General features: G+C 69.9%; 96 protein-coding genes, 3 tRNA genes, 3 pseudogenes and 1 riboswitch (2 of these 103 running past the window's edge). Of the genes and pseudogenes, 51 read left to right on the top strand and 51 right to left on the bottom strand.

What is annotated here, in order from left to right; genetic code table 11:
- Positions 1–517: the final stretch of an MFS transporter gene (locus H180DRAFT_RS05010; RefSeq protein ID WP_079099848.1), read on the top strand. Its footprint begins 938 nt before the window's first position; 517 of the gene's 1,455 nt are visible here — the last part of the coding sequence; its start codon lies beyond the left edge, outside the window; it ends in the stop codon at positions 515–517.
- A gap of 798 nt (positions 518–1,315) precedes the next feature.
- Entirely contained in the window at positions 1,316–1,762 is a 447-nt protein-coding gene (locus H180DRAFT_RS05005) for a hypothetical protein (RefSeq protein WP_055484736.1), read from the top strand.
- A 257-nt stretch (positions 1,763–2,019) separates the two neighbouring features.
- Here H180DRAFT_RS05005 and H180DRAFT_RS05000 read toward each other — a convergent pair whose 3' ends face one another.
- Positions 2,020–2,316, bottom strand: coding sequence for a helix-turn-helix domain-containing protein (locus H180DRAFT_RS05000; RefSeq protein WP_254665881.1), 297 nt, complete (start codon positions 2,314–2,316; stop codon positions 2,020–2,022).
- 111 nt (positions 2,317–2,427) lie between these two features.
- Here H180DRAFT_RS05000 and H180DRAFT_RS04995 point away from each other — a divergent pair, with 111 nt between their 5' ends.
- Both H180DRAFT_RS04995 and H180DRAFT_RS04990 read left to right on the top strand, forming a co-directional pair.
- Positions 2,428–3,345 (top strand): hypothetical protein, encoded by a 918-nt coding sequence (locus H180DRAFT_RS04995; RefSeq protein ID WP_055484921.1) that lies wholly within the window; start codon positions 2,428–2,430, stop codon positions 3,343–3,345.
- Entirely contained in the window at positions 3,345–5,153 is a 1,809-nt protein-coding gene (locus H180DRAFT_RS04990) for a hypothetical protein (protein ID WP_254665880.1), read from the top strand. Before H180DRAFT_RS04995 ends, H180DRAFT_RS04990 begins: the two co-directional genes overlap by 1 nt.
- 206 nt (positions 5,154–5,359) lie before the next feature.
- Here the strand turns inward: H180DRAFT_RS04990 and H180DRAFT_RS04985 are convergent.
- Positions 5,360–5,443 (bottom strand) — tRNA-Leu (locus H180DRAFT_RS04985).
- A 383-nt stretch (positions 5,444–5,826) separates the two neighbouring features.
- Between H180DRAFT_RS04985 and H180DRAFT_RS04980 the strand changes: the two genes are divergently transcribed.
- The 6 genes from H180DRAFT_RS04980 (at position 5,827) to pknB (ending at position 13,882) form a co-directional block, all read left to right on the top strand.
- A complete protein-coding gene (locus H180DRAFT_RS04980) occupies positions 5,827–6,645 on the top strand; it encodes an FhaA domain-containing protein (RefSeq protein ID WP_055484734.1) in 819 nt (272 codons plus the stop codon).
- A 9-nt stretch (positions 6,646–6,654) separates the two neighbouring features.
- Positions 6,655–7,161 (top strand): FHA domain-containing protein FhaB/FipA, encoded by a 507-nt coding sequence (locus H180DRAFT_RS04975; protein ID WP_055484733.1) that lies wholly within the window; start codon positions 6,655–6,657, stop codon positions 7,159–7,161.
- Positions 7,162–7,183: 22 nt separating this feature from the next.
- On the top strand, positions 7,184–8,749 hold the full coding sequence (locus tag H180DRAFT_RS04970; protein WP_055484732.1) for a Stp1/IreP family PP2C-type Ser/Thr phosphatase: 1,566 nt from the start codon (positions 7,184–7,186) through the stop codon (positions 8,747–8,749).
- A 16-nt stretch (positions 8,750–8,765) separates the two neighbouring features.
- Positions 8,766–10,160, top strand: a complete 1,395-nt coding sequence (locus tag H180DRAFT_RS04965) for an FtsW/RodA/SpoVE family cell cycle protein (protein ID WP_055484731.1) — start codon at positions 8,766–8,768, stop codon at positions 10,158–10,160.
- 46 nt (positions 10,161–10,206) lie between these two features.
- Positions 10,207–11,673, top strand: a complete 1,467-nt coding sequence (locus H180DRAFT_RS04960; protein WP_055484730.1) for a peptidoglycan D,D-transpeptidase FtsI family protein — start codon at positions 10,207–10,209, stop codon at positions 11,671–11,673.
- 220 nt (positions 11,674–11,893) lie between these two features.
- Complete coding sequence (pknB, locus tag H180DRAFT_RS04955) at positions 11,894–13,882, top strand: Stk1 family PASTA domain-containing Ser/Thr kinase (RefSeq protein ID WP_055484729.1); 1,989 nt, start codon at positions 11,894–11,896, stop codon at positions 13,880–13,882.
- A gap of 229 nt (positions 13,883–14,111) precedes the next feature.
- On the opposite strand, the gene H180DRAFT_RS04950 is transcribed toward pknB, so the two are convergent.
- The 5 genes and pseudogenes from H180DRAFT_RS04950 to H180DRAFT_RS04935 form a co-directional block, all read right to left on the bottom strand.
- Entirely contained in the window at positions 14,112–14,876 is a 765-nt protein-coding gene (locus tag H180DRAFT_RS04950; protein WP_074466634.1) for a class E sortase, read from the bottom strand.
- Positions 14,877–14,901: 25 nt separating this feature from the next.
- Positions 14,902–15,732: pseudogene (locus tag H180DRAFT_RS30270) on the bottom strand (class E sortase); the annotation flags it as partial.
- Between the two features lie 1,214 nt (positions 15,733–16,946).
- Positions 16,947–17,609, bottom strand: coding sequence for an aminodeoxychorismate/anthranilate synthase component II (locus tag H180DRAFT_RS04940; RefSeq protein WP_055484727.1), 663 nt, complete (start codon positions 17,607–17,609; stop codon positions 16,947–16,949).
- The gene (locus H180DRAFT_RS29705) at positions 17,609–17,776 is read right to left on the bottom strand and encodes a hypothetical protein (protein WP_165434771.1); all 168 of its coding nucleotides are present in this window, start codon (positions 17,774–17,776) and stop codon (positions 17,609–17,611) included. The genes H180DRAFT_RS04940 and H180DRAFT_RS29705 overlap by 1 nt, the downstream gene beginning before the upstream one ends.
- A gap of 119 nt (positions 17,777–17,895) precedes the next feature.
- Positions 17,896–18,633, bottom strand: a complete 738-nt coding sequence (locus H180DRAFT_RS04935) for a DUF881 domain-containing protein (RefSeq protein WP_055484726.1) — start codon at positions 18,631–18,633, stop codon at positions 17,896–17,898.
- A gap of 126 nt (positions 18,634–18,759) precedes the next feature.
- Here H180DRAFT_RS04935 and crgA point away from each other — a divergent pair, with 126 nt between their 5' ends.
- Positions 18,760–19,020, top strand: coding sequence for a cell division protein CrgA (gene crgA / locus H180DRAFT_RS04930; RefSeq protein ID WP_055484725.1), 261 nt, complete (start codon positions 18,760–18,762; stop codon positions 19,018–19,020).
- Between the two features lie 361 nt (positions 19,021–19,381).
- Here the strand turns inward: crgA and H180DRAFT_RS04925 are convergent, their stop codons facing one another.
- Both H180DRAFT_RS04925 and H180DRAFT_RS04920 read right to left on the bottom strand, forming a co-directional pair.
- Complete coding sequence (locus H180DRAFT_RS04925; RefSeq protein WP_055484724.1) at positions 19,382–20,263, bottom strand: rhomboid family intramembrane serine protease; 882 nt, start codon at positions 20,261–20,263, stop codon at positions 19,382–19,384.
- Positions 20,264–20,418: 155 nt separating this feature from the next.
- Positions 20,419–20,946 carry a peptidylprolyl isomerase gene (locus H180DRAFT_RS04920; protein WP_055484723.1) on the bottom strand — a complete coding sequence of 176 codons (528 nt, stop codon included), beginning with the start codon at positions 20,944–20,946 and terminating at the stop codon, positions 20,419–20,421.
- Positions 20,947–21,153: 207 nt separating this feature from the next.
- Here H180DRAFT_RS04920 and H180DRAFT_RS04915 point away from each other — a divergent pair, with 207 nt between their 5' ends.
- From H180DRAFT_RS04915 to H180DRAFT_RS04905, 3 genes are all read left to right on the top strand, one after another.
- Positions 21,154–21,903, top strand: coding sequence for a DUF5324 family protein (locus tag H180DRAFT_RS04915; protein WP_055484722.1), 750 nt, complete (start codon positions 21,154–21,156; stop codon positions 21,901–21,903).
- Between the two features lie 336 nt (positions 21,904–22,239).
- Positions 22,240–24,387, top strand: a complete 2,148-nt coding sequence (locus tag H180DRAFT_RS04910; protein WP_055484721.1) for an MMPL family transporter — start codon at positions 22,240–22,242, stop codon at positions 24,385–24,387.
- Between the two features lie 127 nt (positions 24,388–24,514).
- Positions 24,515–25,876, top strand: coding sequence for a cryptochrome/photolyase family protein (locus H180DRAFT_RS04905; RefSeq protein ID WP_055484720.1), 1,362 nt, complete (start codon positions 24,515–24,517; stop codon positions 25,874–25,876).
- A 717-nt stretch (positions 25,877–26,593) separates the two neighbouring features.
- On the opposite strand, the gene H180DRAFT_RS04900 is transcribed toward H180DRAFT_RS04905, so the two are convergent.
- Positions 26,594–26,666, bottom strand: a tRNA-Ala gene (locus H180DRAFT_RS04900).
- A 127-nt stretch (positions 26,667–26,793) separates the two neighbouring features.
- Here H180DRAFT_RS04900 and H180DRAFT_RS04895 point away from each other — a divergent pair.
- Both H180DRAFT_RS04895 and H180DRAFT_RS04890 read left to right on the top strand, forming a co-directional pair.
- Positions 26,794–27,348 carry a helix-turn-helix domain-containing protein gene (locus H180DRAFT_RS04895; RefSeq protein ID WP_055484719.1) on the top strand — a complete coding sequence of 185 codons (555 nt, stop codon included), beginning with the start codon at positions 26,794–26,796 and terminating at the stop codon, positions 27,346–27,348.
- Between the two features lie 62 nt (positions 27,349–27,410).
- A complete protein-coding gene (locus H180DRAFT_RS04890; RefSeq protein ID WP_055484718.1) occupies positions 27,411–28,742 on the top strand; it encodes a serine/threonine-protein kinase in 1,332 nt (443 codons plus the stop codon).
- Positions 28,743–28,873: 131 nt separating this feature from the next.
- Here H180DRAFT_RS04890 and H180DRAFT_RS04885 read toward each other — a convergent pair whose 3' ends face one another.
- From H180DRAFT_RS04885 to H180DRAFT_RS04870, 4 genes are all read right to left on the bottom strand, one after another.
- Entirely contained in the window at positions 28,874–30,289 is a 1,416-nt protein-coding gene (locus H180DRAFT_RS04885) for a hypothetical protein (protein WP_139151361.1), read from the bottom strand.
- Between the two features lie 65 nt (positions 30,290–30,354).
- Complete coding sequence (locus H180DRAFT_RS04880; protein ID WP_055484716.1) at positions 30,355–32,367, bottom strand: vWA domain-containing protein; 2,013 nt, start codon at positions 32,365–32,367, stop codon at positions 30,355–30,357.
- Positions 32,368–32,588: 221 nt separating this feature from the next.
- Positions 32,589–32,723, bottom strand: a complete 135-nt coding sequence (locus tag H180DRAFT_RS04875) for a DLW-39 family protein (RefSeq protein ID WP_217628745.1) — start codon at positions 32,721–32,723, stop codon at positions 32,589–32,591.
- A gap of 169 nt (positions 32,724–32,892) precedes the next feature.
- A complete protein-coding gene (locus H180DRAFT_RS04870) occupies positions 32,893–33,105 on the bottom strand; it encodes a hypothetical protein (protein ID WP_055484715.1) in 213 nt (70 codons plus the stop codon).
- A 143-nt stretch (positions 33,106–33,248) separates the two neighbouring features.
- Here H180DRAFT_RS04870 and hemC point away from each other — a divergent pair, with 143 nt between their 5' ends.
- On the top strand, positions 33,249–34,304 hold the full coding sequence (gene hemC, locus H180DRAFT_RS04865) for a hydroxymethylbilane synthase (RefSeq protein WP_074466632.1): 1,056 nt from the start codon (positions 33,249–33,251) through the stop codon (positions 34,302–34,304).
- A 29-nt stretch (positions 34,305–34,333) separates the two neighbouring features.
- Here hemC and H180DRAFT_RS04860 read toward each other — a convergent pair whose 3' ends face one another.
- Positions 34,334–35,026 carry a GAF and ANTAR domain-containing protein gene (locus H180DRAFT_RS04860; RefSeq protein WP_055484714.1) on the bottom strand — a complete coding sequence of 231 codons (693 nt, stop codon included), beginning with the start codon at positions 35,024–35,026 and terminating at the stop codon, positions 34,334–34,336.
- A 388-nt stretch (positions 35,027–35,414) separates the two neighbouring features.
- On the opposite strand from H180DRAFT_RS04860, the gene H180DRAFT_RS04855 reads away from it, so the two are divergent.
- A complete protein-coding gene (locus tag H180DRAFT_RS04855) occupies positions 35,415–36,416 on the top strand; it encodes a phosphotransferase family protein (protein ID WP_055484713.1) in 1,002 nt (333 codons plus the stop codon).
- A gap of 179 nt (positions 36,417–36,595) precedes the next feature.
- On the opposite strand, the gene H180DRAFT_RS04850 is transcribed toward H180DRAFT_RS04855, so the two are convergent.
- From H180DRAFT_RS04850 to dnaA, 9 genes are all read right to left on the bottom strand, one after another.
- A tRNA-Ile gene (locus tag H180DRAFT_RS04850) sits at positions 36,596–36,669 on the bottom strand.
- A gap of 70 nt (positions 36,670–36,739) precedes the next feature.
- Positions 36,740–37,393 carry a DUF3566 domain-containing protein gene (locus tag H180DRAFT_RS04845; RefSeq protein WP_055484712.1) on the bottom strand — a complete coding sequence of 218 codons (654 nt, stop codon included), beginning with the start codon at positions 37,391–37,393 and terminating at the stop codon, positions 36,740–36,742.
- Between the two features lie 3 nt (positions 37,394–37,396).
- A complete protein-coding gene (gyrA, locus tag H180DRAFT_RS04840; protein ID WP_055484711.1) occupies positions 37,397–40,036 on the bottom strand; it encodes a DNA gyrase subunit A in 2,640 nt (879 codons plus the stop codon).
- Positions 40,037–40,139: 103 nt separating this feature from the next.
- Complete coding sequence (gene gyrB / locus H180DRAFT_RS04835; protein WP_055484710.1) at positions 40,140–42,236, bottom strand: DNA topoisomerase (ATP-hydrolyzing) subunit B; 2,097 nt, start codon at positions 42,234–42,236, stop codon at positions 40,140–40,142.
- A gap of 244 nt (positions 42,237–42,480) precedes the next feature.
- The gene (locus H180DRAFT_RS04830; RefSeq protein ID WP_079099846.1) at positions 42,481–43,077 is read right to left on the bottom strand and encodes a DciA family protein; all 597 of its coding nucleotides are present in this window, start codon (positions 43,075–43,077) and stop codon (positions 42,481–42,483) included.
- A complete protein-coding gene (recF, locus tag H180DRAFT_RS04825; protein ID WP_055484709.1) occupies positions 43,074–44,261 on the bottom strand; it encodes a DNA replication/repair protein RecF in 1,188 nt (395 codons plus the stop codon). The genes H180DRAFT_RS04830 and recF overlap by 4 nt, the downstream gene beginning before the upstream one ends.
- A gap of 8 nt (positions 44,262–44,269) precedes the next feature.
- Entirely contained in the window at positions 44,270–45,202 is a 933-nt protein-coding gene (gene gnd / locus H180DRAFT_RS04820; protein WP_055484708.1) for a phosphogluconate dehydrogenase (NAD(+)-dependent, decarboxylating), read from the bottom strand.
- A gap of 129 nt (positions 45,203–45,331) precedes the next feature.
- On the bottom strand, positions 45,332–46,462 hold the full coding sequence (dnaN, locus tag H180DRAFT_RS04815) for a DNA polymerase III subunit beta (RefSeq protein ID WP_055484707.1): 1,131 nt from the start codon (positions 46,460–46,462) through the stop codon (positions 45,332–45,334).
- Between the two features lie 810 nt (positions 46,463–47,272).
- On the bottom strand, positions 47,273–49,276 hold the full coding sequence (gene dnaA / locus H180DRAFT_RS04810) for a chromosomal replication initiator protein DnaA (RefSeq protein WP_055484706.1): 2,004 nt from the start codon (positions 49,274–49,276) through the stop codon (positions 47,273–47,275).
- A gap of 432 nt (positions 49,277–49,708) precedes the next feature.
- Here dnaA and rpmH point away from each other — a divergent pair, with 432 nt between their 5' ends.
- The 9 genes from rpmH to H180DRAFT_RS04765 all read left to right on the top strand — a co-directional run bounded on the left by rpmH (position 49,709) and on the right by H180DRAFT_RS04765 (position 56,155).
- Positions 49,709–49,846, top strand: coding sequence for a 50S ribosomal protein L34 (gene rpmH, locus H180DRAFT_RS04805; RefSeq protein ID WP_028438354.1), 138 nt, complete (start codon positions 49,709–49,711; stop codon positions 49,844–49,846).
- Between the two features lie 23 nt (positions 49,847–49,869).
- On the top strand, positions 49,870–50,247 hold the full coding sequence (gene rnpA / locus H180DRAFT_RS04800; protein ID WP_074466631.1) for a ribonuclease P protein component: 378 nt from the start codon (positions 49,870–49,872) through the stop codon (positions 50,245–50,247).
- On the top strand, positions 50,244–50,534 hold the full coding sequence (gene yidD / locus H180DRAFT_RS04795; RefSeq protein ID WP_055484705.1) for a membrane protein insertion efficiency factor YidD: 291 nt from the start codon (positions 50,244–50,246) through the stop codon (positions 50,532–50,534). Before rnpA ends, yidD begins: the two co-directional genes overlap by 4 nt.
- Positions 50,535–50,542: 8 nt before the next feature.
- Positions 50,543–51,667, top strand: coding sequence for a membrane protein insertase YidC (gene yidC / locus H180DRAFT_RS04790; RefSeq protein WP_055484918.1), 1,125 nt, complete (start codon positions 50,543–50,545; stop codon positions 51,665–51,667).
- 18 nt (positions 51,668–51,685) lie between these two features.
- Positions 51,686–52,204 (top strand): Jag family protein, encoded by a 519-nt coding sequence (locus H180DRAFT_RS04785; RefSeq protein WP_055484704.1) that lies wholly within the window; start codon positions 51,686–51,688, stop codon positions 52,202–52,204.
- On the top strand, positions 52,201–52,986 hold the full coding sequence (gene rsmG / locus H180DRAFT_RS04780) for a 16S rRNA (guanine(527)-N(7))-methyltransferase RsmG (protein WP_254665879.1): 786 nt from the start codon (positions 52,201–52,203) through the stop codon (positions 52,984–52,986). The genes H180DRAFT_RS04785 and rsmG overlap by 4 nt, the downstream gene beginning before the upstream one ends.
- 253 nt (positions 52,987–53,239) lie before the next feature.
- A complete protein-coding gene (locus tag H180DRAFT_RS04775) occupies positions 53,240–54,313 on the top strand; it encodes a ParA family protein (RefSeq protein ID WP_074466630.1) in 1,074 nt (357 codons plus the stop codon).
- Positions 54,310–55,440 carry a ParB/RepB/Spo0J family partition protein gene (locus H180DRAFT_RS04770; RefSeq protein ID WP_074466629.1) on the top strand — a complete coding sequence of 377 codons (1,131 nt, stop codon included), beginning with the start codon at positions 54,310–54,312 and terminating at the stop codon, positions 55,438–55,440. The genes H180DRAFT_RS04775 and H180DRAFT_RS04770 overlap by 4 nt, the downstream gene beginning before the upstream one ends.
- A gap of 97 nt (positions 55,441–55,537) precedes the next feature.
- Positions 55,538–56,155, top strand: coding sequence for a GNAT family N-acetyltransferase (locus H180DRAFT_RS04765; RefSeq protein WP_055484701.1), 618 nt, complete (start codon positions 55,538–55,540; stop codon positions 56,153–56,155).
- Between the two features lie 182 nt (positions 56,156–56,337).
- On the opposite strand, the gene trxA is transcribed toward H180DRAFT_RS04765, so the two are convergent.
- The 7 genes from trxA to H180DRAFT_RS04730 all read right to left on the bottom strand — a co-directional run bounded on the left by trxA (position 56,338) and on the right by H180DRAFT_RS04730 (position 66,831).
- Positions 56,338–56,667: a thioredoxin gene (gene trxA / locus H180DRAFT_RS04760; RefSeq protein WP_055484700.1), complete on the bottom strand. Its 330-nt coding sequence runs from the start codon at positions 56,665–56,667 to the stop codon at positions 56,338–56,340.
- A 67-nt stretch (positions 56,668–56,734) separates the two neighbouring features.
- Positions 56,735–57,754 (bottom strand): thioredoxin-disulfide reductase, encoded by a 1,020-nt coding sequence (gene trxB / locus H180DRAFT_RS04755; protein WP_055484699.1) that lies wholly within the window; start codon positions 57,752–57,754, stop codon positions 56,735–56,737.
- A gap of 117 nt (positions 57,755–57,871) precedes the next feature.
- Complete coding sequence (locus H180DRAFT_RS30265) at positions 57,872–58,303, bottom strand: hypothetical protein (protein WP_254665878.1); 432 nt, start codon at positions 58,301–58,303, stop codon at positions 57,872–57,874.
- 569 nt (positions 58,304–58,872) lie between these two features.
- The gene (gene sigM, locus H180DRAFT_RS04745) at positions 58,873–59,670 is read right to left on the bottom strand and encodes an RNA polymerase sigma factor SigM (RefSeq protein WP_254665877.1); all 798 of its coding nucleotides are present in this window, start codon (positions 59,668–59,670) and stop codon (positions 58,873–58,875) included.
- A 59-nt stretch (positions 59,671–59,729) separates the two neighbouring features.
- Positions 59,730–61,616, bottom strand: a complete 1,887-nt coding sequence (locus H180DRAFT_RS04740; protein ID WP_055484697.1) for a protein kinase family protein — start codon at positions 61,614–61,616, stop codon at positions 59,730–59,732.
- A 111-nt stretch (positions 61,617–61,727) separates the two neighbouring features.
- Positions 61,728–64,199, bottom strand: a complete 2,472-nt coding sequence (murJ, locus tag H180DRAFT_RS04735) for a murein biosynthesis integral membrane protein MurJ (protein ID WP_055484696.1) — start codon at positions 64,197–64,199, stop codon at positions 61,728–61,730.
- A 34-nt stretch (positions 64,200–64,233) separates the two neighbouring features.
- On the bottom strand, positions 64,234–66,831 hold the full coding sequence (locus tag H180DRAFT_RS04730; RefSeq protein WP_254665876.1) for a DUF6049 family protein: 2,598 nt from the start codon (positions 66,829–66,831) through the stop codon (positions 64,234–64,236).
- A 158-nt stretch (positions 66,832–66,989) separates the two neighbouring features.
- Here H180DRAFT_RS04730 and H180DRAFT_RS04725 point away from each other — a divergent pair, with 158 nt between their 5' ends.
- On the top strand, positions 66,990–68,510 hold the full coding sequence (locus H180DRAFT_RS04725) for a CCA tRNA nucleotidyltransferase (protein WP_055484695.1): 1,521 nt from the start codon (positions 66,990–66,992) through the stop codon (positions 68,508–68,510).
- On the opposite strand, the gene H180DRAFT_RS04720 is transcribed toward H180DRAFT_RS04725, so the two are convergent.
- The 4 genes from H180DRAFT_RS04720 to H180DRAFT_RS29700 all read right to left on the bottom strand — a co-directional run bounded on the left by H180DRAFT_RS04720 (position 68,493) and on the right by H180DRAFT_RS29700 (position 74,599).
- The gene (locus tag H180DRAFT_RS04720; RefSeq protein ID WP_055484694.1) at positions 68,493–69,860 is read right to left on the bottom strand and encodes an MFS transporter; all 1,368 of its coding nucleotides are present in this window, start codon (positions 69,858–69,860) and stop codon (positions 68,493–68,495) included. The two genes, H180DRAFT_RS04725 and H180DRAFT_RS04720, sit on opposite strands and share 18 nt — an antisense overlap.
- Before the next feature lie 301 nt (positions 69,861–70,161).
- Entirely contained in the window at positions 70,162–71,673 is a 1,512-nt protein-coding gene (locus tag H180DRAFT_RS04715) for a glycosyltransferase family 87 protein (protein WP_055484693.1), read from the bottom strand.
- Positions 71,674–71,784: 111 nt separating this feature from the next.
- Complete coding sequence (locus tag H180DRAFT_RS04710; protein ID WP_055484692.1) at positions 71,785–74,442, bottom strand: transglycosylase domain-containing protein; 2,658 nt, start codon at positions 74,440–74,442, stop codon at positions 71,785–71,787.
- A gap of 7 nt (positions 74,443–74,449) precedes the next feature.
- Positions 74,450–74,599, bottom strand: a complete 150-nt coding sequence (locus H180DRAFT_RS29700; RefSeq protein ID WP_159033559.1) for a hypothetical protein — start codon at positions 74,597–74,599, stop codon at positions 74,450–74,452.
- Positions 74,600–74,812: 213 nt separating this feature from the next.
- On the opposite strand from H180DRAFT_RS29700, the gene H180DRAFT_RS04705 reads away from it, so the two are divergent.
- Complete coding sequence (locus H180DRAFT_RS04705; protein ID WP_055484691.1) at positions 74,813–75,514, top strand: PadR family transcriptional regulator; 702 nt, start codon at positions 74,813–74,815, stop codon at positions 75,512–75,514.
- 49 nt (positions 75,515–75,563) lie between these two features.
- The gene (locus H180DRAFT_RS04700; protein ID WP_055484915.1) at positions 75,564–76,646 is read left to right on the top strand and encodes an inositol-3-phosphate synthase; all 1,083 of its coding nucleotides are present in this window, start codon (positions 75,564–75,566) and stop codon (positions 76,644–76,646) included.
- A gap of 277 nt (positions 76,647–76,923) precedes the next feature.
- Here H180DRAFT_RS04700 and H180DRAFT_RS04695 read toward each other — a convergent pair whose 3' ends face one another.
- The 3 genes and pseudogenes from H180DRAFT_RS04695 to H180DRAFT_RS04685 all read right to left on the bottom strand — a co-directional run bounded on the left by H180DRAFT_RS04695 (position 76,924) and on the right by H180DRAFT_RS04685 (position 80,704).
- On the bottom strand, positions 76,924–77,955 hold the full coding sequence (locus H180DRAFT_RS04695; protein WP_055484690.1) for an alanine racemase: 1,032 nt from the start codon (positions 77,953–77,955) through the stop codon (positions 76,924–76,926).
- Positions 77,956–78,033: 78 nt separating this feature from the next.
- The gene (locus H180DRAFT_RS04690; protein WP_055484689.1) at positions 78,034–79,152 is read right to left on the bottom strand and encodes a lipid II:glycine glycyltransferase FemX; all 1,119 of its coding nucleotides are present in this window, start codon (positions 79,150–79,152) and stop codon (positions 78,034–78,036) included.
- 65 nt (positions 79,153–79,217) lie between these two features.
- Positions 79,218–80,704 (bottom strand): annotated as a pseudogene (locus tag H180DRAFT_RS04685) (MFS transporter).
- A gap of 231 nt (positions 80,705–80,935) precedes the next feature.
- Between H180DRAFT_RS04685 and H180DRAFT_RS04680 the strand changes: the two are divergent.
- Positions 80,936–81,880 (top strand): DUF5996 family protein, encoded by a 945-nt coding sequence (locus H180DRAFT_RS04680; protein WP_055484688.1) that lies wholly within the window; start codon positions 80,936–80,938, stop codon positions 81,878–81,880.
- Between the two features lie 189 nt (positions 81,881–82,069).
- Here the strand turns inward: H180DRAFT_RS04680 and H180DRAFT_RS04675 are convergent, their stop codons facing one another.
- On the bottom strand, positions 82,070–82,432 hold the full coding sequence (locus tag H180DRAFT_RS04675; RefSeq protein ID WP_055484687.1) for a UBP-type zinc finger domain-containing protein: 363 nt from the start codon (positions 82,430–82,432) through the stop codon (positions 82,070–82,072).
- A 283-nt stretch (positions 82,433–82,715) separates the two neighbouring features.
- Positions 82,716–83,018 carry a hypothetical protein gene (locus tag H180DRAFT_RS04670; protein WP_055484686.1) on the bottom strand — a complete coding sequence of 101 codons (303 nt, stop codon included), beginning with the start codon at positions 83,016–83,018 and terminating at the stop codon, positions 82,716–82,718.
- A gap of 235 nt (positions 83,019–83,253) precedes the next feature.
- Between H180DRAFT_RS04670 and rpsF the strand changes: the two genes are divergently transcribed.
- From rpsF to rplI, 4 genes are all read left to right on the top strand, one after another.
- On the top strand, positions 83,254–83,544 hold the full coding sequence (gene rpsF / locus H180DRAFT_RS04665) for a 30S ribosomal protein S6 (RefSeq protein ID WP_055484685.1): 291 nt from the start codon (positions 83,254–83,256) through the stop codon (positions 83,542–83,544).
- A gap of 122 nt (positions 83,545–83,666) precedes the next feature.
- Positions 83,667–84,233, top strand: coding sequence for a single-stranded DNA-binding protein (locus H180DRAFT_RS04660; protein ID WP_055484684.1), 567 nt, complete (start codon positions 83,667–83,669; stop codon positions 84,231–84,233).
- Between the two features lie 110 nt (positions 84,234–84,343).
- Positions 84,344–84,580 carry a 30S ribosomal protein S18 gene (rpsR, locus tag H180DRAFT_RS04655; protein WP_028438380.1) on the top strand — a complete coding sequence of 79 codons (237 nt, stop codon included), beginning with the start codon at positions 84,344–84,346 and terminating at the stop codon, positions 84,578–84,580.
- Positions 84,581–84,598: 18 nt separating this feature from the next.
- Positions 84,599–85,045, top strand: a complete 447-nt coding sequence (rplI, locus tag H180DRAFT_RS04650; RefSeq protein ID WP_055484683.1) for a 50S ribosomal protein L9 — start codon at positions 84,599–84,601, stop codon at positions 85,043–85,045.
- A 214-nt stretch (positions 85,046–85,259) separates the two neighbouring features.
- Here the strand turns inward: rplI and H180DRAFT_RS04645 are convergent, their stop codons facing one another.
- Entirely contained in the window at positions 85,260–86,600 is a 1,341-nt protein-coding gene (locus H180DRAFT_RS04645; RefSeq protein WP_055484682.1) for an MATE family efflux transporter, read from the bottom strand.
- Between the two features lie 479 nt (positions 86,601–87,079).
- Between H180DRAFT_RS04645 and dnaB the strand changes: the two genes are divergently transcribed.
- Positions 87,080–89,269 (top strand): replicative DNA helicase, encoded by a 2,190-nt coding sequence (gene dnaB, locus H180DRAFT_RS04640; protein WP_055484681.1) that lies wholly within the window; start codon positions 87,080–87,082, stop codon positions 89,267–89,269.
- Between the two features lie 325 nt (positions 89,270–89,594).
- Positions 89,595–90,428, top strand: coding sequence for a PIG-L family deacetylase (locus tag H180DRAFT_RS04635; RefSeq protein WP_055484680.1), 834 nt, complete (start codon positions 89,595–89,597; stop codon positions 90,426–90,428).
- Between the two features lie 39 nt (positions 90,429–90,467).
- Here H180DRAFT_RS04635 and H180DRAFT_RS04630 read toward each other — a convergent pair whose 3' ends face one another.
- Positions 90,468–91,079: a flavin reductase family protein gene (locus tag H180DRAFT_RS04630; RefSeq protein WP_055484679.1), complete on the bottom strand. Its 612-nt coding sequence runs from the start codon at positions 91,077–91,079 to the stop codon at positions 90,468–90,470.
- Between the two features lie 410 nt (positions 91,080–91,489).
- Between H180DRAFT_RS04630 and H180DRAFT_RS04625 the strand changes: the two genes are divergently transcribed.
- The 4 genes from H180DRAFT_RS04625 (at position 91,490) to H180DRAFT_RS04610 (ending at position 94,676) form a co-directional block, all read left to right on the top strand.
- Positions 91,490–92,305, top strand: coding sequence for a hypothetical protein (locus H180DRAFT_RS04625; RefSeq protein ID WP_254665874.1), 816 nt, complete (start codon positions 91,490–91,492; stop codon positions 92,303–92,305).
- Positions 92,306–92,508: 203 nt separating this feature from the next.
- The gene (locus H180DRAFT_RS04620; protein WP_107097574.1) at positions 92,509–93,168 is read left to right on the top strand and encodes a superoxide dismutase family protein; all 660 of its coding nucleotides are present in this window, start codon (positions 92,509–92,511) and stop codon (positions 93,166–93,168) included.
- Positions 93,147–93,716, top strand: a complete 570-nt coding sequence (locus H180DRAFT_RS04615; protein WP_055484678.1) for a copper resistance CopC family protein — start codon at positions 93,147–93,149, stop codon at positions 93,714–93,716. Before H180DRAFT_RS04620 ends, H180DRAFT_RS04615 begins: the two co-directional genes overlap by 22 nt.
- 450 nt (positions 93,717–94,166) lie before the next feature.
- A complete protein-coding gene (locus H180DRAFT_RS04610; RefSeq protein WP_139151360.1) occupies positions 94,167–94,676 on the top strand; it encodes a hypothetical protein in 510 nt (169 codons plus the stop codon).
- 223 nt (positions 94,677–94,899) lie between these two features.
- On the opposite strand, the gene H180DRAFT_RS04605 is transcribed toward H180DRAFT_RS04610, so the two are convergent.
- On the bottom strand, positions 94,900–95,259 hold the full coding sequence (locus H180DRAFT_RS04605) for a DUF1304 domain-containing protein (protein ID WP_055484676.1): 360 nt from the start codon (positions 95,257–95,259) through the stop codon (positions 94,900–94,902).
- 104 nt (positions 95,260–95,363) lie between these two features.
- On the opposite strand from H180DRAFT_RS04605, the gene H180DRAFT_RS04600 reads away from it, so the two are divergent.
- Positions 95,364–95,843, top strand: a complete 480-nt coding sequence (locus tag H180DRAFT_RS04600) for a winged helix-turn-helix transcriptional regulator (RefSeq protein WP_055484675.1) — start codon at positions 95,364–95,366, stop codon at positions 95,841–95,843.
- 174 nt (positions 95,844–96,017) lie between these two features.
- Here the strand turns inward: H180DRAFT_RS04600 and H180DRAFT_RS04595 are convergent, their stop codons facing one another.
- The gene (locus tag H180DRAFT_RS04595) at positions 96,018–96,455 is read right to left on the bottom strand and encodes a GNAT family N-acetyltransferase (protein ID WP_055484674.1); all 438 of its coding nucleotides are present in this window, start codon (positions 96,453–96,455) and stop codon (positions 96,018–96,020) included.
- A gap of 389 nt (positions 96,456–96,844) precedes the next feature.
- Here H180DRAFT_RS04595 and H180DRAFT_RS04590 point away from each other — a divergent pair, with 389 nt between their 5' ends.
- From H180DRAFT_RS04590 to H180DRAFT_RS30045, 3 genes and pseudogenes are all read left to right on the top strand, one after another.
- Complete coding sequence (locus H180DRAFT_RS04590) at positions 96,845–97,633, top strand: HAD family hydrolase (RefSeq protein WP_055484673.1); 789 nt, start codon at positions 96,845–96,847, stop codon at positions 97,631–97,633.
- A gap of 203 nt (positions 97,634–97,836) precedes the next feature.
- Positions 97,837–99,660, top strand: coding sequence for a globin domain-containing protein (locus H180DRAFT_RS04585; RefSeq protein ID WP_055484672.1), 1,824 nt, complete (start codon positions 97,837–97,839; stop codon positions 99,658–99,660).
- Positions 99,661–99,985: 325 nt separating this feature from the next.
- Positions 99,986–100,561 (top strand): annotated as a pseudogene (locus H180DRAFT_RS30045) (pyridoxamine 5'-phosphate oxidase family protein); the annotation flags it as partial.
- Between the two features lie 793 nt (positions 100,562–101,354).
- Here the strand turns inward: H180DRAFT_RS30045 and H180DRAFT_RS04575 are convergent.
- Together H180DRAFT_RS04575 and thiC are read right to left on the bottom strand one after the other, a co-directional pair.
- The gene (locus H180DRAFT_RS04575) at positions 101,355–101,855 is read right to left on the bottom strand and encodes an NUDIX domain-containing protein (protein WP_055484671.1); all 501 of its coding nucleotides are present in this window, start codon (positions 101,853–101,855) and stop codon (positions 101,355–101,357) included.
- 543 nt (positions 101,856–102,398) lie between these two features.
- Complete coding sequence (gene thiC / locus H180DRAFT_RS04570; protein WP_055484670.1) at positions 102,399–104,243, bottom strand: phosphomethylpyrimidine synthase ThiC; 1,845 nt, start codon at positions 104,241–104,243, stop codon at positions 102,399–102,401.
- Positions 104,236–104,378, bottom strand: a riboswitch (TPP riboswitch). Its footprint overlaps the gene before it by 8 nt.
- 75 nt (positions 104,379–104,453) lie before the next feature.
- Between thiC and H180DRAFT_RS04565 the strand changes: the two genes are divergently transcribed.
- On the top strand, positions 104,454–105,995 hold the full coding sequence (locus tag H180DRAFT_RS04565; RefSeq protein ID WP_079099841.1) for a YibE/F family protein: 1,542 nt from the start codon (positions 104,454–104,456) through the stop codon (positions 105,993–105,995).
- Here the strand turns inward: H180DRAFT_RS04565 and H180DRAFT_RS04560 are convergent.
- Positions 105,955–106,179, bottom strand: a complete 225-nt coding sequence (locus tag H180DRAFT_RS04560; protein ID WP_055484669.1) for a DUF5326 family protein — start codon at positions 106,177–106,179, stop codon at positions 105,955–105,957. The genes H180DRAFT_RS04565 and H180DRAFT_RS04560 overlap by 41 nt on opposite strands.
- Positions 106,180–106,426: 247 nt before the next feature.
- Positions 106,427–106,744 carry a cupin domain-containing protein gene (locus H180DRAFT_RS04555; RefSeq protein WP_055484911.1) on the bottom strand — a complete coding sequence of 106 codons (318 nt, stop codon included), beginning with the start codon at positions 106,742–106,744 and terminating at the stop codon, positions 106,427–106,429.
- A gap of 121 nt (positions 106,745–106,865) precedes the next feature.
- On the opposite strand from H180DRAFT_RS04555, the gene H180DRAFT_RS04550 reads away from it, so the two are divergent.
- From H180DRAFT_RS04550 to H180DRAFT_RS04535, 4 genes are all read left to right on the top strand, one after another.
- The gene (locus tag H180DRAFT_RS04550; RefSeq protein ID WP_055484668.1) at positions 106,866–107,246 is read left to right on the top strand and encodes a phage holin family protein; all 381 of its coding nucleotides are present in this window, start codon (positions 106,866–106,868) and stop codon (positions 107,244–107,246) included.
- A gap of 94 nt (positions 107,247–107,340) precedes the next feature.
- Positions 107,341–107,919, top strand: coding sequence for a low molecular weight protein-tyrosine-phosphatase (locus H180DRAFT_RS04545; RefSeq protein ID WP_055484667.1), 579 nt, complete (start codon positions 107,341–107,343; stop codon positions 107,917–107,919).
- Entirely contained in the window at positions 107,919–108,842 is a 924-nt protein-coding gene (locus H180DRAFT_RS04540; protein ID WP_055484666.1) for a fructosamine kinase family protein, read from the top strand. Before H180DRAFT_RS04545 ends, H180DRAFT_RS04540 begins: the two co-directional genes overlap by 1 nt.
- 111 nt (positions 108,843–108,953) lie before the next feature.
- A complete protein-coding gene (locus H180DRAFT_RS04535) occupies positions 108,954–110,117 on the top strand; it encodes a cystathionine gamma-lyase (RefSeq protein ID WP_055484665.1) in 1,164 nt (387 codons plus the stop codon).
- 74 nt (positions 110,118–110,191) lie between these two features.
- Here the strand turns inward: H180DRAFT_RS04535 and H180DRAFT_RS04530 are convergent, their stop codons facing one another.
- The 3 genes from H180DRAFT_RS04530 to H180DRAFT_RS04520 form a co-directional block, all read right to left on the bottom strand.
- Positions 110,192–111,202, bottom strand: coding sequence for a hypothetical protein (locus H180DRAFT_RS04530; RefSeq protein WP_055484664.1), 1,011 nt, complete (start codon positions 111,200–111,202; stop codon positions 110,192–110,194).
- 319 nt (positions 111,203–111,521) lie between these two features.
- Entirely contained in the window at positions 111,522–112,721 is a 1,200-nt protein-coding gene (locus H180DRAFT_RS04525; protein WP_055484663.1) for a metallophosphoesterase, read from the bottom strand.
- A gap of 262 nt (positions 112,722–112,983) precedes the next feature.
- A complete protein-coding gene (locus H180DRAFT_RS04520) occupies positions 112,984–114,135 on the bottom strand; it encodes a LacI family DNA-binding transcriptional regulator (protein WP_055484662.1) in 1,152 nt (383 codons plus the stop codon).
- A gap of 344 nt (positions 114,136–114,479) precedes the next feature.
- On the opposite strand from H180DRAFT_RS04520, the gene hisC reads away from it, so the two are divergent.
- Positions 114,480–114,974 carry the 5' portion of a histidinol-phosphate transaminase gene (gene hisC, locus H180DRAFT_RS04515; RefSeq protein ID WP_055484661.1) on the top strand. Its footprint extends 585 nt past the window's final position, so the window shows 495 of its 1,080 coding nt (coding positions 1–495); the start codon lies at positions 114,480–114,482; the stop codon falls past the right edge of the window.

Here is a 114,974-nt window from a genome sequence, read left to right as displayed (position 1 = left end):
CGTTCTCGGCTACGGGGCACTGCAGACCGGCCTCGCCTTCCTGCCGCACACGCTGATGGGCATCGCACTCGGGCTCTACGTCACACCCCGGCTCATGAAGCACTTCCAGCACCGCATCCTGATCGTCGCCGGTACCCTGCTCACCGCAGCCGGCTTCGTCTGGCAAAGCCGCATCACCCCCGACAGCGGCTATGTGCAAGGAGTGCTGGGACCGGCCGTCGTCTTCTGTGTCGGCAGCGCGTTCTTCATGACCCCGATCACCTCCGTCGTCACCTCCGGTGTCACGGAACGAGACGCGGGCGCCGCATCCGGACTGATGAACACGGCGAAACAGGTCGGCGGGGCGCTCGGTCTGGCCGTACTGATCGCACTTGCCGAGCCCAACGCTTCACGGCCCGGCATGGACTACGAGACCGGATTCTTGAGCATGGCCGCGATCCTCCTCGCCATCTCGGCGCTCGCCTTCGCCCTGCCACGGCAACGCGATTCGGACACCGCGTCCGTGCCGGACGCATAGCCGCAGCCAACTCCTCTGCCCCGGCGGCGAGACCGACGAACTGCCGGCCCGTGGTGCGCTCGGACTGCGCGCGAAAGCCGCGCTCGACGATGGGTACGCGGGCGCTCTTCCTCGCCCTCGGCGGAACCCCACCGGCACATTCGGCCAGGCAACCCTGCATGCAGTGACAGGAGCAGATGGCCACCTCGGTTTCTACCGGCTTGGGCTGTTGCCAGCTAATGCCTGCATGCAACGACGACTGCGATACACAGGCAGGCCTTTCGAGCTCAGTCAGCAGGGTTGCCCCAGACCGCTGTGCCGACCGCGCATCATGCACACCCTCGGTTCAGACGGACGGACATAAACCACCTGGTCACGCCCCTTGTTTTGGCACCTGCACCACGAACGCAAGGCCTATCGCCACCCGCCGGACTCTCGACTGGCCCCCTCGCTCTGCAGCGCCGGCCCGAGGTCACACCAAGTTGTTGCAGGGTTGTACAGCTACGGCTCTCGATGGCGTCCTCACCGCCGACCCGCGGGCCCATGAGTAGCAAGAGCAGAGACAACTGTCCCCGGTCTTCAATCGCTAATTGGTTGTCCCGAAGCCAGGCATCCCAGAGGGGTAATCGAGAGACAATTTTTCCTGCGCGCCGTGCGACATACTGCCCTTTCTTTGTTACCTCGACCCTTACCTCTGAATTTGCTCTGCCGCGCCCCTCCGCGCACCCACTGAAGAGCTAACTAATTAGGTCGCTGATTCGGGTGAAGCCACCCTTGCCAGCACAACGAGTCATGCACTCTCATAGGTAGGGTTCAGAGATGATCGAGAACATCTCCCGTGAGGAATTGGCCGGAGACCCTGACAAGTACCTCAGACTCCTGAAGGAGAAGCGGGAGGAGTTGAGGCGTGAGCTTGCCAAGATCGGAAAAGAAGTCACTGCCATGGAACAGGTGAAGAGGTGGGGGGACAAGATCGACCAATGGGCCGAGTCAGGTATTCCTGAACCGCGGCGGGCCGAGCCCGACCCCCGGGAAGAGCCCCGTGACAGTACCCACGCACAGGCACCGACCCGAAAGGCGCGCATCATGGCCCTCATGGGCCAAGACCCTCAACGCACGTGGAAGGTCTCGGACGTGGCCGGCGCTCTCAACGAAGAGTCCAAGGCCAAGTGCGTACGTGTGGCTATGGACGAGTTGGCCAGGGCGGGATCTCTCATGAAATTGCCGGGCGCCGTCTATCAGTTCGGACGGTTCCCGCAAGACTGACAACACAACGCAGGAAGGCCGCCACCAAGGACATCAGTCCAAGGTGACGGCCAACGGCGACGAACTCACCGAGAACCTCTCACAGTGCTGGATCAGTTCGTCATGTTGCATTTTACGAGCGGCGGAGCGCCGCCGGTAGCGCACGACGAAAATGGTCCCGCCCTTCATTCGAAGGGATGACCGTCTACATGTTCGGTCTCGAACATTCTCTCTTTTCTCATTCACGCGCTGCTGGCGGCTTCTCGATGCCGCATGCCTTACACGTCGCGCCCCGGCCAGAGATCCCGCTCCAGGGCCTTTTCCAGATTGGCAATGGTCAGCAGGTCGGGCCACGCCTCACCGGCGAGAGCCTTGGCGATCGTGTAGCGAGCGACTCCGCTGATCCGCGACAGATGCGCGACCGACCAACCGGTGTCCTCAAGAGCGGCCGCGAGCCTCACAGCCACAGCTTGAGCGACTCGGGCCCCGTGGTGCTTCTCCATGACGGCCTCAGGCCACACACCGCTGACGCAGTACGCGCGCGGTGGCAGTCGGCGGGCATTCCCTTGGGGCATGGGGTGAAGTCTTACTCATCTGGTCCTCCCAGGTCGCCCGCAGCCGCTGCCACCGATAGATGTTATTCGAATAGCACCCCCCCTGCTGGGGTGCTCGTGTGGCGGCATGTGATGAGTCAACGGATCGACGCGTACCGACCGGCCGGCTCCCCCGCGGGGTGGAGCCGCGTCGGCGATGAAGTGCGCCGTGCGGTCCGGCTCGCGGATCCGCTCGTCGCTTACAAGGCGACTGAACTCATGGGCGCGCTAACGAAGTTGGCACTGTTCTGCTTCGGCGAAGGGATGCCCGTATCCGCTGAGGTATGGCTGACGAGGGAGTCCATCGAGCGGTTCATCGCGGTGGGGTGCCCGCACGTCAGCGAATCAGCTCGCGGCAACTACCGGACCCGCCTCCTTCGGTTGCACGAGGTCGTCATCGGCGGGGTGTGCAGGACCGGCAAGCCAGCAAGCCTGTCCGGCTCCAGCCCCAACCAGCCCTACAGCCGCACAGAGCTGGCAGACCTCTGGGGCTGGGCGACCGGTCAGCCCACAGACGAACTGCGCTGGGGATGCCGCACCCTCCTCGCCCTCGGAGCAGGGTGCGGCCTCGATTCCCCCGAGGTGATTCCCCTGCGCGCACATGACGTCCGCCGCTCACCAACCGCGAGTTCCGTTGTCGTAGCCACTCGGGGCCCCCGAAAGAGAGAGATCCTCTGCCGGCGCCCCTGGGAAGGGGTACTGGCGGCAGCAGTAGAGCGGCTCGAAACGCCAGGGGCAGCCAGCTACCTGTTCCGTCCGAGCTCCCTGGCCAGGGGAGCCAATACCGTGACGAACTTTCTGGACCGGACGAAGCGCAGTCAGGACGTTCCCCGTCTGGTCATGGGCCGTCTCCGGTCCACCTGGCTGGCGACCCTGTTCAACGAACGGGTCCCGATCACCGTCATCGTGGCTGCCGCGGGCGTCGACACGCTGCACGGCCTCTCCCGCGTCCTGCCCTTCCTCTCGAGCCCGTCAGCTGAAGAAGCTGCTGCGCTGCTGCGAGGCAACTGATGGAAGAGGGCACAAACAGGGAGTCGCTCAAGGACCGGCACGAACGGTTGCTGGCCATGCGGTCGCAGCGCCGACTGCTGCCCGACACGGACGTCGCCGCCACCGAAGAGGACGTCGACAAGAGCGGCCTCGTACCTCTCTTCCAGGAGTTCGTTCACCTAGGCCGCGGGAGGCCGCGGAAACTCTCCCTGCGCTCACTCCTGATCGGCCTCCAGCTGTGCACCCAGCTCCATGGAGGCAGGGTCGTCCTGGAGAAGGTCACCGACATCCTGTTCTTCGGGACCTCCCCGGCGGTGCGACGCAGCCTCGGCGTCCCGGAGTACCCCGACAACGACAAGGGCTTCGAAGCCGGATACGCGGTTGTGCGCCGCCTCTTCCACGCGATGCGCGAAGCCATAAACCCCTCCCCTCTGCCGGCCAACAAGCGGCTGTCACGCGAGGAAGCGACACGCCTGCAAGCCGAAGCCGACCAGGAAGCGCTCTCTGAACGCGAACAACGGCTCGCACGGTTCACAGAGTTCGTACTCGACGCCTCCGTACGGTCGTTGAAGGACCTGCTCGACGAACTCTCAGATGCATCTTTGGCAGTTGACGCCACACCGATCCGCACCTTCGCTCGAGGACTCAAGACCGGTGGTCCAGAACTCGCTACCGATCCCGACGCCGGCTGGTATGTGCGCGAGGGCGACCACCGCGACCCGGACGCGCCTGGCGTGGCGGATGCCATGCGCCCTCCCCGGAAACCGCGCAAGAGCACAGCAGCGGGAGCAAAGAAGAAGTCCTCCCTCAAGAAGAAGGCCAAGTACAAGTTCGGCTACGACGCGGCCTTCGTCGTCACCCGCGACTCGCGCTACGACGAGGTCCTCCTGGACGACAACACGCCCAATCCGGAGGTCCTGCCTGCCCTCGTCCTGGGCGTGTCACTCGACAAGCCCGGCCACCGCCCCGCCTACAACGGACTGAAGATCCTCAGCCGCCTCCAGGCGCGCGGCTACAAGCCCGGTTACCTCGCCGGAGACCTCGCCTACAACAACTCCGACCCCGACGAATGGCAGCTGCCCGTAAGGGCGTTGGGCTACAAGCCGGTGTACGACTACCGCGTCGACCAACTCGGCAAGCAGGCAGAAACCCACGGCGCGAACATGGTCGAAGGCAGTTGGTACTGCCCCTCGATGCCTCAGCCCCTCGTCGACGCCACCAAAGACCTCTACGCGGGGCTGATCGACCGCGAGACGTGGATCCGCCGCATCGAAGCTCGCAGGCCCTACCGTCTGGTGCCCAAGGAGAACGAGGACGATCAAGGCCACCAACGAGTCATGTGCCCGGCAGTAGCAGGCAAGGCGCAGTGCCCCATCAAGCCGGAGACACTCAACCGCGGGATTCAGCTCCCGCTTGTCGACCCCGAACCCAGTCCCGTCGGACCGGTCAAGGTCTGTCGTCAGCGCAGCATCACGCTGGCACCCGCCGAGGGCGCCAAGCACTGGCAACCCCTGGAATACGGCACCCCTGAGTGGCAGAAGCGCTACTTCCGGCTCCGCAACAGCGTCGAAGGCTACAACGGCTACGCGAAGAACCCCCTCGCCGAAGCCATCGAAGCATCCGGCTCCCGCAGGATCCGGGGCATCGCCGCCCAGACCATCCTGCTGGTCTTCCAACTCGCCCACGCCAACCGCAGAAAGATCAAGAACTGGGTCGAGACCCTCGCCCTCAGCGGTCAGCGCCCACGCCGGCGCACGCACCACCGGCGCCGCACCAAACCACTCGGCAGCTGGACCCCCACCGGCTATCTGGCACCGACCCCCGCGTGATCAACTCCGATCACCGCAACTGAAGATCACCAATTAGGGCCCGTACCGGGGCAGAGTGCCCCGGTACGGGCCCTTATGCGTAGAAACGGTGCTTCTGTTCCCGATCACGCGCACCAACAGGACGCCTGATGCGCCCCGTCAACGAGAAAGGGCCCCCGCCGCGACTTCCGTCACCTGCGGAGACCCGTTTCGTCGGTGTCTCTCTGTGCGCGAGGGGGGAGTTGAACCCCCACGTCCTTTCGGACACTGGAACCTGAATCCAGCGCGTCTGCCTATTCCGCCACCCGCGCATCGGGTGCCCCTCGCCCTGAGCGAGGAGTCCGCCGGAGGGCTTCCTTCAGGGGCCTTCCGACGTCCAAAAGATTAGCACGCTGGCAGCGGTGGCTTCACATCCCGGTCCGCCCCGGCCGGTGCCCGTGCGACTACGGGACACTGGCTTCGAGGACGGTGCGATCCATGCGAGGGTGTGACGGCGAGGGTCAGGTAGCACGAGGGCGTGAGGTGTGAGAGGTGACACTCCTCCGTCGGGCACCCGAGGGGAACCACCCGTTCCCTTCGCGCGTGGATACGATCAGTAAGCAGTACCGGACCGACGTACGAACACAGCATGCGCGCCCCCGGATGAGACCGGAGGACGCACTAGAGCCGAGGGCATCTGGGAAGGAGGTGCAACGTGGGAGTTCTGAAGCGCTTCGAGCAGCGGCTTGAGGGCCTGGTCAACGGCACCTTCGCGAAGGTGTTCAAGTCCGAGGTACAGCCTGTGGAGATCGCGGGCGCCCTCCAGCGTGAATGCGACAACAACGCGACGATCTGGAACCGGGACCGGACGGTCGTGCCCAACGACTTCATCGTCGAACTGAGCGCACCCGACTACGAGCGCCTCAGCCCGTACTCGGGTCAGCTGGGTGACGAACTGGGCGGAATGGTACGAGACTACGCAAAACAGCAGCGGTACACCTTCATGGGGTCGGTCAAGGTCCACCTCGAGAAGGCCGACGAACTCGACACCGGTCTCTACCGCGTGCGCAGCCGTACCCTCGCCTCAAGCGCCTCGCAGCAGCCGCAGCGCACTTCGGGCGCACCGAACAACGCCTATGGCGGTCAAGGCGGTTACCCGCCCGCCGCCGCCCCGGCCGGTGCACCGCCCATGCCGGCGGGCCCGCCGCCCGGCTACGCGCCCGGCGGCGGCGGAGGTTCCATGCCGCGCGCCGAGACGAGGCGCTGGATCGAGATCAACGGCAACCGCCACCAGATCTCCCGCCCCACCCTCGTTCTGGGCCGCAGCACAGAGGCCGACGTGCGCATCGACGATCCCGGGGTCTCGCGGCGGCACTGCGAGATCCGCGCGGGAGACCCGGCTTCGGTCCAGGATCTCGGATCGACTAACGGCATCGTGGTGGACGGACAGCACACCACTCGCGCTACGCTCCGCGACGGTTCACGCATCGTCGTGGGCAGCACCACGATCATTTACCGGCAAGCCGAAGGGTGAAGCGGGGGCATGTCAGAGCTGACCCTCACGGTCATGCGGCTGGGTTTTCTCGCCGTACTGTGGCTGTTCGTCATCGTGGCCGTGCAGGTCATCCGCAGCGATCTGTTCGGCACGCGCGTGACGCAGCGCGCCGCTCGCCGTGCAGAGGGGCAACGGCCGCAGCAGCGCCAGCAGCCCCCGCGCCAGCAGAGCGGCCGCCGCGGCGGCGGTGGCCGGCGGAGCGCACCGAGCAAACTGGTGGTGACCGAAGGGTCGCTGACCGGTACGACGGTGGCACTGCAGGGTCAGACGATCACGCTCGGCCGCGCGCACGATTCCACGATTGTGCTGGATGACGACTACGCCTCCAGCAGGCATGCCAGGATCTACCCGGACCGTGACGGCCAGTGGATCGTCGAGGATCTCGGGTCCACCAACGGCACTTACCTCGACCGGACCCGACTCACCACTCCGACGCCGATCCAGCCCGGAGCGCCGATCCGCATCGGCAAGACGGTCATCGAGCTGCGGAAGTAGTACAGATCATGACGACCGGAGGGTGGGCACCGTGCGGATGTATCCGGAGCCGACGGGCGAGGTGCGCATGAGTCTGTCACTGCGCTTCGCCGCCGGATCTCACGACGGCATGATCCGGGACCACAACGAGGACTCCGGATACGCCGGCCCGCGGCTGCTCGCGGTCGCCGACGGCATGGGCGGCCAGGCTGCGGGCGAGGTCGCCAGTTCCGAGGTGATCTCCACGATCGTCCAGCTCGACGAGGACATCCCGGGTTCCGACCTCCTCACCTCCCTCGGCGTCGCCGTGCAGCGCGCCAACGACCAGTTGCGCGGCATGGTCGAGGAGGACCCGCAGCTGGAGGGCATGGGCACGACGCTCACCGCCCTGCTGTGGACGGGCCGTCGGCTCGGCCTCGTACACGTCGGCGACTCCCGTGCGTACCTGCTGCGTGACGGACAGCTCACACAGATCACCCAGGACCACACCTGGGTGCAGAAGCTGGTCGACGAGGGGCGCATCACCGAGGAGGAAGCCACCACCCACCCGCAGCGCTCCCTGCTGATGCGCGCGCTGGGCAGCAGCGACCACGTCGAACCCGACCTGTCCATCAGGGAAGTCCGCGCCGGCGACCGCTACCTCATCTGCTCCGACGGCCTTCCGACGGTCGTCAGCCCGCAGACCATCGAGGAAGCCCTCGCCAGCTATCAGGGCCCGCAGGAGACGGTGCACGAGCTGATCCAGCTCGCGCTGCGCGGCGGTGGGCCCGACAACATCACGTGCATCGTCGCCGACGTCGTCGACGTCGACGAGAACGACGCCCTCGGGCGGCAGTTGAACGACACCCCCGTCGTGGTCGGCGCCGTCGCGGAGTCGCAGACGCCGCTCGGCGGCGACCTCGGCGCCGCGCGGACCCCGGCGGCCCGTGCGGCCGAACTCGGCCGCACCGCGGGCCAGTCCGTGCCCTCGCAGAACCCGGGCGAGAGCTTCGGTCCCCCCGGGAGCGGCAACATGGGGGACGGTCCGGACGGCGGCTTCGGCAGATACACCGAGGAGGACTTCGTCAAGCGCCGGGGCGGCAGAAGGTGGCTGCGCCGGTCGCTGTGGCTCACGATGATCCTCATCATCGTCGGCGGCGGACTGTACGGCGGCTACCGCTGGACCCAGACCCAGTACTACGTCGGCGCCAACGACGACCACATCGCGCTCTACCGCGGCATCAGCCAGGAACTTGCGGGCCTCAGCCTCAACGAGGTCTATCAGGACCGCCCCGGCGTCGAACTCAAGTACCTGCCCGGCTACCAGCGCAACCAGGTCCGCGAGACCATCGCATCCAGCAGCATCGGCGAAGCCCGCGACAAGGCCGACGAGTTGGAGGAGCAGGCCAAGGTCTGCCGGATCATCGCCGAGCAGCCCGCCGAGCCCCCGGCCGACAAGAACAAGAAGAAGGACGAGCAGAGCAAGCAGGGGGACGCGGAGAAGAACTCCGCCGACGCGGACAAGAACTCCGCCGAGAACAAGGACCCCAGCGATTCTCCGTCGCCCTCGCAGAGCCCGAAGCTGTCGGAGAAGCAGCAGCAGCTCGCCAGGCAGTGCACCGCACCGTAAGGGGGCTCCGGCAGTTATGAGCAGCAACGTCATGACCAACACCGGCAGCAACACGACGGTCTCCCCGGGAGGCCTGCCGAGCCGCCGCAACACAGAGCTGTCGATGCTCGTGTTCGCCGTGCTCATCCCGGTCTTCGCCTACGCCAACGTCGGCCTCGCGAAGGACGGCGCGCTTCCCGCCGGCATGCTCGGCTACGGCCTCGGCCTGTGCCTGCTCGCCGGAGTGGCGCACATGGTCGTGCGGCGCTGGGCCCCGTACGCGGACCCGCTGATGCTGCCCATCGCCACGCTCCTCAACGGCATGGGCCTCGTGCTCATCTACCGGCTCGACCTCGAACCGCTGCCCGGCGGCGCCGCCGCCCCCACGCAGCTGATGTGGTCCACGCTCGGCGTCGGCCTCTTCGTCGCCGTCCTGGTCTTCCTCAAGGACCACCGGGTGCTCCAGCGCTACACCTACATCTCGATGGTCACGGCGCTGATCCTGCTGATCCTCCCGGTGTTCTTCCCGCCACGCTTCGGCGCCCGTATCTGGATCACGATCCCCGGCGTCGGTTCGCTCCAGCCCGGAGAGTTCGCGAAGATCATCATCGCGGTGTTCTTCGCCGGCTACCTGATGGTCAAGCGTGACGCGCTCGCCCTGGCCAGCCGCCGCTTCATGGGTCTCTACCTGCCCCGCGGCCGCGACCTGGGCCCCATCCTCGTCATCTGGGGGCTCTCGGTCCTCATCCTCGTCTTCGAGACGGACCTGGGCACCTCGCTGCTCTTCTTCGGGCTCTTCGTGGTCATGCTGTACGTCGCCACGGAGCGAACCAGCTGGATCGTCTTCGGGCTCGCGCTGACCGTCGTCGGCGCCGTGGCGGTCGCCAGCTTCGAGCCGCACGTGCAGGGCCGCGTCGACGACTGGCTCGACCCGATGCAGGCCTTCAAGGACGGCTCCGAGCAGCCCGCACAGGCGCTGTGGGCCTTCGGCTCCGGCGGGGTCCTCGGCTCCGGGCTCGGGCAGGGTTTCTCACGGCTCATCGGCTTCGCCGCCAAGAGCGACTACATCTTCGCCACCGTCGGCGAGGAGCTGGGCCTCACCGGCGTCATGGCGATGCTGCTCCTGTACGGGCTGCTCGTGGAGCGCGGCATCCGCACCTCTCTCGCGGCCCGCGACCCCTTCGGCAAGCTGCTCGCCGTCGGCCTCTCCGCCGCGTTCGGCATCCAGGTCTTCGTCGTCGCCGGCGGCGTGATGGGGCTCATCCCCCTCACCGGTATGACGATGCCCTTCCTCGCACAGGGCGGTTCGTCCGTGATCGCCAACTGGGCGCTGGTGGCGATCCTCCTCAAGATCAGCGATACGGCGCGCAGGCCGGCCCCGGCCCCTGCGCCGTCGCCGGACGCCGAGATGACGCAGGTGGTCCGCCCATGACGACGAACGCACACGTGACCCGGCTACCCGTGAGAGGTGATGCACAGTGAACAAGCCACTGCGCCGGATCGCGATCTTCATCGGCCTGCTCGTGCTCGCCCTGCTGGCCCGCGACAACTGGATCCAGCTCGTACAGGCCGACGAGCTCAAGACCGATCCGAAGAACCGGCGGGTAGCCATCGCGCGCTACTCGCAGCCGCGCGGCAACATCATCGTCGACGGCAAGGCGATCACCGGCTCCACCGACACCAAGAGCGGCGACTTCCGCTACAAGCGCACGTACAAGAACGGCCCCATGTGGTCGCCCGTGACGGGCTACGCCTCGCAGGCCTTCGGCGCGAACCAGCTGGAGGCCCTCAACGACGGCATCCTCACCGGCAACGACGACCGGCTCTTCTTCAACCGCACGATCGACATGCTCACGGGCAAGCCGCAGAAGGGCGGGAACGTCGTCACGACGCTCAACGCCAAGGCGCAGAAGGCCGCCTTCGAGGGGCTCGGCGACAAGAAGGGCGCGGTCGCGGCGATAAACCCGAAGACCGGCGCCATCCTCGCCCTGGCGAGCACCCCGTCGTACGACCCGTCCAGCTTCGCCGGGAACGGCAAGTCCGACACCGCCGCGTGGTCGAAGCTGCAGAAGGAGCAGAACGAGGACGAGCCCATGCTCAACAGGGCTCTGCGGCAGACCTACCCGCCCGGTTCGACGTTCAAGGTCGTCACGGCGGCGGCGGGCCTGGAGAGCGGCGAGTACGACCTGGACAAGGCGACCGACAGCCCGGACCCGTACAAGCTGCCCGATTCGCAGACCGAACTCGGCAACGACGGCAACATCCCCTGCGAGAACGCCACGGTGCGCAACGCGCTGCGCTACTCCTGCAACACCGTCTTCGCGCAGATGAGCAACCGGGTCGGCAACGAGAAGATGATGGAGACGGCGGAGAAGTTCGGCTTCAACGACAAGGAGCTGGACACCCCGGTCCGCGCCGCCGAGAGCGTCTACCCGAAGGACAACAGGCCGCAGAACGCCATGGCCGGCATCGGGCAGGCGAGCAACCGCGCTACGCCGCTGCAGATGGCGATGGTCGCCTCCGCGGTGGCCAACAACGGCGCCCTGATGAAGCCCTACATGGTGGATCAGCTCGTCGCGCCGAACCTGAACGTCGTCGAGCAGCACAAGCCGACGGAGATGAGCCGGCCGGTGTCCTCGGAGAACGCGCAGAAGCTTCAGCAGGGCATGGAGACCGTGGTCCAGAAGGGCACGGGAACCAGTGCGCAGATTCCGGGCGTCACAGTCGGAGGCAAGACCGGCACCGCCCAGCGCGGTGAGAACAACAGCGAGAACCCCTATGCGTGGTTCATCTCATACGCGAAGGATCAGGACGGTTCCGTACCCGTCGCGGTGGCCGTCGTCATCGAGGGTTCGGACACACTCCGCAGCGACATCGCGGGCGGCAAGCTCGCCGCTCCGGTCGCCAAGGGCGTGATGAAGGCAGTGCTCGAGGGCAAGCAATGACGGGCTCGGGCCGCACCGCCAAGATCCACCCGGAGACGGCAGTTCGCCCGGCGGGTCCGGGAAACGTGACCGAAACCACCCCGGCGGCACCGCAAGAGGTGACGCCAGTCACCACAGTCACGACCGACCCGCACGAGTGGGCGGGTACCGTATCCCGAGCAGCACACCGCCGTGCCGTATATCAGATACGGGCCCGGACGAACGGAGAGGGCTGGAGACTATGGAAGAGCCGCGTCGCCTCGGCGGCCGGTACGAGCTGGGCTCAGTGCTCGGCCGCGGCGGCATGGCCGAGGTGTACCTCGCCCATGACACGCGCCTGGGCAGGACCGTCGCGGTCAAGACGCTCCGTGTGGACCTGGCTCGTGACCCGTCGTTCCAGGCCCGGTTCCGCCGCGAGGCCCAGTCGGCCGCTTCGCTGAACCACCCCGCGATCGTCGCTGTCTACGACACCGGCGAGGACTATGTGGACGGCGTCTCCATCCCGTACATCGTGATGGAGTACGTGGACGGATCCACCCTCCGCGAGCTCCTGCACTCCGGGCGGAAGCTGCTGCCGGAACGCGCGATGGAGATGTGCGTCGGGATTCTCCAGGCGCTGGAGTACTCGCACCGCAGCGGCATCGTCCACCGCGACATCAAGCCGGCGAACGTCATGCTCACCCGCAACGGCCAGGTCAAGGTCATGGACTTCGGCATCGCGCGGGCCATGGGCGACTCCGGCATGACCATGACGCAGACCGCCGCCGTCATCGGCACCGCCCAGTACCTCTCCCCGGAGCAGGCCAAGGGCGAGCAGGTCGACTCCCGCTCGGACCTGTACTCCACGGGCTGCCTGGTCTACGAACTCCTCACCAACCGCCCGCCGTTCGTCGGCGACTCCCCGGTCGCGGTGGCCTATCAGCACGTACGGGAAGATCCGCAGCCACCGACGGTCTTCGACCCCGAGATCTCTCCCGACATGGAAGCGATCGTCCTGAAGGCGCTGGTCAAGGACCCGGACTACCGGTACCAGAGCGCCGATGAGATGCGCGCCGACATAGAAGCGTGCCTCGACGGTCAGCCGGTCGCGGCCACCGCCGCCATGGGCGCGGTCGGCTACGGCGGCTACCCCGACGACCAGCCCACCACGGCGCTGCGGGCGCAGGACGCACAGACCTCGATGATGCCCCCGGTCGGCGACGACAACGGGGGCTACTACGACGACGGGCGCGGCAGGCGCCGCGGTCCGAGCCGCAGCAGGGCCTCGACCGTCCTGCTCGTCCTCGCGGCGGTCTTCATCCTCGTCGGAGCGATCTTCATCGGGAAGACGCTCTTCGGCGGCGGTCCGGGTGACACCGTCGAAGTGCCCGCGCTCACCGGCCAGAGCTACAGCCAGGCCAAGGAGCTCGCCAGCAACGGCGGCTTCGAAGTCACCAAGGGCGAGAGCAAGTTCTGCGACCAGAAGAAGAACACGGTCTGCTCGTCGGACCCGGCCAGGGGCACGGAGATCAATCGGGGCGACACGGTCACCCTGGCGATGTCCAAGGGCCCGGCGCCGGTGGAGATCCCCGACGTCGAGGGCGAGCCCTACGCCGACGCCAAGCAGGAGCTGCGCAGCGCGGGATTCCAGGTCAAGCGGAAGTTCCAGCAGTCCGACGAGACGCCGGGCACCGTGCTGACGCAGGACCCGAACGGCGGCGGCAAGGCGCCGAAGAACTCCACCGTGGTTCTGACCGTCGCGCAGGAGCAGACCCGTCAGGTGCCCAACGTCGTCGGCCAGCAGTTCGACGCGGCGAAGACGCAGCTGGAGGCCGCCGGCTTCGAGGTGGCCAGCAAGGAGCAGGAGGCCCCCGACAAGGCCGCGGGCGAGGTTCTCGCGCAGGACCCGGCGGCCAACCAGGAGGCCAAGGCCGGCTCCCAGGTGACCCTGACCATAGCCAAGGCGCCCGACGACCAGCCCGCCACCGTGCCCGACGTCACGAACCAGCTGGTCAAGGACGCCCGGAAGACGCTTGAGCAGGCGGGCTTCCAGGTCCAGGTGCAGGGGGCGCCCGACGAGAACAACGCCACCGTGATCACCACCAACCCGCCGGCCAACACCCAGGGCAAGAAGGGTGACACCGTCACCATCCTCGCCCGCCAGGGAAAGCCGGGTGAGGACGGCGGAGGCGACGACGACGGCTTCTTCGGAGGCCCCGCCGGACTGCCGGACAGGAGGGGCCAGTCCTGACGCCGGGCGCCGGTTCGCCGGCGCACACGTGAACGCGTCCCCGCGGCGATGCCGCGGGGACGCGTTCGTGTCGGGCGGGCGTCACAGCGGAAGGGTGGCGCTCGGGATCACGAGCGGACCGGACCGGTGGCGAACCGGTCACGAGGGCCGCGGGGTTCATCCGGGCGCGTATCGCGAGGGCGTCCCGCCGGCTTGCCGGTTGTGCCGGTGTGCCGACAGGACGGCGCCGTCAGCGGAGTTCCTTCGGCGGAGTCCGCTTCGCGTCGACGTCCTCCGTACGCTCCAACTCGCCCCACACCACGTAGCGGTACTTGGAGGTGAAGACCGGGGTGCAGGTGGTGAGCGTGATGTACCGCCCCTCGGTCTTCTTGCCCGACTCCTTCGGCACCGGGTCCAGCACGTCGACGTTGTACTTGCTGGTGCGGGGAAGGATCGAATAGACCTTGTAGACGAACCAGGTGTTCTTCGTCTCGAAGACGACCGCGTCGCCCTTCTCGATCTTGTCGATCTTGTGGAACTTCGCGCCGTGCCCGTCACGGTGGGCCGCCAGCGAGAAGTTGCCCGACTGGTCCTGCGGCATCCCCGACTTTACGGGTTTCGTGTAGTAGCCCGCCGCTCCCTTGTTGAGCTCCTTCGCGTCGGTGCCCTTCATCACGAGCACCTCCTCGCGCGACATGGCCGGTACGTGCAGGAAGCCGATGCCGTCCTTGGTGTCGAGGGCGCCGGGGGTGCGGTCGTGGAGCCAGCTCTGACGGACCTTTTTGCCGGCGCTCTTCGAGTCGCGTTCGGCCAGCACATTCGTCCACCACAGCGAGTACGCGACGAAGAGCGCGAGCACGACGCCGGCCGTGATCAGGAGTTCACCCATGAACCCGACCGTCGCCGACAGGCGACGACGGCGCGTGGCCCGGCGTCCACGCTCGGATGCGGGAGCGGGCGGCGGGGACGACGACGAGCCGGGCCCCCCGCCCCTGACGTGTTTGGTCTGTGACACCGCTACCGCCCGTTTCTGCTGTCCCCTACTCGATCAGGGCGTCCGGTTTGCCCTTGCTCCGCGGACGCTCCTCGACCATTTTGCCCCAGACAATGAGCCTGTATTTCGATGTGAATTCGGGCGTGCACGTGGTCAACGTGACGTACCGGCCCGGCCGTTCGAAACCGGACCCCTCCGGAACAGGCTCGATCACCCGGGTGTTCGAAGGCGAAGTGGAGGGCAGCCGGCTGGCCATCTTGTACGTGTAGAACTTGGTGGCTGTCTCCACCACGATGTCGTCCCCCGCGACGAGGCGGTTGATGTAACGGAACGGCTCGCCATGGGTGTTGCGGTGGCCCGCCAGAGCGAAGTTGCCCTTCTTGTCCCAGGGCATCGCGGTGCTGAAGGGCTGCTTGTCGTAGTGCCCGACGAGCCCCTTGTCGAGCACCGCCGGCTTCGAGATCCCCTGCGCGATGGGGACCCTGACGTCCAGCTTGGGCAGGTAGAGGATCGCGAAGCCCTCACCCGGCGCGAAACTGCCGGCCTTGCGCTCGGGGTCGAGCCCCTTCTCGCCCTTCCACTTGTCCTGGAGGCTCTGCGCGGCGCCGCCCGCCTCCTGGCCGGCCAGTACGTTCGTCCACCAAAGCTGGTACGCGACGAACAACAGCATCAGGACACCGGCCGATATGAACACCTCGCCCAGGAACCGGCTGGCGATGATCGCGGGGCCCTCGCGGCGTGCACGCTCCGCGCGCCTGGCCTCCAGCCGGGTGCCGGCCGTCCGCGGCAGCGGCGGCGGCACGCTGCCGCTCCGGCCGCGGTGCTGGGCCGCACGGCGCCGGGCCGCGCGTCCCGCCAGCCCTTCCGAGCCGGGCCGGACCAGGCCGACGGTGCGCGTGTTCGTCATCTCGTCGTCGTCGCCGTCGCTGCGCGCCGGACGCTCCGCCGAGAGCCCGCTCGAGGACCCCCGGGCCGAGCGGGGCGGCGCACCGCCCGGCTCGTCGACGACGGGCAGCGGCGAGGTCTCGGACATCCGGGCATCGCGAAGCCGCGGGGGCACGGGGGCGGACGCGGCCGCACCCTGCCCGGGGCGCCCGGCACCCGGCGGCGACTGAGGCGACTGAGGCGACTGAGGACCGGGACCCGGCGCCGGCCCCGGGTGGTTCCCGGCGTCCGGGCGGCGAAGCCGCCTTGTGACGGGCGGCCCGGAGGCCGGTCCCGCTCCGGCCTGCCAGCCGTGTGCCCCGTCCTGGCCCTGTGCCTGTTGTGGCTGGTGGCGCTGCTGCCCTTGCTGTCCCTGCAGTGCCTGGTTCAGTCCCTGTCCCCGGCCCTGGTCCTGCCACTGCCCCGGCGTCGCCGACTGCCCACCGCCGTACGGGACTTGGCGCCCGCCGCCGTAGTCCTGCCGCAGGGAGGAGACGGGGGCCTGCGCGGAGTGTGCGCCGGTCTGCCCACCCGGGCGGCTCTGCTGCCCCTGCTGCCCCTGCGTCAGGTGTCCGGGCTCGCCCGTCCCCGCCGCCGGCTCCGGCTCACGATGGGGACGGAACCAGGCCGAGACGCCCTCCTGCTCCTGCCCCGCCTGCCCGGGCTGCTGCCCCTGCTGACCCTGCTGCCCCTGAAAGCGGCGCCCCTGGTCTTCGTACGCCCCCGGTACGTATCCCTGGGAGCCGTAGCCCTGTGCGCCGTATCCCTGTGCGCCGTACCCCTGCGAGGAGTGGTCCTGGGACGAGTAGCCCTGCGAGCCGTAGACCTGCGCCTGATACCCCTGCACGGACTGGCTCTGCCCGGTGTATCCCTGGCCCGGCCGGCTCCCGCCGCCCTGTGCGGGGCCGCCGCCCGCACGCCGGGAGCTCTGCCCCGGAAGCGGGTCGCTCAGCGGGTCGTCGAGCGCGTCGACGGCGCGCTGGAAGTCCTCGCCCTGCCCGTAGGCCCACTCGCCCGAGGGCGCACGGGAAGCCCGGTCACCCGGTGAAGTCCGCGAACTGTACGGGTCGTCGTCGTCACGCTCACCGTAGGGATCGCCGTATGCGTCTCCGTAAGGACTGCCGTACGGCCGCCCGTAGGCGTTCTCCCCCTCGGGGGGCATCCCCCTCACCTGCCCCCCGCGACCGCGCTCCCGGCAGCGGCCGGCCGCACACCGGACAGCCCGCCGGCACGCTCCACGGCACCCGCGTCGCCACACTCGGCGAGCCAGTTGGCGAGCATCAGGTGGCCCCACTCGGTCAGAACCGACTCGGGGTGGAACTGCACTCCCTCGACCGGCAGTTCACGATGGCGCAGCCCCATCACGAGGCCGCCCGCCGTACGCGCAGTCACCTCCAGCACTTCCGGGACACCGGCTCCGTCCACGCCCAGCGAGTGGTAGCGCGTGGCGGTGAAGGGGGAGGGCAGGCCGGCGAAGACGCCGGCACCCTCGTGCAGTACCCGCGAGGTCTTGCCGTGCAGCAACTCGGGGGCACGTCCCACGATTCCGCCGTATGCGACGGCCATCGACTGCATCCCCAGGCAGACTCCGAAGACCGGCACGCCGTTCGCGGCGCAGTGCCGCACCATCTCCACGCAGACACCGGCCTCTTCGGGTGTGCCGGGCCCCGGCGAGAGCAGCACGCCGTCGAACCCGTCGTCCGCGTGCCGCAGTTCGGTCTCGTCGTTCCGTACGACCTCGCACTCGGCGCCCAACTGGTACAGGTACTGGACGAGGTTGAAGACGAAGCTGTCGTAGTTGTCCACGACGAGGATGCGGGTCGCGCCCATCAGCTCCCACCGCCGTCGACGGTCACGTCGTTGAACGGAAGCAGCGGCTCCGCCCACGGGAAGATGTACTGGAAAAGCAGAAAGACGACCCCGAGGGCCAGCACGAGCGAGCAGAGCGCCCGCACCCATGTGTTGCCAGGCAGATGCCGCCAGATCCAGCCGTACATCCCTGCGTGCCGTCCTTCCTCACAGTCGGTCGTCGCCTTACGGACGCGCACACCAGAGTACGGGGCCGCCATGGCCGAGTGGGCCAGTCGGTCAAGAGCGTCCCCGGCGTGCGGCCGCTTCACCCGCTCGGCTTCGCGTAGCGGAGGTCGACGGTGCCGGAATAGCCGGGGAGCGTCACGGACTTGCGCTCGTCGACCTTCCAGCCCAGGTCGTACGCGTCGACGTACTGAAGGTAGTTCTGGATCGCGGGCGAGCTGTCCAGGGCCTTCTGCAGCCGCGCCCGGTCGCCGACGGCGGTCACCTTGTACGGCGGTGAGTAGACGCGGCCCTGAAGGATCAGGGTGTTGCCGACGCAGCGCACGGCGCTTGTCGAGATCAGCCGCTGGTCCATGATCTTGATGCCCTCGGCGCCGCCCTTCCAGAGCGCGTTGACGACCGCCTGAAGGTCCTGCTGGTGGATGACGAGGTCGTTGGCCTGCGGCTCGGGCACTCCCGGAATCTGTGCGGTGGCGTTGGGAGGGGCGTCGTCGAGGGTGACGGTCAGCCCCGCCCCCGAGACCTTCTTGGTTCCGGCGTCCTTCTCCAGGCCGGACAGTTTCCGGTTCTCCTCGCCGCTGCTTCGGCTGTCGCGCTGGGCGAGGCGGTCGACCTGGCTGCGCACGGCGGCGGAGGAGGCGTCGAGTTCGGCGTTCTTGCGGCTGCGCTCCTGGATCAGGTCGGACAGACGCAGCATGGAGGAGTCCGAACGCAGATCGGTACCATGTGCGGTGTTGAAACTGATCCAGAAGATGAGACCGGCGAGGGCGAAGACCCCCAGGGTGGCCAGCCGTGCAGGACGGATTCGGAATCTGGTCACTACCCTCGTCTCCCTCCACCGCGGGGAAGCACTACGCTAACGGACCACCACAGCGTCACATCCCCCTCGGGCCCCCTTCCGAGGGGCCCATCGCGGTAAGGGAAGCCGTCGACAGGAGAGACTCTCGTGCCGAAGTCACGGATCCGCAAGAAGGAAGATTTCACACCTCCCCCGGAGAAGAAGGCGACCGAGATCAGCCTCGGCACCTCCGGCGGCAGGTGGGTGGCGCCGCTGATGCTGGCGATGTTCCTCATCGGCCTCGCGTGGATCGTGGTGTTCTACGTGACGCAGAGCAAGCTGCCCGTCGAGTCGCTCGGCAGCTGGAACATCGTGGTCGGCTTCGGCTTCATCGCGGCGGGGTTCGTCGTATCCACGCAGTGGAAGTAGCGGTCCGCTCCTGGGACTTGCCCTGAGTGCCGGGCCCCCCGGGCGGTCCTCGGGCCGCGGGTCGCACGGCACGAAGGGCGTGCCCACGTGGGGCGCAGCCGCTCGCACGACGAGTTATCCACAGGCTGATCCACAGGGCTGGATAACTTTCACAAGATCTGTGGATAACTCTGAGTGAGTTGACGCCCGTACTATCGGTACTTTCGGCAGCTCAACTGCCTGCGACCCTTCTGTGCAGGGAAAACGTACCTGTGAACGAGTCCGGACAGCTGTTCCGTACGCCATGCACAAGATCCGGAACTCGCTGTGGACAACTAGTCGAAATGCCCGGTCAGAGCGGGTGCGCAGGAGGCGGAAACGCTCAGGGCAGCAGCTGGAGCGTCCGCACGATGCAGGCCGCCACGATCAGCGCCGCCATCACGGCACACGAGCCGAACTGCACCAGCAGCCGGTTCTTCCGGGGCGCGTGCACCATGGCGTACGCGATCAACGCACCGGCCACCAGCCCGCCGATGTGCGCCTGCCAGGAGATGCCCTGCCAGGTGAAGGTGAAGACCAGGTTGATGCCGAGCAGGATCAGGATCGGGCGCATGTCGTAGTTCATGCGGCGCATGAGCACGGCCGTGGCGCCGAAGAGTCCGAAGATCGCGCCGGAGGCGCCGAGCGACGCCTGCCCCGGAGCGGAGACGAGGAAGGTCAGGGCGCTGCCCCCGAGCCCGGCGAGCAGATAGAGCGCGGTGAAGCGCAGGCGTCCGAGGGCCGCTTCGAGGGGCGGGCCCAGGAACCACAGGCCCAGCATGTTCATCGCGATGTGCCAGATCTCCTGGTGCAGGAACATCGAGGTGAGCAGGCGGTACCACTGCCCCTGTGCGACACCCTCGACCGGTCCGTACGGCTCGGTGACCGCCTGGCCGAACAGCAGAAGCCCGTTCACCAGCCGGTCGCCGGCGACGAGCACCGCGACGAACACGGCCACGTTGACGCCGAGGAGGACCTTGGTGACCAGACGGCGGTCGGCCGCGATCACACCGCCCGCTATCGTGCGCGGCGTACTCGCGGACGGCGCGTGGCCAGTGCCGGAGCCCGACTTCACGCACTCGGGGCACTGGAATCCCACCGAGGCCGGGACCATGCAGTCGGGACATATCGGGCGCTCGCAGCGGACGCAGCTGATGCCGGTCTCCCGGTCGGGGTGCCGGTAGCAGTGCGTCACCTGCGGTTCCGCCCGGTGCTGCTCCTCCATGGCCCTTCTCTCCCCCTCGTCCCGGTCTCACGTCTGCGGAACTGTTCCGCCTCGTCTTCTCCTACGGTGAGACGGGGCGGAACAGTTCCCGGCTCGGGGCGGAGGCGCGTGCCCCACGGCCCGAACGGCGGACCCTCGCCGGCGAAGCACCCGCCTCAGCGGCGCTCGATGGTGACCGACTCCAGGACGACGTCCTGCACGGGCCGGTCGGTGCGCGGGTTGGTCTGGGTGCCCGCGATGGCGTCCACGACCTTCTGGGAGGCGGCGTCCGTGACCTCGCCGAAGATGGTGTGCTTGCCGGTGAGCCAGGCGGTGGCGCCGACGGTGACGAAGAACTGCGAACCGTTCGTGCCCGGGCCGGCGTTCGCCATGGCGAGCAGGTAGGGCTTGTTGAACGCGAGGTCGGGGTGGATCTCGTCCCCGAACTCGTAACCGGGACCGCCGGTTCCGTTGCCCAGCGGGTCACCGCCCTGGATCATGAATCCGCTGATCACACGGTGGAAGACGGTGCCGTCGTAGAGCCTGTCGGTCGTCTTCTTGCCGGTCTCCGGATGGGTCCATTCACGCGAGCCCTCTGCGAGCTCGACGAAGTTCTTGACCGTCTTCGGCGCGTGGTTCGGGAAGAGCTGTACCTCGATGTCGCCGTGATTGGTCTTCAGGGTGGCGTAGAGCTGCTCGGCCACGATCTACCTTCCATCTGTCTGCGTTGACCCGTCCGATCCTGCCACGTACCCGGTCGGCCGTGAGCACGTGCGGGTGACCCGGATGCCCCCATGCAACGCGCTTGAGTGGACGCAGCCAGGCATGATCTTCGAAACGGGTGGAAAACGACACTGTGTCCCGGGGGAGGACTCGCCAGCCCGTGACACGCCACCGAGGAGGAGGTACCTGTGACCCGCATGGACACCGTGCGCGCCGCGACCGAGAACACCAAGGACAGCGTGCGGCACGCCGCGGAGGTCATGGCACCCTACGCAGAGAGTGCCAGGGACGCCGCAGTGCAGTACGCGCACGAGGCGGGTGAGCGGCTCGGACCGAAGGTCTCGTACGCCGCGCGGCAGGCCCGGACCTCGGCCCGCGACGGCTACGACCAACTCGTCGTGCCCCGTGTCGCCAAGGCCCGTAAGAACCTGCCGCCCGAACTCGACAAGGCCGCGACCAAGGCCGCCAAGCGCACCCGCCGGGCCGCCCGCAAGGCCAGCGACTACGCCGCACCGCGCATCGAGAACGCCGTCGCGGACGCCCGCAGCGCCTCGGGGCCGGTGCGGGAAGAGGCCGCGTCCCGCAGCGCCGCCGCCTTCGCCGCCCTCAAGGGGCAGGTGTCGGCCAAGGAGATCGAGAAGCTCGTGCGCAGGCGTGAGAAGCGTGCGCGCCGGGGCCGCCTGGCCAGGCGGCTCGGGCTGCTGGGCCTGATCGCGGGCGGCGCCTACGCCGCCTGGCGCTGGTGGGACAAGCAGGCCAACCCCGACTGGCTCGTCGAGCCGCCGGAGGCCACGGAGGTCGGAGACCGGGCTCCGCTGTCGTCGGTCGGCGGGGCGGCCGAGCGCCGCGCCGGTGACGGGCAGCTCGACCCCGAGGTCGAGGCGAAGGCGAAGGAGGCCAAGGACGCGGAGGCGAAGGCCAGGAAGCGCGGTCACTAGACACGGCGGTCACCAGACACGAAGGGCCGGGGAGGGCCGGTCGCGACACGCGTGCGGGCCGGCGGGCAGAGCGGATGCCCGCCGGCCCGCACGCGTCCGGTCGGGACGCCTCGGGGTACCGGTACGAGTGATGTGTACGGGGCACGGCGAGGGGCACACAGCAACAGCCAATGGGGCGGCAGCACTTGACGGGCCGGGCAGGCAGGGGCGGCCGGGGGCGGGCGGCCGGCGGTGCGTAAGCTCGCAGAACGTCGGCGGTCCTCCCCGTTCACCGATGGTCCGTCACCGCTCGGTACCCCCCACCACCGCCCAGGCCCGGCCAGCGAGGAACAACAAATGCCGTCAGCACAGCGCGCCGCACGCTGGATCACTCCGGTTCTCATGCTCGTCGTCTGGCTCGTGCTCGGCGGTCTGCTCGGCCCGTACGCCGGCAAGCTCGGTGAAGTGGCCGACAACGACCAGGCCTCGTTCCTGCCGCAGAGCGCCGAATCCACCCGTGTCATCGACGCGCAGAAGAGCTTCGATCAGGACAAGACGGTGCCGGCGGTCGTCGTCTGGACGACGCAGGAAGGGAAGATCGAGCCGCAGCAGCGAGAGGCCGCAACCCGCTCCCTCGCCGCCCTGAAGGGCAGCCACGGAATCGTCGGCACGCCCTCGCCCGCCGTCCCCAGCAAGGACGGGGAAGCGCTGCAGGGCGCCGTGCAGATCCGGGCCGACCTCGATACGGCCCTGCCCGGTGTGCTCGACGACGTACGCGACGAGGCGGAGCGCGTCCAGGGGACGAAGGCGCAGCTCACGGGGCCGGCGGCGACTCAGGCCGACCTTTCCGACGCGTTCGCCGGGATCGACGGCATCCTGCTCGTCGTCGCGCTCGTCGTCGTGCTGCTGATCCTGCTGCTGGTCTACCGGAGCGTCCTGCTGCCGCTCATCATCATCCTCGGGGCCGTCTTCGCGCTCTCCCTCGCGTCCGCCGTGGTCTACGAGCTGGCCCGGGAGGACCTCGTCAGCGTCGACGGGCAGGTGCAGGGCATCCTGTCCATCCTCGTCATCGGCGCCGCCACCGACTACGCGCTGCTGCTCTCCGCACGCTTCCGCGAGGAACTCGCCCGGCACGACGACCGCATCGCCGCCATGCGCTCCGCGCTGCGCCGCTCCTTCGGGGCGATCACGGCCAGCGCCGCCACCGTCGCGCTCGGGCTGCTCGCCCTGCTCCTGAGCGACCTGACGAACAACCAGGCGCTCGGCCCCGTCGGCGCCATCGGCATCGTCTGCGCCGTAATCAGCGCACTGACGTTCCTCCCTGCGACGCTCGTACTCGTGGGCCGGGCCGCGTACTGGCCCGCGAAGCCCCGGCACGCCACCGGACCCGACGCCGGCGAGGAAGGCGGCGCAGGCCGGGACGGCGAGAACGCCGGAGCGGGCGGTGACGCCGACGTGGCCGCCGGGCACAGCGTGTGGGCCCGTATCGCCGCCCGTGTCGACCGCATGCCGCGCCGGATCTGGGCGAGCACGCTGGTGGCGCTCGTCGCCTGCGCCGCGTTCTCCCCGCAGTTGAACGCGCAGGGCGTCCCCGTCGACGAGACCTTCGTGAAGGACGTTCCCTCCGTCACGGGGCAGCGCACCCTCAGCGAGCACTTCCCCGGCGGTTCGGGCAACCCGGCCGTCGTCGTCGCCGACGCCGGCAAGGCACGCGAGGTGACCCGCGCCGCGGCCGGCACGGACGGGGTGGCGACAGCCTCGCCGCTCACGGAGTCGGGCCGCCCGGGGCAGGGCCGGCCGGTCGTCGCCGACGGCCGGGTGCTCATCAACGCCACGCTCGAGGCGGGCGCCAACAGCGACGAGGCCAAGCAGACGGTGGAGCGCCTGCGTACGTCCGTGCACGCCGTTCCGGGAGCGGACGCCCTGGTGGGCGGCTACACGGCTCAGCAGCTGGACATCCAGACGACCGCCGAGGAAGACCGCGCGATCATCGTCCCCGTCGTGCTGCTGATCATCTTCGCGATCCTCATCGTGCTGCTGCGGGCGCTGGTCATCCCGGTGGTGCTCGTGGCCACCGTCGCTCTCAACTTCCTCGCCACGCTGGGAGTCGCGGCGCTGGTCTTCCAGCATCTCCTCGGCTTCACCGGCACCGACGCCTCCGTGCCGCTCTACGGCTTCGTCTTCCTCGTCGCACTGGGCGTGGACTACAACATCTTCCTTCTCACCCGCGTACGCGAGGAGGCCCAGCTGCACGGCACACGGGCCGGTATCCGCCGGGGCCTGACCGCCACCGGAGGCGTCATCACCTCGGCCGGCGTGGTGCTCGCCGCGACGTTCGCGGCACTGGTGGTCATCCCGCTCTCCTTCCTGGTCCAGATCGCCTTCATCGTCGCGTTCGGGGTGCTCCTGGACACGCTGGTCGTCCGCTCGCTGCTGGTGCCCGCCCTCGCGCGGGACATCGGTCCGGCGGTGTGGTGGCCGGGCGCGCTGCGCCGTCGCGGCTGAGGGGGCCGCGGGAGCGCATGGTGGGCTGAGCCGGCGCGGGACACATCAGGTCGTCCCGGGATGTTCGGGGCACCCGGACCGCACCGGCCGCACCGGCCGCACCGCAGCGCAGGAAGGACCACCGAGCATGAGCACTTCCGTAGCCCTGTTCACCGCGGATCTGCGGGTCCACGACAACCCGGTGCTGCGCGCCGCGCTCGACGGCGCGGACGAAGTCGTGCCGCTGTTCGTCCTCGACGACGGCGTACGGGCAGCCGGCTTCGACGTACCGAACCGGAGCGCGTTCCTCGCGGACAGCCTCGCCGACCTCGACGCAGCCCTGCGGGAACGCGGGGGCCGGCTGGTGCTGCGGCGCGGCGACGTCGCCGAGGAGACCTGCGCGGTCGCGTCGGAGTGCGGGGCACGGCAGGTCCATGTGGCGGGCGACGTCAGCGCCTACGCACAGCGCCGCGAGGAGCGGCTCAGGCGCCTCCTGGCGGCGGACGGCCGGGAGTTGCGCGTGCACGACGCCGTCGTCACCGCCCTTCCGCCCGGTGAGGTGACACCCCAGGACCGGGACCACTTCGCGGTCTTCACGCCCTACTTCCGGCGATGGGCGGCGGACAGGCTGCGGCCGGTGCTGCGCGCGCCCCGCACGGTGCGAGTCCCCGAAGGGCCCGGCTCCGCCGCCCTGCCCTCACGTTCGAGGGTGAAGGGGGTCTCGCCGGGCCTGGCCGCCGGCGGTGAGCGCGAGGGCCGCGCACGTTTCGAGTCGTGGCGGAAGTCGGGGATGAAGGCCTACGCCGAGAACCACGACGACCTGGCGGCGGACGCCACCTCACGGCTGTCGCCGCATCTTCACTTCGGGACGCTCTCGGCGGTGGAAGTCGTCCACAGGGCCGGGAAGCAGAGCGGCGCGGGCCCCGACGCCTTCGTACGTCAGCTGGCCTGGCGGGACTTCCACCATCAGGTCCTCGCGGCCCGTCCCCACGCCTCCCGCGAGGACTACCGGCCCCGCGGGGACAGGTGGCGGCACGACGAGGAGGAGATCGAGGCCTGGCGGGAGGGACGCACCGGCTACCCGCTCGTGGACGCGGCGATGCGGCAGCTCCTCCACGAGGGCTGGATGCACAACAGGGCGCGGATGCTGACGGCGAGCTTCCTCACCAAGACGCTCTACACGGACTGGCGGATCGGCGCGCGTCACTTCCTCGACCTGCTCGTGGACGGCGACGTGGCGAACAACCAGCTCAACTGGCAGTGGGTGGCCGGAACGGGCAACGACACCCGGCCGAACCGCGTGCTGAACCCGCTCACGCAGGCCAGGCGCTTCGACCCGCACGGGGACTACGTCCGCCGCTGGGTTCCCGAACTCGCCGGTGTCGAAGGGCCCGCCGTGCACCAGCCGTGGAAACTGCCCGCACGGGCGCGGGCGGAGCTGGACTATCCCGAGCCGCTGGTGGACCTGTCGGACGGTGCGGAACGCTTCCTGCGGGCACGGAATCGCTGACCGTGCTCAGACCGACGGTGCACGGACCGACGGTGCAGAGGCTGACGGTGCACGGACCGACGGTGCTCAGACGTACGGGGTCGCTGCTCGCGGTGGCGCAGCGGGGAGGCGGGGCCGCACCTCGTGGCGGCTTCGCCGGGCCGGGTTTCGCGCGGGCGGCTTCGCGGGGCCGGGTTTGGCGCCGGTGCTTCGCTCCGGTGACTTCGCGCGGGTGAAGGTGAGGGCTCCCCACCGGTCGTTGCGTGTGACGTACCGCACGGTGGCCCGCGACCGTACGTCCGTCCCTCCGGGCGGGCAACGCACCGGTGACACACGCCCGGTGAACGCCGCCGGTGTCCCGGCACAGTTCGCGCTTGCGGCGGTCCGTGAGGCCACGAGCCGGGGCAGGACCGGGCCGCGCACTCCACGGACAGAGCCCCTGGCGGGGGTGTGCCCCACGGCGAGGGTGTGCCTCCACGGCGGGGGTGCGGGTGGCGAAGCCCCCGCCCCGCGCGGCGCCAGACCGCGCAAAAACAACGAAGGCGACCCGGCCCGCGCACTCCGCGGGCACATTCGCCCTCGCACTCGTAGGCCTGACGCCACACAACCCGAACACCCGCAAACCCAAGGGGGGTGCGGGTGGCGAAGCCCCCGCCCCGCGCGGCGCCAGACCGCGCAAAAACAACGAAGGCGACCCGGCCCGCGCTCTCCGCGGGCACACGTCGCCTGTCGCCTTCGTGGAGCCTAGGGGAGTCGAACCCCTGACATCTGCCATGCAAAGACAGCGCTCTACCAACTGAGCTAAGGCCCCGCGCGCACAAGGGTACCGGCTCCCCGGAGCGAATTCCGACCGGGTATCGCCGGGCGTCCTCCCCCCTCCGTAGGATGCTCCGCAAGTTCGCGTCAGCGAAGCGCCAGGGGAGTCCAGGGGAGACGTGATGGACGCAGCACAGCAGGAATCCACTGCCAGAGCGCGTGAGCTGCAAAGTCAGTGGTACGGCGAGCCGCTGGGTACTCTCTTCCGCCGGCTCATCGACGATCTCGGCCTGAACCAGGCCCGGCTGGCCACCGTGCTGGGACTGTCGGCGCCCATGCTGTCGCAGCTGATGAGCGGCCAGCGCGCGAAGATCGGCAATCCTGCCGTCGTGCAGCGCGTCCAGGCCCTTCAGGAGCTCGCCGCCGAGGTCGCGCGGGGGGACGTGAGCGCGGCCGATGCGACGCAGCGGATGGAGGAGATCCGGCGCAGCGCGGGCGGCAGCGTCCTCAACAGCCAGGCGCAGGCGGGCTCTTCGGGCGCGGCTTCGCAGACTCCGGTGAAGCGGGTTGTGCGTGAGATCCAGGCTCTGCTGCGTTCCGTCTCCGACGCGGCGGACATCCTCGACGCTTCCTCCGCCCTCGCCTCCACGCATCCGGAGCTGGCAGAGTTCCTCCGGGTGTACGGGGCGGGGCGCACCTCGGACGCCGTCAAGCACTACGAGTCGCATCAGAGCTGACCCGCGCGGCAGAGGGGCGGCGCGCGTGAAGCACGGGCAGAGGCACAGGGGGACACGGCGTCATGGGTGAGGTCTTCGCCGGGCGGTACGAGCTGGCCGACCCGATCGGGCGCGGCGGGGCAGGCGCGGTGTGGCGCGCCTGGGACCGGCGCCGCAGGCGGTACGTCGCCGCCAAGGTGCTCCAGCAGAGCGACGCCCATTCCCTGCTGCGGTTCGTACGCGAACAGGCCCTGCGGATCGACCATCCGCACGTGCTGGCACCGGCCAGCTGGGCTGCCGACGACGACAAGGTCCTGTTCACGATGGATCTCGTCGCGGGAGGGTCGCTGTCCCATCTCATCGGCGACTACGGCCCGTTGCCGCCGGGGTTCGTGTGCACGCTGCTGGACCAGCTCCTCGCGGGGCTGGCGGCGGTGCACGCCGAGGACGTGGTGCACCGCGACATCAAGCCCGCCAACATTCTGCTGGAGCCCACCGGCAGGGGCCGCCCCCATCTGCGCCTGTCGGACTTCGGCATCTCCATGCGCAAGGGTGAGCCGAGGCTCACGGAGACCGATTTCGTGGTGGGCACGCCGGGTTACTTCGCGCCGGAGCAACTGATGGGCGCGGAACCGGACTTCACTGCCGACCTGTATGCGGTGGGGCTCGTCGGGCTGTACCTGCTGACGGGGCGGAAGCCCGACTCGATGGAGATGGTGGCGCGTTACGAGCAGGGCGTGCCGCCCGCGCCGGAGCGGGTGCCGGAGCCGCTGTGGCAGGTGCTGGGGCAGCTCCTCCAGCCCGACCCGCGGCATCGTTTCCGTACTGCGACGGGCGTGCGCAAGGCCCTCGCGAGCGCGGCGGAGCTGCTCGCTCCCGACGCGACGGCCGAGCAGGAGGTCGTGGAGGTCTTCGACCAACTCGGGCCGCTGCCGGAGGGCTTCGGGCCGGACGGACCGTCGCCGGGCGGCGGTGCGGCGCATGCCGTCGGCGGCGCCGCGGCCAACCCGGCGGGCCCCGGCGGCACTTCGGACTCTCCCGCGGCTCCGGCGCAGGCGGCGGCCGCGGTTTCTCCGTCGGCCACCGGCAGTTTCCATCTCGCGCCGCCGCAGGGCGCGTCCGGGGCTCCGGACCAGGCCGTCATGCCGCCGGCTCCGGCCCATGCGCCCACGCAGCCGCCCTCACCGGCAGCGTCCGCACATCCTCTGGCGGCCCCTTACGGCAACGCTTCCGTGCCCTTCGGTGCGGTGCCGCAGCAGACGGCGAGTGCGGCCCCGCTCGGGCGGGCTGCCGCTGCGGTGCCGGCCGGTGCGGCCGCGCGCAGGCCGGGACCGCCCCCGAAAGTGGCGATCCCGGTCCTTGCCGTCGCGCTGATCTGTCTGGCGGTCGGCGTCTGGGCGCTGCTCGCCGCCTGACATCCCTCGGGGCATCCCTGGCGCTGGACCTGACCCTGGCGCCGGCCAGGAGCGCGCTCCTGGCCAGGGACGAGGCCATGGGCGAGCCCCTGTGCAGGGCCCTCGTCCTGCACAGGACCCTGGCTCTCGTCCTACCCAGGACCCTGGCCCTGGCCGGGCGCGTGTCCCTGGTCCTGCTGCCGCGGCCGGAGCGGCACCGTCCCCGAGTGCCCGCCCTGACCGGGGAACCCGCCGGGCGCCCCGGGTGCCGGCGGCACGGCGCCGGCACCCGCGGCCGGGCGCCGCCGCGCCGCCAGCGTCCACACCGCCAGCAGGAGGATCAGCACGGCACCGGTGCCGATGCCCGCGTACGCCACGAGCCGGAAAGTGCCGCTGCGCTGCGCATCCGCCGCGCTCTGGCCCTTCTCCGCCTGTTCCTTGTCGTCCTCGCCGACACCGAAGCCGGCGGCCCGGGCGTCCCCCGCGTAACGGGGGCCGTCCTGGGCCTTGCCGGTGACGTCGACGCGCAACGTGAGCGGCGCGGTCGACTTGAAGTACCGGGACAGCTGCGGGGAGACCGTCACCGCCAGATAGTGCCAGCCGGCCACGCACGGCGTGTTCCCTGAGTAGGCGAAGCGGCGCCCGTAGTCCACAGGCTGTGTGTAGACCGCGGCCTGCGCCGACTTGTCCGGGGTGTACGGGACGAACCGGTCCTCGTCGAACTGCCCCCGCGCCGGGTTGTAGGCCGTGACCCCGAGCCCGTCGTAGATCGTCGGCGGGTACTCTCCGGGCGAACCCGAACTGCCCAGCTCCACGGCCGCGTTCAGGCGCTGCCCCCAGTCGACGGGCACCCGGTAGAAGCGGGTCTCACCGGGCCGTACGCGGTCCTTCCACAGCCCCTTCGAGACGGCGCCGGCGTCGTTGAAGCCGCTGCCGCCGTGGGCACGCTTCTTCTCGTCGCCGGTGACGGGCTGCGGCGTCTCCTCCGAGCGCCCCGTGCCGGTGTCCGGGGCGCTCGGCAGGGCGTCGGGCCCGCCCTTCAGGCCGGGTTCCGCCATGAAGCGGATCTCCAGCGGCCAGCGCGCCGGATCGGAGGTCGCCGGGCCCTCCCGCTCCACGGAGAAGAGATAGGGACCGGCCTTCTGGCACTGGTCGTTGGCGCCGATGATGCGCGTCGCGTAGTCCGCGATCGGGTACGCCGCGCCCTCGGCGCTGAACCGCGGCTGGGTGGCGCCGTTGCAGGCACTTCCGTCGACGTTCTCCAGCCCGATCTTCAGTCCCTCGCCGACGTCCTTCACGCGTGCACCGGGTCGGGGCGCGGCGACCGCGGAGATGAAGGCACTGGATTTCGCGTCCAGTTCGACGCGGTAGTACCTCTTCTCGCCCCGGCCTATGGAGTCGGTGTACGTCGCCGGTTCGATCTCGGGCGCGTCGCCGCTGCCGGCCGTGCCCTTGATCTTCTTGGCGTCGTCGGCCTGCCGGTACGCCGGGATGTCCCCGCTGCCGTCCGAGGGGGCGGCCGCCGCCCGGCCGGGCAGCACCGCCGGCAGGCAGAGTGTCGCGGTCAAGGCCGCCGCCAGGGCGGCCGCCCTCCGCCTCGTGCCGGTACCGCTCATGCGTCCTGTACGCCGCGTCACCACGCGTCCCCCCTCATCGTGCCCGTCCTCTCCTGTCCGCCGCCGTTTGCGGTCGCGCGCCGCGAGGTGACGAACCACCCGGCGAGACCGGCCAGAAGCAGCAGCCCCACGCCGCCGGAGACCGCCGCCACGACCGGCGCTCCGCCTGATTCCGTACCGTCCTTCGCGGCACCGTCCTCCCCGCGGGCCTTGCCGCCGGACGCCGGGTCCGCCGGAGAGGCCTTCAGCGCCGGGGCGTTGTGCTGCGGTCCCGCCTTGGCCTCGCCCTTGACGTCGACGCGGAGCGTCACCCCGATGTCGGGATTCTCCGCGATGCGCGCCGCGCCGGCGCCGAGCGTGACCGCGATGTAGTAGTCGCCGTCGGTGTGGACGGGGACCACGTGTGCACCGCTCTCGAAGCGGTTGGTCCATGAGACCGGCACCGTGCCGCCCGAGACCTTGCCCGGATCACCGTCGTAGGACGACCGGGTGGTCAGCCGGCCCGCACCGCTGACGGGCTGCCGGTGGGGCGTGTAGGTGTCGGTGCGGCCGTAGGAGAACTCCGTGTTGTGCTCCTTCACCGTCGGCTCGTTGCTGAACTCCACGTCGTAGCGGAGCTGTTGTCCCCAGCCGACCGGCACGCGGTACCACAGCGTCTGCGACGGCAGCACCTTGTCCCGCCAGACGCCCTTGCCGATCCTGGCCGCGTCGTTGAAACCCGTGCCGCCGCTGACCCTTTTCGCGCTTCCCCGGGGGAGCTTCGCGTCCTGTCCGCCCGCGCCGTGGTCGGGCTCCGACTGCGCGGGCGTGGTGCCCTTCTTCAGCGGCTTGTCCACCGAGTACGTCAGCTCCAGCGGCCAGCGCGCGCCGCCGGTGCCGTCTCCGTCGTCTTCGCCGTCGCTGTCGCCGCTGACCCGCTCCACCGACAGCAGATGGCGTCCCGGCCCACGGTCGCACCGCCCGGTCGACCCGGCGCTGCCGGGGATGCGGCTGACCCCGGCGACCAGCGGCACCCCGCCCTCGTCCTGGCCGAAGCGCTCGGTACTCGACGCGCAGCTGCTCCGGGACGGCCCCGGTGCGGTCAACTCGACGTGCAGGCCGTCCAGTTCGTCGACCCTGGAACCGGGCTCGGGCACGGCGGTTGCGGCGAAGCCGGCAGTGCTGACGCCGTCCATCCGCACCGCGTACCAGCGCTTCTCACCGGGACCGATGGTGTCCAGGTACTGACCGGAGGCGCTGCCGAGTCCGGCGGCCTCACCCGGTGCCGATCCGCCCTCGGCCTTCTTGCCCTTGAGGCGGTACCCGTCCACCGAGAGCCGCCCCGCACGCTGCAACTGACGGGCGAGAGCGTCGGCGTCCGGTGCGTCGTAGTAGGCCCCGTTGCCCGCGCGTGCCACGCACTCCAGCTGCTCGCGGGCCTTGCCGCGCACCTTGAAACCGATCGCGTCGATCCGCAGGCCGATGCCCTGCTTGCCCAACTCCTGTGCCACCTCGCACGGTTCGGGGTCGCCGCAGTTGTCCTCTCCGTCCGAGATCAGCACGATGGTGCGCCGCCCCGTCGCACTGCCGGAAGGTCCGGGGAGGTCCTCGGCGGCTTTGCGGAGCGAATGACCGATGGGGGTGTCCCCCTTGGGCCGCACCTTCGCCACCGCGTCCTTGATCCCGGCCCGGTCCAGCGGACGCACGGGCTGGGCGAGCCGGGAGTCCGTGCAGCCCTTCTGCTTCTGCGAACCGTAGAGCCGCAGGCCCGTCGGATAGCCGTCCGGCAGGCTGTCGACGACGGTGCCGACGGCCTTGCGCGCGGAGGCGATGCGGGTGCTTCCCGAGGCGTCCCGCTTCGCCATCGACCCCGACGAATCCAGCAGCATCACCATGGAACCGTTGCCGTCTGCAACGGTTGCAACTGCATCCGGTGACGCAGTTGCCGGCGGAGCGGCGACGGCGAGGGCGAGCACCACGCCGATCGCCGGGCCGCCCATCGCCAGGGCCTTCGCGCGCCGCGTCCGGCCGGCGCCCCACCGTGCTCCCATGTGTCCCCCGACCCCCTCGCACGCGGACGCGCGCTCCATGTCTTTGCGCGAGACACTATTGCTTTGCTTAAGCACACTGCAAGGGGTGGTCCGTCACAGAACTGCAACGCCGCCCGGCTCCGCCCCCTTCGGCGGCCCCGTCCCGCTCCCGCCGTGACGCGCACACACGAAGGGCCCCGACCGCCTGAGCGATCGGGGCCCCTCTGCACGAAGTCTTGGGTTCACACATCCGAACCTGCGGGCACGGAGTCGGTCGCCTCCGTCCACAGATCCTGCTCGGCGCGGTCCGCCTGGATCTGGCGGTACACGAGGAGCCCGCCGATGGCGGCCAGTGCGACCAGGAGAAGCTTCTTCACCGCGCTACCTCGTCCTTCTGAGAGACGTTGGGACCATCTGGCGGCCGATGATACCCAACCGGCTCCCGCCACCGCGGAGTCCGCCCCGGCGGAGGGGCGATCTCCCTCCGGCGCTCGGGACGTCCGCCCACGGACCGGCGCCACGCGTGAACTCAGCGCGACGAAGGCGTCATTCCCACACGTCGGCCTTCCCGCCCCGCCATTCGATCAGCGCGGGGTCGTCGAGCCGCACCTGGTCGGGGTCGAGCCCCGCCTCGCGCAGGATCCCGACCAGGTCCGCGATGCCGCGGGCGAATCCGAGATCCTCCCCGTCGACTCGGTCAGCGGTTACACGGCGCCCGCCCATCGGTGCGGGCGGATGCACGACGATCGACGCAGTCATAGCCAAAAGAGTGCGACGGTTCCGCAGCCGCCGCATCTCGAACCGGTCACTCATGGTGTGCACTCCAACACAAAAAGCCATAAGGGCCGATGGCGGTGCCCGGCGCCCTACGTTGAGAGCCGACCCCCGAGAGGACCGCCACCGTGACCGACGTCCCCGCCCCGTCCGGCTCTCCCGGCTTCCCCGGCCGGCCGCTGCTGATCGGCACACGCAGCTCGCCCATGGCGCTCATTCAGGCCGGCCACGTCGCGGACCGCCTCCGGCGAGCCGTTCCGGGCCTGATCACACGTACCGTGCCGACCACCACGTCCGGTGACACCTGGCCCGGCTCGCTCACGCAGGCCGGCGGCAAAGGCATGTTCGTCAGGGCCATCGACCGGCAACTGCAGCGGGGCGAGATCGATGTGGCCGTCCACTGCCTCAAGGACGTCCCGGGGGACCAGCCCCTGCCGGAGGGACTCGTCATCGCCGCGACGCCTCCCCGCGCCGATGTGCACGACGTGCTGCTCGTGCCCGCCGGCTCACCGGTGACCTCCCTCGCGGACCTCCCCGACGGTGCCGCCGTCGCCACGAGCGCCGTACGCCGCAGGGCCCAACTCCTCACGCTGCGGCCCGATCTGCGCATGGTGGACGTCCGGGGCACGGTCGCCACACGGCTGGAGAAGCTGGACGGGCTGCGCGGCGGCCTCGAAGCGGACGCGATGGTGCTGGCGGAAGCGGGACTCGAACGGCTCGGGCTCACCGGCCGCATCCGCTGCCGCCTCCCGCTCGACGAAGTCCTGCCGGCGGCCGGCGCGGGCGTGCTGGCGCTGCACTGCCGCCGGGAGGACGAGGACGTCGCCGCACTGCTCAGCCGCATCGACGACCCGCGTACGCACGCGGAAGCGACAGCCGAACGCTCGGTGCTCAGCGGCCTGCGCGGCCACTGCAACTCACCCGTCGCCGCGCACTGCGTAACCGCGGAGAACGGCCGACTCAGCCTGCGCGCAAGAGTCTTCACCCTCGACGGCACACGCACCGTCCGCGCCCACCAGGACGCCCCCTCCGCCGCGCATGCGGCCGGTCTGGGTGCACGCGTCTGCGCCGAACTGCTCCGCCAGGGCGCCCGCTCCGTCATCGACAGTGCGTCGCCCGGCGGGGCGGCCACCGCAGACGGGGGCGACGACAAAGACAAGGGGGACGGGCCCCGCGGCCACTGAGACTCCCCCGCGCGCGCCCCGGGCGGGTCTCACGGATCGATGCTGCCGCTTTCGCAGACGTCCCGGGCGATCTCGTAGAGCTTGATGTTGCGCTCCTGGGACAGTTTGCGGAGTACGCCGAAGGCTTCGTCCTGGCTGAGACCGTGGCGTTCGATGATCATTCCCATGGCTTCGCCGATCGTGTGCCGGGTGCTCAGGGCCCGGTGGAGCTGTTCGGCGTTGCGTGCGCTCGAGAAGGCGACCGCAGCGTGGGAAGCAAGGAGCAGGCCTGCGTTCTCACTCACGGTCGTGAAGGCGCCGTTGCTGCGTGAGTAGAGGTTGAGGGCGCCGAGCTCCTCGTGTTCGGTGTAGAGCAGGAACCCCATCATGCTGCCGATGCCGAGTCGGCGGGCTTCGGGCGCATAGTGCGGCCACCGGTCCTGATACGCGGTCAAGTCCGCGATCCGGTAGACGCGCTCGGTGTTCCCGGGCTCGGCCGCGTCGAAGCAGGGCCCCTCTTCCATACGTTCCTGCAGTTCGTGACTGAGCACCACGAGACTGCCCGTGGGAGCCAGCGTGTGAACCCGTGCGCCCTTGCGGATCAGGATCCCTGCGGCGTCACACCCTTCGATGATCTCCGTCGCCGAAGCCGTGATCCGCTCGAGTGTCGTGTCGACGGAACCCTGCTCCAGGAGGTCCCGCGCCATCGCCCCCATATGGGCGGCGAACCGCTCCCAGTCCATCCCTGCACCCTTCCCCTCAGCACGCCGGCGGAGCCGAGACTCTCGAACTCCTTCCATCAGACAAGATAATCGGGCCTTATACCTGGCTCCACTGCCGCGACTCCGCCCCACAGCGGGACCGCACAAGGAGCGGGACAGGTCGTCCGGGGTGCGCGAAGCACCTCGCGCGGCGACGACGCCGCAGGCGCCCCGGCCGAGAAGCAACATCCGAACCCTCAACGGGCGGGGGCGAATCCGGCACCCATGCCCTCCGCGGAAAGACGCCGTGCGGGCATCGGCGCCGGCCACGGTCCGACTCGTGCCGGTGGAGTCTCCGACCGGGCAGCGCGGCCGTCGCCCCCGGCCAAAGCCTTTGCGCGGGGCGGTGTCCGGATGATGGCGTAGCAGGGTGACGAACCACGATGGTGCCGCGGCGGTCCGGCCGTCGACCCTGGCCTGGGTGAGCCGGCACCTGGACGCCGGCGAACGGATCGTCGAAGCCGAGGCACTGCACGGCGGCATCACCGCCGAGATGCGGCGGCTGACCATCGGCACGCGGGACGGCTTCACCCGCGACCTGGTGCTGCGGAGCTTCGTCGACCCGTTGGTCGTGGAGCGCGCTGAGGACTCGCTGAACAGGGAGGCCGGCGCGCTGACCCTGCTCACCGGGACCGCCGTGCCGGCTCCCGGACTGGTCGCGGTCGATCCGACCGCCGCGCACTGCGAATATCCGTCTCTGCTGATGACACATCTGGCGGGCCGGACGGTCCTCGACGACGAGGGACTGCAGGCGCGTGTCCCTGTGCTGGCCCGTCAACTCGTGGCGATCCACGCATTGCGGCCCTCGCCCGAACCCTCGGCTCCGCTCGCGCAGGGCAGGCCCCACTGGCAGCCCCAGGAGTATGCGGCGTTGACGACCGCCGACACAGTCGTGATTCCGAAGGACGCCGACGCGGCGGCATGGGCGGCTGCGATCGACGTGATCCGCAAGCCCCCGCCGCCCTACGAAGGGCGGCTTCTGCACCGGGACTTCCACCCCGGCAACGTGCTGTTCGACAGGGCGCCCCAAAGCCCCGCAGGTCCCCGGATCACCGGCGTCGTCGACTGGGCAGGAACCTGCTGGGGGCCGGCGGACCTCGATGCCGCGCACTGCTCCACGAATCTCGCGCTGCTGCACGGCCCCGCATGGGGCCTGCGGTTCGCACAGGCGTATGAGGAGGCCGGCGGGGTGCTGGCCGCCTCCGCGAGCGAACGGCTGTACTGGCAGGTGCGGGACGGGCTGGCGTTCTCGGAAGAAGTGCAGCAGGTGGCGCAGCCATGGCGGGACGCGGGGAGGACGGAGCTGACGACGCGAGTCGTGGAGCAGCGACTGGACGCCTACGTCACCGCCCTGATGGACGCGGCGGGCTGAGCCGGGCGGCGGCCCGGGGGCCGGCGGCCCCGCCTGCCACGTAGTGCGCGGGCTCTCGATGTCCGCCGCGCCCGGGACGATCCACTCGCGGGCTGATCGCGTCGGCTGATCTCGCCGTCGGTGTCAGTCGTGGACATCAAAAGGCCCGTCACTCACATGAGTAACGGGCCTTTTCGCGGTGGGGCTAACAGGACTTGAACCTGTGGCCTCATCCTTATCAGGGATGCGCTCTAACCATCTGAGCTATAGCCCCGCGCTGCACCCGAAAGGTTAGCGCACTTCATCCACGTGCCCAAATCCGTTCAGGGGCCTGATACTGCTGCTCATTCGTCCTCGGCGAGGGTGACCTCGACACCGCCCACGAAGCCCGCCGACAGGTTGTAGATGAAGGCACCCAGCGTCGCCAGAGCCGTGGCCAGGACCACGTCGATGACAGCGACCACCGTCGTGAACAGCAGCACACGCGGCAGCGACAGGAACGCCTCCAGATCGAAGCCGCCGTCGCCGGACTGCGTCGCCTGACTGACCGTGCCGGAGATGGCGGAGAAGACGCCCATGGCGTTCATCACCATCCACAGCACCGCCACCGCCACGACGGTGCACACACCCAGCGCTATCGACAGCAGGAAGCTGACCTTCATCACGGACCACGGGTCGGCCTTGGCCACGCGCAGCCTCGCCTTGCGCGTGCGCGGCACCGTACGGGCTCCGGTCCGGGGTTTGCGCACGGCGCTCGCCGCGCCCGGACCGACGCCCGGGCCGGTTCCGGTCTCCGTGGCGGTGCCCGCACCGTACTGGTGCCCACCGGCAGCCGGCCCCGCGGTCGCGCCAGCCGACGGCGGGGTCACCGGCGGAGCCGGGTACGCCTGCGGCGGACGGTGCGGCTGGGCCTGAGGCAGGGGCTGCGCCTCCTGAGGCGGCTGCTGTCGCGGCTCGGCCTCCTGGTGCGCACGGGGCTGCGGCTGAGCACCACTCACGCCTTACTCCTCGTCGTCCGGATCGCTCGACGTGGCCGCCGGCTCCTCGCCCAGCAACCCGCCGGGCTCGACAGCCGCCTCCACTTCCTCGGCCTCGCGGCCGGCTTCGGCGTTGCGGGCAACACCGACGACCGCATCCCGCTTGCCCAGGTTGATCAGTTGGACGCCCATCGTGTCACGTCCCGTCTCCCTGACTTCGCTCACGCGTGTGCGAATCACACCGCCACCGAGCGTGATGGCGAGGATCTCGTCGTTCGCCTCGACCACCAGCGCCCCCACCAGGGAACCCCGGTCCTCCACGATCTTCGCGGCCTTGATTCCCAGACCGCCCCGGCCCTGCACGCGGTACTCGTCGACGTTGGTGCGCTTCGCATAACCGCCGTCCGTGGCGGTGAAGACGAACGTACCCGCACGAACGACGTTCATCGAGAGCAGTTCGTCACCTTCACGGAAACTCATGCCCTTCACACCGGAAGTCGCACGTCCCATGGGCCTCAGCGCCTCGTCGGTGGCGGTGAAGCGGATCGACTGGGCCTTGCGGCTCACCAGCAGCAGATCGTCCTCGGAGGAGACCAACTCGGCGCCGATCAGCTCGTCGTCGCGGCCGTCGTCCATCTGCCGGAGGTTGATCGCGATGACGCCGCCCGAACGCGGGGAGTCGTAGTCCTTCAGCGGAGTCTTCTTCACCAGGCCCGACTTGGTGGCGAGCACCAGGTAGGGCACCGCCTCGTAGTCGCGGATCGCGATCATCTCGGCGATCTGCTCGTCCGGCTGGAACGCCAGCAGGTTCGCCACGTGCTGACCGCGCGCCTCCCGTCCGGCGTCGGGAAGTTCGTACGCCTTCGCCCGGTAGACACGGCCCTTGTTCGTGAAGAACAGCAGCCAGTGGTGCGTCGTCGAGACGAAGAAGTGGTCGACGATGTCGTCCTCTTTGAGCTTCGTGCCCCGCACGCCCTTGCCGCCGCGCTTCTGCGCCCGGTAGTCGCCGGTCTTCGTCCGCTTCACGTAGCCGCCACGCGTGATCGTGACGACGATGTCCTCCTCCGCGATCAGGTCCTCGATGGACATGTCGCCCTCGAAGGGGATCAGCTTCGTGCGGCGGTCGTCACCGAACTTGTCCACCAGCGCGCCGAGTTCCTCGCCGATGATCTGCCGCTGACGTTCGGGCGAGGCCAGGATCGCCTTGTACTCGTCGATCTTCGCCTGCAGTTCGTCGTGCTCGGCGGTGATCTTCTGGCGCTCCAGGGCCGCAAGCCGCCGCAGCTGCATCTCGAGGATCGCGTTGGCCTGGATCTCGTCGATCTCCAGCAGCCCCATCAGTCCGCCGCGCGCGTCCTCGACGGTCTGGCTGCGCCGGATCAGGGCGATGACCTCGTCGATGGCGTCGAGCGCCTTCAGCAGCCCGCGCAGAATGTGCGCCCGCTCCTCGGCCTTGCGCAGCCGGAAACGCGTCCTGCGGACGACGACGTCGATCTGGTGCGTCACCCAGTGCCGGATGAAGGCGTCCAGCGACAGCGTGCGCGGCACGCCCTCCACCAGCGCCAGCATGTTCGCGCCGAAGTTCGTCTGCAGGTCGGTGTGCTTGTAGAGGTTGTTCAGCACGACCTTCGCGACCGCGTCCCGCTTCAGGACGATCACCAGCCGCTGGCCCGTGCGCGAGGACGTCTCGTCCCGTACGTCGGCGATGCCGCCGACCCGGCCGTCCTTCACCAACTCGGCGATCTTCAGGGCGAGGTTGTCCGGGTTGACCTGGTACGGAAGCTCGGTCACCACCAGGCACTGGCGGCCCTGGATCTCCTCGACCTCCACCACCGCGCGCATCGTGATCGAGCCGCGGCCGGTGCGGTAGGCCTCCTCGATGCCCTTGCGTCCGACGATCAGCGCGCCCGTGGGGAAGTCCGGGCCCTTGATGCGCTCCATGAGCGCATCGAGCAGTTCCTCGTTGGATGCGTCCGGGTGCTCCAGGTACCACTGTGCGCCGGAGGCCACCTCACGCAGATTGTGCGGCGGGATGTTCGTCGCCATGCCGACCGCGATGCCCGCGCTGCCGTTGATCAGCAGGTTCGGGAAGCGCGCCGGCAGAACCGTCGGCTCCTGGTTGCGGCCGTCGTAGTTGTCCTGGAAGTCGACCGTCTGCTCGTCGATGTCGCGCAGCATCTCCATCGACAGCTGCGTCATCTTGCACTCGGTGTACCGCATGGCCGCCGCCGGGTCGTTGCCCGGCGAACCGAAGTTGCCGTTGGAGTCGACCAGCGGCATCCGCATCGACCAGGTCTGGGCGAGGCGCACCAGCGCGTCGTAGATCGAGGAGTCGCCGTGCGGATGGTACGTGCCCATGACGTCGCCGACGACGCGGGCGCACTTGTAGAAGCCCTTCTCCGGCCGGTAACCGCCGTCGTACATCGCGTACAGCACCCGCCGGTGAACCGGCTTCAGACCGTCGCGGATGTCCGGCAGCGCGCGCGAGACGATCACGCTCATCGCGTAGTCGAGATACGAGCGCTGCATCTCGGTCTCGAGGCTCACGGGATCGACGCGCGAGGCCGCGCCCTCGATCTGCACCGGCGCGGGGTCTCCGGCGACCACCGGTTCGACGCCGTCGCCCTCGGGGACCTCAGGGGTGGGGGAAATCTCGTCGGCCATGGCTCAGCTCAAGTCCTTCAGTGTGTGTGCGGCGCACCGGACTCCGGCGACGGAGTGCGTGCCTGCGGGCGCCACGAGGTGCGACGGGCTCGGATGTCGGGGCTCAGATGTCCAGGAACCGGACGTCCTTGGCGTTGCGCTGGATGAACGAGCGCCTGGCTTCCACGTCCTCGCCCATGAGGATCGAGAACAGGTCGTCCGCCGCCGCGGCATCGTCCAGCGTCACCTGGCGCAGCACCCGGTGATCGGAGTCCATGGTGGTGATGCGCAGCTCCTCGGCGTTCATCTCGCCCAGACCCTTGAACCGCTGGATCGAGTCGTCCTTCATCCGCTTCCCCTGCTCGCGGCCGAGCTGGATGAGGCTGTCCCGCTCGCGGTCGGAGTAGGCGTACTGATGCTCGTCGCGGCCCCACTTGATCTTGTACAGCGGCGGCTGCGAGAGGAAGACGTGGCCCGCCTCCACCAGCGGCCGCATAAAGCGGAACAGCAGCGTCAGCAGCAGCGTGTTGATGTGCTGGCCGTCGACGTCGGCGTCCGCCATCAGAATGATCTTCTGGTAGCGCAGCTTCGCGATGTCGAAGTCCTCGTGGATGCCGGTGCCGAAAGCCGAGATCAGCGCCTGCACCTCGGCGTTCTGCAGCACCTTGTCGATGCGCGCCTTCTCCACGTTCAGGATCTTGCCGCGGATCGGGAGGATCGCCTGGAACTCGGGGTTGCGGCCGGACTTGGCCGAACCGCCCGCCGAGTCGCCCTCCACGATGAAGATCTCGCACTTCGCCGGGTCGTTCGACTGGCAGTCGCTCAGCTTGCCCGGCAGCGACGCCGTCTCCAACAGGCCCTTGCGGCGGGTGAGATCGCGCGCCTTCCGCGCGGCCACGCGCGCCGTCGCCGCCTGGATGCCCTTGCGGATGATGTCGGCGGCCTCGTTCGGGTTGCGGTCCAGCCAGTCGCTCAGGTGCTCGTGGGTGATCTTCTGCACGAAGGTCTTCGCCTCCGTGTTGCCCAGCTTCGTCTTGGTCTGGCCCTCGAACTGCGGTTCCGACAGCTTGACGGAGATGATCGCCGTCAGGCCTTCCCTGATGTCCTCGCCCGTGAGGTTGTCGTCCTTGTCGCGCAGCAGGCGCTTGTCGCGCGCGTAACGGTTGATCAACCCCGTCAGCGCCGCACGGAACCCCTCCTCGTGCGTGCCGCCCTCGTGTGTGTGGATCGTGTTGGCGAAGGAGTACACGCCCTCGCTGTACTGGTTGTTCCACTGCATCGCGATCTCGACCGAGATCATGCGGTCCTTGTCCTCGGCCTCGACGTCGATCACCGTCGGGTGGACCAACTCGCCCTTGCGGGAGTTGAGATAGCGCACGAAGTCGGAGATGCCGCCCTCGTAGTGGTAGCGGACCTTGAGCTGGTTGCCGTCCTCGTCCACATGCTCGGGACGCTCGTCCGTCAGCTCGATCGACAGGCCCTTGTTGAGGAACGCCATCTCCTGGAAGCGGCGCGAGAGCGTCTCGAACGAGTACTCCGTGCTCTCGAAGACCTCCGGGTCCGCCCAGAACGTCACGCTGGTGCCCGTCTCGTCCGTGGGCTCGTTGCGCTTCAACGGCGCCGTCGGGACGCCCAGCTTGTAGTCCTGCGTCCAGCGGTGGCCTTCCGTCCTGATCTCCACCGCCACGCGCTGCGACAGCGCGTTCACCACGGAGACGCCGACGCCGTGCAGACCGCCGGAGACCGCGTAGCCCCCGCCGCCGAACTTGCCGCCCGCGTGCAGCACCGTGAGCACGACCTCGACGGCCGGCTTCCCCTCGGACGGCACGATGCCCACCGGGATCCCGCGGCCGTTGTCGACGACCCGGACCCCGCCGTCCTCGAGCAGCGTCACGTCGATCGTGTCCGCGTGGCCCGCCATGGCCTCGTCGACGGCGTTGTCCACGACCTCCTGGACGAGGTGATGCAGACCACGTTCACCGGTCGACCCGATGTACATGCCGGGGCGCTTGCGCACCGCCTCGAGGCCTTCGAGGACCGTGATCGCGCTCGCGTCGTACGACGGTTCGGCAACCGCGGACACCGGCGACACCGGGGGGCCCACGGGGGGAACCTCGGCGCCGGCGCCGTCGACGAGCGGGGCACCGGTGTCAGTGGGGTTGTTCTCGTACTCGTTGAGATCGCCGGAATCGGCCACGAAGCGCCCTTTCTGGCACAGCACAGACCGGCTCCAGGGTGCGTGGAGCGGCTGCGTCGTTCGACATGTTCCGCAACGGGGCGGGTTCTGCATCAGTGTACCGGTGGCGACGGAGCGAATGGGGGTTTGCGGGCGCCTGAGTCCGCATGTGCCGACCTGAACTGGCGTCCACCGACTCCCCATATGCACACCGGGGGGCCAGAACGCTCACAGGGGCGCTCAGCGCTTCGACCTGTCAACGCCCGATCACCGTGAGCGCCGTCACGGATCACCCGTAGGTGTCCCCCGGCCCCTTGCTACCCGGTGCACGCAAGGGACCACTGCGCGTGCCGGGCGCCTGCGGTCCACGCACCTTCAGGAACGCCACCGTCCCGTCGCCGAGATCCTCGTTCAGGCGCGCGACGAGCCTCGGCGCCAGCAGCCTCAACTGCGTCGCCCACGCCGTGGAGTCGCACCGCACGGTGAGCACCCGCTCCTCCTCGTCGAACCGCTGCGGCTCACAGTGCTGAGCCACCTCCGGCCCGACCAGCTGCGGCCAGCGACCCATCACGCCCCCCACGGCGGCCGGAACCTCCCAGCCCCGCTCCGTGATCAAGCCGCGCACCGCAGTGCCCAACGGCAGCGGGTCACGCCCGTCGCGCCCGGCTCCCGAGCGCGGCACCCGCCCCCTCCGCACGTCCTTCTTCTGCTGCGCCGCCGCACCGCGCGCCCGCGCCTGCTCCTTCGCCGCGCGCAGCGCCACCCGTGCCAGGTCCACACCCGTCGGTTCGGCGGGCTGTGGACGCTCCGCGCCCGGCGGCGCCTGGGCATCGGCCGGTCCCGGTGCCTCCCCGGGAGGCGTCCCGGGAGCGGACTCGTCGCTCATTCCGCAACGACCTCCCCGCCGGCGACGCAGAACCGGGCGCCCGCCAGCACCTCCGGCACGTCCTCCGGCACCGCCGCCGTCACCAGGACCTGCTCACCGGACGCGACCAGTTCCGCCAGCCGTGCCCGCCGCTGCACATCCAGCTCGGCGAAGACGTCGTCCAGCACCAGCACCGGCTCGTTGCCCTCGCTCTTGAGAAGTTCGTACGACGCCAGCCGCAGCGACAGGGCCAGCGACCACGACTCGCCGTGGCTCGCGTATCCCTTGGCGGGCAGCTCCCCCAACTTCAGCACCAGATCGTCCCGGTGCGGGCCCACCAGCGTCACGCCGCGCTCCATCTCCGCGCGGCGCGAATCCCGCAGCGCCGCCAGCAGCCCGTCGTACAGCTCCGCGGGAGAGACGGCGGCGCCCCGGCCGTCGGCGTCGAGGCCGCCGCGGCTTCCGTCCGCCGGTGCCCCCTTGTACTCCAGGCCCACCGGACCGCCACCGGGCGCCAGTCGCTCGTAGGCCTTGTCGGCCAGCGGCCGCAGCGCCGATATCAGCTCCAGCCGCCGTGCCAGCAACTCGGCGCCCACGCGCGCCAGATGCTCGTCCCACACGTCGAGCGTCGAGGTGTCGGCCCCCGCAGACTTCGTCGCGGAAGGTGTCCCCGGACGCCCGCCGTAGCGCCGGGCCATCACCGCCGACTTCAGCAGCGAGTTGCGCTGCTTGAGCACCCGGTCGTAGTCGGAACGCACCCCGGCCATGCGCGGCGACCGTGCGGTGACCAACTCGTCGAGGAAACCCCGGCGTTCACCAGGGTCGCCCTTCACCAGCGACAGGTCCTCCGGCGCGAACAGCACGGTCCGCACGATCCCCAGCACGTCACGCGGCTTGACCTGCGAGGACCTGTTGATCCGCGCACGGTTGGCCTTGCCCGGATTCAGCTCCAGCTCGACCAGCTGCTGCCGGTCCCCCTGCCGGACCAGCGCCCGCACGACGGCACGCTGCGCACCCATCCGCACCAGCGGGGCGTCCGACGAGACCCGGTGGCTGCCGAGCGACGCGAGATAGCCGACGGCCTCCACCAGGTTCGTCTTGCCCTGCCCGTTCGGCCCCACGAACGTCGTCACTCCCGGACCGAGGGACACCTCGGCCCGTTCGTACGACCGGAAGTCGGCGAGCGACAGATGCGTGACGTGCATCGGAACCGTCAACCACCCACAGGCGGAAGGACGTCGGCGCCCGGGGTGTCGCCGTCCATAGGGGCGCCGCTCGCCGAGACGGCGTGGCCGCCGAACTGGTTGCGCAGCGCAGCGACCATCTTCATCTGCGGCGAGTCCTTCTGCCGGGACGAGAAGCGGGCGAAGAGCGACGCGGTGATCGCCGGCAGCGGTACCGCGTGGTCGATCGCCGCGTCGACCGTCCAGCGTCCCTCGCCCGAGTCGGCGGCGTAGCCGCGCAGTTCGGCCAGGTGCTCGTCCGAGTCCAGCGCCTTGACCGCGAGGTCCAGCAGCCACGAACGGATGACGGTGCCCTCCTGCCAGGAGCGGAAGACCTCACGTACGTCGGTGACCGAGTCGACGGCCTCCAGAAGCTCCCAGCCCTCGGCGAAGGCCTGCATCATCGCGTACTCGATGCCGTTGTGGACCATCTTCGCGAAGTGCCCCGCACCGACCTTGCCGGCGTGCACGGATCCGAACTCGCCCTCCGGCTTGAGGGCGTCGAAGACGGGCTGCACACGGGCCACATGGCCGGCGTCGCCCCCGTACATCAGCGCATAGCCGTTCTCCAGGCCCCAAATGCCGCCGGAGACACCGCAGTCGACGAATCCGATGCCCTTCGCGGCGAGCTCCTCCGCGTGCTGCTCGTCCTCCGTCCAGCGGGAGTTGCCACCGTCGACGACGATGTCGCCGGGGGAAAGCAGCTCTGCCAGCTGGTCGATGGTCGACTGCGTGGCTTCCCCTGCAGGGACCATCACCCACACCACGCGCGGTCCCGCGAGCTTCGCCACCAGCTCCTCGACGCTCCGCACATCCGCGACGTCGGGATTGCGGTCGTAGCCGATGACGGTGTGGCCGGCCCGGCGGATGCGCTCGCGCATGTTGCCGCCCATCCTGCCGAGACCGATGAGACCGAGCTCCATCAGTGCCCCTTCTTTCACGATTCGTACCTGGGCCCGAGCCTACGCCCACAGGGGTTGCGCACACCTGTGGACGGGGGCCGCTCAGACGTTGTTGACCAGGGGCGACGGCCGGGCACCGAGGGAGGGGCTTCAGCCCGACAACCGCACAGGCATGATCAGGTACTTGTATGCGTCGTCCGCCTCGGCGTCCTTCGCGGGCTTGCCGCTCAGCAGCGCAGGCTTCGTCGACGTGGTGAACGAGAGCTGGGCCACGGGGGAGTCGATCGCGCTCAGACCCTCCAGCAGGAAGCCGGGGTTGAAGGCGATCGAGACGTCGTCGCCCTCCAGCTCGGCGTCCACGCGTTCCACAGCCTGTGCATCGTCGCTCGACCCCGCCTCCAGGGTCAGAACACCCTGCTCGAAGCTCAGCCTGACCGGGGTGTTCCGCTCGGCGACCAGGGCGACGCGCTTGACCGCCTCGACGAAAGGCGCGGTCTCGATCACCGCGACGGAGTTGAACTCCGTGGGGAACAGCGTGCGGTACTTGGGCAGATCGCCCTCCAGCAGCCTGGTCGTCGTGCGCCGGCCCGCGCCCTCGAAGCCGATGAGCCCCTCGCCGGAGCCCGAACCCGACAGAGCCAGCGAGACGTTGTCGCCGCCGCTGAGGGACTTGGCCGTCTCCAGCAGCGTCTTGGCCGGGACGAGCGCCACCGAGGACGCGTCGGGCGTCTCCGGCTTCCACAGGAACTCACGCACGGCGAAGCGGTACCGGTCCGTCGAGGCCAGCGTGACGGTGTCGCCCTCGATCTCGATCCGCACACCCGTCAGCACCGGCAGCGTGTCGTCACGGCCGGCGGCGATCGCGACCTGGGCGACCGCGGAGGCGAAGACCTCGCCGGGCACCGTGCCGGTGGCGGTGGGCATCTCGGGGAGCGCCGGGTACTCCTCCACAGGCAGTGTGTGCAGGGTGAAGCGGGACGAGCCGCAGGAGACCGTCGCCCGTACACCGTCTGTGGAAATCTCCACGGGGCGGTTGGGGAGCGAGCGGCAGATGTCGGCGAGCAGACGGCCCGAGACGAGAACCGTGCCCTCCTCCTCGACCTCGCCCTCGACCGAGACGCGGGCCGAGACCTCGTAGTCGAAGCCGGAGAGGCTCAGGGAACCGTCCTCGGCCTTCAGCAGCAGGCCCGCAAGGACAGGCACGGGCGGACGGGCGGGGAGGCTCTTCGCCGCCCAGGCCACCGCCTCCGCGAGTACATCGCGCTCTACCCGGATCTTCACCTTCAGCCGCCTCCTGCTGTTGCTGGCTGCTCGCCCTGCCGCCTGTTCTCGTCGGCTCGTTGCCGGGGACCAGTCTGACGCACGCTGCCGACAGTCGGCGTGGGTGTGGGTCAAGTCGTTGCGGGGTGGGTAGGAGAGGTCCGGCGAACGTTGTGCACAGCCCCCGCTTCGAAACAGATTCCGCGCTATATATCCGTGGTCGTAGTAGTAGGGCTTGTGGAAACCGTGGACAACTCCGTTTTCCCAGCTCAGTGCGCGAATTCTGTCCACCGCCCCTGTGGGCGCGACCAGTGGACGGACAGCCGTTTCTGTGGACAGCCGAAAGTTCTGCACACCCGGTGCACAGCCCCGTGCCACTTCCCCACAGCGGGTTCCACAGTTTTCCCCACCTTTCCCACAGGGGGGATCGGGGGTCGGATGTGACGCCTTTCACTCGAACCAGTGAGCAGGCGCGTTGAGTTGCCGAACAGTGGACAGCCCTGTGGAGAAGCTGGGGACAAGAACGCTCAGGCTGTGGGCGGCCGGTGGACGAAGCTCTCCTCGTCCCCGAGGCGCGATTGAAGGTCCACACCCTGTGGAGCGGCTTGCTCACAAATCCACACCCTGGTGACCTCCACGGATCAGTCATCACAGGCCTCTTCTGTGGACGCGATCGGGACAACTTCTTCGGCCCACAGGGTGTGGACTCCTCATTCGCCCGTTACCTGTGGAGCCGGCCCTCCCCGGCTTCCGGATTCGAACAGCGAAGAGTCCCCGAGGAGTTGGCTCCCAGGGGGCTCATGACAGCGCGCCGCGCAGTGAGCGGCGCGCTCAGGCGTTCTTGATGCGGTTGGTCAACTCGGTGACCTGGTTGTAGATGGAGCGCCTCTCGGCCATCAGCGCCCGGATCTTGCGGTCCGCGTGCATGACCGTCGTGTGGTCGCGGCCGCCGAACTGGCTGCCGATCTTCGGCAGGGACAGGTCAGTCAGCTCGCGGCACAGGTACATGGCGATCTGCCGCGCGGTCACGAGGACCCGGCTGCGTGAGGAGCCGCACAGATCGTCCACGGTGAGGCCGAAGTAGTCGGCGGTGGCCGCCATGATGGCCGACGCGGTGATCTCCGGGGTGGCGTCCTCACCACCCGGAATCAGGTCCTTGAGGACGATCTCGGTCAGACCGAGGTCGACGGGCTGCCTGTTGAGCGAGGCGAACGCGGTGACCCGGATGAGAGCACCCTCGAGTTCCCGGATGTTCCGCGAGATCCGCGACGCGATGAACTCCAGGACCTCGGGAGGTGCGTTGAGCTGCTCCTGCACCGCCTTCTTGCGGAGGATCGCGATGCGCGTCTCCAGCTCCGGCGGCTGCACGTCCGTGATCAGACCCCACTCGAAGCGGTTGCGGAGCCGGTCCTCCAGCGTGACGAGTGCCTTCGGAGGCCGGTCGCTGGAGAGGACGATCTGCTTGTTCGCGTTGTGCAGCGTGTTGAAGGTGTGGAAGAACTCCTCCTGCGTCGACTCCTTGTCGGCCAGGAACTGGATGTCGTCCACGAGCAGGATGTCCATGTCGCGGTAGCGCTTGCGGAACGCGTCCGCCTTGCCGTCGCGGATGGAGTTGATGAACTCGTTGGTGAACTCCTCCGAGCTCACATAGCGCACCCGCGTGCCCGGATAGAGGCTTCGCGCGTAGTGGCCGATCGCATGCAGCAGGTGCGTCTTGCCGAGGCCCGATTCCCCGTAGATGAAGAGCGGGTTGTACGCCTTGGCCGGTGCCTCGGCGACGGCGACCGCCGCGGCGTGGGCGAAGCGGTTGGAGGCCCCGATGACGAACGTGTCGAAGAGGTACTTCGGATTCAGCCGGGCCGTCGGCTCACCGGGACCCGTGGCCGGCGCCGGCTGCGCGGCGAGAGGCCCCGGAGCTCCGCTGGACGCCGGGAGCTGGGACGGGCCGTCGTAGCGCGGCGCCGGGGGCTGGCCCTGGGGAGGCACCTGCGCCTGCTGCATCTGACCCTGGGGAGGCGGCAGTTGCTGCTGCGCGCGGCGCTGGTGTTCGTAGGACTCGTACGACGGCTGGTGCCGCTCGTACTGTTGCTGGTGCGGCGCCCGGTGCTGGTCGTAGTGCTGTTCGTACGACTGCGGCTGGTGCTGCTGCTGTGACTGCTGTGGGTGCGCCTGCTGCTGCGCGTGATGCGGCTGCTGGTTCTGGGGCGCGTACTGGTCGCGATGGTGCTGCGGCCAGGCACCGGTCTGCCGTGGCGCCTCCGGGTAATCCGGATAGGCGGGGCGGGGGCTGGGCAGGTCGCGGGCCTCGTAGCCCTCGTACCTGTTGCCCCTGTATCCCCCGCCGTTGTCGTATCCGCCGCCCTCGTATCCCCCGCCGTTGTCGTATCCGCCGCCGCGTTCCTGGCCGCCGGGGCCGGCGCCCTCGTGAGGGGACGGGGTGTGCTGAGCCGGTACCGACGGTGCGGCGGGCTGCGAGTCCGCTCCGGCCGAGGCTGCTGCGGCGGCCGAGGTATCGGTGCCGGCGTCGCCGGCGGTGCCACCGGCGGCCTGGGCGGACGACTCCGGCGCGGGCCCGGTGACGGTGATCGCGAGCCTGATGGGCTGCCGGCACTCGCGGCTGAGGGCGTCGCTGATCACCGGCGAGAGACGGCCTTCGAGAACGCCCTTCGCGTATTCGTTCGGAACCCCGAGGAGAGCAGTGCCCGACACGAGGACGAGCGGCTGGGCCTCGCGGAGCCATCGCTGGTCCTTGGCTTCGACGCCCTGGCCCTCCGAGAGGAGATGCTCCAGTACTCGTGGCCACACTGCGGCAAGATCGGCAGGCAGGTCAGCCACGGGTCACGCTTCTCTCACTCGCTGGGTGTGATGCTTCGGTGAAGCCGGCCAGATCCCACGAATGTGTGGTTCTGAGGACGGTCGGGAGGGATGGGAGTTCAATCACGGTAGTCAGGGCGACGCGCACCATTCAAGTCGTTGTCCACAGGCTGTGCACGAGTGGCGTGCGGGCCCCGCCGAAGGCCTTGGAACGGGCCCTCGGTGGTTTGACCGAATGGCGTAGGCCCGCGTACCGTAACGAGGTCGAGTTGTCGACGGCTGCTGCCGCATGCCTCCGATGGGCAGGATCCATGAGACTCTTCACGGATCATGAAGCGGTGCACACTCGGGCGTTGCGAGCTACTCGTGGGCGCACGGTGACAGCCTGTCGACGCCACACACGCCCATCTCCCGCGGTCGCCGCGGGACACCAAGCTTTCCTGGAGCCCCCGAGTGAGCAAGCGCACCTTCCAGCCGAACAACCGCCGCCGCGCGAAGACCCACGGCTTCCGGCTGCGCATGCGTACCCGTGCCGGCCGCGCGATCATCGCGAACCGCCGCAGCAAGGGTCGCGGCCGCCTGTCGGCCTGAACGCCTGACCACCGGTCCATGACGTGCTGCCTACCGAGAACCGGCTGAGGCGGCGCGAGGACTTCGCGGCCGCGGTTCGCCGAGGACGCCGGGCGGGCCGCCCGCTTCTCGTCGTCCACCTTCGCAGCAACAGCAACTCATCGGACCCGCACGAGGCGGGGGGAGAGGCTCCCCCGGCGCGTGCGGGTTTCGTCGTGAGCAAGGCGGTCGGCAACGCGGTGGTGCGCAACCGCGTCAAGCGACGGCTGCGGCACCTGGCGCGCGACCGAATGGACGAGTTGCCGCCAGGTAGCCTGGTTGTCGTACGGGCGTTGCCGGGCGCGGGTGAAGCAGACCATGACGAGTTGGTGCGCGACCTGGACGCCGCTTTGAAGCGGCTGCTTGGAAGGCCTCCGTCATGAAGTACCCCCTGATGTGGTTGATCAAGTTGTATCAGTGGACCATCAGCCCGATGCTCGGGCCGGTGTGCCGGTACTACCCGTCGTGTTCGCACTATGGCTACGCGGCCATCGAGCGGCACGGCGCCGTGAAAGGTACGGCACTGACGGCCTGGCGCATCCTGCGCTGTAATCCCTGGTCCCCCGGTGGCGTCGACCACGTCCCCGCCCGGAAGCATCCGGTTTGGCACCAGCGGCTGCGTTACCGCTGGCAGCAGTACCGGACCCAGTCCAACGCCCAAGGAGCCTGATGAACTTCCTGGACACGATCCTGAGTCCTCTCTATACCGCTGTCTCCTGGATCATTGTCCAGTTCCACTCGCTGTTCAGCCTGGTCTTCGACCAGAGCAGCGGATGGGCCTGGGGTCTGTCCATCTTCTTCCTGGTGGTGCTGATCCGGATCTGCCTGATCCCGCTCTTCGTGAAGCAGATCAAGTCGACCCGGAACATGCAGGCGCTCCAGCCGAAGATGAAGGCGATCCAGGAGCGCTACAAGAGCGACAAGCAGCGTCAGTCCGAAGAGATGATGAAGCTGTACAAGGAGACGGGTACGAACCCGCTCTCCAGCTGCCTTCCGATCCTCGCGCAGTCGCCGTTCTTCATCGCGCTCTTCCAGGTGCTGAACCACATCGCGAACAACCGGCCCGTGGGCGTCCTCACCGCGGAGCAGGTGGACAGCGCCCGTAACGCATCGGTCTTCGGTGCCCCGATCGCGGCGAAGTTCCTGGACAGCGCGGACAAGGTCGCCGAGCTGGGGGCCGCACTGACGGATGTGCGCGTCGTCACAGTGATCATGATCGTTCTGATGTCGGCGTCGCAGTTCTACACGCAGCGCCAGCTGATGACGAAGAACGTCGACCTGACGGTGAAGACGCCGTTCATGCAGCAGCAGAAGATGCTGATGTACGTCTTCCCCATCATGTTCGCCGTCTTCGGGATCAACTTCCCCGTGGGTGTGCTCATCTACTGGCTCACGACCAACGTCTGGACGCTCGGGCAGCAGATGTTCGTCATCAAGCGCAATCCCACGCCGGGCTCCCTCGCGTACAAGGAGCGTCAGGAGAAGCTGCGCGCCGCGGGCAAGCTGAAGGAGGACCCGAAGGAGGTCGAGACGCGGGAAGCCGTTGAGGCGGCACGCGCACGGCGTCAGCAGCCCAAGCGGCAGAGCAAGTCCCAGCGCCAGCAGGGAAACAAGCCCGGCGGCTCGGGTGAACCGACTTCGCTGGAGAAGCAGGATTCCGGCGGCGAGGCTTCCACGGGAAGCTCCGGTGGCGCGACGGCCGGCCAGCAGCCCAAGAAGGCCGGGCAGAAGCCGGGACAGAAGAAGTCGGGGCAGCAGCGCAAGGGTGGAGCGCAGCGTCCCAAGCACCCCTCCAAGAAGTAGCGAGAAGGAGCCCACGGCGTGACGGAGACCACGGACACCACTGGTACGACCGCCCAGAACGAGGGGGACACCCTCTCCCACCTGGAGCAGGAGGGCGAGATCGCGGCGGACTACCTCGAGGGCCTTCTCGACATCGCCGACCTCGACGGTGACATCGACATGGACGTCGAGGCCGACCGCGCCGCGGTGTCGATCATCAACGACGGGTCCAGTCGTGATCTCCAGAAGCTGGTGGGGCGCGAGGGTGAGGTCCTGGAGGCGCTCCAGGAGCTGACGCGCCTCGCGGTACACCGTGAGACGGGTGACCGCAGCAGGCTGATGCTGGACATCGCCGGCTTCCGGGCCCGCAAGCGTGAGGAACTCGCAGAGCTGGGGGCCAAGGCGGCGCAGGATGCGAAGGGCTCCGGGGAGCCCGTGAAGCTGCGGCCGATGACGCCCTTCGAGCGCAAGGTCGTCCATGACGCGGTGAAGGAAGCGGGGCTGCGCAGCGAGTCCGAGGGCGAGGAGCCGCAGCGCTGCGTGGTAGTGCTGCCGTGACGGACGGGTCGGTGGGGCAGGCCGGGCCGCCCGAGGGGGGTCCGGCGGAATTCAGCGAGCTGTCGGAGCTCGCGGAGCCGCCTGAGGCGGCAAGGAAGCTCTTCGGCGACCAACTCCCGGACGTGCGGCGCTATGCGGAGCTGCTTGCGGACGTAGGCGTGCGCCGTGGCCTCATCGGGCCCAGGGAAGTGCCGCGACTGTGGGAGCGGCACCTTCTGAACTGCGCGGTTCTCTCGGAGATCGTGCCGGAAGGCGTGACGGTCTGTGACGTGGGTTCGGGTGCCGGCCTGCCCGGAATCCCTCTGGCCCTCGTGCGCCCCGACCTCGAGATCACGCTGCTGGAGCCTCTGTTGCGGCGCACGACCTTCCTCGAGGAGGTGGTCGAGCTGCTGGGTCTGGAACACGTCTCGGTGGCGCGCGGTCGTGCCGAGGAGATGCTCGGGGCGCTTCAGCCGGTGCATGTCGTGACTGCCCGGGCGGTCGCTCCGCTGGACCGGTTGGCGAGCTGGGGCATCCCGCTGCTCCGCCCGTACGGAGAGATGCTGGCGATCAAGGGCGACACGGCCGAGGAGGAGCTGAGGGGCACCCGCGACGCGCTGCACAAGCTCGGTGTCGTGGAGACCTCGGTGGTCCAGGTGGGCGACGGCGTGGTCGATCCCCTGTCGACCGTCGTGCGGGCGGAAGTCGGGGAGAGCCCCGGCGGAGTGCGCTTCGCCGCGCGCCGGGCGAAGGCTCAGAAGGCACGGGGGCGTGCGGCACGCGGTGGGCGGCGCAGGCGCTGAGTATCCCGCAGAACGGGATGTCCGCTTACTCCAAAAAAGCTCTTAAGACTATGCGTTACGGTGTGTCGTCCTGGTGTGCGGTGCCCGAGTGTGCATCGTGTTTCACGTGAAACGCCGCTCTCTCTTGCAAGGAATCATCAGCCGCGGTCGCGCTCAAGCCATGCAGCGCGACCGGAAATCCTCGTCCAAGCCCCGCTCCTCGGTGGATTCATCCACAACTGAGCGGGGCTCGCTGGTTCATGACACCGAAAACATGGCAGGCTCTGTTCAGCACGAGCCTTATGTCGAGGAGAGTGAACCGTTGCGGTCCGACGCCAATACCGCGGGACCGATGGCCGACCCGGTCCCCGGCCCCCGTTCAGAATCGGTGGAGGTTTCACGTGAAACGCCGCCACCGATGGACGATACGCCGATCGGTCGCGCCGCCCAGCAGGCGGTAGAGGCGATGAACCGTGCCGGTGAGGGCCTTCCGAGGCCTGAGCAGACACGGGTCATGGTCGTGGCCAACCAGAAGGGTGGAGTCGGGAAGACCACCACCACCGTGAACCTGGCCGCCTCCCTGGCCCTCCACGGTGCCCGAGTCCTCGTGATCGACCTTGACCCTCAGGGGAATGCGTCGACGGCCCTCGGGGTCGACCATCATTCGGAAGTGCCGTCGATCTACGACGTCCTGGTCGAGAGCATGCCGCTGGCCGACGTCGTCAAGCCCGTACCGGACGTGGAGGGGCTCTTCTGTGCACCCGCCACCATCGATCTCGCCGGTGCGGAGATCGAGTTGGTGTCGCTGGTCGCCCGGGAGAGCCGTCTCCAACGCGCGCTCAGTGCATATGAGCAGCCGCTGGACTACGTCCTGATCGACTGCCCCCCGTCCCTCGGTCTGCTGACGGTCAATGCCTTGGTCGCCGGTGCCGAGGTGCTCATCCCGATCCAGTGCGAGTACTACGCCCTGGAGGGTCTGGGACAGCTGCTTCGGAACGTCGATCTGGTCAAGGGCCACCTCAACACGCGACTGCATGTCTCGACGATCATCCTCACCATGTACGACGGCCGGACCCGGCTTGCCTCACAGGTCGCGGATGAAGTCCGCAGCCACTTCAGCGCCGAGGTGCTGAGGACGAACATTCCGCGCTCGGTGCGCATCTCCGAGGCCCCCAGTTACGGCCAGACGGTCCTGACCTACGATCCTGGATCGAGCGGTTCGCTGTCCTACTTGGAGGCTGCTCGTGAGATCGCGCTGCGGGATCCGAATGTTCAGCAGCGTCACGAGGAGTCGGTACAGCAGCTGCAGCAACAGCAGAACAGCACCATGCCGGAGGGGACGCAGTGAGTGATCGACGTAGGGGGCTGGGCCGGGGTCTGGGTGCTCTGATCCCGGCGGCGCCGGCGTCCGGAGATGAGGGGAGCCCGACGGTTGACGCCAACGGGGCCACCTCGCCGAGCGCCGTCCCCGTGATCCCACCGGATCGTGGTGTGGCGGCGGCCAAGGTGACCGCGTTGCCGGACAGCGAGGCGCACGACGACGTTCCACGTGAAACACCGGGGTCGGACGGTGAAACCGCGCCGAATGAAGTCGTGCCCGCCGGAGCACACTTCGCGGAGATTCCGCTGGAGGCCATCACACCCAACCCTCGTCAGCCTCGTGAGGTCTTCGACGAGGACGCACTGAGCGAGTTGGTCACCTCCATCAAGGAGGTCGGTCTCCTCCAGCCGGTCGTCGTACGTCAGTTGGGGCCGGAGCGGTATGAGCTCATCATGGGTGAGCGCCGCTGGCGGGCCTGCCGTGAGGCGGAGCTGGAGCGGATCCCCGCGATCGTCCGGGCGACCGAGGACGAGAAGCTGCTTCTCGACGCGCTCCTGGAGAACCTCCACCGGGCGCAGCTGAACCCACTTGAGGAAGCCGCCGCCTACGACCAGCTTCTGAAGGACTTCAACTGCACACACGACCAGCTTGCCGACCGCATCGGCCGCTCCCGCCCTCAGGTCTCCAACACCTTGCGGCTGCTGCGGCTTTCACCGTCTGTGCAGCGGCGGGTGGCCGCCGGGGTGCTCTCGGCCGGGCACGCTCGTGCGTTGCTGTCGGTGGAGGACGGTGGCGAGCAGGACCGCCTGGCTCACCGCATCGTCGCCGAAGGGCTCTCGGTGCGGGCGGTGGAGGAGATCGTCACGATGGCGAGCGGCGCCACCGCGAAGAGTGCGTCGAAGTCGAAAGGCCCTCGTGCGGGGAAGCGCGTGTCCCCCGCACTGGACGATCTGGCCGGCCGGCTCTCGGACCGTTTCGAGACCCGCGTAAAGGTCGACCTCGGCCAGAAGAAGGGAAAGATCGTCGTCGAGTTCGCGTCCGTCGATGACCTTGAGCGCATCCTCGGACAACTGGCCCCGGGTGAGGGCCGCGTGCTGGGACAACAACTGACTGCGGAGTCGGAGGAGGCCGAGGCGGAGGAGGGCACGGACTGAGGCGGTGCGCGTGGCCCACGCGAACGTGGGCTTCGGATGCTCCGATACCCGCCCGCAAGAACCGGTTCGAACGTCGCCCCATGGATACGATGGATCCATGGGGCGACAGCTCGTTCCGCTGACACTGGACAACCTCACGGATCTTCCCGGGCGTTGCCGCGCCTGCGTGTTCTGGGAGCTTGATCCCGTCAGTGGTGAGGCCGCGGTACGAACCGGTCGGCCGGAGGTTGAGAAGGAGGCATGGATCTCCGCGGTTCTGCTGGAGTGGGGGTCCTGCGGGCGTGTGGTCTATGTGGACGAGAAGCCGGTCGGTTTCGTTCTGTACGCGCCTCCGGCGTACGTCCCCCGGTCGTTCGCGTTCCCGACGAGCCCGGTCTCCCCTGATGCCGTGCAGTTGATGACGGCCTCGCTCATGCCGGAGTACCGGGGGCAGGGACTGGGGCGCGTCATCGTGCAGACGGTGGCCAAGGACCTGCTGCGGAGAGGCTTCAAGGCGATCGAGGCGTTCGGGGATTCACGCTGGGCGGAGCCGGAGTGTGTGGTCCCTGCCGACCATCTGCTGGCGGTCGGCTTCAAGACCGTCCGACCCCATCCCAGGTTTCCGAGGATGCGGCTCGAGTTGCGTTCGACGGTCTCCTGGCGTGAGGACATGGAGCGCGCGCTCGACCAACTTCTCGGGGCGGTGCAGAAAGACCCAGTTCTCCGTCCTCTGTGACTGAGACCGGAGGCGGACTGCCGACAGACGCCCGACTGGCAACGCGGCATCGCTCGGTACGGCGTACGTGGAGCGGCAGTCCCTGCGCGGGGTTCCTGCGCGTCGGTTTCACGTGAAACGGCCCGGCGATGTACGCCGGGCCGTTTCACGTGTGTCAGTACGGCGGCTTCCGCCGCGCTCGCTCAGCCGATGAACTCGGCGAGGTCCTTCTCGATCGCCGCACGCGGCTTCGCACCGACGATGGTCTTCACGACCTCGCCGCCCTTGTAGACGTTCATCGTCGGGATCGACATGATCCCGTACTTGGCGGCGACAGCCGGGTTCTCATCGATGTTGAGCTTCACGACGGTGAGCTTGTCGCTGTTCTCCTCGGCGATCGCCTCCAGAGAGGGGGCGATCTGACGGCACGGACCGCACCAGGCGGCCCAGAAGTCGACGAGCACAGGCTTGTCGCTCTTGAGCACGACATCGTCGAAGTCTGCGTCGGTCGCGGTCACGGTGGCACCGGCCATGGTGGTTCTCCTCGTTTCTCGTGATGGTGCGTGTTGCGCTGATGTCTGCGTTGGCTGGCGGCTGACCCTAGAGCGCCGCGGCCTCGGCCTCCGCTGCCTCTTGGGCTTCTTCGGCCTTCTCGGGTTCGGCGACGTGGTCGCTGTGGGCGCCGTCGAGTTGGGCGGCGAGGTAGCGCTCGGCGTCCAGGGCGGCGGAGCAACCGGTGCCGGCGGCGGTGACGGCCTGCCGGTAGGTGTGGTCGACGACGTCGCCCGCGGCGAAGACTCCGGGGATGTTGGTGCGGGTGGAGGGGGCGTCGACCTTCAGGTAGCCCTCCTCGTCCAGTGCGAGTACGTCCTTGAACAGCTCCACGCGGGGGTCGTGGCCGATGGCGACGAAGAGGCCCGTCACCGGGAGCTCGGAGGTCTCACCGGTCTTGGTGTCCCGGAGAGTCAGGCCGCCCAGCTTGCCGTCCTTCTCATGGATCGTCTCGACCTCGCTGTTCCAGGCGAAGGTGATCTTCGGGTCTGCGAACGCTCGCTCCTGCATCGCCTTGGAGGCGCGGAGCGTGTCGCGGCGGTGCACGACGGTGACGGAGTCGGCGAAGCGGGAGAGGAACGTCGCCTCTTCCATTGCCGTGTCCCCGCCGCCCACGACGGCGATGTTCTGGTTGCGGAAGAAGAAGCCGTCACAGGTGGCGCAGTAGGACACGCCGCGGCCGGACAGCTCTTCCTCGCGGGGCAGGCCCAGCGAGCGGTACGCGGAGCCGGTGGAGACGATCACCGTGCGGGCGCGGTGGACCGTGCCCGCCGAGTCGGTGACGGTCTTGATCTCGCCGGAGAAGTCGACGGCGGTCACGTCGTCCGGGATCAGCTCGGCGCCGAAGCGCTCCGCCTGGCCGCGCATCTGGTCCATGAGCTCCGGGCCCATGATCCCGTCCGAGAAGCCCGGGTAGTTCTCGACCTCGGTGGTGTTCATCAGAGCACCACCCGCTGTCACGGACCCCTCGAAGACCAGCGGCTTCAGCGAAGCCCGCGCGGTGTACAGCGCAGCCGTGTAGCCGGCGGGCCCTGAGCCGATGATGATCACGTTACGGACGTCGCTCACGGGTGTATTCCTTGTCTGCCGACTGCTTTCCGTCTGTGAGGATCTCACCCCACCCAACGGATCCTAGAGGGCAGACATTCCCGCTGTGGCGCCTGTAAGGGCTCGGGTCGAAGTGTGTCAGCGGCGGATGTAGCTGTGCCTGGTCAGCACCTCTCCCGGGCCGCTGCCCTCGTTCCGGACACAGGACGGGTCGACGACGTAGGCGTCCACGCGCTTCGGGTCGTCCTCGTTCGGGAGAACGACGAGGAAGGCGGTACCCCCCTTGTACGGTGCGTGCTGGTCGATCGCGAGCGGTGGCGTCCCAGTGCGGCCGATGCCGGCGCGCACGCAGGAAGGCAGCGAGGTGGTGCCTCCCGCGAGCGGCGTGTTCCCCTGGCTCTCCTTGGTCTTGAAGTCGCGGGACGGCGAGTTTCCGGTCCCTTCGGAGGACCCACCGGACTCACGCTTCGCGAGTAGACCCTGGACATGCTTCTCGAGGGCGCTTCCGGCCTGGGCGCTGTTGCTTGCCTCAGGACCCGACCCGGCGGTCGGGGGTGCGGAGTCATTCATGGACTGCACGACGAGACCGCCGAGCCCGAGTGCGACGACCGCACCTGCCCCAACGAGGATCGCTGACCGCCACCGGCGTACGCGGCGGGCCGGCCTGTGACGCCCGGGCCCGCTGCTGCCGGCCGTGGGGCGTCCTGCCGGACGGTCGGCGGGACGGCGCGAAGCGCTTGTTTCACGTGAAACGGCGCCCGCGGCGTACCTATGGGACGCTGCGCCGCGCCCAGCGTGCTTTCCGTACGGGGTGCGGCCGTGGGAAGCCTGATCGGTTTCACGTGAAACCGCGGAGCTGTCGCCAGGCGAAGAAGTGAGCATGGCTTCGCCGGCGAGGGCCGCGTCGATGCGTCCTGCGACGTCCTCCGGCATGGGAGACGCATCCGGCAGCACGCCGAGCGAGTCACGGATCTCCTCGAGTGAGATCAGTACATCCGCACACAGACGGCAACCGGCCAGGTGGCCACGCAGTTCCGACGACCGGGCCGGAGACAGCAGGTCCTCGTTGAACGCAGAAATCTCGGCGACGTCCGGGTGGGCGTCGGTACTGCGCGAGCCGGACGTGAAAGGGGTGGATGTCATGTGTGCTCTCCTCCTCCCTTCACGGCTCCGGGTCGTTGCGTGACGCCTTCCGAGGGTGGGACGGATGGCTCGCGGGTCCGGTTCCTTCTCCCCTCCCGCTTCGGCTTGCCGCGCTCGGCGCCCTCCGGACGTAGATGGGTGATGAGGGGCAACAGCCGGGCCCGTCCGCGGGCACAGCGGCTCTTCACGGTGCCGACGGCGATGCCGAGGACCTCGGCGGCTTCGGCTACCGGATACCCCTGCATGTCCACGAGAACGAGAGCGGCGCGCTGTTCGGCAGGGAGCTGGGAGAGCGCTTCGACGAGCTGCCGGTTGAGGTCCTGTCGCTCGGCGGGCAGGGCCGCGGACTCGTGCGGTTCGAGGAGCAGGTCCAGGCGCTCGGTGTCGTCGGTGAGTTGAGTGCGGCGGGACGCGGCCTTGCGTGCCCGGTCCAGACAGGCGTTGACGGTGATGCGGTGCAGCCAGGTGGTGACGGCGGACTGGCCGCGGAAGGTGTGGGCTGCCCGGTAGGCAGAGATGAGGGCATCCTGCACGGCGTCGGCAGCCTCTTCCCGGTCGCCGAGGGTCCGGATCGCAACCGCCCAGAGGCGGTCGCGGTGACGGCGCACGAGCTCGCCGAAGGCTTCGGTGTCGCCGTCGACGTGCCGGGCGAGGAGTTCCTTGTCGTCCGGGCCGTCGGGGCCGCGGTCCTGCTCGGGTACGGGCGGCTGTCCACGTCTCTGGCGCGCGCCTGCCCCGCCTCGCCCATGTTTGGCGCGGCGGCGTATCCGCTTGCCACCGCTGTCTTCGCTCACCGTCGGACGCCTCCCGTCATCCTCGCCCGCCGGCCGTGTCGCGCGTCAGTGCCGAGGGATCAGCTCGATACCTGGATCTCTGTGATCCGGCCACGGTAGTTGCCGTCGTCCGAGAGCGGGAGCTTGGTGAGCCATACCAATACGTATTGAGTCCTGATGGGCTTCTTGGCCTTCAGGGTCAGATGCTCACCGGTTCCGCCGCTGACCTCGCTGAAGCCCGCGAGGGAGCCGGGCATCGTGGTGGTGCCCTTGGGCGCGGCGAGGAAGTGGGCCGTGGTGGCGCCCATGAAATCCACCTTGACCGAACTCACCTGCTGCGGTTTGCCGAGGTCGAGCACCAGCCCGACGCCCGGCTTGAGGTTTCCGAAGTCGGGGCGGCCGTAGTACTTCTGCGTCAGCCAGTATGTGCTGGGAGCACCATCGTGGGCGTCGGGAACTCTCGCGGGGTTCTCGCTGCCGTTGCCGCCGGGTGGCGGGTCGAAGTCCTTGGCGTCGACGATCTTCACCGGCTTGCCGGTGGAGCCCGTCTCGTCGTTGCCCTGCGTCTGCCCGACGCCCTGCTCGGGAGGGGCGTCACCCTTGAGAAGGGTGTCGGCGACCTGCCAGCTGCCCAGGCCGAGGGCCGCGATCAGCAGTGCGGAGACGCCCCACTTGAGGATCTTGCCGGTACGGCCCGGGAGGGCGAGCGGCGCCGCGGCGTCGGGAGGTGCCGCAGGGCCGCCCCTTCCGGCAGCCGGACGGGCGTGGACGCCCTGTCCGTACGCGCCCTGCTGGAAGCCGGGCCGCTGGTACGGGTGAGGGGAGCCGAAGCCGGTCTCCGGCGGAGGGATCCTCGGCAGGCCGGAGGCGGCCTTCGCCAGTTCCTCGGGGGTGGCGCAGGGCTGCTCCTGGCTGGAGGCGGTGGCGCCGTCGTTGACGAGGGCCCGCATCGCGAGCTGGGAGAGCCCGCGGTGCACACCGGCACGCACCTGGTCGGGCGCGACGAGGGTGCGCTTGGCGAGGGAGCCGACACCGGTCAGCCCGTACGCGTCCTCCTCGTACGGCCAGCGCTGGGTGAGCGCCGCGTAGAGCAGAGCTCCGATGCCCTCGGTGTCGGTGCGCTGAGGGGTTTCGCTGCTGATGCCGCGCAGTGCCGCGCTGACGGCCAGCCCGCGGATGCGGTACTGCCCGGAGCCGGTGCGCAGCACAGTGCCCGGTGTCAGCCGGAGGTGTGCGAGCCCTTCGCGGTGCGCGGCTGCCATCGCCTGGGAGAGCTGGGTGACGAGCTGATGGGCCTCGTGCGGTTCCAGGGCACCGGCGGCGAGGATGTCGCTGAGGGGAGTCGCGTCGGGAAGCCACTCGTGGACGACGTAGACGAGATCGTGGTCCTCCACGGCATCGAGGACCTGGACGAAACGGGGGTCGCCGAGCAGGGCCGAGGAGCGGGCGGCGGAGAGCACCGTGCGGGCCCGGGGGTGGCCCGAGGGGAGGATGTGGACGCCGACTGCCCGGCGCAGCTTCTCGTCGACGGCACGCCAGCTGCTGAATCCGTCCAGACGGGTGACGCACTCCTCCAGACGGTACCGGCGTGCGAGCTTGTGACCGCTGTGCAGCTCCGGAGGCGCGGGCGTCTCCGCCGTGCCGGGGGAGGCGGCTTCCGGGCCGTCGTCGAGGCCCTCCTCGGTGCCGGGCTGCTGCCCGCCGGGCCGGTCCTGCTGCTGCGCTCCTGCCGGCCCGGCGGCGTGACGGCCGCCCTGGCCGCCTTCTCCGTTCCCGCTGCCCGCGCTGTCGGCGTCCTGAGTGCTGTGGGGTGTGGCGTCCTGTCTGGTGTCCTCCGGGGGCCGGTCGCTGCCGCTCTTTCCGTCCATCGCGCTGTCGACGCTGGCCTTGTCCGACCGGGCGGCGAGTGTTCGCTCGTCACCGCTGTTCTCAGCCACGCCGACGGCGGCTGTGCTCCGTTCCGCCACCGTCGTTCCTGCCTCCCCAATTCATTGCAGCCACTCTGTGAAACGGCTCGACAATTGTGCCCACAGTCCGCCGCTATGCACGACACGCAGTGGCCGTGGATGGTTGTACGGTCAGCGCCCGAGTCGGGCACGCACCATACCGACCATGGCTGTCATCTCTTCGATCCGCATCCTCTTCGCGGCTAGGACGAAAACCGCGGCCAATGCGATCCCTCCGGCGGTCAGCGAGGCCAGGGAACCGAGCGTCCCGCTGCCGAGCGCGACGGTCACGCCGTAGACGGCGGCACCGGCGGCGGCAGTGGCCGGCACGGCGGCACCGGCGAGCCGGATGTACGTACGCAGCACGTGCGCGGTGTCCAGGTCGCCGCCCAGCCGCAGACGTAGGCGCCGCCACGCGATGCCGACGCCGACGGCGTAGGCGAGGCCGTAGGAGGCGGCCATGCCCACGACCGCCCAGCGGGCGGGCAGCAGCAGGAAGCATCCGGCCGAGGCCACCGCATTGGCGATGGCGACCACGACGGTGTTGAAGAACGGAGTACGGGTGTCCTCGTACGCGTAGAAGGCCCGCAGCACCACGTACTGCACGGAGAAGGGGATGAGCCCGACGCCGAACGCCATCAGCGCGTAACCCATGGAACGGGCCGCTTCGATGCCGGAGGGCCCGTAGATCAGGGTGCACATGGGGATGCCGAGGGCGAGGAAGCCGAAGGCGATGGGGACGATCGCGACCGCCGAGTTGCGCAGGCCCTGAGAGATGTCGTCGCGGACGGCGCCGGTGTCTCCGTCGCTGGCTGCGCGCGAGAGGCGAGGCAGCAGGGCGGCCATCACGGAGACGGTGATGATGGCCTGCGGCATGTTCCAGATCAGCTGGGCCTGCGAGTAGGCCGTCCAGCCCGCTCCGGCGTGGCCCTCCGCGGCGGCCGACTCCTGTGCCCACGTGGAGAGTTGAGTCACGACGAGGACGCCGGCCTGGTTGGCGAGGACGAAGAAGATCGTCCATTTGGCGAGCTTGGCGGCCTTGCCGAGGCCGTGGCCGCGCCAGTCGAAGCGGGGCCGGATGCGGAATCCGGAGGCCCGCAGGTACGGGATCATCGCGAGCGCCTGCACGACGAGCCCGAGCAGGGTGCCGATTCCCAGCAGCCGCACGCCCTCCGGCGGAATGCTGCTCACGGTCAGGCCGGAGTCGCCGGCGGTGCCGTAGACCCACAGGAACGCGCCGACGGTGGCCATGATGACGATGTTGTTCAGGACCGGGGTCCACATCATGGCGCCGAAACGGTTGCGGGCGTTGAGGATCTGACCCATCACCACATGGATGCCCATGAAGAAGATGGACGGCAGGCAGTAACGGACGAAGGTGACGGTGACCTCGTTCGCCTGGGGGTTCTCCGCAAGGCGAACGGACATGACCCGTACCAGCAGCGGAGCCGCGAAGACCGCGAGCACGGTCAGCGTGCCGAGGATGACGGTGACGAGGGTCAGCAGGCGGTTCGCGTACGCCTCACCGCCGTCGCCGTCCTCCTTCATGGCGCGCACGAGCTGCGGGACGAAGACGGAGTTGAGGCCGCCGCCGACGGTGAGGATGTAGAGCATCGTCGGCAGCGTGATGGCCAGTTGGTAGGTGTCGCCGAGCACGGCGGCGCCGATGGCGGCGACGACCATCGCCGAGCGGATGAAGCCCGTGAGGCGGGAGACCATCGTGCCGGCCGCCATGATCGCGCTGGAGCGCAGCAGCCCCGCGGCTCTGCCGCCGCCTCTGCCGCCTTCTGCGGTCGCCTCCTGGGCGGCGTCCTGGGGGGCTGCCGCCGGGGGCGCGTCCGGTTCCGGTGGTGGCGGCGTCGCTTCGGCGGGCGCGGCGTGAGAGGCCTCGAATCCGGGGCCCTGGCCCGGGCCCGCGGGCTCCTCGGCCGGGAGGGGACCGCTCCCGCCGGACGGGCTCCTCCCGGCGGACGGCCCCGAGGCGGACGTGTGCGGTGCATGCGGAGGCATGCTCCCGGAGCGCGGCTGCGGAGGCGACGCGGCTCCGTGCCCGGCGTGGCCGCGGCCCTGGTCGCGGAAGAGGTGGGCGAAGGCGTCCTCGGGATCCCGGCCTTCGGTGCTCACCTGGGGTGTCTCCGGCGCCTGCTTCTCCCGGGCCTGCTCCTCCCGGGCCGGTTCCGCAGACCGTGTGCAGGACGGGCCGGGGCGGTCCGCCCGCGGGGCGCCCTCGTCGTCCTCGGTGGCGCTGAGGAGCCCGTCCACCCCCGTGTAGCGCACGGATGCGGGGTCGTCGCCGTAGGGCAGCCGCCGGGAAGGGCCGTCCGGCTCGGGTGCGGGGGTGGGAGCCCAGCGCCGCGGGTCGGGCGCGTGGGGTCCGGGCTCGGGCTGTTCGTAGAGCGCCTGCGGGTCGGGGAGTGTGCCGGGCGGAGGCGGGGGATCAGCCGCGCGGTCGTCGAGGGCTTCGCTCACCGGGTCCTTTGCGGCCGGGTCGCGGTCCCCGTACGGGTCGCGCGCGTAGGCGTCCCGTACGTACGGGTCCTCCGGCGGCTGCGAGCCGTCACCGGCGGCCTGGCTGTCCCGGTCACCGTCGTGCGGCGGATTCATCGCTACCTACCCCTGCCCCTGCTCGCAAGCTGATTCAACGCTCCACTTTCTCACCCGTGCCGGGAACGGTTCCGCTTCCCTTACCGGTGTCGACCGGCGCGGCCGGAGGGTGCGCGCCGTTCGCTCCGCCGGTCCCGCCTGCTGGAGACGCCGGGGCCGCTTCGTCCGGTTCTCCGGGGCCGTCCGTTGTGGCCCGGGCGTCGGACGTGCCGGGGTCGCCGTGCTCCTCGGCGCCCGAGCCGGAGGTCGTGCGGGAGCCCGAGTCGGAGGCCGAGTCGGAGGCCGGGTCGGAACCCGAGCCGGACTCCGCACCGGCGTCCGGCCCCGGGGCGGGCGCGACCGCGTCCTCACCGTCGCCGTCCGGGCCGGAAGAGTCAGGTCCGGACGCGGCACCGCCGTTCCGCTTCCGCGTGGTGTACATCCGCACCCCGGCGAGCACGACGAGCAGCACACCGCCCGCGATCACGAGCAGCACCGTCGAGGTGATCGAAGTGACGTTCACCTGGAAGACCATGCTCTTCCCGTAGGGCTTGCCGTCCTTCGTGTACAGCTGGGCCTCCACGAAAGCCCGCCCGTTGGCCTTCGACGTCGTGGAGAACTTCACGGACTGGCTGTGCTCACCGTCGATCTTGACGGCCTGCGGCTCGCCGACGTCGAGTCCGATGCGGCGCCTGGACTTCAGGCGCAGCTCCAGGTCGTCGACCCCCTGCACCAGGTTGTTCTGCACCGTCACCGGGATCGTGGCACTGCGGCCGGAGAGGGTGATGGGCGACTTCTGGATCAGGTGGACCTCCTTGGTGAGCCCCACCAGGTAGTCCCGCACTCCGTCCCGGTAGTTCGCGGCCCCCTTCGGGTCCCCGCGCCAGGACGTCGACTCGCCCCGCTCCACCGCGCTGCCGAACGGGGTCACCACGCGGTCCTCACGGGTGAGGATCTTCTTGAAATCGCCCACGAGACGGCTGGTCTTCTGCATGTGCCGGTACGCGTCACCGGACAGCTCCTGCTTGCGGAGCGAGGCCGGGTACCGGCTGCCCGGGGGCACACGCCGGTTCGCCCCCGGGTCGGGCTTCGCCTTCGCCACCTCCGACAGGTCGCTGCCCTCGGCCCAGCGGCCGTCCTTCTGGAGGGAGCTGAGAGCCAGCGCCATCGCCTGCGCCTGGTCGGCGCTCGGCGTCCGCTGGGGCGCTACGAGGATGCTGCGCTTCTTGCCCGGCACCTGGGCGTTGAGGGCCTGGGTCTCACTGAGGAAGCGCTGCACCGCCTTGGACGTGGCACCGTGACGGGTCATGTCGCCCTCGAACGCCTTGGACAGGCGCGAGTCGGCGACCAGGGCGGTGTTGCCGCCTCCGATGGGACGGGCGGAGGTCGGCGTGTACGAAAGGGCGGTGTCGCGGAAGCTGTCGCTGCGTGCGATGACGGTGCGGGCTCCGGCGGACGTCGCCACGTCCACGATGCTCGGGTCGACGGCGCCTTCCACCGGCCAGGCGTACTCGGTGCTGGGCTTGGTGTGCAGGATCGACTCGACCGTGGGGATGGCCCGCTTGGTGGCGGAGTCCAGGTCGCCGAGCGCACCGGGGACGTTCCTGCCGCGGTGCGCGAGCGAGGCGAGATCCGGATCGGCGAAGGGCAGCGTCGCGACCTCCTCGCCCTTCACGGCGCCCTGCAGGTCCATGAGCCACTGCTTCGCGTACGCCTGGCCCTTGCCGGCGACCGTGCCGCCGCCCTTCTTCTGGACGCGGTACCTCTCGGTCATCGCGTTGACGGTGGCCAGCAGGTCGGGGTCGATCATCCACGTGATCGGCAGGTCCTTGCCGAGGTGGACCAGCTGCTGGAGCCGGCCGCCGGGGGCAAGTTCCTTGGCGAGGTCGTCGTTGCGGAAGACGGGGGTCTGCTCCTCGTCGGACTGCGTGCGTGCGGTCAGATGCGAAGAGGAGATCAGCGGCCAGAGGTAGGCGAGTTCGGTCTTGTTCTCCGAGTCGGAGGTCTGCCAGGGCAGGAAGCTCCGCTCGATGCCGAGGATCTGGTCGTAGGGACGCTCCCGGGTCTGCCCGGTCAGGGTGACGCCCAGCTGGTAGACGCCCGCCGATCGCATCTTGAGCGCGCTGACGGGCAGCTTGAGCGTGAAGGAGCGGCGGATGCCGGGGCGCATGCTGCCGATCTTGGTCGTCGCGCGTTTCCCTTCGACCTTCTTGCCGTCGGCGCCGGGCAGGTAGTCCTTGCGGGCGGCGTTCCGGTCGAGCGCACCGCGGCTGTTCTCACCCGGGCCGATGCGAAGGCCGATACTGCCGTCGGTGATGGGTGAGCGTCCCTTGTTGGTGACGGTTCCGGTGACGCTGAGCGTGTCGCCCTTCTGCGGCGTCGCGGGAGAGAGGGTGTTGATGGAGATGTCGGCGGTGCGGGAGCCGCTGCCGGTGCGGTCCGCGGCCGCCGTGTGTACCGCGGTCCGGGCCTGACTCCGAGCGGTGGACGAGCCTGCGGCGGCGGGCGTGCCGGCGGTTTCCGCGGCAGCGGCCGGGCCGGGCACCAGGCCGCCGATGAGGGGCCCCGTGGTCAGCAGGACGACGGCGGTACGTCGCAGCCACCGGCGGGCGGGAGCGGTCGGGGTGCCCTGGTTCTCAGCCGCCTCGGCCACGCGCTCGTCCGTCCTGTGTCGTCGTGGATGCGTCTCGTTGGTCTGATGGTAACGATGCCCCCGGAGGGCTCGCGTCGCGGTCCGCGTCACATGATCGCCCGCCGTTTGCAACCAGGGGCGGGGCAGTGCCTGGGGGTGGCAACGTACCCTGTCGTGTCGTGCCGAACGCCAATGATGACATCCAGCCGACACCGCCCGCCCCTCCCGCCAGGGAGCAGCTCAACGAAGCGCAGCGCCGTGCCGTGAGCGAGCTGCTGCGGGTCTCCCCCGTCGCCGACGACCTGGCCCGGCGCTTCCGGGACGCGGGTTTCCGGCTCGCGCTGGTCGGCGGCACGGTGCGGGACGCGCTCCTCGGGCGACTCGGCAACGATCTGGACTTCACCACCGACGCACGTCCCGAGGATGTGCTGCGCATCGTCCGGCCGTGGGCGGACGCCGTGTGGGAGGTCGGCATCGCCTTCGGCACGGTGGGCTGCCAGAAGAAGTCGAACGAGGACGGGGAGACGCGCACTTACCAGGTCGAGATCACCACTTACCGCTCGGAGGCCTACGACCGGACCTCGCGCAAGCCGGTGGTCTCCTACGGCGACTCGATCGAAGAGGACCTGGTCCGCCGTGACTTCACCGTGAACGCGATGGCCGTGGTGCTGCCGGAGAAGAGCTTCGTCGACCCCCACGGGGGGCTGGAGGATCTGGCGCGCCGTGTGCTGCGCACCCCGGCAGCCCCGGAGTCGTCGTTCTCCGACGACCCGCTGCGGATGATGCGTGCGGCACGCTTCGCGGCGCAGCTCGGCTTCACCGTGGCCGACGACGTGCTCGCGGCGATGAAGTCGATGGCGGAACGGCTCTCCATCGTCTCGGCGGAGCGGGTACGGGAGGAGTTGAACAAGCTTCTGCTCTCCAGCCGGCCGGTCGAGGGGATCCGGCTGCTGGTCGAGACGGGGCTTGCCGACCAGGCTGTGCCCGAGATTCCGGCGATGCGGCTGGAGCGGGACGAGCACCACCGTCACAAGGACGTCTACGAGCACTCGCTGACGGTCCTGGAGCAGGCCATCGACCTGGAGGAGAACGGTCCCGACCTGACGCTGCGGCTCGCGGCGCTGCTGCACGACATCGGCAAGCCGAGGACGCGGCGGTTCGAGCCCGACGGGCGGGTCTCCTTCCATCACCACGAAGTGGTGGGCGCCAAGATGAGCAAGAAGCGCTTGACCGCGCTCAAGTACCCCAACGAAATGATCAAGGACGTCTCGCGGCTCGTGGAGCTGCACCTGCGTTTCCACGGGTACGGAACGGGCGAGTGGACCGACTCCGCGGTGCGCCGCTACGTACGGGACGCGGGGCCTCTCCTCTCCCGGCTGCACAAGCTGACGCGTTCGGACTGCACAACCCGGAACAAGCGCAAGGCCGCGGCGCTCTCGCGTGCCTACGACAGCCTGGAGAAGCGGATCACGGAGTTGCAGGAGCAGGAGGAACTGGACGCCATCCGCCCCGACGTCGACGGAAACGAGATCATGTCCATCCTCGGCGTGGGGCCGGGACCGCTGGTCGGCAAGGCGTACAAGCACATGCTGGAACTGCGGCTCGAGCACGGGCCGATGGACCACGACGAGGCGGTCGCCGCCCTCAAGGAGTGGTGGTCCGAGCAGGGCCAGGACGCGGAGTCAGATCGCACCCGGTGACGAAGGGGGCTCCGCCGAGGACGAGGCGGAGGCCCGGATCGGCCGCGAGCGTTTCACGTGAAACATCAGCGCGGCGACCCCGGCGTACAGTACGGCGACCCCGATGACGAGTACGGCCGAGCGCCCGTCCGGCGGGAGTACCAGCGCGGCCACTCCGGCGGCACCGACGAAAGCGACGTTGAACAGCATGTCGTAGAGGGAGAACACCCGGCCGCGATAGGCGTCGTCCACCGTCGACTGCACGGCCGTGTCGGCGGTGATCTTCGAGGCCTGGGTGACCAGACCGAGTACGAATGCCAGCAACAGGATGGGCAGCGGCGCGAAGCTCAGTCCGAGTGCGGGCTCCAGTACGGCCGCAGCCGCGGCGCACACCGCCAGCCAGCCGAAGCGGCCGGACCGGGCGACGCCCCAGGGAGTGACGACGGCGGCGGCGAAGTAGCCGAGGCCCGACGCTGCCACCGCGAGCCCGAGCAGCTTGAGGCCGGCGCCCACATCCACCGCTTCGACCGCGTCCCCCACCTTTCCGTCAGTGCCCCACGCGTACCGGCACAGCATCAGCACCATCACGGTCAGCGCGCCGTAGCAGAATCGCATCAAGGTCATTGCGGTGAGCGCGTACGCGGCGGTGCGCCGTTCCCGGAGATGCCGCAGTCCGTCGACGAGACCGCGCGTGGTGGTGGCCAGCGTGGTCAGCAGCCGCAGCGGCACCCGGGCGGCGTCGGTGCCGGGGCCGAGACGGTCGCGGCCCAGCCGCAGCGCCGCGGCGCCGGCGAGGAGGTAGACCACGGCCCCGGCCAGGACCACCCAGGCGTTCGTTGCGCGACCGCCGTCGGGTGTGGCCAGCCTGATGGCGAAGGCGATGCCGCCTCCGGCCGTCGCGGCGAGCGTTCCGGCGGTAGGTGAGAGGGAGTTGGCCATGACGAGACGTTCCTCGTCCACGACGCGAGGCAAAGCCGCGGAGAGCCCGGCGAGGATGAAGCGGTTCACCGCGGTGACCGAGAGCGCCGACAGGTAGAACAGCCAAGCCGGGGTGGCGCCCAGCACCAGCGCCGCGGTACCGGCGGCGAGTACCGCCCGCAGAAGGTTTCCGTAGAGCAGGACCTGCCGCCTGCGCCACCGGTCCAGCAGGACGCCGGCGAACGGGCCGAGGAGCGAGTAGGGGAGCAGCAGAACGGCCATCGCCGAGGCGATGGCCGCAGGTGAGGTCTCGTTCTCGGGGGAGAAGACGACGTAGGCCGCGAGGGCGACCTGATATATGCCGTCGGCGAGTTGGGAGAGCAGACGCACCGCCAGGAGTCGCCGGAAGTCGGGGAAGTGCAGCAGGCTGCGCAGATCTCCGACGACACTCATGGCCCCAGCTTCACATACCCCGGGGCTCGGGCGCGTGCCGATCCGGAGGGTGCGGACTCGGTCCGGACTCGGTCCGCACTCGGGCCGGACTCGGACCCCGGGGCGCTGCCATGTTTCACGTGAAACACCGAGGGCGTACGTCCGGTGTGCCTGCGTCCCGGTGCGCCTGTGCCCCGGCTCGGCCGGCCTGCTTAGGCTCGGCCGGCCCCGCTCCAGCCGGACCCGAACCGTCCGGGCCCGACTGTCCGGACCCCGAACCGATCAGGCCCGCGCCCGGGGCCGATCGGCGTGGCCCCGGCCCTCAGCGGGGCGTGGTCGTGGCGCCCCAGCGCACTTGCGGGTCGTCGAACGGTACGGGCTTCGTCCGCGGTGCCCGGTGCCCTCCTCCGCCAAGCGTGAAGACGTCCGGAGCCCGGTCCAGTACCCCGCCGCCGGGGTCGTCCGAGCCGTCCCGTCGTACGACGTCCCGCTCCGGCGTCAGTACGTCCCGAATCACCACGGCGCACAGGTAGAGCGTGCCGAGCAGGTGAACGAGGATTACCAGCTGGTAACCCTCGGGGGGCAGGCCGTGGTGCTTGTCCCCGCTGCCCGTGTAGGCGAGGTAGAGCCAGATGCCGAGGAAGTACACCACCTCGCAGGCCTGCCAGATGAGGAAGTCCCGCCATTTGGGGCGGGCGAGGGCGGCGAGCGGGATCAGCCACACCACGTACTGCGGCGAATAGACCTTGTTCGTCAGGATGAAGAGCGCCACCACGAGCAGCGCCAGCTGCGCCAGACGCGGTCGGCGCGGCGACCGCAGGGCCAGGAGAGTGATGCCCGCGCAGCCGAGGGCCATCAGCGCCGTCGCGTAGAGGTTGGCGTCGGAGACCGGGTTGTCGGTCCGCTGGGAGATGATCAGCCAGATCGAGCCGAAGTCGACCGGGCGTTCCTGGCTGAAGCTGTAGAACTTCGACCAGCCCTGCGGCGCGAGCAGCATCACGGGGAGATTGACGCAGAGCCACGACGCCGCCGCGCCGCCGAGTGCCTTGGCGAACGCCCGCAGACGTCCCGCGCGCAAGCACAGCACCAGCAACGGGCCCAGCAGCAGCACCGGATAGAGCTTGGCGGCCGTCGCCAGACCGATCAGCACGCCCGCGGCGAGCGGGCGGCTGCGGGACCACATCAGCATCGCCGCGGCGGTGAGAGCCACGGCCAGCAGGTCCCAGTTGATGGTGGCGGTCAGTGCGAGACCGGGCGCGAGGGCGACGTGCAGGCCGTCCCAGGGGCGGCCGCGGTGGGTGCGGGTCGCACAGACGAAGAGCACCGCTGCGCAGACCATCAGCATGCCGCCGTTGACCATCCAGTAGAGCTGCTCGCGGTGCTGGAGATCGCCGCCTCCCGGAGTCAGCCACGAGGCGACCTCCATGAACACGCCCGTCAGCACCGGGTATTCGAGGTAGGCCATGCCGCCGGAGATGCGGTCGGGGATGCGGTCGAAGTACGGGACGAGCCCGTCGGCGAAGCCGCGGCCGGCGAAGAGGTGCGGGATATCGGAATAGCACGCGTGTACGTATTGACTGGTCTGGCCGGAGAACCAGGCACCGTTGAAGCAGGGCGCCTTCTGCACCATGCCCAGCACGAACATGCCCAGCCCCAGCAGCGCCACCACACGTACCGGCGTCCACCAGCCGCCCGCGTCCGATGCGACCCGGCGGCCGACCGGGCCCCCGATGAGCTCGCTGCCGGCGGCGGCGACCTCGTCCTGTTCCGTCGGGTGGACACGGGCGGGGGCGGCGTTCCGGTCGGGACGGTCCGAGAGGTGGGCGCGGGTCATGGGGCACATCCTGCCGTACGGCCGCAGACGCAAGCAGCCCCGTCACGGAGACCCGTGACGGGGCTGCCAAGTCCCGCTGTGCTGCGGGCGGGAAGCGGGGCCTTGCGGTCCCTAATCCCTTTCCCGGCCTCCTGTCGGTCCGCCGAACAGGCCGCCGTCGTTTCCGCCGGTGTCCCCTCCGGTGTCACCGCCGGTGGCGCCGCCGTCCTGGCCCGAGTCGGTTCCGCCGTCCTGGCCCTGGTCGTTACCGCCGTCCTGGCCCTGGTCGTTACCGCCGTCCTGACCCTGGTTGTTGCAGAAGAGGCCGTTGCAGCTTTCCGTCGGTGAGGGCGACTGCGAGGGCGACTGCGACTGCGACGGGTCGTCCGACGGCACGTCGCTCGGGGTCGGCGTCGGGGACGGGCTCGCCCCCACTCCGAAGACGCGGTCACCGATCGGCTCGGGCGTCGGGAACGGCTTGGCGTACGTGCCCTTCAGAGCGCCCGTCATGTACTTCGTCCAGATCTCCGCGGGGAAGGACGCACCGTGGATCGACTCCTGGCCGCCCACCCCGTACATCTTCTGGAACCTCTGCACCTTCGCCTTGTCGTTGACCCGCCACATGCCGATCGACGTCGACAGCTGCGGCGTGTAACCGGTGAACCAGGCCGACTTGTTGTCGTCCGTGGTACCCGTCTTGCCCGCCGCCGGGCGGCCCAGCGCCTTCGCCGCCGTGCCGGTGCCGTCCTGGACGACCGTCTCCAGCACGTTGGTGATGTTGTCGGCGACGCGGGCCTCGAACTTGCTCTTGACGTTCTTCTGGTGCGTGTAGATGTTCACGCCGTCCTCCTCCACACGTGTGACGGAGTACGGCTCGGCCTCGTTGCCGCTGCTGGCGAAGGTTCCGTAGGCGTTGGCCATACGGATGGCGCTGGGCGCCGAAGTGCCCAGCGACAGCGTCGGAGTGCTCCGGGCGAGGCTGTCCTCGTTGAGGCCGGCGTCGATCGCCGCCTGCCGCACCTTGTCGATGCCGACGTCCATGCCCAGCTGGATGAAGGGAGTGTTGACCGAGTACTGCATGGCCTCGCGCAACGTGACCTTGCCCCGGTCCTCGTTGCCGTCGTTGCGCTGACGCCACTCCTTGCCCTTCTCGTTCCTCCAGATCGTCCGGTCGTAGTTGCGCAGTTTGATCCGGTTGTCGCCGTCGTAGACGCTCTTCGGCGAGACCGGCGTGCGGGCGTCCGCACCCTGAACCTCCGGACCCTGGGGGTCACGGACGCCGTCGCGCATCGCGGCGGCCAGTACGAACGGCTTGAACGTGGAGCCGACCTGGACGCCGGTGTAGTCGGCGTTGTTGGTGAAGTGCGTGGTGGCGTCCTCGCCGCCGTACATCGCGACGATCGCCCCGTCGTTCGGCTTCACCGAAGCACCGCCGAACTGCACGTACTTGTCGACCTTGCGCTTCTCCGGGTCGATGTTCGCCTTGCGCACCCGCTCGACCGCGGCCTCCATCTCCTCCATCTTCTTCTTGTCGAAGGTGGTGTGGATACGCAGGCCGCCCTTCTTGAGCCTGCGGTCCGAGATGTTGGTGTTGGCCGTGATGTAGTTGTTGACCGTCTCGACCATGTAGCCCTTCTGGCCCTTGAGTTCGGTCGACTTCCTCGGCTGCTTCGGCATGGGGAACTTCTGGTACTTCGCCCGGTTCTCCGCAGACAGCCTCTTCGTCTTGACCATCCGGTCCAGCGTCCACGACCAGCGGTCCTGGGCCCGCTTGAGGTTCTTCTCCTGCGTCGCCGCGGAGCCGATGCCGCCGGCCGGGTCGTAGAGGTTGGGGCCGTTGAGCGTCGCCGAGAGGAACGCGCACTCGCTGGCGGTCAGGTTCTTGGCGTCCTTGCGGTAGTACGCCTGCGCCGCGGCCTGGATGCCGTAGGCGCCGCGTCCGTAGTAGCCGGTGTTCAGGTAGCCCTCGAGGATCTTCCGCTTCTCCACCGTCGCGCCGACCTTGATGGAGATGAACAGCTCCTTGGCCTTACGCGTCAGAGTCTGGGACTGGTCGAGGTAGGCGTTCTTCACGTACTGCTGCGTGATCGTCGAACCCGACTGCGTCTCACCGCCGAGCGCCATCCTGCCGATGGCGCGGACGATGCCGATCGGGTCGATGCCCGGGTCCTGGTAGAAGGACTCGTTCTCGGCCGCGATCACCGCGTTCTGCATCGGCGAGGGGATCTGCGCCAGCGGCACGATCTGCCGGTTCTGCTCGCCGCCGCCCGCGACGACCATCTGCTTGCCGTTGGCCCAGTAGTAGACGTTCTTCTGCTGCTTGGTCGCCTCGTTGACGCTCGGCGTGCCCACCATCGCCAGAGCGATGCCGGAGAGGCCGATGATCAGGCCGAGGAACCCGGCGAAGGAACCCAGCATGAGCTTCCAGGACGGCACCCAGCGGCGCACGCCTGTCTTGTTCCACCGCGGGTAGTCCACGAACCGCTTCTTCGGCGGTGGTTGGAAACGACCGCGGGCCCTGCCGTACGCGCCGGCTGCGCGCGCGCGGCCGCCTCCGCCGAGACCGCCCGCCGCCATCCCGGCGCCGGCAGCGGCGCCCGCTCCGGCCGCGCGCCGGCGACCGCCGCCCCCTCCGCGCGGTGCCCCTCTCCGGGCTTCGGCGCGACCGCCGTAAGGGCTTCCGCCCGACCTGGGCGGCGGCGTGGAACGGCGGCCGGTGCCGGATGGCGGCTGCGGCTGCGCTGCGCGCCGGCCGCGCCCCTGTGGCGGCTTTCGACGGTGCTCGCTCATGGAACAGCTACTCCTCGGGCAGGCGCTCGCGCCTGAAGGTGGCAGTTGACGTCTGGTCCCCCCGAGTGCGGCCCGCGGACACCCGGTCCGCCGGTCGCACTGCACCCAGGACGATGACGCGATCGAGCGTCTTCTGGTTCCCGGTGGTGGTCTGCACGCGCACAGACTACGCAGATCCAAAACGCCCTTTACCGAGCATTCATCTCAATCGAGGCAAGTTGCTTTCAACTAATCAGGGATGTGAGTCCCTTCACCTGAGGCCCACTTGTCGGCCGGAAGCCAGCGCTCTATCGTGCTGATGTATCGACTCGATACATCAGCACGACACAAGTCCACGATCGGCGCGAGGGGTTGAGGGGGGCGGTGCAGCATGAGCCGGCGCTCGGGGATCCTTGAGTTCGCTGTACTGGGCCTGCTTCGCGAATCGCCCATGCACGGCTACGAGCTGCGAAAACGGCTCAACACCTCACTTGGTGTCTTCCGCGCCTTCAGCTACGGGTCGCTGTACCCGTGCCTCAAGACCCTGTTGCAGCGCGGATGGTTGAGCGAGGAGCACGAACCGTCCACCCCGCCGCCGGAGAGCGAACGCACGGATCGGGAAGCGCGCTCGGCGTCGCTCACCGGACGACGGGCAAAAATCGTCTACAGACTCACCGCGGCCGGAAAAGAACACTTCGAGGAGCTTCTTTCACAGACCGGACCGGACGCGTGGGAAGACGAACACTTCGGTGTCCGTTTCGCCTTTTTCGGGCAGACCTCGCGGGACGTGCGGATGCGCGTGCTCGAAGGGCGCCGCAGCCGCCTGGAGGAACGCCTCGCGAAGATGCGCGCGTCGCTCGCCCGCACACGCGAACGGCTGGACGCCTACACCCTCGAACTGCAGCGCCACGGAATGGAATCCGTGGAGCGCGAAGTCCGCTGGCTCACCGAGCTGATCGAGAGCGAGCGGACCGGGCGCGACAGGGAGTCGGGAAGCGATCCCGAACTTCCCCCGCGCCGGCAAGGAGACGCGGGAAGCGGGCGCCGGCCCGGGGATGGAACCCCGCCGGATCCGTCCGTGGACACCGCATGAGACCTCGTACGAACGCGGTCTCACCGACCAGACACAGGGAGCAACCGGAATGGGTTCGGTTCGTGTAGCCATCGCAGGCGTGGGCAACTGCGCCGCCTCGCTGGTGCAGGGCGTCGAGTACTACAAGGACGCCGACCCGGGCACCAAGGTGCCGGGCCTGATGCACGTCCAGTTCGGCGAATACCACGTGCGCGACGTGGAGTTCGTCGCGGCCTTCGACGTCGACGGGAAGAAGGTCGGCCTCGACCTGTCCGACGCTATCGGCGCGAGCGAGAACAACACCATCAAGCTCTGCGACGTCCCGCCCTCCGGCGTGACGGTGCAGCGCGGGCACACGCTGGACGGGCTCGGCAGGTACTACCGGGAGACCATCGAGGAGTCCGACGCGGAGCCGGCGGACGTCGTGCGTGCGCTGCGGGACGCCGAGGCCGACGTGCTGGTCTGCTACCTGCCCGTGGGGTCCCAGACCGCCGTGGAGTTCTACGCTCAGTGCGCCGTCGACGCGGGCGTGGCCTTCGTCAACGCGCTGCCCGTCTTCATCGCAGGCACCAAGGAGTGGGCGGAGAAGTTCACCGAGGCAGGCGTGCCGATCGTCGGTGACGACATCAAGTCCCAGGTGGGCGCGACCATCACGCACCGCGTCATGGCGAAGCTCTTCGAGGACCGCGGCGTCGTCCTCGACCGCACCATGCAGCTGAACGTCGGCGGCAACATGGACTTCAAGAACATGCTGGAGCGCGACCGGCTGGAGTCGAAGAAGATCTCCAAGACCCAGGCCGTGACGTCCCAGATCCGCGACCGCGAACTGGGCGAGGGCAATGTCCACATCGGCCCGTCCGACTACGTGGCCTGGCTGGACGACCGCAAGTGGGCCTACGTACGGCTGGAGGGACGGGCGTTCGGCGACGTGCCGCTGAACCTGGAGTACAAGCTGGAGGTCTGGGACTCGCCCAACTCCGCCGGCGTCATCATCGACGCGCTGCGCGCGGCGAAGATCGCGAAGGACCGCGGCATCGGCGGGCCGATCCTCTCGGCCTCCTCGTACTTCATGAAGTCCCCGCCGGTGCAGTACTACGACGACGAGGCGCGGGAGCTGGTGCAGGCGTTCATCGAGGGGAAGGCGGAGCGCTAGGGACACCAGGGACACCGCCCAGGGGCTCTGCGGCAGCCGGTGGCGTCCAGGGGGCGCTTCGGCCGCGCCCCCGGTCCGCCGCAGCCGTGTCCGGCGGACCGGGGCGCCGCCGCGTCAAAGGGGCGGGACCTGATCCGCCGGACGCTCCCGGAGACCCGGGCGGGCCGGCGCGACCCGGGCCCGCGAGGTCTCCGCTCGACCGCGGAGACCTCAGCCGCAGGGCGCGAGGCCGCGCCACCCGGTCACCGGGCGCGGCGCCGAACCTGTGCGTGCCGCCTCAGCGGTCGACGGTGCGGTCCACCATCGTCGTCGTGTGACGAAGCTGGGCCGTCAGCTCCTCACCGACCTTGGGCTCCCCGGCCTCGGCCGGTACGAACAGGATCGACATCTGCATGTGCGGCGGCTCCGCGAACCACCGCTGCTTGCCGTCCCACAGGAACGGCGAGAGATTCCGGTTCACCGTCGCAAGTCCCGCGCGGGCCACGCCCTTCGCCCGCGACGTCATCCCCTGCAGCGCCTTCGGCGACTCCAGTCCCACACCGTGCGACGTGCCGCCGGCCACGACCACGAGCCACCCGTCGCCCGGAGCCTTCTGCTGCCGGTAGCCGAACCGGTCGCCCTTGGCGACGCGAGTGACGTCCAGGATCGAACCCCGGTACTCCGTGGCCGTGTGGTCCCCCAGCCACAGCCGCGTACCGATGCGCGCCCTGAAGCGCGTGCGGGGGAACTGCTGCTGGAGCCGCGCGAACTCGTCCGGCCCCAGGTGCGAGACGAACATCGTCTCCAGCGGCAGCCTGGCCGCACGCAACCGGTCCATCCAGCCGATGACTTCCTCCACCGCGTCCGAACCGTCCGTACGGTCCAGAGGCAGGTGGATCGCGAAGCCCTCCAGCCGCACCTCGTCGATCGCGGCGTGCAGTTTCGGCAGGTCCTCCTCGGTGACGCCGTGCCGCTTCATGCTGCTCATCACCTCGATGACAACCCGTGCGCCGCGCATCAGGCCGACCCCCTCCACCGAGGAGACCGAGCGGATCGCGCGGTCGGGCAGCGGCACCGGTTCCTCGTCCTTGCGGAAGGGGGTGAGCACCAGCAGGTCACCGCCGAAGAAGTCCTTCATGCGGGCGGCCTCGTAGGTCGTGCCGACAGCCAGGATGTCGCTGCCGAAACGCGTGGCCTCGTCGGCCAGTCGCTCATGACCGAAGCCGTAGCCATTGCCCTTGCAGACCGGAACGAGGCCCGGGTACTGCTGGATCACCGACTGCTGGTGCGCCCGCCAGCGATCGGTGTCGACGTACAGGGTGAGCGCCATGGCCGGTTGGGAACCTTTCTTCCGTCTCTCGTCTCGGTCTGATCGCGACCTCGCCTGCAGCGCGCCCCCCGGGCGCCGTCAGCGTCGCGACATGTAGATGTCGAGGGCCTTGTGCAGCAGCTTATTGAGTGGGAAGTCCCACTCGCCGAGATACTCCGCGGCCTCTCCCCCTGTGCCCACCTTGAACTGGATCAGACCGAAGAGATGGTCGGTCTCGTCCAGCGAATCGCTGATACCGCGAAGGTCGTAGACGCTCGCGCCCAGCGCGTACGCATCCTGAAGCATCCGCCACTGCATCGCGTTCGAAGGCCTCACCTCACGCTTGTGGTTGGCGGAGGCACCGTACGAGTACCACACATGGCCGCCCACGATCAGCATGGTGGCGGCAGCGATCCGCTCACCCTCGTGTTCGGCGAAGTACAGCCGCATGCGGTTCGGGTCCTCGGCGTTGAGGACTTTCCACATCCGCTCGAAGTAAGCCTTGGGCCGTGGACGGAACTTGTCGCGCTCCGCGGTGATCTCGTAGAGCCGCTGCCAGTCGTCGAGGTCCTCCACCCCGCCCTGCACAACTTCGACGCCGGCCTTGTCGGCCTTCTTGATGTTGCGCCGCCACAGCTGGTTGAAGCCCTTGTGCACCTCTTCCAACGACCGCCCCTCAAGGGGGACCTGGAAGACGTAACGCGGCTGTACGTCACCGAATCCGGCGCCGCCGTCCTCGCCCTGCTGCCAGCCCATCCGGCGCAGCCTGTCGGCGACCTCGAAGGCGTGAGGCTCGATCTGCGTCGCCTTCACATCCCGCAGCCGCTTCACGTCCGGGTCCTGGATGCCGCGCTTGATCGCGGAGGCGTCCCACCGCCGGATCACCACCGGCGGGCCCATCTTCACCGAGAAGGCGCCCTGCTGCTTGAGATGGGCCAGCATCGGCCGCATCCACTCCTCCAGCTGCGGCGAGAACCAGTCGATGACCGGGCCCTCCGGCAGGTACGCGAGATACCGCTTGACCTTCGGCAGCTGCCGGTAGAGCACGAGGCCCACGCCGACGAGCTCCCCGTCACCGTCGAACCAGCCCAGGTTCTCCGAGCGCCACTCGCCCTTCACGTCGGCCCAGGCGGGCACCTGGCAGTGACTGGCCGAGGGCAGTCCGCGGATGTACGCCAGATGCTGCTCACGGCTGATGGTCCTCAGGGTCAGGCTCATTGCGGGACGCTCCTCCGGCGCAGGTGGGTGACTCGCCGGGAAGCCTACTGTGCGTCCGGGCCGCGTCACGTCCCGCCGCCGGGCTTCCCGGGCTCGGCCGCGGGAGGCGGCGCCGACAGCGAACACGACCTGCACACCGCGTCCACAGTCTCCTGCGCGGGCACGGCGGGCCGTACGAAGACCCAGGCTGTAACGGCCGCGGCCGCGAGCAGCCCCGCGCAGGTGATCATCGCGCCGTGGAAGGCGGCGTCGACGTCGGCGGGCGAGCGGTACTCGTCGCCGGACAGGCCGACGACGGCGGGAACGGCCGCCACGGAGATCAGGCCGCCCGTGCGCGCGGCCGCATTGTTGATGCCGCTCGCGGTCCCCGACCTCCCCACGTCCACCGACTCCAGCACGGTCGCCGTGAGCGGGGCGACGAGCAGCGTCATGCCGGCCCCCAGCGCGGTCCCGGCCGGCAGCACGTCGGCGAAGTACGAGGCGTCCGGTCCGATGCGGAGCATCAGCAGAACGCCGGCGCAGGCCAGCACGGGCCCCGCCGTGAGCGGCACATGGGGCCCGATGCGCTTGCCCAGGCGCGCGGCCCGGCTGGAGAAGGCCAGCATCAGCAGCGTCAGCGGCAGCAGCGCGAGCCCGGCCAGCAGCGGCGGGAACCCGGCGGTGGTCTGGAGCTGGAGCACGAGGAAGAACGACACGGCTCCCAGCGCCCCGTAGATCAGCAGGTCACGACATTCGTGTACGTGAACAAGCGGACCGAGAAGAGCCCGAGCGGCACCATAGGACGCGGCGAGCGGGCCTCCGTCACGATGAACGCCGCTCCGAGCAGGACGGCCGCCGCGCCCGCAACGACCGACTGGAAGGGGTGCGTGGAGGCGACCGTCAGCGCGTACGTCAGCGAGCACAGCGCCAGCGCGGCGAGCACGGCCCCGGGGATGTCGAAGCGCCCGCCGGCGCCCTCGTCCCGTGTCTCCGGTACGTGGCGCACGGCGACGGCCGCGGTCAGGACGGCGAGCGGCAGGTTGATCAGGAACACCCAGCGCCAGCCCGGCCCGCCTGCCAGCCAGCCGCCCAGCAGCGGCCCCACCGCTCCTGCCACCCCGCCCAGCCCGGCCCACATCCCCACCGCGGCGGCACGGTCCCGGGGGCGGAAGACGGCCTGAATGATCGCGAGCGACCCCGGTGTCAGCAGCGCGCCCCCCACCCCCTGCAGCCCTCGCGCGGCGACCAGCATGGGCGCGTTCGGAGCGAGCCCGCACATGGCGGAGGAGACGGCGAACCACAGCACGCCGACGACGAAGATCTTCCGGCGCCCGTACCGGTCCCCGAGGGAGCCGCCCAGCAGGATCAGCCCGGAGAGCGTCAGGAGGTAGGCGTTGACGGCCCACTGGAGCCCGGCGAGGCTCGCGCCCAGGTCCTCGCCGATGCGCGGCAGGGCCACGTTCACAGCCGTGCCGTCCAGCAGCACCATGCTCGAGCCCAGGACCGTGGCGAAGAGCACCCAGCGGCCGGTGGCGCCGGACATGGTCGCCTCGCCCGCGCGCGCAGATGTCATGGCGTCCATCCTGCTGCCCGTACCCGGCACCGGTGCCGCTCCACGCGCGCGGGGCTCGCCGTCGCCCCCCGCCGGGCCCGCTGCTCGCGGCCGTGCGGCGGCCCTCGGCGCGCACATGCCGGACACCGCCGATCTCGTCATCATGGAAAGCGCCAGGCCCCGCCGGTGCGGCGCCGATCCGTGCCGGAGCAGCGGGCAGGAAGCACCACAGCAGGAAGGGGGAACGAGGCCATGGAGCTCTTCCCGCCCCTGCCTCTCACCGAGTGGCGGGACACGAAGGAGACCCTGCACCGCTTCGAGCAGCTCGTCGGCAAGATCCGGCTCATGTCGAGCAGCCGCCAGAACCACTGGTGGAACGTGCCGTACCACATCACCGGCCGCGGCATCACCACCCGCCCGATGGGCCAGTCCGACGGCAACCCCGTCTTCACGATCGACTTCGACTTCGTCGATCACCAGCTCGTCGTCGCGGCGCTCGACGGAACGGAGATCTCCTTCCCGCTGCTGGGCCAGTCCGTGGCCTCGTTCCGCCGGCTGACCCTCGAGGCCCTCACGGACCTGGGCATCCACGCCGAGATCCCCCACCCCGAGCCGTTCGACCTGCCCGACTCCTCCAGGCCGTTCTCGCAGGACACGGAGCACGCCACATACAACCCGGAGCACGCCAACCGCTATTGGCGGATACTCAGTCAGGTCGGGCTGGTGCTGGAGGAGTTCGCCGGACGCTTCTCCGGCAAGAGCAGCCCGGTGCACCACTTCTGGCACACCTTCGACCTGGCCCACACTCGGTTCTCCGGACGGCACGTCGAACAGCCCCCGCGGACGGATCCGGTGACCCGCGAGGCGTACTCACGCGAAGTGATCAGCTTCGGCTTCTGGTTCGGCGACGACTCCTTCGCCGAACCCGCCTTCTACGCCTACGCCGCTCCCGAACCCGCGGGCCTGGAGGCGGAGCCGCTCCGTCCGGAGTCCGCGCGATGGGTGGCGCAGAACGGCGGCCATCTCGCGCTGCTGCGCTACGACGACGCGCGCGCCTTCGACGAGCCCCGCTCGGCGGTGCTCGACTTCTACGAGAGCGCCTACCGGGCTGCGGCCGCGCGGGCCGACTGGGACATTGAGGCGTTCAGGAGCCCGCACGGCATCACCGACCAGCAGCTGGTCGGACAGGGCCGCTGACTGGGCCCGGGCCGCCGGGAGCCCGTCCCGACGGGAGAGGCCGTCGGGACGGGCTTCTTCCGGTACGGGCCCGTACCGGCGGGCCTGTACCGGCAGGCCCGGGGCGGCGCGGCCGGGCGGACCGCACGCCCGCGCACCGACCCGCGCACCGGCCGGGAGCCGGTGGGAGCCGGTGGGAGTCCGGCCCGCTCAGTGCAGCTGCCGCTGCCAGTCCGAGGGGACCTTGCCCTCCGGGCCGGGGGTCGGCTGCGACTGGGGGTGCGACGTGGGCGGGGCCAGCCGCGGGCCCTCGTAGATCTGCTCGGTGTCCGCGTTCCAGAACCAGTCCTCGCCCGGCTCGAAGCTGGTCAGAAAGGGATGCCCGGCCTGCCGCGCGTGCATCGTGGCGTGCTGCCCCGGAGAGGAGTCGCAGCACCCGATGTGACCGCACGCCGCGCAGCGCCGCAGATGAAACCACCACCCGGGGCCGTCGCCCGCCGAGCACTCGACGCACCCGTTGCCGCTCGGCGGCGCCGAGGGATCGATGCCGGGGACTCCGTCCTGCTGTGACATGTGGTCTCCTCTCGCTCACCCCGCCGGGGCCAAGGCGCCGTGAGCCGGCAGTCATGGCTCAGCCGTCACACGTTCGGCTGATGACTGGACGCCGGCGACCCGCGGCCGTACATCCGTCAGCGTAAGCAGGGTGCGCGTTTCCGGCATTACGGACAGGGGGTGGACAGCCCGACGACCGGTACGGCACGGGAGCCCGTCCGGTGAACGGCGAGCCCGCTGCCGCACCGGCCGTGTGCCTGCGGCAGCCCGGCAGGGGCGGCGGTCGCGGCGGTCGCGGCGGCGCTCAGCCGAGCAGTCCGCCGTGCGCCATGCCCAGATAGAAGCCGAAGGCCGCCCCGCCCAAGCCGATGATCAGCGCGAAGCGTTCACCCGTGGTGGCGGAGATGAACTGCCCCCAGGCACCCGTGACGATGCCGGCCAGACCCGTCCACGCGCTGACGACGTGCAGCCCCGGCCACACCAGTGCCGTCAGGAACGCGACCAGGCCGAGAGCGACCGTCACCGCCGCGAGCGAGCTCTCCAGCGGGTGGGCCCTGCCGTCGTCGAGGAGGATGGAAACCGGGTTGTGCCGTACTGCCTGTGCCATGCGGCACCTCCTGACAGAGGCCGGCAACGGCGGCGCCCTCGTGACGCCGCTCACACCGTTGCGTCCAGGTTGCGGCGACTTGCCCCCGGATTTCAACCGGAAGGCTCAGGCCGGGTAGTCTGAACGGTCTGCACCCACCGCCCCCCGTCTGAGGCAGGCGGCCGGTGCGGAACGCATCACGAACCTCCTGCCACGGAACGACCGTGGCCGCGAGTCCGAAGGAGGTGGGTTCCACATGCGTCACTACGAGGTGATGGTGATCCTCGACCCCGATCTCGAGGAGCGCGCAATCTCGCCGCTGATCGAGAACTTCCTGTCCGTCGTCCGCGACGGCAAGGGCAAGGTCGAGAAGGTCGACACCTGGGGCCGTCGCCGGCTCTCCTACGAGATCAACAAGAAGCCCGAGGGCATCTACTCGGTCATCGACGTGCAGGCCGAGCCTGCGACCGTCAAGGAACTCGACCGCCAGATGAATCTGAACGAGTCGGTTCTGCGGACCAAGGTCCTGCGCCCCGCCGCCCACTGAGCCGCACGGCACACAGGGCACCACGGACGGGCACAGCACCGAGTAACACCGAGTAGCACCGAGCCACAGCACGAGCCACAGAAGCCACAAGCAGCCAGCAGCACCCCGCCGAGAGGTTCCCCATGGCAGGCGAGACCGTCATCACGGTCGTCGGCAATCTTGTCGACGACCCCGAGCTGCGCTTCACCCCCTCCGGTGCGGCGGTCGCGAAGTTCCGTGTCGCGTCCACCCCCCGGACCTTCGACCGGCAGACCAACGAGTGGAAGGACGGCGAAAGCCTCTTCCTGACCTGCTCGGTCTGGCGGCAGGCGGCGGAGAACGTCGCCGAGTCCCTCACGAAGGGCACGCGCGTCGTCGTACAGGGCCGCCTCAAGCAGCGTTCGTACGAGGACCGCGAGGGCATCAAGCGCACGGTCTACGAGCTGGACGTCGACGAGGTCGGCGCCAGCCTCCGCAATGCCACCGCCAAGATCACCAAGACCAGCGGCCGAGGCGCCCAGGGCGGCGGCTTCGGCGGCGGCCAGGGTGGCGGCGGCTGGGGCGGCGGCCAGGGCGGAGGCCAGCAGGGCGGCGGCGCACCCGCGGGCGACCCGTGGGCCACCGGCGCACCGGCCGGCGGAGGTCAGGGCGGCGGAGGCGGCTGGGGCGGAGGCTCCGGCGGCGGCTACTCGGAGGAGCCCCCCTTCTGACCGGGCGCGCACTCGTGCGTCCCGGCCGGGACGACCGCCGCGAAGCACCCGTGGCCGGTCGGGGCAGGGCCAGACAGCTGCACACTTCTTGAATTTCAACGGAGAGAGACATGGCGAAGCCGCCTGCTCGCAAGCCCAAGAAGAAGGTTTGCGTGTTCTGCAAGGAGAAGATCAACTACGTCGACTACAAGGACACGAACCTGCTGCGGAAGTTCATTTCCGACCGCGGCAAGATCCGTGCCCGACGGGTCACCGGCAACTGCACCCAGCACCAGCGCGACGTCGCCACGGCCGTGAAGAACAGCCGTGAGATGGCGCTGCTGCCCTACACCTCGACCGCTCGATAAGGGAAGGGTGACCGACAGATGAAGATCATCCTGACCAACGAGGTCTCCGGTCTCGGTGCCGCGGGCGACGTCGTCGAGGTCCGTGACGGCTACGCCCGCAACTACCTGATCCCGCGCCGCGTCGCCATCCGGTGGACCAAGGGCGGGGAGAAGGACGTCGAGCAGATCCGCCGCGCCCGCAAGATCCACGAGATCGCCACGATCGAGCAGGCCAACGAGGTCAAGGCCCGCATCGAGGCCGTCAACGTGCGTCTGAAGGTCCGCGCCGGCGACCAGGGCCGGCTTTTCGGCTCCGTGACCCCGGCCGACATCGCCGGTGCCGTCAAGGAGGCCGGCGGGCCGGAGATCGACAAGCGCCGCATCGAGGTGGGTGCGCCCATCAAGACCCTGGGCTCCCACCAGGTCTCGGTGCGACTGCACGCCGATGTGGTCGCCAAGACCGACGTCGAGGTCGTGGCCTCCTGATCAGCCGCCACGGCTGAACGGAACGGCTGCGTGCCCCGGCCGGCAACGGCGACAGCGGAGGGCCGCACCCCCTGAACTCAGGGGGTGCGGCCCTCCGTTCACGTTCGCGGACACCCTGGTGCGTGCAGGTGCGTGCAGGTGCGTGCAGGTGCGTCGGGCGGCCCGCACCGGCATCGCTTCGCGCCGCTGCGGGCCGGGTCGGTCCGGTGCGGGATCAGGCACGTACGGCGCCCGTCACCACCCACCGGCCGGAGCGGGCACGCGCCCACAGCGTCACCAGCCGCACGCCCATCATCACGCCGGCGATCGCCCACCACAGCGCCGTCAGGCCGCCCCCCAGCACTGGCACCAGCAGCGCCACCGGCGCGAACACCGCCAGGGTCACGAGCATCGCCGACGCCAGATACGCGCCGTCGCCGGCACCCATCAGCACACCGTCCAGTACGAACACGACGCCCGCGACCGGCTGCGTCACCGCGACCACCAGCAACGCGGAGGTCAACTCGCTGATCACAGCACCGTCCGACGTGAACAGCGGCATGAACAACGGCCGCGCCGCCGCGACCAGCAGGCCCAGCACCACACCCGTGACGACGCCCCACTGCACCATCCGGCGGCACGCCGCCCGGGCACCCGCCTCGTCGCCCGCCCCCAGGTACCGGCCGATGATCGCCTGTCCCGCGATCGCGATCGCGTCCAGCGCGAAGGCCAGCAACGACCACAGCGTCAGGGCGATTTGGTGCGCCGCGATGTCCGCGTCGCCGAGCCGGGCCGCCACCGCAGTCGCGATCATCAGGACGGCACGCAGCGAGAGCGTACGGATCAGCAACGGCGCGCCCGCCCGGGCGCACGCCCGTACGCCGGACGGATCGGGACGCAGGGACGCCCCGTGCCGTCGCGCGCCCCGTACGACCACGAACAGGTACACCGCGGCCATCGCCCACTGCGCCAGCACGGTTCCCCAGGCGGAGCCCGCGATGCCGAGCCCGAAGCCGTAGACGAGCAGCACGTTCAGCGCGGCGTTCGCGGAGAAGCCGCCCACCGCCACGTACAGGGGTGTCCTTGTGTCCTGAAGGCCCCTCAGCACACCGGTCGCGGCGAGGACCACGAGCATCGCGGGAATGCCGAGCGAACTGATGCGCAGATAGGTCGACCCGTGCGGGGCCGCGGTGGCCGAGGCACCGAAGAGGTCCACGAGCAGCGGAGCACCCGGCAGCACCACGGCGACCACGGCCAGGCCGAGAAGCAGAGCGAGCCAGATGCCGTCCATGCCCTGGCGGATGGCCGCCGGCAGCTCTCCGGCACCGACGCGGCGGGCGACGGCGGCGGTGGTGGCGTAGGCAAGGAAGACGAAGACGTTGACCCCGGTCTGCAGCAGGGCCGCGGCCACGCCGAGGCCCGCGAGCTGCGGAGTGCCCAAGTGCCCAACGATGGCGCTGTCCACCATGAGGAAGAGCGGCTCGGCGACGAGGGCGCCGAACGCGGGCAGGGCGAGCGCGATGATTTCGCGGTCGTGGCGCCGCATGGTGGTGCGCCTGGCGGCAGGGTCGCTCATGGGTTCGATCCAAGCATCCACAAGTAATGGTTGCAAGGTGATTCTGACCATTACGCGCGTGGGGCTCGCGTGCATGTGCGGCAACCGTGTGCCCGGGCTGCGTAACGATCCCCACTCCGGTGCCGACTTTTTTCCCCGCACAGGCGGTGGACGCCGTCGTCACAGGTCAGGGGTGGTCGATGTGGGTCGGGTACGACTTCTCCACAGGTCTGTCCCCCGTGCCGTACACAGCTTTCGCGGCCTTCTCCACAGAAAGTTGTCCACCATCCACATCACCCTGTGGATAACAAGATTGGCTGACGCCTCCTCGTCCCCATAACGTGGGCCGTCGCCCGCCCCACGATCCCCTCGTCAACTCCGTTGGCCCGACGCGCCGATGCGGAGCCGGGCGCCCATTGTCAGAGCCGTGCCGTAAGAAAGAGGGGCACTGCGGTCAGGTCCGGTCGTGCGTGATCACCGGACGGGGAGGAGGTGAGCGCGTGACTCAGCAGCCGGACCACGTCGAAGACCCTTGGGCATCGGACTCCGCCGCCCACGGTGCCGCGCGGCCCGCCCCCGGCGACCGCTTCCCCGCGGCGCGCGGCCGTCAGCACGGGCAGGGCGGCCACAACGGCTCCGGCGGGCACGGCAACAGCCACCCCGAGCGGCACGACCGGGGGCCGGACGGACACGCTCCGGCACCCGCGGCGGTCTCCTTCGAGCGCGTCCCGCCGCAGGATCTCGAGGCCGAACAGTCCGTGCTCGGCGGCATGATGCTCTCCAAGGACGCCATCGCCGACGTCGTCGAAGTCCTCAAGGGCCATGATTTCTACCGGCCCGCCCACGAGACGGTCTACGAGGCGATCCTCGACCTCTACGCGAAGGGCGAGCCGGCCGACCCCATCACCGTCACCGCCGAACTCACCCGGCGCGGCGAGATCAGCCGCGTCGGCGGCCCCGGCTACGTCCACTCCCTCGTGCAGACGGTGCCGACGGCCGCCAACGCCGAGTACTACGCGGAGATCGTCCACGAACGGGCGGTGCTGCGGCGGCTCGTCGAGGCGGGCACCCGGATCACGCAGATGGGGTACGCGGCCGACGGCGACGTCGACGACATCGTCAACTCCGCCCAGGCGGAGATCTATTCGGTCACCGAGCAGCGCACCTCCGAGGACTACCTTCCCCTCGGCGACATCATGGAGGGCGCCCTCGACGAGATCGAGGCGATCGGCTCACGCAGCGGCCAGATGACGGGCGTGCCCACCGGATTCACCGATCTCGACTCGCTGACGAACGGGCTGCATCCGGGCCAGATGATCGTCATCGCGGCCAGGCCGGCGATGGGCAAGTGCATCGCGTCCGGCACCGAGTTGGTGGAGGCCGGCAGCGGGGAGCGCGTCCGCATCGAGGACTTCGTCCGCCGGGGCCGGGCCGGGGAACCGCTGGAGGTGCACACCCTCACCGACGACTGGAAGCTGCGCGCCGTGCGGCCGTCGGACTTCCTGCACAACGGCCGTCGTGCGGTGTTCCGGCTGACGACGCGACTGGGCCGTACGGTCTCGGCGACGGCGCGGCATCCGTTCCGCACGCTGCGCGGCTGGGTCCCGCTTGAGGAGTTGCGTCCGGGGGACCGTATCGCCGTGGCCGACGGCCTGGGTGGCTCCGGCCGGCGGGCGGAAGGCCTGCCGGAGGCGGAGCTGATTCCGGCCGCCGTCTGGGAGTTGGCCGAGGCGGAGAAGGGCGCGCCGGGCTGGGCCGAGGTCGCCGTCCGCGCGGGCCTGCCGCGTGATCACGACTGGGGCGTGGGCAGGGAGATCAGCAGGCACCGGCTGCTGGAGCTGGGAAAGGCCCTGGACTCGCGGCAGTTGACGGACATCGCCGAGTCGGACGTGCGGTGGGATGCCGTCGAGTCGGTCGTGCCGGACGGCGAGACGGACGTCTACGACCTGACGGTGGAGGGGACGCACAACTTCGTCGCTGACGGCGTCGTCGTGCACAACTCCACGCTCGCACTGGACTTCGCACGCGCATGCTCGATCAGGCACAACATGCCGAGCGTGATCTTCTCGCTGGAGATGGGGCGCAACGAGATCGCGATGCGTCTGCTGTCCGCCGAGGCCCGGGTCGCGCTGCACCACATGCGTTCCGGTTCGATGACGGACGAGGACTGGACGCGGCTGGCCCGTCAGATGCCGGGCGTGACGGAGGCGCCCCTGTACATCGACGACTCCCCGAACCTGTCGATGATGGAGATCCGCGCCAAGTGCCGCCGCCTCAAGCAGCGCAACGACCTCAAGCTCGTGGTGATCGACTACCTCCAGCTGATGCAGACGGGCAGCTCCCGGCGCCCGGAGAGCCGTCAGCAGGAGGTCTCGGAGATGTCCCGGAACCTCAAGCTCCTCGCGAAGGAGCTCGAGGTTCCGGTGATCGCGCTGTCGCAGCTCAACCGTGGTCCGGAGCAGCGCACGGACAAGAAGCCGATGGTCTCCGACCTTCGTGAGAGTGGAAGCATCGAGCAGGACGCCGACATGGTCGTACTGCTGCACCGTGAGGACGCGTACGAGAAGGAGTCGCCGCGCGCGGGCGAGGCGGACCTGATCGTGGCGAAGCACCGCAACGGCCCGACAGCGACGATCACGGTTGCCTTCCAGGGCCACTACTCCCGGTTCGTGGACATGGCGCAGACATAGGGGCGCCGCTACGGGTTCTCAGGGTTCGTGCCGGAGTCTCGATCGGTGCCGGACGGAAGTCCGATCCGGCATGGGTGCCGGGAGCTGCAGACGGCGCCCATGCCTTGTCCGCGTCGGAACGCTGACGCATGGAAGGCCGAGCGGCCGCGCGGGAACAGCCGGGCTGGTCGGCACGGTTACATCGACCGAGGGCCGACGCGCACGGGCGGGGAACCGGGCGACCGCGAGGTCGTCCGCCTCACCGGATCCGGTTCCCAGGATCGCGGTGCGCGTCTGCCGTTCACTCGGGCCATGACGTTGACGTTTTCTGCAGGAGGACTGTTCCATGACTGACCGGCCGTTGACGCTCATGGCAGTACACGCCCACCCGGACGACGAGGCCACCGGAACCGGAGGGGTCCTCGCGCGGTACGCGGCGGAGGGCATCCGCACGGTTCTCGTGACGTGCACCGACGGCGGTTGCGGTGACGGACCGGGCGGCGTCAAGCCGGGCGATCCCGAGCACGATCCGGCGGCCGTCGCCTTGATGCGCCGGCAGGAACTCAGGGCGAGCTGCGACGTCCTGAAGATCAGCGATCTCGAGATGCTGGACTATGCCGACTCCGGGATGGCGGGCTGGCCGAGCAACGACGCCCCCGGGTCCTTCTGGCAGACCCCCGTGGAGGAAGGCGCCGCCCGGCTTGCGGAACTCATGCAGTACTACCGACCCGATGTGGTCGTCACGTACGACGAGAACGGCTTCTACGGCCACCCCGACCACATCCAGGCCCACCGCATCACGATGGCGGCACTGGAGACGACCGCGCTGACACCGAAGGTGTACTGGACGACGATCCCCCGCTCGGGCATGCAGCGGTTCGGGGAGATCATGCGCGAGTTCGATCCGGACATGCCGGAGCCGGACCCTGCCGAGGCCGCGGCCATGGCCGAGATCGGCCTCCCCGACGACGAGATCACCACGTGGGTGGACACCACGGCGTTCAGCAGCCAGAAGTTCGATGCGCTGGCCGCGCACGCCAGTCAGGGCGAGAACATCTTCTTCCTCAGGATGGGCAAGGAGAGGTTCGGCGAGTTGATGGGCATGGAGACCTTCGTACGTGTCAAGGACGCCACAGGAGCGGCCGTACCCGAGAACGATCTCTTCGCCGGACTGCGCTGATCCGCCCGTCCGACGGTGGCAGACGCCCGTCCGACGGGGTCAGCGCTGCTGCCACTCCTCGTAGGGGACGCGGGCGATCTCCAGGAGGTCGCCGGTCTTCGCCCACTGGTCCCGGCCGAGGCGGGTGAGCGGCTTGAGCCGGGTGACGTCCGGCAGTCCGTCGTCGGCGAGGGCCTCCTCGTCGACGACGGCGTGCACGACCCGGCCGAAGACCACGGTGCAGTTCCCGAGCAGCAGCGTCGAGTGCAGCTCGCACTCGAACGCGGCGGGCGAGCCGGCGACCCGCGGCGGTTTCACGTGCCGGCTCTGTTCCCGCTCGATCCCGACCTCGTCGAACTCGCTGATGCCGGCGGGAAAATCCGTCGACGTGGCGTTGATCTGCTCGAACATGGGCTCCGGAGCGAGGCTGACGACGAACTGCCCGGTCGCTTCGATGTTCCGCAGCGTGTCCTTCCGCCCGACGGAGGTGAACTGCACGATCGGCGGGCTGACGCAGGCCACATTGAAGAAGGAGTGCGGGGCCAAGTTGTCGCCGTCACCGTCCCGGTTCACCGTGGACACCCACGCGATGGGCCGTGGCACGACGGTGGCGGTCATGAACTTGTAGAAGTCCCGGCTGGACATCGTCCGGGGATCGAAGTCGACGCGCATGACCCCCAGTATGGTGCGGCCCGCCCGTGCAGATCGACCGGCTCCCGAACGGCTCCGGGCCGACCGTCGAGGACGGCCGGGGGCGCCGGGTGCCGCCGCGACTGCACAGGCCGGCCCCGGGGGTGATCGCGTCATGACTGGGATCGTGCTGATGGCCGGCCCGTCGCACCGAGAACCCCACGGCACAGACGTACGGGCGACGAAGCGACCGGAACCGGCACGCGCTGTGCGCGCCCCCCAGCCGTCACGGACCGCCTGATTCGCCTTCCGTGCCAGAAGCCGCCCCCGCCACCTCGGCATCCGGTACGGTCCGCGCGTGACCCGGGGAGCGCCCGGGAACGACCGGACGAACCCCTCGCCCGGCACCCGTGAAGAGGCAGAAGGCCCGTTGGGCTGCGAGGAGTTGTCCCATGTCGTCCCGGACGCGTCGCCGCGGTGGCGGAGGGAGCCGGGACCGCGGCGAGGCCGGTGCTGCCGGCCCGGTCGCCGGCATCGTCCGCCTGGCACGTTCCGCGGTCTTCGCAGCCGTGTGCGTGGTGACCACGGCATGGGGGCACGCCCTGATGTCCCGTGAGGTCCTGCCCTGGTGGGCAGCGGGCATCGCCTTCTCCGGCGGCGTCCTGGGCGGGTGGTGGCTGACCGGCCGGGAGCGGGGCGCCCCCGCGGTCATCGGCACCACGGTCCTGACCCAGGCGCTGCTGCATCTGCTCTTCACCTTCGCGCCCTGGGCAACGGGCCCCACGGGCACGGCGCATGCCACGGCGAACGCTCATCACGGCTCCCACTCGCATGCGATGACGGTGTCCCACGCGGGCATGGCGATGCACCACGGGGAGCATATGGGCGGCGCGGGGGCCACGGAATCCGCCGGCTCGTCCTTCGTCTCCGTCGTCACGCACGGGGGTTCCACCGGGATGCTCCTGGCGCATCTGCTGGCCGCCGTCATGTGCGGGCTGTGGCTGTGGCGCGGCGAAGCCGCGGTCCACCGCATCGGCCGGACGCTGGGAGCTGTCCTGTTCGCCCCGCTGCGCCGTGTCTTCCGGGCCCTTTCGCATGCGCGGAGCGGTGGCGCAGCACCGTCGTGGCGGACGGTCGTCCATGGCGGGGAGCACTGGCAGCCCGTCCTCACGGCACTGAAACACGTCGTCGTCCGCAGAGGCCCGCCACATGGCGGCGGCGCGGCAAGTCGCCTGTCTCCCGGGGCGCTGCACGCCGTCGGGCAGTGACATCTGCCCGGTGACCGGCGGTGAACCGGCCGGGTGCGACAGGCGACCGTCCGGCGAGCCCCTGCGCGCGTCGGACCGTCCACCTGGCATGGGCCGTGTCCCTGCCGCGCGGTGCGCCGCAGCGGTGTGCCGTGAGGCGTTCGGGACGGCCCGGCCTCCGTCATCGACCGGGAGTTTCCATGAACCACCGCACGATTGGTCATATGCCACTGACTGACATCACGTCAGCGGCACGGCCCACGCTGTCCGAGCGGGGCCCGTCTCCGCGTCCGGCCCGTCTCCGGGTTGCGGTCTGCTGCACCGCCGTGGCTGCGGCGGCGGCCCTGTTGTCCGGCTGCGGAAGCGACTCCTCCGGCAGTTCTTCCAAGAAGCCGGCCGGCTCCGCGTCCCCGTCCAAGTCCAAGAGCATGGACGGGATGCACGGCAAGGCGATGGGGGACCCCTCCGCCACGCCTGCGAACAAGATCCCCGATGCCGAAGCGGTCGAGGGCTCCTTCAAGCTGCTGGACACGCGCCCGCCCGGCATGGACGAGGTGAAGGGCACGGCCTGGCAGGCGCAGGGGCCGAAAGGCACCACGGTGACCGTCTCCCTGACAGGGCTGAAGCCGGGAGACACCTACATGGCACACCTCCACGCACAGCGCTGCTCCGCCGACAACGGCGGTGAACACTTCCAGTTCAAGAAGGGAGGGCCGGCCGAGCCCCCGAACGAGATCCACCTGATGTTCAAGGCGGACAAGTCCGGCAAGGGCATGACGACGGTGAACAACAAGAAGAAGACCGGCAAGAAGGCGGTCGCCCTCGTCGTCCACCCCCATGACGCTCAGGACAACCGGATCGCATGCGCCGACTTCGAGTTCTGACGACATCGGCGGTGCTGCCGGGGTGCCTGTGCGGGCTTGTGCTGCTCGGCGGCCCCGCACAGGCCCACAGCCCGCTGGAGGAATCGACGCCGGCTCCTGGCTCCCGGGTCGGAACCGGAACGGGCGTCATCTCCCTGACGTTCCCGTCACTGGCCTCCGGCACCACGCCGGAGGTCACCCTGACCGGAGCCGACGGCGCTTCCGTGCCCGTGGGGAAGCCGGTGGTGGCGGACGACTCCGTCGTGTGCGCCGCCGTCGGCTCCCTGCCCGCGGGGGTGACGACACTCACCTACCGCGTCACGGCTGCCGACGGGGACCGCCAGACCAGATCCTTCCAGTTCGAGGTCGCCGACGGCGCACGTGCCGCGGCCGCTCCGGACGCCTGCCGGGAGCGGAAACTCGCGGAGCCCGTCGCCGAAGCGAAGCCGGACGAGGGCGGGACGATTCTGGGGGTCGACCGCACCGTGGCGCTCGTGGTCATGGCGGCGGCCTCCGTTCTGGCCGTCGGCGGGTCGGCGCTCGCTGTGCGCAGGAGGAGGCAGGGGTGAGGGGGACAGGGGTGAGGAGGCAGGTGTGAGGCGGGACGCCCATGTGCTCCGGGCCGAGTGTCACTGGCCCGGAGCCCGGGGGCGGAACGTGCGTGCCCCGCTCGCGGCCCGGAAGGGGGGTGTTCCCGGGGTGACTTGACGAGCCTCCTGTGCGGGAAGGGGCCGGTTCGGCGTACAGGCCGGGCCGGCCCCGTACCGCACCGGCATCGCACAGCATCAGGCCCGGCATCGGGCGTGCGGCGCGGAGGCGGCCTCCGGTACGGGCTATCGGCCTGCCCGCCGGGAGACCGTCGACGCGTCCGCGCACACGGCGATGCGGAAGCCGAGGGCCGCCGAAGACTTCCGGGAGTCGGCAATGCGAGCCGGAAGCCCTGGAGCCGAGACTGCAGCAGGGACGGGCGACTGCGACCTCCCGGTGAGACCGCGCGCGAGCAGCGAAACGGGGGGTGCATGTCCCGTAGGAGCTCTCGCGAGGACCCTGCACGCCACCTGCCTATTCCGTGGGTGAAGGCGGCCGACTACGGCGGCACCGAGGACCGGCTGATCGATCCCGCGCCGCTGACCCGGCTCCTCGCCGCCTGGTCGGGGACCGGCGGTGACGAACTCGAAGCGGTCTCGCGCGAGGTGGTCCAGGATTCCCACGACGGGCCCGTCCACCTCGTGCGGCTGGTGGCCTCGTTGGAGACCAGCGCCCGGGCGACCGGCGGCACGCTCTCCAACGTCACCGACACCCCCGCTGTGACCGGCATCTGCGGAGGCACCCTCCATCACCTTGTCGAAGTCCTGCAGTCGAACGGCCTCGGTGCTGCCACGTCCGCTGCCGGCTCTTTGGACATCGAGTCCAGACTCCTGGCCGTCAAAGCCCTGCGCCGCTTCTGGCAGGCGCCGCTCCGCGCCCTCTGCGAGCCTCTCCACGACGCTCAAGTCCTGCAGCCTTCCCGGACGTTGTGGCGGTATTGACCACGTGCCGGCGTGGCCACGGCCGTTCCTGGTCCGCTGCGGGTGCGGACGGAAGGGGCCCGGCACCTCCTCGCCGAGGACGGTTCACGGGGGACGGCCGGATTGCTCCTGGAAGTCCTGGCGGAGCGTGCCGCGTGGGACCAGTCCGTGACCGTCGACCCCCGTCCCTCACCGTCCCTCACCGTCCCTCGCCGTTCCTCGCCGTTCCTCGCCGTTCCTCGCTTCAGGCGGCGAGTGTCAGGGCCAGCGCCGCGGCAGCCGGAAGGGCCTGGACGTAGAGGATGCGGCGGCTGACGGTCAGGGCGCCGTAGAGACCCGCGGCGACGACGCAGCACAGGAAGAAGATCCGTGCCTGGGGGCCCGTCGGCTCCTGTGCGACGAGGCCCCACGCCAGCCCTGCGGACAGGAAGCCGTTGTAGAGGCCCTGGTTGGCCGCGAGAGGGGCGGACTGCTCGGCGAATTCGGCCGTGGTGCCGAAGACGGCCCGGCCGCGGGGTGTGCGCCACAGGAACATCTCCAGTATCAGAAAGCCGAGGTGGAGAGCGGCGACGAGGGCGGTGAGCGCGAGAGCTGCGCTGTGCACGAAGTCCTCCCGGAACGGGGTGAGTTGGAATTCACAACCAACTGGCTCGTGGACCCTAGCACAAGGGTTTGGTTTTCCAACCGTGCGCCTGGTTGGATGACCGCATGGCGAGGAGAGAGGTGAACCCGCGGGAGTGCTCGCTGGCTTCGGCGCTGAACGTCGTCGGCGAGAAGTGGTCGCTGCTGGCGCTGCGCGAGGTGTTCTACGGCGTGCACCGATTCGACGGCATCGTCCGCAACACCGGTGCCCCCCGCGACGTGCTCGCCACCCGGCTGCGCACGCTCGTCGACGGTGGCGTCCTGAGGAGAGTGCCGTACTCGGAGCGTCCGCCACGCGACGAATACCACCTCACCCGGGCCGGCCGGGAGCTCGCGCCGGCGATGCTCGGCCTCATGCGCTGGGGCATGCGGTGGGTTCCCGGTGCCCCGGCGGGTCCGACGGTCTTCACCCACGGCTGTGGCGGGCAGCTGGACGCCGGGATCGTGTGCACATCCTGCGGGGAGAGGGCGGGGGCCGGTGACGCCGTACTGCCGGAGACCGGTGAATCAGAACCGGCGAACAGGACCGGCGAACAGGACCGGTGAACAGGACCGGTGAGCAGGACCGGTCAATCAGAGGGGACTTGAGCGCGGCCGGCAAGCGCACGTCTCGTTGGCGCCGAGCTCCCGCTCCGGGCCGACGCCCGCTCGAAGGTCGACGCCCGTCCGCAGGCCGACGCCCCGACGACGGAATCCGCCGCGTCAGAGCTGCATCCTGCGTCAGAGCTGCATCTTGAAGCCCAGGTGGGACGCTTCGAAGCCGAGCCGTTCGTAGAAGCGGTGGGCTTCGATGCGCGTGGCGTCGGAGGTGAGCTGCACGATGGCGCAGCCCTGGCGGCGGGCCTCGTCGACGGCCCACTGGATCAGTCTGCTGCCGAGGCCGTCACCGCGTACGTCCGCGCGGACGCGGACCCCCTCGATGAGGGCGCGGCTCGATCCCTTCCTGGACAGGCCGGGGATGACGGTGAGTTGGAGAGTGCCGACGGGACGGCCCTCGCGTTCCGCGACGACGAGGTGCTGGTGCGGGTCCGCGTCGATGCGGTCGAACGCCTCGCGGTAGACGGCGGGTTCGTCGGGGCTCTCCCGTTGGGCGCCGAGGTGGTCGTCGGCGAGCATGGAGACGAGGGCCGGTACGTCGCCGGCCGTCGCGCGCCGCATGGTGATCGGCCTCGACGGTGACGGTGCCGCTGCCGGTGACGACGGCTTTGACGGCGTGGATGGGGTCCCGGTGCTCATGATCGCAGCTTACGCCCCGGTATTGGCCAGAGGTTGGACTCGGTCGGAAAGTGCGCAACCGGGCTTGTGTGCAACGTCTGCGGGCTCTGCGGTGTTGGGCCGGTTTTCGCAACGAACCCGCCCTGACCGCACGCTTGTTGCATCGGTCGCAGTGCGACTCCGCACGTCGTTTCGCGCTCACCTCTGTCCGCGCCCTTGTCGTCCCGCGTCCTCGTCGTCCCGGCGTCCGGCCGTGCCGGCGGGCCCGTCTCTCCGGCGGCCGGCTCGCAGCGGCCTCGGCCGGTTCACGGGTCCGCACTACGATCGGCGGTATGGCCTCTTCGTTCTCCCGGTCGTCAGGGCGTCCGCCCAGGCTTCATCTCTTCGACCTCGACGGGACGTTGATCCACGGTTCTTCGGCGGCCGTGGAGATTTCACGTCAACTCGGCCTCGACGCGGAGATTCGCGAGCTCGAACTGGCCTTCGCCGCAGGGGGAATGACGCCGCCGGATTTCGCCGGCCGCGCCTGCGCGCTGTGGTCGGAACTGACGGAGGATCACATTACCGCGGCTTTCATGGGAGCCCCGTGGCTTTCGGGAATTCGCGAAGTGTGGGCGGAGATCCGCGAGCGTGGCGAGCGCTCCGCCGTGATATCGCTCTCGCCGGATTTCTTCGTCGGCAGACTGCTTCACCGGGCTCCGCCGTCGCGTTCCCCGGAACTTCCGCATGCTCCGAGCACCTCACCGGGTGATCCGGCCGGCGCCCTCCGCACCGGTGCGAGGACCGGTGGTACGGACGACGGGGGCGCCGAAGGCGGAGGCGTGGACGCCACGTACGGCTCCCGCTGGCCCGCCGTCCCCTTCCGGCGGCAACCGGATCCGGCCGGGATTCTCTCAGCGGAGGCCAAGGTACGGATAGCGGACGAACTCTGCGCGGAATTCGGTGTATCGAGAAACGAATGCGTGGCCTACGGCGACTCGATGTCGGACGCGGCGCTGTTCGCCGCGGTGCCGGTGTCGGTGGCGGTGAATGCCGACAGCCACGTCAGAGACCTCGCCACCGCCGAGTACGTGGGAAAAGATCTTCGTGAGGCCTACGGACTTGTCCGCAAGAGTCGGTAGTTCCCCGCGAGTGGTGCACGTCACGTAATTCGCCCCCTGCCCGGATGGGACTTGTGTGGCGAAGTGATAACGGTATGGTCGACTCCGCATCGCGCGCGGTACGGCAGAGATTCCGCAGTCGGTGTCAGGGGGCGGCACCACCAGAACGCGTTCCGAATGCGTGCTGCGCAGATTCTTCGTACGAGTTCGAGGCGAGGCAGACCATGACGACCACATCGGCCGGAAACGGTCCGTCCGCGGGGGACGGCAGAAGAGACGACGACAGCGGCTGGGGCTGGTTCACCCGCTCACGGCCTGCCACGGAAGCAGCAGCGTCCCAAGAGCAGGACCAGCACGATCAGCAGGACGAGCAGAGGCAGCGGACGCAGCGGGGCCCCGAGCAGAACAGGCAGCCCGGCGGGCAGAACGAGCAGCGCGGGCCCGCCCGCCGCCCGGTGGGCGACGGAGGCTGGACCGTCCGGCCGCTGAGCCCCATCGTCGACGGCACCGGAGCCGGCCGGGCGCGCTGGGCCGAGACGCCCGAAGAGGCCGCGGAGCCGGTGCCCGCGCCGCCGGACCCGTACGCCGCCGGCACCGGCCCCGCCCGCACCGGCGAGGAGGAGCGCGGAGCGCCCGCACCCGGCGCCTGGTACGGCGGCGGCCCGGAGGCGCCGCGGGAACATCCGGCACCGGCCCAGTACGGCGGCAACGGGACCGCCGCCCCGGCGGCCGCCCCCCGGCCCCAGTCCCCGCCCCACTCGCCGCCTCCCGGGCCCGGCCGGACACCGCCCGCCTCCCGCCCGCAGGCCGAGAGACAGCCGCAGCCCCGAAGCGCCCCCGATCCGTACGAAGCCGCTCCGGCGCCGCCGCCCGCGCCGCCGCCCGCGCAGGCGGCCGGGCCGGAGGACGCCGAGCTGATACGCAGGACGCTCGAAGAGGTCGAGCCCCGGGCCGACGCGGCCACCGCGTACTTCTACGCGCTGCTCTTCGTCCAGCAGCCCCAGCTTCGCGACCTCTTCCCCGCGTCGATGGACTCGCAGCGCGACCGCCTCTTCAGGGCGCTGCTCACCGCAGTGCAGCTGGCCGACGAGGCGGACGCGCTGTCCGAATACCTGTCGGGCCTGGGCCGCGGTCACCGCAAGTACGGAACGCTCCCCGAGCACTATCCCGCCGTGGGCGAATGCCTGCTGGGCGCCCTCGCCCAGTACGCGCCGAAGAGCTGGAGCCCCGAGACCGAGCAGGCCTGGGTCCGCGCCTACACGACGATCTCGCAGGTCATGATCGATGCCGCCGCCGAAGACGCGCAGCGCGCACCGGCCTGGTGGAACGCCGAGGTCGTCTCGCACGAGCTGCGCACGTCGGAGATCGCCGTGATCACTCTCCGGCCGGACCAGCCGTACCCGTTCCTCGCGGGCCAGTACACCAGCGTCGAGACGCCCTGGTGGCCGCGCGTGTGGCGGCACTACTCCTTCGCGTCCTCGCCGCGCTCCGACGGGCTGCTCACCTTCCATGTGAAGGCCGTCCCCACCGGGTGGGTCTCCAGCGCGCTCGTGAACCGGGCCCGCCCCGGCGATGTGCTGCGCCTGGGCCCGCCGGCCGGAAACATGACCGTGGACCACGACACCGACAGCGGGATGCTCTGCGTCGGCGGCGGCACAGGGATAGCCCCCATCAGGGCACTGGTGGAGGATGTCGCGCAGCACGGCCGTTCCCGACCCGTCGAGGTCTTCTACGGCGCGCGCAGCGACCACGATCTCTACGACCTGGACACGATGATGCGGCTGGAGCGCGAGCACCGCTGGCTCTCCGTGCGTCCCGTGGTCGCCACCCCGCCCGGGTCGGCGTTCGCGAACGCGCTCGCGGGGCAGCTCCCGGACGCCGTGCGGCAGCACGGGCCGTGGTCCGCGTACGACGGCTACCTCTCGGGCCCGCCCGGCCTGATCCGCAGTGGCGTCGATGCGCTGGTGGCCTCGGGTGTTCCTGCCGAACGGATACGGCACGACTCGCTGGCGGAGCTGATCCTCAGCGGTGAGCGGACGTCCGGATGAGCCCGTACGGACCGGGTCCCGGCTGGCCGGGCGCGGGAGACGCACCCGCGCGGCGCCGTCACCGGCACGCGCGAGGCTCCCGGGCGTAACAGGAGGGCGGCGCCGGGCGCACTGGAAAGGGAACGCGGGCGGGAGCAGGAACGCGAGCGACAGCAGGAACGCGAGCGACAGCAGGAAAGAGGAAGGGGAAGGGGTCAGCGGCGTGGCTGAGGCGGAGGAGCCACGTCCGTGGGTCGGGCAGGACTCACGGACGCGGCACGAGCACGAACACGACAGGGCGGCACCCGAGGGACGACGGCACCGGCCGGGCAGTGACGGAGAGCGGGTGCTCCAGCGCCGGCTCGGCACGTCCGACCGCGCGGAGCGCTTCTACAACGAGCAGGTCCTCGACCATCTCAACGACCGGATGCGGGAGTTCGTGGAGCGTCAGGAGATGTTCTTCCTGGCCACCGCGGACGCCTCCGGCGAGTGCGACAGCAGCTTCCGCGCCGGTCCGGCCGGGTTCCTCCAGGTGCTGGGCGAACGGATGCTGGCCTACCCGGAGTACCGCGGCAACGGCGTGAACGCCAGCCTCGGCAACATCCAGGAGAACCCGCACCTGGGCATCATGCTGATCGACTTCACCCGGGCGGGCATCGGCCTGCACATCAACGGCCGGGCCGCCATCTTCGAGGACGCGGAACTTCGCGCCTCGTATCCGCACCTGGCCGAGGACCCCGTGCCGGGCCGGCGGGCACAGCTGTGGGTGCGGGTCGAGGTCGAAGAGGCCTACATCCACTGCGCGAAGCACATACCGCAGATGCAGAAGGCGCCGCGGCGCACCGCCCGCGACTGGGGCACGGACGACTACAAGCGCAAGGGCGGCGACTTCTTCGGCACGGCGCGCGACGCGCGCGAGCGGGTCGCGTCGGACGCGGCCGGAGCCGGGGCACGTGAGCATGCGCGGCGCGAGGAGACCCCGTCGCCGGTGCGGCAGGAGCCCGCGTCGCCGGTGCGGCAGGAGACCGGGGAGAGGGCCGGGCCGTCGCTCTTCGTCCCGTCCTCCTCTTCGCCGTCCTCGTCGTCCTCTCCCTCCTCATCGTCTGCGTCGTCCTCATCGTCCCCTTCGGAGCCGGCGTCCTCGCTGCCGTCCTCCGCCTCCCCTTCGGCGTCGTCGTCCTTCCCGGCCCCGCACGGCGAACTGCCGGGCCACACACGGGAAGAGGGCCGCGCGGACGCAGTCTCCCCTTCCGCCTCCCGCAGGGCGGGCGACGTACTGGAGGTCGACTCCGTTCCCCGGGAGGCCGGGGTGACGGAGCAGCGCATCTCCTTCATGGCCGGCAGCGTTCCGGAGCAGCGGCGCTCCCCGGCCCTGGAGTCGCCCGACGTTGCGGCGCCCGACGGTGCGGCGCCCGACGGTGCGGAGCCTTCGTCCGCATCCTCGGCTTCACCGGCCGCCGCGGCCTCCGCCGAATCCCGCGAGCAGACCGGAGCGACGGCGATGGACGGGGCCTCCGGAGCGCTCGCCGCACGTGCCGCGCAGTCCGCGGGCTTCCCCGTGAGCGGTTCCGACCCCGAGGCGTGGCGTCAGGAGGCCGAGCGTGCGCTGGCGGAGGCGCAGCGACGCGGCGTGAGAGAAACCGGGCCCTTCGAGGGCTGGTTCGGCTGAGGGGAGCGGCGGCAACGCGGGTCTCCCCGGGCGCGCCCCCGGCGGCTCATCCCATGTCGGGGGCGAGGAGCGCCAGTACGCCTTCGATGTTCTTGTCGAGGTATGCGCTCAGCGTGGGAGGCACGACGTCGACGGACGCGATGCCCTGCCGCGTGAAGGGCACCCGTACGAATTCGTACAGGCCGCACGGCTCGTCCACTTCGGGGCCGTGCCTGCGTGAGAGGTCCATCGACTCGAGGCGGCAGACGAAGAAGTGCTGCACCTTCACGCCTTCCTCGCCGTCCTCGGTGGTGTGCGGGACCGTGTCGACGAAGGCGGGGACCACGTCCGTGACCTTCGCCCCGAGTTCCTCGTCGACCTCGCGGTGCAGGGCGTCGATCACGGTGCCGTCCACGCCCGGCTCCACGCCGCCGCCGGGAGTGATCCAGTACGGCTCGCGGCCGGGCTTGGTGCGTTTGATCAGGACGAGGCGGGGTGTGCCGGTGCCGTCCGAGTCGAGGAGGAGGGCGCGGGCGGTGCGCTTGACCACGGGACGTTCATGGGTCATGGATGACGTCTGGCCCGCGGCGTGCCGTATCAAACCCTGATTGCCCGCCGCGGGTGTACGGACATCCGCGGCGGGTGTACGGACATCCGTACCTGCGACCCCGGCGGAGCCCCCGGTCCCGGAAACGTGCACAGGGCGTGGCGAATATCTCCACAGAGGTATATCGATAATATCCTCTCTGTCACTGGACACTGACGCAGAGTCAACTAATCTGGAATGGACGGTTCTTCGCGCGTTGAGCCGCCACGGGGGCGGTTCGAGGCATGAGGGGGGAGCCTCGAACCGCCCCGCCCTGCAAGGGGGTTCGGGTTCGGCCGTCGAGCCCTGCCGGCTCCGGTCCGTGCACTCGGTGCCGCCCCCTCCCGTACCGCCCCCAAGTTCCGCCCCGCAGCCGGAAGAACAGCGCTGCCCCCGGGCCGGGCCCCGCGAAAACGGGGCCGGGCCGGGGGCAGGCTGCTGCCGGTCGACACCGCTCGGTGTCACTCGGGGCTTCCCCGAGGCCGGCGGCACCGGCGGAGCGTCAGCGGGAAAGCCGGGAGCAGGTCATTCCGCCATGGGCAGATAGACCCTGTTGCCGGTCTCGGCGAACTCGCGGGACTTGGCGAGCATGCCCGCCCTGATCTCCTCCTCGCTCAGCGTCCCGTCCTCGTCGGAGCCGAACTGCTCGTTGATGCTCCTGCTGATCTTCATCGAGCAGAATTTCGGCCCGCACATCGAGCAGAAGTGAGCCGTCTTGGCGGGCTCCGCCGGCAGCGTCTCGTCGTGGAAGGCGCGCGCGGTGTCCGGATCGAGGGCCAGGTTGAACTGGTCCTCCCAGCGGAACTCGAACCGGGCGTCGGAGAGCGCGTCGTCCCACTCCTGCGCGGCGGGATGCCCCTTGGCGACGTCGGCGGCATGAGCGGCGATCTTGTACGTGATCACGCCGGTCTTGACGTCGTCCCGGTCCGGCAGCCCCAGATGTTCCTTCGGTGTGACGTAGCAGAGCATCGCCGTGCCCCACCAGCCGATCATCGCGGCGCCGATGCCGCTGGTGATGTGGTCGTAGCCGGGTGCGATGTCGGTGGTGAGCGGGCCCAGGGTGTAGAAGGGCGCCTCGTCGCACACCCGCTGCTGGCGGTCGACGTTCTCCTTGATCTTGTGCATCGGGACGTGACCAGGACCCTCGATCATCGTCTGGACGTCGTGCTCCCTGGCGATGCGGTTGAGCTCGCCGAGGGTGTCCAGCTCGGCCATCTGCGCCTCGTCGTTGGCGTCCGAGACGGAGCCGGGCCGCAGGCCGTCCCCGAGGGAGAAGGTGACGTCGTAGCTGCGCAGGATGTCGCAGAGCTCCGCGAAGTGCGTGTACAGGAAGCTCTCTTGGTGGTGCGCGAGGCACCAGGCCGCCATGATCGAGCCGCCGCGCGAGACGATGCCGGTCCTGCGGCGGGCCGTCAGCGGTACGTACCGCAGCAGCACGCCGGCGTGCACCGTCATGTAGTCGACGCCCTGCTCGCACTGCTCGACGACGGTGTCCCTGTAGACCTCCCAGCTGAGCTCCTCCGCCTTGCCGTCGACCTTCTCCAGCGCCTGGTAGAGCGGCACCGTGCCGATGGGGACGGGGGAGTTGCGCAGCACCCACTCGCGTGTGGTGTGGATGTTGCGTCCGGTGGAGAGATCCATGACGGTGTCGGCGCCCCAGCGGGTCGCCCACGTCATCTTCTCCACCTCCTCCTCGATGGACGAAGTCACCGCGGAGTTACCGATGTTGGCGTTGACCTTCACCAGGAAGTTCTTGCCGATGATCATCGGCTCGGTCTCGGGGTGGTTGACGTTGGCGGGCAGTACGGCCCGGCCCGCCGCGATCTCGTCCCGTACGAACTCGGGCGGACAGCTCTCCCGGATCGCCACGTACTCCATCTCCGGGGTCACCACTCCGCGCTTGGCGTAGGCGAGTTGGGAGACGGACGCGTGGCCGTCCGGGCCCTCGCGCCCCCGGCGGGGCCTGCGGGGGCGGCCGGGGAAGACGGCGTCGAGGCCGTCGAGTCCCCCGGTGCCGTCGCCGCCGCCGTTCCCCCGGCTCCGGCCGAGGGCGCCGCCGCGTGGCGTGGTGTGCTTGATTCCGTCGTCCTCGGGCCGCAGTTCACGGCCCGCGTACTCCTCCGTGTCGTCGCGTTCGACGATCCAGTTCTGGCGCAGCGGTGCGAGCCCGCGGCGCACGTCGGTCTCGATGGCGGGATCGGTGTACGGCCCGGATGTGTCGTAAAGCGTCACATCCCGGTCGTTGGTGAGGTGCACACGGCGGACCGGGACCCGCAGGTCCGTGCGTGATCCGCTCAGATACCCCTTGTGCCAGCCGAGTTCACGAGGCGCGTCCTCGGCCGCGGGCGTACGTGCATCCTGCATGGTCATGGGACCAACTCCCTACGCCGGCATTACCCGGTACCAGGTTCGGCGGTCGACGCAGCCGCTTCCGTCGTCCGTTGATCCGGCGACGGAGGTCAGCGCCCTCTCAGCCCCGTGCTCGGAGCTCCCGCGATTGCAAAGGCACTCCCACGCTAGCCGTATGACGGTGGTGATGAACAGACCGCCCTTCGACGGAGGCTTTGCAATGATCGGGGCGTGACTCCTACTCCGAGGTCCGGGACGGACCGGCACGCAGCAGGCTCCCCCGAACCCGCTCCGGTTCCGGAACAGGAGCGGGACGAGGAACGCCGCGCCGCGCTCGCGTACCAGCGCCGGCAGGGGCGTGCGCACGAGCACGGGCACTCCCACGCGCACGCCCACGGCCCCCCGGCTCCCGTCTCCCGGCATCTGCGCAAGGTCATCGCGGCGGTTCTGATCCCCTTCGCCGTGGCCGTCGTCGCGGGGCTCGTCCTGCTGTGGCCCGGCGGGTTGCCCGAGAAGGGCGGGCCCAGCGGCGTCGGATTCGACCGGCCCACCCTGCCGGCACGTGTCACGGCGGTGCGGGTCGTCGACTGCGAGGACGTGAACGCGCAGCCGTCCGGCGGGCAGCAGCAGCCCGGCCAGGCCCCCGGCCAGTCCGCGGGCGCCGGCGGCCAGGGCGGCACCGGGAAGCCCGGCGGCGCGTGCCGCAAGGCGACCGTCGAGGTCACCGCAGGCAAGGACAAGGGCTCCACGTTCACGGAGGTCGTCACTCCCGACGCCACCCGCACCTACTCCGCCGGGCAGGACGTCGTCGTCGCCTACGCGGCGAAGGCGCCGAAGGAGTTGCGCTACAGCGTCATCGACGTCGACCGGAAGCTGCCGATGGTGGTCCTCGCGGGCGTCTTCGCGCTGTTCGTCGTGCTGGTGGGGCGGCTGCGCGGCGTGCGGGCGCTGGTGGGTCTCGGGCTGAGTTTCGCGGTGCTGAGCCTGTTCATCCTGCCGGCGATACTCCAGGGTTCGAATCCGCTGGTGGTGGCTGTCGTCGGGGGCAGCGCGATCATGCTGGCGACGCTGTATCTGTGCCACGGGCTGTCCGCCCGTACGTCCGTGGCCGTGCTCGGAACGCTGATCTCGCTGCTGCTGATCGGCGTGCTCGGTTCGCTCTTCATCGGCTGGGCGAATCTGACGGGCAACACCGACGACCAGACCGGCCTGGTGCACGGGCTCTTCCCCGGCATCGGCATCCAGGGCCTGCTGCTGGCAGGGGTGCTGATCGGCTCGCTCGGCGTGCTCGACGACGTGACGGTCACGCAGACCTCGGCGGTGTGGGAACTGAAGGAGGCCGATCCGGGCGCCGGCTGGCGGAAGCTGTACGGCGCGGCGATGCGCATCGGGCGCGACCACATCGCCTCGGTGGTCAACACCCTGGTACTGGCCTACGCGGGCGCCGCGCTGCCCCTCATGCTGCTGTTCTCCATAGCCCGCAGCGGCGTGACGGCCGTGGCGACGAGCGAGGTCGTGGCGGAGGAGATCGTCCGCACGCTCGTCGGCTCGATCGGGCTGGTCGCCTCGGTGCCGGTCACGACGCTGCTGGCCGCCCTGGTCGTCTCCTCCGGGCGGGGGCGGGCGGCGGCCGGTGCCTCAGGAGGTGCGACCGCACCGACGGGAACGTCCGTGGCCCCCGACGGGCCCGCGCCCGCGCCGGCGTACCCGCGGGGGCGCACGGAGCCCGAGGTCACCACTCGTCGCGGCGGGAAGAGGAGGAAGCCGAAGTGAAGTGCCGGACCAGGTAGATGAGGCCACCGACGAGGGCGGCGAAGATCAGCACCTTGAAGAGGAGACCGATCAGGAAACCGACGACGCTGGCGATCAGACCCCCGAAGACGACGACGGCGATGACCGGGATCGCGACCCACTTCACCCACCACGGCAGGCTTCTCAAGATCCCCTTGGCGTCCATGCATGGCTCCTGTCGGCCGGGCCGGTCCCGCTCGGGGCGGACCGGCGCGTTACGGGCTGCTGCGCGGCGGCACCCTCGGCCACCGCTCCGCGTCGATCGCGTGCGTTCTCTCGCTGCTCGTTCGATCGCGGCACTTTCGATGCTAGAGCGCCGGGGGCCGGGCCGGGAGTGCCGCGGACCCCGGCCCTCCCCTGATCCTTCCCCCACCGCGACCCTGAGCCGTGCGGACGGGACGGACCCGGAGGATTCAGCTCTCCGGCGGCGCGAAGACGACCATCACCCGCAGGTCCTCGGTGATGTGGTGGAACTTGTGCGGCACCCCCGCCGGCACATAGACGATGCTGCCCCGTGCGACGGCGGTGGTCTCGTTCCCCACCGTGATCGCTCCGCGGCCGCTGACGACGAAGTACACCTCGTCCTGCTTGTGCGGAGTCTGCGGATCGCTCGTGCCCCGGTCCAGGGCGTAGAGCCCGACGGACATGTGGCGCTCCCGCAGGAACTGGAGGTATGCGCCCTCGTGAACGAGGCGCTGAGCCTCCAGCTCCTCCAGCCGGAACTCCTTCATCTCCCCGTCCACCCCTTGTCGATCGTCCTCGCGCCCGCGCGCCGCCGTTCCGCCCATCGCCCCGCGGAGACCTTGCGGGCCCGTGTGCGACCCCGGCGTCCGCCTCTGCAACGATCACACTATGACGAATTTCCTCATCAAGACGGTCGCGAACGCGGGTGCGCTCGCGATCGCGACGTGGCTCGTGTCCGGCATCGAACTCACCGGCGCCGACACCGCTTCGAAGGCGCTGACGCTGGTCGTCGTGGCGCTGATCTTCGGTGTCGTGAACTTCGTGGTCAAGCCGCTGCTGAAGTTCATATCCCTGCCCCTTCTGGTGCTCACCCTCGGCCTGTTCACGCTGGTCATCAACGCGCTGATGCTGATGCTCACCTCGTGGCTGTCGGACCGGCTCGACGTGAGTTTCCACGTCGACGGCTTCGGAACGGCGTTCCTGGGCGGCCTGATCATCTCGATCGTGGCGTGGGCCCTGCACATGGTTCTCCCCGACCGGGACCGATAGACCGGTCCCGCGCGCGAGGATGGAGAGCGAGAACGACAGCCCGGTAACCGGGCCGGGACCCCGCGCCCGGCACCACAGCGAACACGGAGAGCGCATGGACACCTTCCGCGTCTGTTTCGTCTGCACCGGCAACATCTGCCGCTCCCCCATGGCCGAGGCGGTCCTCCGCGCCCATGTGACGGAGGCCGGCCTGGAGGACCGGATCACGGTGAGCAGCGCCGGCACAGGCGGCTGGCACGTCGGTGAGCCGGCCGATCGGCGCACCACCGGGACGCTGGAGGCCGCCGGGTACGAACTGGCCCACCGTGCAAGGCAGTTCGAGCCGGGCTGGTTCGGGGAGCACGACCTTGTCGTCGCGCTGGACGAGGGGCACGAGCGCGAACTGCGCGCCATGGCCCGAACCCCGGACGACGTCGCGAAGGTTCGCCTGCTGCGCAGCTACGACCCGGCCGCGTCGGCGGGGATCCCCCCGGGCCCGTCAGGGGGGACGGGGGTGAACGATCGCTTCGGCCTCGACGTGCCCGACCCGTACTACGGCGGAGCGGACGGCTTCGACGAGGTGCTTCGCCTCATCGAGGCGGCCGTGCCCGGCGTCCTCGCCGAGGCGGCCGCGGCCCTGGAGGAACGGCTCGCGGGCGCCGCCGGCGGTCACCACGGGGAAGAGACTTCCTGATGCCCGCGCTCGCCGACCGAGTGGCCCAGCTGACCGGTGCCGACGAGGCCACACGGGCTTTCCCCGTGGAGGGCGGGGACATCTGCGACGCCTGGAGCATCATGCTGCGGGGCGGACGCCACGGAATGCACCGCAAGGTGTTCGCGAAGACCCTCTCCGACAGCCCGCCCGGCTTCTTCGCCGCCGAGGCCGCCGGGCTCACCCTCCTCGCGGTGACGGGCACCGTGGCCGTGCCGGACGTCCTCGCCGTCGAGGACGACCTGCTCGTACTGGAATGGCTGGAGCCCGGGGAGCCCACTCCCGAGCAGGCCCACAGCCTCGGACGCGACCTGGCCGCGCTGCACCGGACCAGTGCGCTCTCCTACGGAACTCCCGGCCGCAGCGCCTACATCGGGTCGCTGCCGCTGCCGTCCCCCTCGGCGGCCGTCACCGATCCCGCCGAGTGGCCGGCCTTCCACGCCGAGTACCGGCTTCTGCCGTTCCTGCGCCAGGCGGTCGACCGCGGCGGCATCGAACCCGCCGACGCCCGTGACGTGGAGCGGCTGTGCGAGCGGATCGACCGTATCGCCGGCCCGCCGCAGCCGCCGGCGCTCATCCACGGCGACCTGTGGTCCGGCAACGTGCACTGGACCACGTCCGCAGCCCCCGGCGCCCTGCCCGCCACCGGCGGTGGTCCTCGCGCCCGCCTCATCGACCCGGCCGCGCAGGGAGGTCATCCGGAGACGGACCTGGCGTTTCTCGAACTGTTCGGCTGTCCGCAGCTCTCCCGTATCCTCGCCGCGTACGAGGAGGTACGTCCCATCGAGGGGCGGGCCGAGCGGGTCCCTCTCCATCAGCTCCACCATCTGCTGGTGCACGCGGTCCTTTTCGGGCCGGGCTACGGCGCGAAGTGCGGGGAAGCCGCGCGTGCCGCGCTGGGCTGAGGAGCGCACTCCCACGGGCAACGCACGCCCAGGAGACGCACAGGAGACGCACGCCCCAGGAGACGCACAGGGCACCGGCCCTGCAGCCGCGCATCACGGGAGAGCACAACCATGACCAGTGACAGCGACGCCACAAGGGTCGTACGGGCCGGACTGCCGGAGGAGCAGCCGTACGAACCCCCGCTGCCCGGGCCCGTCTTCGCGGCCCACTACCACCTGCCGGGAGACGTCGGCGACGCACCCTACGCGTACGGGCGGGACGCCAACCCCACGTGGACCGCCCTCGAAAGTGCCATCGGCGAGCTGGAGTCGCCGGACGGCGGGCCGCGCGCCGGCGGAACGGGCGTGCACACCGTCTCCTTCGCCTCCGGCATGGGCGCCGTCTCCGCCGTGCTGCTCTCCCGTGCCCGCCCCGGCAGTGCCGTCGTACTGCCCGACGACGGCTACAACCTCCTCGTACCGGTGCGGGAGCGCCTCAGCGAACTCGGCGTGGAGGTCCGCACCGCACCGACCGCCGGCGACGCCCAACTCGGCCTGCTCGAGGGGGCCTCGCTGCTGTGGATCGAATCGCCGTCCAACCCCGGCCTGGACGTGTGCGACATCCGGCGGCTGGCAGACGCCGCGCACGAACGCGGCGCGCTGGTCGCCGTCGACAACACCCTCGCCACGCCGCTCGGCCAGCGTCCCCTCGAACTCGGCGCGGACTTCTCCGTGGCGAGCGGCACCAAGGCGCTCACCGGACACGGCGACGTGCTCCTGGGATACGTCAGCTGCCGCGACGCCGGACTCGCCGGCTCGGTACGGCAGTGGCGCAAGCTGGCCGGGGCGATTCCCGGGCCGATGGAAGCCTGGCTCGCGCACCGCTCACTGGCGACGCTCGACCTGCGCACCCACCGGCAGGCGGCCGGTGCCCTAGCCGTCGCACGCGCACTGCTCGACCGCCCGGAGGTCACCGGCGTGCGGCACCCCGGCCTGCCGGACGACCCCGCGTACGGGACGGCTGTGCGGCAGATGCGGCGCTTCGGCTGCGTCGTCTCGTTCACGCTGCCCGGCAAGGAGCACGCGGAACGGTTCCTCGGGGCGCTGCGCCTCGTCGACGAGGCGACCAGCTTCGGCGGCGTGCGCTCCACGGCCGAGCGGCGCGGGCGGTGGGGCGGGGACGCCGTGCCGGAGGGCTTCGTGCGGATGTCGGTCGGTGTGGAGGACCCGGACGATCTGACGGCGGACGTGCTGCGCGCCCTGGACGTGGCCGCAGCGGAACGTCCCAGGTCGTGATGTCCAGGGAGGTCGTAATAGGCCGTCCCGCAGCTGCGGGGCACGCCGGTGCGTCCCGGCGCGGGTGCGGGTGGCTACTCCGGTTTGTGGTCGGGGCCGCCGTAGTCCGGGCTGGAGTAGTCCGGGCTCGAGTAGCGCGGGCGGAGACTCTCCTTGCCGTCCGACGGACTGCGGCTGGAGAAGTCGGGGCCCGAGTAGCCGAGCCGTGGGGTTCGCTCCTCGCTGCGCGCTGCATCCGTCGCAGACGCGGACGAGGAGCCCGGGCCGCGGTCCGCACGCCCACGGGCGTCGCCGCCGGTGCCTGCTCCGGTCGGCTCCCCGCCCGGCTGAGCTGCCAGAACGTCTGCGAGGAAGGGCACTATCCCGCGTTCCAGCAGCGCTTCGCGCCAGACCGAGCGGGCAGCCGAGACCTCCCCGGCCAGCCGGGTCTCGCCCTCCGCGCCGTCGGCCGTTCCCGCCGCCTCGCCCCTGAGGGCGCCCGCCCCGTGCCGTCTGGCCGTGAGCCACAGCTCGGTCATCGCCACGACGATCCCGGCGGCGGCCAGCACGGCGAAGACCCAGCCCGCGTCGCGCATCGGCGACGCGATGGACGGCTCCGGCGAGAGCACCCGCAGCAGATTTCCCAGCAGCAGGAAGATGACCGCTGCCGACCCCGCCAGCAGCGGAACCAGCACGGAGACCATGGCGAGCAGGCCTGCGCCCGCCGTCTCGCCGACTCCCGCGTTCACGCCGGCCAGGCTCAACCCGCCTCCGGCGCCCGGATGTTCGCCGTCGCCGGCTCTTCCGTCGCCGTCCGGTCGCCGGCCCGAGGACGACGGGCCGGACTCCGCGGTGCCGGAGACGTCGGCTGCGGGCCCCCGCAGCCGGGTTCGCAGAGCGACGTACCGCTCGTACTCCTCGGCGGCGTCCGCGGCGATGGCGCTCGCTGAGCTGAGAGCCATGACGCGCAGCTGCTGCGCGCTGATGTGCTCGCCCACCGCAGCCAGGACAGGACGCCTGCCTGCGTCACGCAGAGCCTCGTCAACCGCCCGTTCGAAATCGGGCCGGTCTTCGGGCAGCAGGTGCGGAGCGGTGTTCATGTGCATCCCCCGATGCTCCGTAGGGCCTTCGGCGGCCGGTTGGGGGCGCCTCCCTTGCCACCAGGCCAAGGGGGAGGGCGGGGCAGCCCCGGCGAAGGATAGGCGAATTCGCAGTGGCAGAACCGATATTAGAGGGAGCTTGGCACTTCCCGAGGGTGAGTTTCCGGTAATTGACCCTTCGCAGCAATGCGTTCCGCGCCGTTGTGCGCCTGCCCGGGCCCGCGTACGCCCGGCTGCCTTCCGGGCCGGGCGGCGGGGACGGGGCCCCCGGCAGAGCGAGGGGTGGGGTTTCGCCGGCGGGTTGCGAGGAGGAGGACCCGGCTGTTCAGTCGCCCAACGGCAGTTGTGTGACGAGGAGTTTCCCGTCCATCGTCACGCCGCCGTCCATGGCGATGGCGAGACCGTCGGCGTACAGGTGCGGGCCGGTCACCTCGGGGAGTGCGTCCTCCTCGGCCTCCGCTCCGTCGCCCGTGCCGACGGCGCCGTTGCCCGCCGCTTCGCCGAGCAGATACGGGATGGGGCTGTGGCCGTGCACGATCTGCCGCCCGCCGAAGACGGTGAGCAGCTCGCGTGCGGCCAGTGAACCGGTCTCCTCGCGGAACGCGAAGCGCTTGGTGAACTTGCGGAACAGGTCCCAGGTCTCGTCGGCGTCGTTGCGCTGCAGGGCTTCGGTGACGGCGTCGTTGACGGCTTCGATCGTCGTGCCGTACTCGAGATAGCAGGTGGCGTCGGAGTGGAGCAGGAGATGGCCGTCGGCGAGGGCCATCGCGTCGAGGCGTGACATCCACTGGATGTGGTGGTCCTCGAGCCGTTCCATGTCCGACTGCTGGCCGCCGTTGAGCAGCCACGCGGCCTGGAACGAGGCAGTCCCGGCACTGGAGTTGACGGGCGTGTCCCCGAACTTCTTGGCTCCGATGAGAAGGAGTTCGTGATTGCCCATCAGCGCCTTGCAGTAGCCGCCCGCCGCGGCGGCCTGCGCGGAGAGATGCATGACGAGGTCGATGACGCCGATGCCGTCGGGACCGCGGTCGGTGAAGTCACCGAGGAACCACAGCCGGGTGTTGCCCGCCGCCCAGTTGTCGTCCCTGTCGGTGATGCCCGCGTCGCGCAGCGCGTCGCGCAGCTCGTCGAGGTAGCCGTGCACATCGCCTACGACGTACAGCGGGCCGGAGCCCTCCTCGGTCACGGGCTCGGTGGCGACGTCGACGAGCGTCGGCTCGTGTCCCTCGCCCGAGGCGCCGGAGCCGACCACCGGCAGGTCCCGCTCGGTGGGCGTGTATCCCTCGTCGGGTTCGCCGGGGTGCTCCTTCTCCCGCGGGGTCTCCCGCGACGGAGCGGACGTGTCTTCCCACGCGGACGGGGGCGTGCGCACGTGCTCGCCGTGAGGGACGGTGCCGGCCGCGGGGGGCTGCGCGGCGGGAGTCCCGGGTGTTCCCCGGTCCCCGGTTCCGTGCGCGGCGGCATCGCCGCCCTGCCACATCGCGGGTCCTCGACCGGCCCCCTGAGTCATCGACCCCTCCACCATCGCGTGCCGCCGTGCACCTGTCCGGACCTCGCCCTGCCTGCTCCGACGGGGCCGCCCGCCCCTCGCCTGTCACGCCGAACCAGGGGTCCACACTTGCACAGGCCGGGATCGGGTCCCGGTGTCGTGCGCCCCATCATAGGAACGCCGGTGGGGGCTTGTGACGCACCTGGGGGCGGCAATTGCGGCTCGCGGAGCGGTGGCTGGCGCATTCCTCCGCAAATCCCCCTCTCGTCGGCGGCTCGTCGCATGGTCCGAATGCCTGTCAGGGGTCCGCCGGACCGGCCGGCCCGGGCTTGTTCCCGGGGGAGCGGGGCGCGCTGACGGTGGTGCGGGGCGGGCGGCGCTGGGAGGACGTGCGGACGACGAGGTCCGTCGGCATCACATGGTGGACCGGCGCGTCGCCGCCGACGCCCTCGATGGCGTCGATCAGGAGCTGGATGACGGTGTTGCCGATGCGGCCGGGCTTGAGCGAGAGCGTGGTGATGGGGGGCTCCGTCGTGGCGTAGACGCCGGACTCGCTGCAGCACACCAGCAGCAGGTCCTCGGGCACGCGCAGCCCGTAGCGGCGTGCTGCCGCCAGCAGGTCCGTGCCGTTGGGGTCGAAGAGTCCGTACACCGCGTCGGGGCGGTCGGGCCTGGCCAGCAGCCGGTCGGCGGCGACGGCGCCGGCGCAGTGGTCGTGCGCCGGGTAGTGCTCGTAGACGGGTTCCTGGCCGACGCGGGCGCACCAGTCCAGGTAGGCGGTGGTCGACAGCCGCGTGTAGGTGTCGGTGCTGGTGCCGGTGAGCAGTCCGATGCGGCGGGCGCCTGACTCGGCGAGGTGGTCGAGGAGGCCTCGGACGGCCTCCTCGTGGTCGTTGTCGACCCAGGCGGTGACGGGCAGCGAGCCGGCGGGGCGCCCGTCGGAGACGACGGGCAGACCCGAGCGGACGAGTTCGGTGACGACCGGGTCCTCGTCGGAGGGGTCGATGACGACGGTGCCGTCGAGTGCGACGTTCGACCACAGGTCGTGCCAGGAGGTGGCGGGAAGAATCACCAGCGCGTATCCCCGTGCGAGCGCTGCCGAGGTGGCGGCCCTGGCCATCTCGGCGAAGTAGGCGAACTCGGTGAAGGTGAACGGTTCTTCGCCGTACGTGGTGACCGTGAGTCCGATCAGGCCGGACTTTCCGGTGCGGAGCGTACGGGCGGCCGCCGAGGGCCGGTAGCCCAGGCGCTGGGCGACCTCGCGCACGTGGCTGCGGGTGGCGTCGGGGAGGCGGCCCTTGCCGTTGAGCGCGTCGGAGACAGTCGTGATCGAGACACCGGCCGCGGCGGCGACATCGCGGATGCCCGCGCGTCCGCTCAGCCGGCTCCCCCCGCGTGCCCGGCGCGAGGCCGATGTCCGGCTTACCTGATGCTTCTCTGCTGCTGTCATGGCGCCCCGATCGTAGGCACGTGGCGGAGGGGGTGCCGGACACTCCAGTGTGACCCCAGAAGGCACGATTCTGCATGTGCGGAGCACGCCAACTGCCTTGCAATACATGGAAGTTGACGATCCATCATGAACTTTGGCCTCCTCGGTGGGCGGTTGCGCCGACGGACACGGCCATGTTGCGAGGAGGTCTCAACTCACCTTCATGAGTGATGCGCGCCACGGCTCAAGCCACCAGCGCGGAAGGGCGTGAGAGGGCTCATGGTGCAAGCCCGTACGCTCCTTGCCTGATTCCTCTTAGGGTTAGCAGCATTGATGCAGGCGGCAGGGACGAGGAGGAGTCAGCGGTGAGTGAGAACAAGCCCAGGCTGCGCGGCGCGCTCGAAGGCATTCCCACGTACAAGCCGGGCCGGCCGGCCTCCTCGGGGCCCGCCGCGTACAAGCTGTCCTCGAACGAGAACCCCTGCCCCCCGCTCCCCGGCGTGCTGGAGGCGATGACCGCCGCCGCCGGCGCGGCCAACCGCTACCCGGACATGGCCTGCACCGGCCTGATGGAGGCGATCGCGAGCCGCTTCGGCGTCCCCGTCGAGCATGTGGCCACCGGCACCGGCTCGGTCGGCGTCGCACAGCAGCTGCTGCAGAGCACGGCGGGCCCCGGTGACGAAGTGATCTACGCCTGGCGGTCGTTCGAGGCGTACCCGATCATCACCCAGATCTCCGGCGCCGCGTCGGTGCAGGTGCCCCTCACCGACGGCGAGGAGCACGACCTGGACGCCATGGCCGACGCCGTCACCGACCGCACCCGGCTGATCTTCGTCTGCAACCCCAACAACCCGACGGGC

Origin of the sequence: Streptomyces sp. WMMB 322 (assembly GCF_900090145.1) — a bacterium.
Taxonomy (GTDB): Bacteria; Actinomycetota; Actinomycetes; order Streptomycetales; family Streptomycetaceae; genus Streptomyces.
Note: the sequence above shows the minus strand (reverse complement) of the source record. Positions and strands in the feature narration are given on the sequence as shown.

Bases quoted from the DNA above. Each gene is read 5' to 3' on its own strand.
- H180DRAFT_RS04890 (WP_055484718.1), top strand. From the start codon at position 27,411: ATGGGTGAGGTCTTCGCCGGGCGGTACGAGCTGGCCGACCCGATCGGG.
- H180DRAFT_RS04775 (WP_074466630.1), top strand. From the start codon at position 53,240: ATGGCAGGCTCTGTTCAGCACGAGCCTTATGTCGAGGAGAGTGAACCG.
- H180DRAFT_RS04585 (WP_055484672.1), top strand. From the start codon at position 97,837: ATGACGACCACATCGGCCGGAAACGGTCCGTCCGCGGGGGACGGCAGA.
- H180DRAFT_RS04670 (WP_055484686.1), bottom strand. From the start codon at position 83,018: ATGGCACAGGCAGTACGGCACAACCCGGTTTCCATCCTCCTCGACGAC.
- H180DRAFT_RS04645 (WP_055484682.1), bottom strand. From the start codon at position 86,600: ATGAGCGACCCTGCCGCCAGGCGCACCACCATGCGGCGCCACGACCGC.
- H180DRAFT_RS04940 (WP_055484727.1), bottom strand. From the start codon at position 17,609: ATGGGCGCGACCCGCATCCTCGTCGTGGACAACTACGACAGCTTCGTC.
- H180DRAFT_RS05000 (WP_254665881.1), bottom strand. From the start codon at position 2,316: ATGCCCCAAGGGAATGCCCGCCGACTGCCACCGCGCGCGTACTGCGTC.
- H180DRAFT_RS04525 (WP_055484663.1), bottom strand. From the start codon at position 112,721: ATGGTGGAGGGGTCGATGACTCAGGGGGCCGGTCGAGGACCCGCGATG.
- H180DRAFT_RS04925 (WP_055484724.1), bottom strand. From the start codon at position 20,263: ATGGAGGAGCAGCACCGGGCGGAACCGCAGGTGACGCACTGCTACCGG.
- H180DRAFT_RS04635 (WP_055484680.1), top strand. From the start codon at position 89,595: ATGACTGACCGGCCGTTGACGCTCATGGCAGTACACGCCCACCCGGAC.
- H180DRAFT_RS04995 (WP_055484921.1), top strand. From the start codon at position 2,428: ATGAGTCAACGGATCGACGCGTACCGACCGGCCGGCTCCCCCGCGGGG.
- H180DRAFT_RS05005 (WP_055484736.1), top strand. From the start codon at position 1,316: ATGATCGAGAACATCTCCCGTGAGGAATTGGCCGGAGACCCTGACAAG.
- murJ (WP_055484696.1), bottom strand. From the start codon at position 64,199: ATGAATCCGCCGCACGACGGTGACCGGGACAGCCAGGCCGCCGGTGAC.
- rpsF (WP_055484685.1), top strand. From the start codon at position 83,254: ATGCGTCACTACGAGGTGATGGTGATCCTCGACCCCGATCTCGAGGAG.
- H180DRAFT_RS04590 (WP_055484673.1), top strand. From the start codon at position 96,845: ATGGCCTCTTCGTTCTCCCGGTCGTCAGGGCGTCCGCCCAGGCTTCAT.
- H180DRAFT_RS04545 (WP_055484667.1), top strand. From the start codon at position 107,341: ATGGACACCTTCCGCGTCTGTTTCGTCTGCACCGGCAACATCTGCCGC.
- H180DRAFT_RS04660 (WP_055484684.1), top strand. From the start codon at position 83,667: ATGGCAGGCGAGACCGTCATCACGGTCGTCGGCAATCTTGTCGACGAC.
- recF (WP_055484709.1), bottom strand. From the start codon at position 44,261: ATGCACGTCACGCATCTGTCGCTCGCCGACTTCCGGTCGTACGAACGG.
- H180DRAFT_RS04625 (WP_254665874.1), top strand. From the start codon at position 91,490: ATGTCGTCCCGGACGCGTCGCCGCGGTGGCGGAGGGAGCCGGGACCGC.
- rplI (WP_055484683.1), top strand. From the start codon at position 84,599: ATGAAGATCATCCTGACCAACGAGGTCTCCGGTCTCGGTGCCGCGGGC.
- H180DRAFT_RS04520 (WP_055484662.1), bottom strand. From the start codon at position 114,135: ATGACAGCAGCAGAGAAGCATCAGGTAAGCCGGACATCGGCCTCGCGC.
- H180DRAFT_RS04680 (WP_055484688.1), top strand. From the start codon at position 80,936: ATGGAGCTCTTCCCGCCCCTGCCTCTCACCGAGTGGCGGGACACGAAG.
- rpsR (WP_028438380.1), top strand. From the start codon at position 84,344: ATGGCGAAGCCGCCTGCTCGCAAGCCCAAGAAGAAGGTTTGCGTGTTC.
- H180DRAFT_RS04675 (WP_055484687.1), bottom strand. From the start codon at position 82,432: ATGTCACAGCAGGACGGAGTCCCCGGCATCGATCCCTCGGCGCCGCCG.
- H180DRAFT_RS04610 (WP_139151360.1), top strand. From the start codon at position 94,167: ATGTCCCGTAGGAGCTCTCGCGAGGACCCTGCACGCCACCTGCCTATT.
- H180DRAFT_RS04965 (WP_055484731.1), top strand. From the start codon at position 8,766: ATGAGCAGCAACGTCATGACCAACACCGGCAGCAACACGACGGTCTCC.
- H180DRAFT_RS04530 (WP_055484664.1), bottom strand. From the start codon at position 111,202: ATGCACATGAACACCGCTCCGCACCTGCTGCCCGAAGACCGGCCCGAT.
- H180DRAFT_RS04710 (WP_055484692.1), bottom strand. From the start codon at position 74,442: ATGAGCGAGCACCGTCGAAAGCCGCCACAGGGGCGCGGCCGGCGCGCA.
- H180DRAFT_RS04715 (WP_055484693.1), bottom strand. From the start codon at position 71,673: ATGACCCGCGCCCACCTCTCGGACCGTCCCGACCGGAACGCCGCCCCC.
- pknB (WP_055484729.1), top strand. From the start codon at position 11,894: ATGGAAGAGCCGCGTCGCCTCGGCGGCCGGTACGAGCTGGGCTCAGTG.
- H180DRAFT_RS04700 (WP_055484915.1), top strand. From the start codon at position 75,564: ATGGGTTCGGTTCGTGTAGCCATCGCAGGCGTGGGCAACTGCGCCGCC.
- H180DRAFT_RS04550 (WP_055484668.1), top strand. From the start codon at position 106,866: ATGACGAATTTCCTCATCAAGACGGTCGCGAACGCGGGTGCGCTCGCG.
- H180DRAFT_RS04600 (WP_055484675.1), top strand. From the start codon at position 95,364: ATGGCGAGGAGAGAGGTGAACCCGCGGGAGTGCTCGCTGGCTTCGGCG.
- H180DRAFT_RS04690 (WP_055484689.1), bottom strand. From the start codon at position 79,152: ATGAGCCTGACCCTGAGGACCATCAGCCGTGAGCAGCATCTGGCGTAC.
- gnd (WP_055484708.1), bottom strand. From the start codon at position 45,202: ATGGAGCTCGGTCTCATCGGTCTCGGCAGGATGGGCGGCAACATGCGC.
- thiC (WP_055484670.1), bottom strand. From the start codon at position 104,243: ATGACCATGCAGGATGCACGTACGCCCGCGGCCGAGGACGCGCCTCGT.
- H180DRAFT_RS04990 (WP_254665880.1), top strand. From the start codon at position 3,345: ATGGAAGAGGGCACAAACAGGGAGTCGCTCAAGGACCGGCACGAACGG.
- H180DRAFT_RS04705 (WP_055484691.1), top strand. From the start codon at position 74,813: ATGAGCCGGCGCTCGGGGATCCTTGAGTTCGCTGTACTGGGCCTGCTT.
- H180DRAFT_RS04880 (WP_055484716.1), bottom strand. From the start codon at position 32,367: ATGGGAGCACGGTGGGGCGCCGGCCGGACGCGGCGCGCGAAGGCCCTG.
- H180DRAFT_RS04910 (WP_055484721.1), top strand. From the start codon at position 22,240: ATGCCGTCAGCACAGCGCGCCGCACGCTGGATCACTCCGGTTCTCATG.
- H180DRAFT_RS04830 (WP_079099846.1), bottom strand. From the start codon at position 43,077: ATGAGCGACGAGTCCGCTCCCGGGACGCCTCCCGGGGAGGCACCGGGA.
- H180DRAFT_RS30265 (WP_254665878.1), bottom strand. From the start codon at position 58,303: ATGAATGACTCCGCACCCCCGACCGCCGGGTCGGGTCCTGAGGCAAGC.
- H180DRAFT_RS04870 (WP_055484715.1), bottom strand. From the start codon at position 33,105: ATGACTGCGTCGATCGTCGTGCATCCGCCCGCACCGATGGGCGGGCGC.
- H180DRAFT_RS04615 (WP_055484678.1), top strand. From the start codon at position 93,147: ATGCGCCGACTTCGAGTTCTGACGACATCGGCGGTGCTGCCGGGGTGC.
- H180DRAFT_RS29705 (WP_165434771.1), bottom strand. From the start codon at position 17,776: ATGTACGGCTGGATCTGGCGGCATCTGCCTGGCAACACATGGGTGCGG.
- H180DRAFT_RS04765 (WP_055484701.1), top strand. From the start codon at position 55,538: ATGGGGCGACAGCTCGTTCCGCTGACACTGGACAACCTCACGGATCTT.
- H180DRAFT_RS04620 (WP_107097574.1), top strand. From the start codon at position 92,509: ATGCCACTGACTGACATCACGTCAGCGGCACGGCCCACGCTGTCCGAG.
- H180DRAFT_RS04560 (WP_055484669.1), bottom strand. From the start codon at position 106,179: ATGGACGCCAAGGGGATCTTGAGAAGCCTGCCGTGGTGGGTGAAGTGG.
- yidD (WP_055484705.1), top strand. From the start codon at position 50,244: ATGAAGTACCCCCTGATGTGGTTGATCAAGTTGTATCAGTGGACCATC.
- H180DRAFT_RS04895 (WP_055484719.1), top strand. From the start codon at position 26,794: ATGGACGCAGCACAGCAGGAATCCACTGCCAGAGCGCGTGAGCTGCAA.
- H180DRAFT_RS04720 (WP_055484694.1), bottom strand. From the start codon at position 69,860: ATGAGTGTCGTCGGAGATCTGCGCAGCCTGCTGCACTTCCCCGACTTC.
- H180DRAFT_RS04905 (WP_055484720.1), top strand. From the start codon at position 24,515: ATGAGCACTTCCGTAGCCCTGTTCACCGCGGATCTGCGGGTCCACGAC.
- H180DRAFT_RS04535 (WP_055484665.1), top strand. From the start codon at position 108,954: ATGACCAGTGACAGCGACGCCACAAGGGTCGTACGGGCCGGACTGCCG.
- gyrA (WP_055484711.1), bottom strand. From the start codon at position 40,036: ATGGCCGACGAGATTTCCCCCACCCCTGAGGTCCCCGAGGGCGACGGC.
- H180DRAFT_RS04695 (WP_055484690.1), bottom strand. From the start codon at position 77,955: ATGGCGCTCACCCTGTACGTCGACACCGATCGCTGGCGGGCGCACCAG.
- H180DRAFT_RS04975 (WP_055484733.1), top strand. From the start codon at position 6,655: ATGTCAGAGCTGACCCTCACGGTCATGCGGCTGGGTTTTCTCGCCGTA.
- H180DRAFT_RS04540 (WP_055484666.1), top strand. From the start codon at position 107,919: ATGCCCGCGCTCGCCGACCGAGTGGCCCAGCTGACCGGTGCCGACGAG.
- H180DRAFT_RS04555 (WP_055484911.1), bottom strand. From the start codon at position 106,744: ATGAAGGAGTTCCGGCTGGAGGAGCTGGAGGCTCAGCGCCTCGTTCAC.
- trxA (WP_055484700.1), bottom strand. From the start codon at position 56,667: ATGGCCGGTGCCACCGTGACCGCGACCGACGCAGACTTCGACGATGTC.
- H180DRAFT_RS04595 (WP_055484674.1), bottom strand. From the start codon at position 96,455: ATGCGGCGCGCGACGGCCGGCGACGTACCGGCCCTCGTCTCCATGCTC.
- H180DRAFT_RS04630 (WP_055484679.1), bottom strand. From the start codon at position 91,079: ATGCGCGTCGACTTCGATCCCCGGACGATGTCCAGCCGGGACTTCTAC.
- H180DRAFT_RS04860 (WP_055484714.1), bottom strand. From the start codon at position 35,026: ATGGACTGGGAGCGGTTCGCCGCCCATATGGGGGCGATGGCGCGGGAC.
- H180DRAFT_RS04575 (WP_055484671.1), bottom strand. From the start codon at position 101,855: ATGACCCATGAACGTCCCGTGGTCAAGCGCACCGCCCGCGCCCTCCTC.